The sequence below is a fragment of the Citrobacter sp. CK189 genome (assembly GCF_030333505.1).
Taxonomy (GTDB): domain Bacteria; phylum Pseudomonadota; class Gammaproteobacteria; order Enterobacterales; family Enterobacteriaceae; genus Citrobacter_B; species Citrobacter_B koseri.
In genome coordinates this window covers 903737-1019079 of record NZ_JAOWFV010000038.1, presented here as the reverse complement: position 1 = coordinate 1019079, position 115343 = coordinate 903737, and the positions used below count along the sequence as shown (strand labels likewise).

The following is a 115343-nucleotide window of genomic DNA, read 5'->3' as shown; positions in this document are numbered from 1 at the left end:
ATTATTTTTTGCATCATGAAATTCATACATTTTTGACGTAAGGATGATAACCATGTCTGATATCGACGCCCAACGTGTTGCCGAACGCATTGATACCGTGCTGGATATCCTTGTTGCTGGCGATTACCACTCTGCCATCCACAACCTTGAAATTCTTAAAGCGGAGTTGTTAAGTCAGGTGAAAGAAGATACCGACGCCTCCTCGACGAAACCCCGGGCTCCGTGGGAGATCTAAGTGACGCGAGCTTTTCGTGGCACCTGACTCAGGAAACGCAGCATCCCTTATACTCCCCGGTACTGATACCGTTATAAAAATTAAAATTATGAATTCCCGACAACAATCAATTTTGCAAATGGTCATTGATAAAGGCCAGATGAGCGTGGCTGAGCTGGCGAAAATCACCGGCGTCTCTGAAGTCACGATCCGACAGGATCTTAACACCCTGGAAAAACAGAGCTATCTGCGCCGTGCGCATGGTTTTGCCGTCTCGCTGGACAGCGATGACGTCGAAACGCGCATGATGACCAATTACACGCTCAAACGCGAACTGGCTGAATTTGCCGCGTCACTGGTCAGCCCCGGCGAATCGGTGTTTATTGAAAACGGCAGCAGCAATGCCCTGCTGGCCAGAACGTTAGCGGAACAAAAGGATGTCACCATTATTACGGTGAGTAGCTATATCGCTCACTTGCTCAAAGAGACGCCGTGCGAAGTGATCCTCCTTGGCGGAATCTACCAGAAAAAAAGTGAAAGTATGGTCGGGCCATTGACCCGCCAGTTTATCCAGCAGGTTCACTTCAGTAAGGCCTTCATCGGTATCGATGGCTGGCAGCCGGATACCGGTTTTACCGGACGGGACATGATGCGATCGGATGTGGTTAACGCCGTACTGGAAAAAGGCTCTGAAGCCATTGTTCTGACGGACAGCTCTAAATTCGGCGCAGTACATCCTTATACGCTGGGGCCGTTAACACGTTTTAGCCGCGTTATCACCGATTCCAGAATAAGTGCGGACCATCAAATGCAACTGGAACACACCGGGCTGACGGTGAACATCATCGAACCTCGCGCCTGAGCGCATTGCAGATGATTTGCCGGATGGCAAATCATCTCTCCCCTCTGAGATTTTTCCGACAATCTAATTAAGACTATTTACCTGTTATTAACAGGGTAAAGTCGTAAAATTTATATTAGCGATATAACAGGAAGTGACTATCACCTGCGTGATTTTAAGCTGTTACCCCTGCGCAACAAGGTTTTGCGGACAGTCTCTTTAATGGCTTTAATGAACATCATTTTAGCTATAATTAAAGAGAAATTACTTCCGTGAATCAATTATTCAGGAGAAAGTATTATGTTTATGACGAGCAAAAAAATGACCGCCGCTGTTCTGGCAATTACCCTGGCGATGTCTCTGAGCGCTTGCTCTAATTGGTCTAAACGTGACCGTAACACTGCGATCGGTGCAGGGGCTGGGGCGTTGGGCGGTGCTATTTTAACTGACGGTAGCACGCTGGGTACGCTTGGCGGGGCTGCGGTAGGTGGTGTTATCGGCCATCAGGTAGGTAAATAATCTACGGTCGACCGGCTCGAAATAATAATACGGTAATTCTTTACAGGTCTTTACTCTAAATATACACAGTGAAATTTAAAGCCACGATAAATAACTATCGTGGCTTTTTTCATTAGCCGCCCGCCAGTTTAACTTTCATTCCTTTGGCTTCCAGTAATGATTTAATCAGATCGCGCTTATCGCCCTGAATTTCAATTATTCCCTCTTTAACCGCCCCACCGCAGCCGCATTTTTTCTTCAGCTCTGCGGCCAGTTTGGTCAGTTCAGCATCATCCATATCAATGCCGGTAACGAGGCACACCCCCTTACCTTTCCGCCCACTGGTCTGGCGCTGAATACGGACGATACCATCACCCTTTGGGCGTTCAACCGCCGCTTTCGGTTCGTCAATCCGGCCCGTTTCCGTGGAATAGACCAGACGGCTGTCAGAATTGTTCATCAGGCTCCCCGTTTCAGTGATGCATTAATGGCCTTCAGGGTTTGCGCAGGGTCAGCAGACTGCGTAACCGGTCGTCCTATAACCATATAGTCCACGCCCGCCGCCAGCGCCTGTTCCGGCGTCATGATACGGCGCTGATCGCCAGCGTCAGATCCCTGAGGACGAATACCCGGCGTTACCAGCTTAAACTCTGTGCCAAATTCCTGCTTAAAGCGCACCGCTTCCTGCGCCGAGCAGACCACGCCATCCAGCCCGCAATTTTGCGTCAGGCGCGCCAGACGTTCCGCATGCTCAGCCGGTGACAACGTCACGCCAAGATCCGCCAGATCGCTGGCCTCCATGCTGGTCAGTACCGTCACCGCAATCAGCAATGGCGCATCCTTACCCAGCGGCAGTAAGGCTTCGCGCGCTGCGGTCATCATTCGCGCCCCACCCGACGCATGGACGTTAACCATCCATACGCCCAGATCTGCCGCCGCCGCAACGGCATGTGCCGTGGTATTTGGAATATCATGAAATTTCAGGTCAAGAAAGATATCGAAGCCGCGCTGCTGCAAATCACGAACTAACTGCGGGCCGAACAGCGTGAACATCTCTTTGCCGACTTTCAGGCGGCAATCACGCGGGTCGATTCTGTCGACGAAAGCCAGCGCGTTATCACGATTATTGTAATCCAGAGCAACAACGACAGGAGAATCGGTAACAGCGCGGGAAGAAGATGAAGCAGTAAACGTCATGACCAGACCTTCTTGATGATGGGCGCCGGGTGCGGCGCGAAATGGGTAAACGGCGTGCATTCTACCTGCGCAAGGGCAAAATGAACAGGCGCGATTGTACCTCTGCGAGGCGATATTGCCCGGATGCCCGTGTGAGGGACAGGTAAAAATCAACAGGATGTTGTAACTAAAATACAGACTTTTTTAAAACTACTGCCCGTCAAGGCCGCGAATAGGTTTAATCGTCGACCACGCCCGGCAGGAAGGACAATGCCAGTACATGGTATAGGCGGTAAACCCGCACTTCTGGCAGCGATAACGCGGCTTGCTGCGCACCTGCTCACCAACCATATCACGCAGCACCATCAGGCTCTCTTTCGCGCGTCCTTCTTCTGCCTCATTGAGGTGATAATCCATCAGCTTATGAAACACCCGCATGGTCGGATGGCGCTGTAACTGGCGAGTGATATAGACCTGCGCAGTGTCGTGCCCTTCCCGCGCTTCCAGAATATCGGCAAGCATCAACTCAGCGGCGGCGCCGGTGTTTTCTTCCACGGCCCGACGTAAGAACTCCGCCCATTCATCATTTTTACCAAGCTGCTGATAGCACGTCTGCAACATTTCCAGCGTTTCACTGACCAGTTCTTTATCCTGGGAGATAACCCGCTGTAAGCTCTCCACCGCTTTGGCGTATTCCCCCTTTGCCATAAACACACGGCCCATCATGATAGAAACACGGGCGCTGTTTTTGTCTGCGGCGGCGCCTTTTTTCAGCAACGTCATGGCGCGATCCATATCATCGCAGCCCATCTGTTGCAGCGCCAGTTCACAATAGAAATGTGCGATCTCAATGCGCTGTTTGTCTTTGCCGAGCTTCACCAGCCGCTCAGCCACATCAATCGCTTTCTGCCAGTCGCTGGTCGCCTGATAAATTTGCAACAGCTGTTGCAACGCCCCTACGCGGAAATCCGTTTCATCCGTGAGCTGGTTGAACATATCTTCCGCCCGGTCATACAACCCGGCCGCCATGTAATCACGCCCCAGTTGCTGCACAGCCAGCAGACGCTGCTCATAAGTCAGCGACGCGCTTTCCATTAAGGTCTGGTGGATGCGAATGGCGCGGTCTACTTCACCGCGAGAGCGAAACAGGTTTCCAAGAGTGAGATGAGCCTCAACGGTGCCGGTATCCTCTTTCAGCATGTCGAGGAACAGATCCACCGCTTTATCCTGTTGGTTACTCAGGAGGAAGTTAACCCCCGCCACATAGTCGCGAGAAAGACGGTTAGCTTCGTCCTGTTTTGTTTGTTGCGCACTTCTGCGACCCATATACCAGCCATAGGCTGCCGCTACAGGTAAAAGCAGAAACAACAACTCCAGCATAAATGATTATTCCTTCACAACCGACGAATCGGCAGATACCGCAACGTCGGTCGCAGGCGAAAGCTGGTTTTCCAGTCGTTTGATTTTACGTTCGGCACGCACCAGGGAGACGCGAACACGCAGCCAGAACAGGCCACAAATTAGCCAACCAATAGCAAAGCCTGCGGCAAATAAAACGGCAAGCAACGTAGAAATACGGTACTCCCCTTGAGCCAGCAGGTAATTAAACGTTACCTGTTGATCGTTCTGCGCACCCAATGTCACCGAAATAACAAAAATCGCCAACACCAGTAAGAAAATGAGTAAATATTTCACATTACTTCCCGTTATGTGGTTTGAGCGAATAAATCGTGTTCAACTTACCGCATTCAGCCCTTTAAATTACCATTTTCGCGACGCGCGCGAAACGGAAAAGCGTTCTGTCCACTCATGATTTAAGGGCAAATTACGGAAAATCAACCACCGTCAACGTTCTTGCTCCCGCTGCGCTATCTCGCGAGCCTCTTCAACGGGTGGCGTAAGCGGCCCGCAAATGCGCTGAGCAAACCAGGTCGCCAGCGTCACCAGAAGCCAGGATATCAACGTCGCGACAACTAAATCGCGCGGCCAATGCATACCCAACAACAGGCGACTGCCCATAACACTTGTCGCCCAGACTAACAAAATCGCAATCGTAAGGGTACGCCTGCGCGGCCATAATAGTCCTACCGCCAACAACGCCCAACTTGCGGCAAACAGGGTATGCCCGGAAGGAAACGCGAATCCGGTCTCTTTTTGCCAGTGTTGACGCAGAAAAGCCGGAATATCCTGCTGCCCGGACAGTTGTTCTTTGACTAAGTGCCCGCGTTCTTTACGTTTTAAAGTGTAGAACTCATCAACGGGAATATGGTGCGTTTTTTCCAGCCAAATAACAAAAGGTCGGGGTTCCTGCACCCGCTCCTTCACCAGCGATTTTACCCCCTGCCCCAGCAGGATCGCACCGGCCAGAATAGCAAAAAGCATCATTGCGGCTTTCAGGCGAAATCTCAGGCACCAAAGAAACCAGGCGCACAGAAGCACATGCGTAATAATTCCCCACGGCTGCGTCACCGTTTCTGTCACCCAGTATAAGGATTTTAACCACCAGACCGAGTGTCCGGGTTGCCAGTTCCAGCCTGAAATCCATACGCTAACCGGCATCACAAGCAACAGAGCAGCACCTACGGTTGTGCGCTTCGCAATCGAAAGCATGACCTCTCCTTTCGTCGATAAGTGCCACAATCATAACTGAAAACCTGGCGTGCCGGAAAATTGACAAATTTGTGCCATTCCAAAAGCGATCGCACGGCAGCGATTAGGTGAAGTCCGCCGCCTTATGGCAAAATAGAAACATACAGAAGCCAATTGGCGATGACACCAGCATTATCTGGAGAAATACATGCAGCTTAAACGAGTGGCAGAAGCCAAACTGCCAACCCCATGGGGCGATTTCCTGATGGTGGGATTTGAAGAACTGGCAACCGGACACGACCACGTCGCGCTGGTTTATGGCGATATCTCTGGTCAAACCCCTGTCCTGGCTCGCGTCCATTCAGAATGTCTGACCGGCGACGCATTGTTTAGTCTGCGCTGCGATTGTGGTTTTCAGTTAGAGGCGGCGCTGACGCATATCGCGGAAGAAGGTCGCGGTATTCTGCTCTACCACCGTCAGGAAGGACGTAATATTGGCCTGCTCAATAAGATTCGCGCCTACGCGTTACAGGATCAGGGCTACGATACCGTAGAAGCCAACCATCAGCTGGGGTTTGCCGCCGATGAGCGTGATTTCACCCTGTGTGCCGATATGTTTAAACTGCTGGGCGTCGATGAAGTCCGTCTGCTGACCAATAACCCGAAGAAAGTCGAAATTCTGACGGAAGCAGGTATCAATATTGTTGAGCGCGTACCGCTGATTGTTGGCCGTAACCCAAATAACGAACACTACCTGGATACCAAAGCCGCTAAGATGGGGCATTTATTGGGTAAATAAATTTTTGCTATTAAAGGCCTGATAAGCACCGCGCTATCAGGCCTTTTTTATGTCTTAATGCAACATATTACGAATCACATAATGCAGAATGCCGTCATTCTGGTAGTAGGTTAATTCAGTTGCGGTATCGATACGGCACCGGCACGAAATCACCTCTGTGCTGCCATCCACTTTGGTTAACGTCACCGGAATGGCGGCGCCAGGCTTCAGGTTTTGCAAACTGGCAATATCAATTGTCTCCTCACCGGTTAACCCGAGCGTTTTACGCGTAACGCCCTGCGGGAATTCCAGCGGTAGAATCCCCATACCAATCAGGTTTGAACGGTGAATACGTTCAAACGACTCGGCAATCACGACGCGAATACCCAGCAAACGCGGGCCTTTGGCCGCCCAGTCACGGCTGGAACCGGAACCGTACTCTTTACCCGCAATCACCGCCAGCGGCGTTTTCTCCTGCTGATACAGCATCGCTGCATCATAGATGGAGATCACCTCCGTCCCCGGCAAATGTCGGGTCATTCCTCCTTCAACGCCGGGAACCATTTCGTTGCGGATACGAATATTCGCAAACGTACCGCGCATCATCACTTCATGGTTTCCACGGCGCGAACCGTAGGAGTTGAAGTCCCGACGCTCAACGCCATGATTCTGCAAATAGCGCCCTGCCGGGCTGTCCGCCTTTATGCTGCCCGCCGGAGAGATATGGTCAGTGGTGACGGAATCCCCCAGCATGGCCAGAATACGGGCGCCATGAATATCCTCAACCGGATCGGGTTGAACCTGCATTTCGTCAAAGAACGGTGACAAGCGGATATAAGTGGAGTCATCCTGCCAGCCATAGGTATCTGAGCGATCAACATTGATCGCTTTCCATTCCGGCGTCCCTTCAAAAACCTCTGCATACTCTTTGTGGAACATTTCTGACGACACCAGCTCAACGGCGCGGGCGATCTCCTGCGCGGAAGGCCAGATATCCTTCAGATAAACCGGGTCGCCTTTGCGATCGTGGCCCAGCGGCTCTTTCGCCAGGTTAATATTCATATTGCCCGCCAGCGCATAGGCAACAACCAGCGGCGGCGACGCCAGCCAGTTGGTTTTCACCAGCGGATGGATTCGGCCTTCAAAGTTACGGTTGCCGGAAAGTACCGCGCCCACCGTCAAGTCGCCCTTTTTGATTGCCGTTTCGATAGGCTCCGGCAGTGGGCCGGAGTTACCAATACAGGTGGTGCACCCATACCCCACCAGATTAAAGCCAAGTTCATCAAGATAAGGCGTGAGTTTCGCCTGCGCCAGGTAATCCGAGACCACTTTCGATCCCGGCGCCAGCGAGGCTTTCACCCACGGCTGCCGTTTCAGTCCCAGCGTTACCGCTTTTTTCGCCAGCAAACCGGCGGCCATCAGCACGCTGGGGTTTGAAGTATTGGTACAGGAGGTGATAGCTGCAATCACGACAGCGCCGTCCGGGAGCTGGTATTGATGGCCGTTCATAACATAATCGATTGGCTGCCGGTCTTTTTGCGCGGTGTTCAGTTCCAGCTCCGTGCTCGCGGCGAAGGCTTTCGGCACATCTGCCAGCGCAACCCGATCCTGCGGGCGCTTCGGCCCGGCAAGGCTCGCCTCGACATCCCCCATATCCAGTTCCAGCGAACTGGTGAAAACAGGTTCATCGCCAGGGTTTCGCCACATCCCCTGCGCTTTGGCATAGGTTTCGACCAGCTCAACCTGCTCCTCGCTACGGCCGCTTAAACGCATATATTCGAGGGTGATGCCGTCAATCGGGAAGAAGCCGCAGGTCGCGCCATATTCCGGCGACATGTTTGCTATCGTCGCGCGATCGGCCAATGGCAAGGAGTCCAGACCGTCGCCGTAGAATTCAACGAATTTACCAACGACGCCGTGTTTACGCAGCATCTGGGTCACGGTCAGCACCAGGTCGGTCGCGGTGATACCTTCACGCAGCTTACCGGTCAACTTGAAGCCAACAACATCGGGAATGAGCATTGAAACCGGCTGGCCCAGCATCGCGGCTTCCGCTTCAATCCCCCCGACGCCCCATCCCAGCACGCCAAGGCCGTTAATCATCGTGGTGTGGGAGTCGGTGCCGACCAGCGTGTCCGGGTATGCAACCCACTCTCCCGCCTGCAATTCGCTCCAGACGGCCTTGCCAAGGTACTCCAGGTTCACCTGGTGGCAGATCCCGGTTCCTGGCGGCACCACGCTGAAGCGACTAAAAGCCTGTTGCCCCCATTTCAGGAACACATAACGCTCGTGGTTGCGTTCCATTTCCAGACGCACGTTCTCTTCGAAAGCGTCATCATCGCCAAAGCGATCGACCGTTACCGAGTGGTCAATAACAAGGTCTACCGGGGATAGTGGATTCACTTTCGCAGTATCCCCGCCGAGGCGTTTGACCGCTTCGCGCATGGCGGCCAGATCCACCACCGCCGGGACGCCGGTAAAATCCTGCATTAATACACGGGCGGGTCGATAGGCAATTTCGCGATCGGCATGGGCTTTTTTCAGCCACCCGGCTAACGCCTGAATATCTTCTTCGGTAACAGAGTCACCGTCCTGCCAGCGCAGCAGGTTTTCAAGCAGAACTTTTAGCGACTTGGGCAAGCGGGTAATATCGCCCAGTTTTTTGGCAGCCAGGGGCAGACTGTAGTAATGATAGGTTTTGTCTTTGGCCTGCAACGTGTCCTTACTGGCTTCTCGTAGGGTTGACGACATAGCTCCTCCTTAATAACAGGGTTGGATACCCTGACTCTCCTCAGGGTTAGTATTAAAGATAACACAAACAGAATGTAACGTTTTGATAACAACCCAAATTGATAAAAGAGGAGAAACCTTACGGACGGGAATCGGCATGCGCAGGCCCGATGACGTTGCGCCATCGGGCATTTACCGGCATACGATCAGAAAGAGACAATCCAGATAAGTTGAGCCCAGAACAAGAGCGATACTGAGAACGCCCCAATCCATGACCAATATTTAAGATTCACAGTTTGCATAGGCTACACCGACATTTGTTTAATACTTTATGCTGAGATTTACTCAGCGCTTATTGCTGTGGTGTATAAGGAAATACAGTACGGGATGTTAATGACCTGTACTGGAAATGATGATTAAAAAAATCGCCAATTATTGTTTCTGTTGCTCATCTTCAGCGAATGAATCAATAAATGCCTGTTGCTGTTGTGTGAGTTTCCAGGATCCTGGAATATTCGTCACACATTCGCTCCGCGCTTCCTTCACGCTATCACGAGGCTGACGTGCTGGCGTTGAGGGTTGCTGATGTTCCTGCGAAACCATGACTTACCCCCACACTTGCCAGATAACCAGCGCAATCACAACCCAGAACAGCGCAGAGCCGAGGAATACCGCCAGCCATGCTTTGCGTTTAAGCTCGGGGTCCCTGCGGGGTTCCTGGTTTCCAGAAGGCATTGCTAACCTCATACAATCGGCATCACTTATCATTTCAGCACCAAACAATCGGTACAATTAATCATCAGATGAGACAAATCCTAAAGAAACTTTAGTCAAAAATCCAGTGAATTTACGAATCGTTTCCCATGAATAAATCAATCTTTTGACCGGAAATAAATATTTGAAAGGCGGAATTTGCGAGGCGGGTAATTCGAAACTACTTTACTGGCGCTTTTCCATGAATACCATGCAGGTAATATGATCGCAGAAAAAACGAAAACCATAATCCATAAATTTAGTGGTTATTCAGGTATCTCCTCGTGTCTGGAGATACCTGAAAACTCACGCGCGTGATTACTTTTCCGGTAATTTAATATCGTTAAACATGGCTTCAATTTCTTCGTTAGAACGCAAGGCCACGGCGGTATCCACAACATCGCGCGTCAGATGCGGCGCAAAGCGTTGAATAAAGTCGTACATATAGCTGCGTAAAAACGTGCTGCGGCGAAAACCAATTTTCGTGGTGCTATGGCTGAAAATATCATGCGCATCGACACGCACCAGGTCCGGGTCGGAAATCGGATCGACGGCCATGCTGGCAATCACCCCAACCCCCAGGCCAAGCCGGACGTATGTTTTTATCACGTCCGCATCGGTTGCCGTAAAGACAATACGCGGCGTCAGCCCGGCGCGATTAAACGCGGTATCCAGCTCGGAGCGCCCGGTAAAGCCAAAGGTGTAGGTCACCAGCGGATACTGTGCCAGTTCCTCAATCGTCACCGATGATTTAGCGGCCAGCGGGTGCTCTGGCGTGACGACGATAGAGCGATTCCAGTGGTAGCATGGCAGCATCACCAGATCGTCATACAGGTGCAGCGCTTCAGTGGCGATAGCGAAGTCGGCATTCCCTTTCGAAACCGCTTCCGCGATTTGCGTGGGCGACCCCTGATGCATATGCAATGAAACGCGAGGATAGCGCTCAATAAAGCCCTTGATCACATTTGGCAGCGCATAGCGCGCCTGAGTGTGCGTGGTGGCAATATACAGAGAACCTTTATCCGGCCAGGTGTGTTCGCCCGCCACGGACTTGATGGCATCGACTTTGGACAACACTTCGCGCGCAATGCGAATAATTTCCTGCCCGGCTGGCGTCACCTGCGTCAGGTGTTTACCGCTGCGCGCGAAAATCTGGATGCCAAGCTCATCTTCCAGCATACGAACTTGCTTACTGATGCCCGGCTGGGAGGTGTAAAGCCCTTCGGCGGTGGAAGAGACATTAAGGTTGTGATTAACCACCTCAACAATGTAGCGAAGCTGCTGTAATTTCATGTTAAACCATCCAGATTAGCGCCGTCATGTCATCGTTTGATAAGCAGCACGTCACGCGCTGCTAATACGATTTAATAATAAAAAAGCCGTTAACTATAACCACTATATCATTTATATCAGAGCTGTATAGATGCGAAGAAAAAATAATAAGCCCGGAATAAAAAAGGGCCGCTTGCGCGACCCTCTTAAGTGAAATTCAGCCAGGTGACTGTTATTTCTTACCTTCTACCCACTTGCCATCAACGAAGAATGCGGACCATCCCGTCGCTTTCCCGTCTTTTTCAGCGGCAACATACTGCTGTTTCGTCTTACGGCTAAAACGCACCAGCGTCTTATTGCCTTCCGGGTCCTGCTGCGGCGCATCGGCCAGATAACGCAGTTTTTCCGGCAGACGGTCGCGGAAGCGGTACAACTCTTCCACTAACGGCGCACGCGTTTCACGCGATTTCGGGAAGGTATTCGCCGCGAGGAAGATCCCTGCGGCGCCGTCACGCAGCACGAAATACGCGTCCGATTTCTCGCACGGCAGTTCCGGCAACGGCACCGGATCTTCTTTCGGCGGCGCGACTTCACCGTTACGCAGAATCTTACGGGTATTTTTACATTCGTCGTTAGTACAGGCCATGTACTTACCAAAACGCCCCATTTTCAGGTGCATTTCAGAGCCACATTTTTCGCACTCAACGATCGGGCCGTCATAACCTTTAATGCGGAACTCGCCCTCTTCGATTTCGTAACCGTCGCAGGTCGGGTTATTACCGCAGACATGCAGCTTGCGTTTCGGATCGATCAGGTAGCTGTCCATTGCGGTGCCGCACTTCTGGCAACGACGTTTTGCACGCAAGGCGTTGGTTTCCGCATCATCGCCTTCCAGTACGTTCAGCACTTCATTTTCCGGCACCAGGTTGATGGTGGTTTTGCAGCGCTCTTTCGGCGGTAGCGCATAGCCGGAACATCCCAGGAACACGCCGGTGCTGGCGGTGCGAATCCCCATCTTGCGCCCGCATGTCGGGCAGTCAATGCTGGTCAGCACCATCTGGTTAGGACGCATGCCGCCCTCTTCAGGATCTTTCTCCGCTTTATCAAGCTGCTGAGTAAAATCGCTGAAGAAGTTATCAAGCACGTTTTTCCACTCGGCTTCGTGGCTGGCCACCTTGTCGAGGCTGTCTTCCATCTGGGCGGTGAAATCGTAGTTCATCAGCTCGCGGAAGTTTTCTTCCAGTCGATCGGTGACAATCTCACCCATTTTTTCAGCATAGAAGCGACGGTTTTCCACGCGGACATAACCGCGATCCTGAATGGTCGAGATGATCGACGCATAGGTGGATGGACGACCAATACCGCGTTTTTCCAGCTCTTTAACCAGCGATGCTTCACTGAAGCGCGCCGGTGGTTTGGTGAAGTGCTGCGCCGGGGTCAGTTCAACCAGCGTCAACACATCGCCTTTATTCACCGCAGGCAACGTCCGATCCTCATCGCCTTTACGCAGCGCAGGCATGACTTTCGTCCAGCCGTCGAAACGCAGAATGCGGCCACGCGCTTTCAGGCGGAAATCACCCGCGCCGACCGTCAGCGTGGTGGAATCGTACTGGGCTGGCGTCATCTGACAGGCGACAAACTGACGCCAGATCAGCTGATACAGTTTCTGCGCGTCCGCTTCCATATCCTTCAGCGCTTCGGCCATCACCGCGACATCAGAAGGACGGATCGCTTCGTGCGCTTCCTGTGAATTTTCTTTGCTGGCGTACTGGTTCGGGCTCTCCGGCAGGTATTTCTTGCCGAAGCTATCGCTGATATAACCGCGAACCATGTTTACCGCATCCTGGCTCAGGTTGGTGGAGTCAGTACGCATGTAGGTGATGTAGCCCGCTTCGTACAAGCGCTGCGCCATCATCATGGTTTTTTTCACGCCAAAGCCCAGACGCGTGCTCGCCGCCTGTTGCAGCGTCGACGTGATAAACGGCGCGCCAGGCTTGCTGCTGGTCGGTTTATCTTCACGCTCCAGTACGCTGTAACGCGCTTTTTCCAGCAGGCTGACCGCCGCCAGCGTTTGCTCGCGGTTAACCGGACGGAACGGTTTATCATTCTGGTGCGTAACGTCGAGCGGCAAGGCATCGCCAGAAGGCGTTGTCGTGCTGGCGTTCACTTCCCAGAACTCTTCCGGTACGAACGCTTTGATGTCACGTTCGCGCTCAACAACCAGACGCACGGCAACGGACTGTACGCGGCCTGCCGACAGGCCTCGCGCAATTTTTTTCCACAGCAATGGCGACACCATATAGCCCACAACGCGGTCCATAAAGCGGCGCGCCTGCTGCGCGTTAACACGATCGATATTCAGTTCGCCTGGCTTATCAAACGCCTGGCGAATCGCGTTTTTGGTTATTTCATTAAACACCACGCGGCTATAGCGCGTGTCATCACCCCCGATCACTTCCCGCAGGTGCCAGGCAATGGCTTCCCCTTCGCGGTCAAGGTCGGTTGCGAGATAGATGTGGTCGGCTTTTTCAGCCAATTGTTTCAGTTCAGAGACGACCTTCTCTTTACCGGGCAGCACTTCATACTGCGCATCCCAGTTATGCCAAGGGTCAACCCCCATTCGGTTGACGAGAGCGCCACGTTCATCCTTTTTGGGCTTTTTAGCCGTTTTGGTGGAGGTAGAGTCGGCGCTCTTTTTAGCTGCTGAGCCACTGGTCGGCAAATCACGGATATGACCGACGCTGGACTTAACCACGTAATCATTACCCAGATACTTGTTGATCGTTTTGGCTTTTGCCGGGGACTCAACGATGACAAGAGCTTTACCCATATTCACCTTTACCTAAATTGATTCTTCCTGGAATGCGTCGCACGTTGATTCACCTTCCACTGGCGACGAGACACCGATATGGTCTCTGTGTCGGCGGATATCAACCCCTTGTACTGACTCAGTGCGCGAAACGTGATCCTCAGGTGACTGAGTTAACAGGCTTTTTAGCACACAAGCGCTATAGCACGACGGAATTTTGGTCGAATGTCAAGCAAATCTGTTGCCAGATTGACGAAAGCGTCACACTGTACCTGATAAAATTCGTTACGCAACTTTATTAGCATGCAAAAACAAATCTCGCCAGTAACAGCACCTTTACAAGACCTTCGTGTTTATCAGGGAATATTTGCCCATAAGCAGCGCCCGGCGTAGACTAATGTCCTTGTTTAAGGAGTAAATAATGCATAAAGACACCCAACCTATCGATCGTGAAACACTGCTGATTGAAGCCAACAAAATCATTCGTGAGCATGAGGACACGCTGGCGGGGATTGTCGCCACCGGTGTGACGCAGCGAAACGGCGTGCTGGTCTTCAGCGGCGATTACTTTTTAGACGAGCAAGGTTTACCGACGCCAAAAAGCACCGCCGTGTTTAATATGTTTAAACATCTGGCGCATGTGCTTTCTGAGAAGTATCACCTGATCGATTAACGCAGGAAAGGTTTTGCCGGATGGTGGCTGCGCCTTATCCGGCCTACAAAACAATCCGCAGGCCCGGTAAGCATTAGCGCCACCGGGCTGTTTGCTGGATGGCGGCTGCGCCTTATCCGGCCTACAAAACAATCCGCAGGCCCGGTAAGCGTTAGCGCCACCGGGCAATGACAATTTTACATCAGCGGTTTTTGTCCGCGCTGCCACCAGCGTAGCAACAAACGATCGGCGCTTTCTGCGGCGCTGCCCGTAAACCGATCCATCAATTTCTTGCGCTGCATAAAGCGAACGTTGAACACCTCATAACCGTCCATCAAGCGGAGAATGACGTCATCACTGGTGTTGATTTCGTCCACCAGACCTTTCTCCAGCGCCTGTTGGCCATACCAGTGCTCACCTGTGGCCACCTGTTCGATATCCAGCACAGGGCGCATCTGCTGCACAAAATGCTTAAACAGGTGATGGGTTTCATTCAGATCTTCACGGAATTTCTGACGCCCTTCCTCCGTGTTTTCGCCAAGCAGCGTCAGCGTGCGCTTATACTGGCCCGCCGTGTGCAGCTCAATATCGATATCCTTCCCTTTCAAAAAGCGATTAAAGTTAGGGATTTGCGCCACAACGCCAATAGAGCCGACAATCGCAAACGGCGCCGAAACAATTTTGTCGGCCACACAGGCCATCATGTAACCGCCGCTGGCGGCGACTTTGTCCACCGTTACCGTCAACGGGATCTGCTTATCGCGCAGACGCTGCAATTGCGAAGCCGCCAGGCCATAGCCATGCACAACGCCGCCGGGGCTTTCCAGACGCACGACCACCTGATCCTGCGGTTTAAACGCTGCTAACACCGCCGTCACCTCCTCACGCAGCGCGCTGACTTCGTGGGCATCCATACTGCCTTTAAAATCCAGCACCCAGGCACGAGGTTTCTCCGTCGCGGCATTTCCCCCCTGCTTTGCTTTCGCTTTCGCCGCTTTTGCCTCCAGCTTCTGCTTCTTTTTCTGCGCTTTATGCCAGAGTTTTTGTTGATGACCGTCCATCAGCGCCGTCGCCAGATCGTCCTTCATCTCTTTATATTGCTCGCTGAGATTCGTTACCCGCAGCTCCCCACGCTGGCGTTTACGCTGGGCAGCATTCACGATCAGCATCACAATGACGGCGATTGCCACCACGACAGTGACGATTTTTGCCAAAAACAACCCATATTCAGACAACAATTCCACGAGTCCCACCTTGGTTACACAACGCTATTTTGGCTCAGTGTACAACAGGCGTGTTAGCCCGTCTCGTTTGATCCTGCGTTGCGGTTACTGGGTGAAAAGTATGACAAAGTGTTCATTTTTCGGCGTTATCGCCGTTGACTGATTGAAATGACGCGGGCTTTCAGGCATAAAGCCGAAAAGTTAAAGAGAAGATAAGACAACTGGCAGGGTGACCCAACGCGTCGCCGAGGAGTAGCCGTGCATTACCAACCTAAACAAGATCTATTGCAAAATCGCATTATTCTGGTCACTGGCGCCAGTGATGGCATTGGTCGCGAAGCCGCGCTCACCTATGCGCGTTACGGCGCAAACGTTATTTTGCTGGGTCGAAATGAAGAAAAACTGCGTCAGGTCGCACAGACTGTCGCCGAAGATACAGGCGCATTGCCACAGTGGTTTACACTGGATCTACTGACCTGCACCGCTGAAGAATGCCACCAGTTAGGCCAGCGGATTGCGGCACACTATCCACGACTGGATGGCGTTCTGCATAACGCCGGGTTACTGGGCGATATCTGCCCAATGAGCGAACAAAATCCGCACGTCTGGCAGGATGTTATGCAGGTTAACGTCAATGCGACATTCATGCTGACCCAGGCGCTGCTTCCTTTATTACTTAAATCCGACGCCGGTTCGCTGGTCTTTACCTCATCAAGCGTCGGTCGTCAGGGACGCGCCAACTGGGGCGCGTACGCCACCTCTAAATTCGCCACCGAAGGCATGATGCAGGTACTGGCAGACGAATACCAGAACCACCCCTTACGTGTAAATTGCATCAACCCAGGCGGCACGCGCACGAGTATGCGCGCCAGCGCCTTCCCTACGGAAGATCCGCAGAAGTTAAAAACGCCCGCCGATATCATGCCCCTCTATTTGTGGCTGATGGGCGACGACAGCCGCCGTAAAACCGGTATGACTTTTGATGCCCAGCCGGGCCGTAAACCAGGAATCGCCCAATGACTGAAGAACGCTATCAACAACGCCAGCAGCGTGTGAAAGACCGGGTCGACGCCCGCGTTGCGGCGGCGCAGGACGAACGCGGCATCATCATCGTGTTTACCGGCAACGGTAAAGGCAAAACCACGGCGGCATTCGGCACCGCAACGCGCGCCGTCGGCCACGGTAAAAAAGTGGGCGTAGTGCAGTTCATTAAAGGCACATGGCCTAACGGCGAGCGCAATCTGCTGGAGCCCCACGGCGTGGAGTTTCAGGTGATGGCGACCGGGTTCACCTGGGAAACGCAAAATCGCGAAACCGACACCGCAGCCTGTATGGCTGTCTGGGAACATGGCAAACGTATGCTGGCGGACCCAACGTTGGATATGGTCGTGCTGGATGAACTGACCTACATGGTGGCGTATGACTATCTGCCGCTTGAAGAGGTCATCAATGCCTTAAATGCCCGTCCGCAGAATCAGACGGTAATTATTACCGGTCGCGGTTGTCATCGCGATATTCTGGAACTGGCCGACACGGTCAGCGAGCTGCGTCCGGTCAAACATGCTTTTGAAGCGGGCGTAAAGGCCCAGATGGGAATTGATTATTAGGAAACGGTGCCGGATGACGGCGTAAACGCTTTATCCGGCCTACAGGCAAAACATAGGCCCGGTAAGCGTAAGCGCCACCGGGCATTCAGCATCAACCGTTGTTGTTACGACCGCCTGAACGACGACCGCCGCCAACCTGGCTGTGACGCTTCACCGCACGGCGAATCTGGTTCGCCTTCATACGACGTCGGTCTTTCTCCACGGCCACTTTGGAGGTGGTTTCCGGCGCCAGCTGCACCAGCTCACGCAGATAGTTGGTCTGCGCCAGATCCAGTTCAGTCCAGCCACCGCGCGGCAGCCCTTTCGGCAATGGAATATCACCATAGCGCACGCGGATCAGTCGGCTAACCTGCACGCCAACCGCTTCCCACAGACGACGTACCTCACGGTTACGCCCTTCGGTCAGCGTGACGTTGTACCACTGGTTAATACCTTCACCACCGCTGAATTTGATGGTTTTAAACGCCGCCGGGCCATCTTCCAGTTGAACGCCACGACTCAGGTCACGCAGCTTGGCGTCATCAACCTGACCAAATACGCGCACGGCGTATTCACGCTCAACTTCACGACTCGGGTGCATCAGACGGTTCGCCAGTTCGCCATCCGTCGTGAACAACAGCAAACCGCAGGTATTCACATCCAGACGACCTACGGCAATCCAGCGAGCGCCGCGCAGTTTCGGTAAGCGATCAAAAACGGTAGGACGACCTTCCGGGTCGTTACGGGTACACAGCTCACCTTCTGGTTTGTAATAGGCCAGAACGCGACAAATTTGTTCCGCAGACTCTTTCACCGAGATCAGATGACCGTCGATACGGATTTTCAGACCCGGCGTGATTTCAACGCGATCGCCAAGCGTGGCGATTTTGCCGTCAACGCTTACGCGGCCTGCTTCAATAATGGATTCAATTTCACGGCGAGAACCGTGGCCAGCGCGAGCCAGCACTTTTTGTAACTTTTCGCTCATAGAGCTTCCTTCAGGTGTCGCCTTCACAGGCGTCGAACAGGAGAATCAACGGCGCTTTACAGCGCCATTTTAAGGCCGCGTAGTATACAGAGTTGCGCCCTTATAAGAAAGGTTTAACGTCACCAACGCCTTCGCGCAAGACAACCGGGGAATCATCGGTTAAATCAATCACCGTGGTCGGTTGCTGGCCGAGGTAACCGCCGTGAATGATCAAATCGACCTGTTTTTCCAGGCGGTCTTTGATCTCTTCCGGGTCGGACTCGGTAAATTCGCTGCCGGGCAGCATCAGCGAGGTGGAGAGCATTGGTTCGCCCAGCGCTTCCAGCAGTGCCAACGCGATCGGGTTCGACGGCACGCGCAGACCGATTGTTTTCCGTTTTTCCTGTAACAGGCGGCGCGGCACGTCTTTCGTTCCCTTCAGGATAAAAGTGTAGTTGCCCGGCGTATTGTTTTTAATTAAGCGAAAAGCAACGTTATCGACAAACGAATAGGTCGATAACTCAGACAGATCCCGACACATCAGCGTGAAGTTATGCCCGTCCGGCAGGTGGCGAATGCGACAGATGCGCTCCATCGCCCCTTTATCTTCGATTTTACAACCCAGCGCATAGCCGGAATCGGTTGGATAAACAATCACCCCGCCTTTACGCACAATTTCAACCGCCTGATTGATCAGCCGTTGTTGCGGGTTTTCAGGATGAATATAAAAAAACTGGCTCATACTTCCCTCACTGTGGTGTTTGTGGCTCTTCCCACAGCTGCCATACGCCTTCGACGCCTGCTGGCAGCCAGAGCTTGCGACCCAGTTCAATCCACGGGCACGGCTGATGAAAATCAGAGCCTTGTGATGCCCATAAATGGTGCTGGCGCGCATAGGTCGCCAGTTGGGTTCGCTCATTGGGCGACTGCTGGCATTGCGCCACTTCCATCGCATCACCGCGATGCAGCGCAAAATACGCAATCAACCTTTTCAGCCACTTAGCGCTAAGGTCGTAGCGGCCCGGATGGGCCAATACTGCCTTACCGCCAGAATGATGAATCACATCAATAGCTTGTTCTATTGTACACCACTGTGGCGGAACGTATCCGGTTTTCCCACGCGCAAGGTATTTTTTAAAAACATCGGCAATGCTCCCGGCTTTGCCGCACTCCACCAGAAAACGGGCGAAATGCCCGCGCGTCACGGCCCCACCGTCGGCAAGCCGCAAAGCGCCTTCCCACGCCCCAGGAATATGCGCTTTCTCCAGACGCTCGGCAATCAGACGCGCACGCTGCTGACGACGTTCGGTTTGTTCCGCCAGGAACGCGCACATCGCCGGATGCGCAATGTCGATATTCAGACCCACAATATGGATCTCATGATTTTCCCAGACAGTTGAAATTTCCACGCCAGGAATCAGGTTCAGGGCAAGCCCGGAACGTGAAATTTCTTCTCTTGCCGCCGGAATAGCGGCTGTGGTGTCATGATCGGTGATCGCCAGTGTGCCGACTCGCATCTCTACCGCACGATGTACTAACGCTTCTGGCGTTAACCGACCATCGGACGCCGTTGTATGACTGTGCAGGTCGTAAATCACTGCGTAATTCGTGTCGCTCAAGGCGGCTCCCGTCTTAATAAATGTTCTTTCACAAACATCATAACGGTTCCGGCAAATATACTGAAATCAGGTGTTGACTTTATTTCATCGAACTAGTTAACTAGTACGCAAGTTCACATGAAGAAGGTATCTGAGATGAAAGCAACATTCGTACTGCACGGTTGGTGGCGCACTTCCTGATTTCGGGCAGTGTATGACGTCTGCAATAAGCAACCAGATACCCGGCCCGCCAGATGAGCGGGCTTTTTTTTGAACAGAATGAATGAGAATAACGATGCAAATACAAAAACCAACACTCGAATTGCTTTCCTGCAATGCCGCCTACCGTGAGAACCCGACGGCGTTGTTCCATCAGGTTTGTGGCGACCGCCCGGCAACGCTGCTGCTGGAATCCGCTGATATCGACAGTAAAAATGATCTGAAAAGCCTGCTGTTGGTCGATAGCGCGCTGCGCATTACCGCTTTGGGTGACACTGTCACTATCGAAGCGTTAACGGATAACGGCGCATCCCTGCTCCCGCTGCTGGATGCCGCGCTGCCCGCAGGTGTTGAAAATACAGCGCAGCCCGGCAACCGGAAGCTGCGCTTTCCCGCAGTAAGTCCGCTGTTAGATGAGGATGCGCGTCTGTGTTCGCTGTCGGTATTTGACGCATTCCGTCTGTTGCAGAACCTGGTGAATGTGCCTGCTGAAGAGCGCGAAGCCATGTTTTTCGGCGGTTTGTTTGCCTATGACCTGGTGGCGGGATTTGAAGCGTTACCGCAACTGGAAGCCGGTAATCGCTGCCCGGATTACTGCTTCTATCTGGCGGAAACGCTGATGGTGATTGACCATCAGAAGAAAAGCACCCGTATTCAGGCAAGCCTCTTTACCGATAATGAAGCGGAAAAACAGCGTCTGACGGCGCGCCTCGCGCAGCTGACGCAGCAATTAACCGAACCCGCGCCGCCGTTGCCCGTTACACCAGTGCCGCAAATGCGCTGCGAATGCAGCCAGAGCGACGAAGAGTTTGGCGCCGTTGTGCGTACCATGCAGAAAGCGATTCGCGCAGGAGAGATTTTCCAGGTGGTGCCTTCCCGCCGCTTCTCATTACCCTGCCCGTCACCGCTGGCGGCCTATTACGTACTGAAAAAGAGCAACCCAAGTCCATACATGTTCTTTATGCAGGATAACGATTTCACCCTGTTTGGCGCCTCCCCGGAAAGCTCGCTGAAGTACGACGCGACCAGTCGCCAGATTGAAATCTACCCCATCGCCGGCACACGCCCGCGCGGTCGCCGTGCCGACGGCTCGCTGGATCGCGATCTCGACAGCCGCATTGAGCTGGAGATGCGCACCGACCATAAAGAGCTGTCTGAACACCTGATGCTGGTCGATTTGGCGCGTAATGATCTGGCGCGCATTTGTACTCCCGGCAGCCGCTACGTTGCCGACCTGACGAAAGTCGATCGTTATTCGTTCGTTATGCACCTGGTGTCCCGCGTGGTGGGTGAATTACGCAGCGATCTGGATGTGCTGCATGCTTACCGCGCCTGTATGAATATGGGCACGCTGAGCGGCGCGCCAAAAGTTCGCGCCATGCAGCTTATCGCCGGTGCCGAAGGGCGTCGTCGCGGCAGTTATGGCGGTGCGGTGGGCTATTTCACCGCGCATGGCGATCTCGATACCTGCATTGTGATTCGCTCTGCTCTGGTGGAAGACGGCATCGCCACCGTACAGGCCGGTGCCGGAATCGTGCTGGATTCTGTTCCGCAGTCTGAAGCCGACGAAACCCGTAATAAAGCGCGCGCGGTTCTGCGTGCTATTGCCACCGCGCACCATGCACAGGAGATTTTCTAATGGCTGACATTCTGCTGCTCGATAACATCGACTCTTTTACTTACAACCTGGCAGATCAGCTACGGGCCAACGGCCACAATGTGGTGATTTACCGTAACCATATCCCGGCGCAGACCTTAATCGACCGTCTTTCGACGATGAAAAACCCGGTGCTGATGCTTTCTCCAGGGCCAGGCGTCCCCAGCGAAGCCGGTTGTATGCCGGAGTTGTTGACCCGTTTGCGTGGCAAGCTGCCCATTATCGGCATCTGCCTCGGACACCAGGCGATTGTTGAAGCCTACGGTGGTTACGTCGGTCAGGCGGGCGAGATTCTCCACGGTAAAGCGTCGAGCATTGAACATGACGGACAGGCGATGTTTGCCGGTCTGGAGAACCCGCTGCCAGTTGCTCGTTATCACTCTCTGGTGGGCAGCAACGTGCCTGCGGGGCTGACGATTAACGCCCATTTTAACGGCATGGTGATGGCGGTGCGTCACGACACGGATCGCGTCTGCGGTTTTCAGTTCCACCCGGAGTCCATTCTTACTACGCAAGGTGCGCTGTTGCTGGAACAAACGCTGGCCTGGGCGCAACAAAAACTGGAGCCGACCAATACGCTGCAACCGATTCTGGAAAAATTGTACCAGGCGCAAACCATGACCCAGCAGGAAAGCCACCAGCTTTTCTCTGCCGTGGTCCGTGGCGAACTGAAGCCAGAACAACTGGCGGCGGCGCTGGTCAGTATGAAAGTGCGTGGCGAACATCCGAATGAAATCGCTGGCGCCGCTACCGCGCTGCTGGAAAATGCCGCGCCATTCCCGCGCCCGGACTATCTGTTTGCCGATATTGTCGGCACCGGCGGTGATGGCAGCAACAGCATCAATATCTCCACCGCCAGCGCCTTTGTGGCGGCGGCCTGTGGACTGAAGGTGGCCAAACATGGCAACCGCAGCGTCTCCAGTAAATCCGGTTCGTCCGATCTGCTGGCGGCATTCGGTATCAATCTGGATATGAACGCCGATAAATCGCGTCAGGCGCTGGACGACCTGGGCGTCTGCTTCCTGTTCGCACCGAAATACCATACGGGTTTCCGTCATGCGATGCCGGTTCGCCAACAGCTTAAAACCCGCACCTTGTTCAATGTGCTGGGGCCGCTGATCAACCCGGCTCACCCGCCGCTGGCGCTGATTGGCGTCTACAGCCCGGAGCTGGTGCTGCCCATTGCCGAAACTCTGCGGGTACTGGGTTATCAGCGTGCGGCGGTGGTTCACAGCGGCGGTATGGATGAAGTGTCGCTGCATGCGCCAACCATTGTGGCTGAACTGCACGATGGTGAAATCAAGAGTTACCAGCTCACGGCGGAAGACTTCGGCCTCACCCCGTATCACCAGGAACAGCTGGCAGGCGGCACGCCGGAAGAAAACCGTGACATTCTCACCCGCTTGTTACAAGGTAAAGGTGAAGCCGCTCACGAGGCCGCTGTCGCTGCGAATGTCGCCATGTTAATGCGCCTGCATGGTAAGGAAGATTTAAAGGCCAATGCGCAAACTGTGATTGATGTACTGCGCAGTGGCGCAGCTTATGACCGGGTTACCGCACTGGCGGCAAGAGGGTAAATGATGCAAACCGTTTTAGCGAAAATCGTCGCGGATAAGGCGATCTGGGTAGAAGCCCGTAAACAACAACAACCGTTAGCCAGTTTCCAGAATGAGATTCAGCCAAGTGCCCGCCATTTCTATGATGCGCTGCAAGGCACGCGTACCGCATTTATTCTGGAGTGTAAAAAAGCGTCCCCCTCCAAAGGGGTGATTCGTGATGACTTCGACCCCGCGCAGATTGCCGGTGTTTATAAACATTACGCGTCGGCGATTTCCGTTCTGACCGATGAGAAATATTTCCAGGGGAGTTTTGACTTTCTCACTGTTGTCAGTCGTATCGCGCCGCAGCCGATTCTGTGTAAGGACTTCATCATCGATCCTTACCAAATCTATCTGGCGCGTTACTACCAGGCCGATGCCTGTCTGCTGATGCTCTCCGTACTGGATGACGAGCAATGTCGCCAACTTTCCGCCGTCGCCCACAGTCTGAAAATGGGCGTGCTGACGGAAGTCAGTAACGAAGAAGAACTGGAGCGCGCCATCGCACTGGGTGCGAAAGTCGTCGGTATTAATAACCGCGACCTGCGCGATCTGTCGATTGACCTTAACCGTACCCGTCAGCTTGCGCCAAAACTGGGGCACGGCGTGACCGTGATCAGCGAGTCCGGGATTAACACCTATGCACAAGTGCGCGAGCTAAGCCACTTCGCTAACGGTTTCCTGATCGGTTCTGCATTGATGTCCCATGCCGATCTGCACGCCGCCGTGCGTCGCGTGTTGCTTGGCGAGAACAAAGTCTGCGGCCTGACGCGCGCTCAGGATGCAAAAGCCGCTTACGAAGCGGGCGCCATTTATGGCGGGCTGATTTTTGTTCCCTCGTCGCCTCGCGTCGTAAATCTCGACCAGGCGCGCGAGGTGATAGCCGCCGCCCCCCTGCAATATGTCGGCGTATTCCGCAATACCGCTATCACCGAGGTATGTGAAAAAGCGACCACCTTGTCGCTCAAGGCCGTGCAACTGCATGGCAGCGAAGACCAGGCTTATGTCGATGCTCTGCGCGCTGCATTACCGGAACAGGTACAAATCTGGAAAGCGCTTAGCGTGGGCGACACACTGCCTGCTCGTGATTACCAGCACGTTGATAAGTACGTTCTTGATAACGGCCAGGGCGGCAGCGGCCAACGTTTTGACTGGTCGTTATTGAACGGTGAAACGCTGGACAACGTATTGCTGGCGGGCGGATTAGGCGCAGACAACTGCGTGGAAGCGGCAAAAACCGGCTGTGCCGGTCTCGATTTTAATTCTGGTGTAGAGTCACAGCCGGGCATCAAAGATGCACACCTTCTGGCCTCGGTCTTTCAGACACTGCGCGCATATTAAGGAAGAAAACATGACAACATTACTCAATCCCTACTTTGGTGAATTTGGCGGCATGTATGTCCCGCAGATTCTGATGCCTGCCCTGCGCCAGCTGGAAGAAGCGTTCGTCAGCGCGCAGAAAGATCCGCAGTTTCAGGCCCAGTTTGCCGATCTGCTGAAGAACTATGCAGGCCGTCCAACCGCGCTGACCAAATGCCAGAATATCACCGCCGGCACCAAAACCACGCTGTATCTGAAGCGTGAAGATTTACTGCACGGCGGCGCGCACAAAACAAACCAGGTACTGGGTCAGGCGCTGCTGGCGAAACGCATGGGTAAAACAGAGATTATCGCCGAAACGGGCGCAGGTCAGCATGGCGTGGCTTCCGCGCTCGCCAGCGCCCTGCTCGGTCTGAAATGCCGTATCTATATGGGTGCAAAAGACGTCGAGCGTCAGTCGCCAAACGTCTTTCGTATGCGACTGATGGGCGCGGAAGTGATCCCTGTACACAGCGGCTCCGCCACCCTGAAAGACGCCTGCAACGAAGCGCTTCGCGACTGGTCCGGCAGCTATGAATCCGCGCACTATATGCTCGGAACTGCGGCAGGCCCGCACCCGTTCCCGACCATCGTCCGTGAATTTCAGCGCATGATCGGGGAAGAGACGAAAGCGCAAATCCTCGAAAAAGAAGGTCGTCTGCCGGATGCCGTGATTGCCTGCGTGGGCGGCGGCTCCAACGCAATCGGCATGTTTGCGGACTTCATCAACGAAACCAGCGTGGGTTTGATTGGCGTCGAACCTGGCGGCCACGGAATTGAAACAGGCGAGCACGGCGCACCGCTGAAGCACGGCCGCGTAGGCATCTATTTCGGCATGAAAGCACCGATGATGCAAACCGAGGAAGGGCAAATTGAAGAGTCCTACTCCATTTCCGCCGGGCTGGATTTCCCGTCCGTTGGGCCGCAGCACGCGTATCTGAACAGCATTGGTCGCGCCGATTATGTGTCGATCACCGATGACGAAGCGCTGGAAGCCTTTAAAACGCTCTGTCTGCATGAAGGGATTATTCCGGCGCTGGAGTCGTCCCACGCCCTGGCTCACGCCCTGAAAATGATGCGTGAAAATCCAGAAAAAGAACAATTGCTGGTCGTTAACCTTTCCGGTCGCGGCGACAAAGACATTTTCACCGTACACGATATTCTGAAAGCGCGAGGGGAAATCTGATGGAACGCTATGAAAACCTGTTTGCACAGCTGAAGGATCGCAAGGAAGGCGCATTTGTCCCTTTCGTGACCCTGGGCGATCCTTCCGTTGAACAGTCACTGAACATTATTGATACGCTGATTGAAGCCGGCGCCGACGCCCTTGAACTCGGCATTCCGTTCTCCGATCCGCTGGCAGACGGGCCGACCATCCAGGAAGCCACGCTGCGCGCGTTTGCCGCAGGCGTAACGCCTACGCAATGCTTTGAGATGCTGGCGCTGATTCGTCAGAAACACCCGACGATTCCGATTGGTCTGCTGATGTACGCCAACCTGGTGTTCAGCAAAGGGATCGACGAATTCTACGCGCAGTGCGAGAAAGTCGGCGTGGATTCCGTACTGGTGGCGGATGTGCCTGTTGAGGAGTCTGCGCCCTTCCGTCAGGCGGCATTACGCTACAACGTGGCGCCGATTTTCATCTGCCCGCCCAATGCCGATGACGATCTGTTGCGCCAGATAGCCTCTTATGGCCGCGGCTATACCTATCTGCTTTCGCGGGCAGGCGTGACGGGTGCAGAAAACCGCGCCGCATTACCGCTGCATCATCTGGTGGAAAAACTGCAAGAGTATAACGCCGCGCCCCCGTTGCAGGGCTTTGGCATCTCTTCCCCGGAACAGGTTACAGGTGCCATTGAAGCCGGCGCCGCCGGGGCGATTTCCGGGTCAGCGATCGTTAAGCTCATCGAGAAAAACGTCGCAAACCCCGGGCAGATGCTGACCGAGCTGAAAGCGTTTGTCACGGCAATGAAAGCCGCGACCCGCGCATAATATTGCGCAGGCAACAGGCCCGATAATGCCATGCTTATCGGGCCAATCCCGTCATTCCCTCATCTGCTTCATTTTGTACATTTCGTTATCCGCATCCTGAATAGCCGTATCCAGATCGCGGGTTACTTCTGCGACGCCCCATGACACCGACAGCGGTACAACATGACCATCAACCATAAATGCATAATCATTTATCTGGCCGGTTATCCGCTCCGCGATGGCTATCGCGTCACCGATCTGCGCGCGGTAAAGCAAAATAACGAACTCATCGCCGCCGGTACGAATCACCAGGTCATGACTGGTGCGGGTGTTAGAGAGCATTCTGTTGGCGATGATCTGCAACGCCCGGTCTCCCGCCACATGCCCCCAGGTGTCGTTGATGGCTTTAAACTTATTACAATCCAGCAGCACCACGCAGCTGCGCGTTAAATCCCTGCGCTTCACAATATCAAGGATCTTGCGGTTAAAGCAGCCCGTCAGCGAGTCGATATACACCTTCAGGTCGCTCGCGTTCAGCCAGAATTTTAAGCCGAGGAAGATCAGGATAAAGAAGAATGGCGCCAGCAGAATCGCAATCCCGGCCTGCGTGTCGTATCTGACGAACCGATGCAGAGAGAGCGAGGAATGGAACGCATATTTTGCAGACATTGCGCGGATGGACTCCCCGGCGACAGGCTGGCAATCACCGCTCAGGCAGAGATTTTCCTGCGTGGGCGTATGCACCAGGGCCACATTAAGGCCGGGTGGAATATGATGTTCAAAGGCCTCCGTCAGCGCCTCCTGTAGCTCAGGTTTAGAATGGTCATACACCAGATACGCAACGATATGATCGGAGATCTCTTTTCCAGAAAGATCGTAAATATAACTGACTACGCTGTACGCTTTTTCATTCGTGATTTTGTCCGTATAAAAGTCCGTTGAACTGAGCGACTTGGATTTGACATTCTTTTGCAGCAGACGCGTATAAAAGCCCACGGGCGGTAAGAAAAAGTCGGTGATATCGCCCGCCATTTTAGAGTCGCTAAAATAGAAGGGTTTTGCATCTGCTGGCGTGAACCAATAAAAATAGCTGGCATCTTTGGCGATAATGTAGCGATGCGCGGCATAATCCCCCGGATTAAGGGTGTTCATCCGATCCCGAATAAACTCCGCCGCCGCAAACATACATAAAGCGTTAATATTGGGCTGACGGGAAACAATAGTGCCCGTTGCGGAATGGATCCGCGCCCGGTCGGCATTGATACCCCATGAATCCGCATCTCTGGGGGAAAACCTTGAGAGGTTGCCGCACTGCCCGGCATTTTTGATCTGGTGATAGCGAACCCCTGTCGCATCGGCGATGAGTTCGTTATCGTTGAAAATATCCATCATCCGCGTTTGCAGACGACTCATCCCTTCATTCACAACGGCCTGTCGTTGTTCGTAAATAATAAAGAGATACAGTGAAGTAAAAAGTAAAGTGATAAGCGCTGACATCAACAACGCCTGGCTATTTCTTAGGCTGTCCTGAACAATCTTCACTGAGGCACCTTAAGCCTGAATCACGGGGCCGAATACGTTAGTAGATTTTGCTGATACAGTACAGTTTTCAGTGATTAATCATCTCCTTCAATCGGGTATCCCGCCCTGCGAATAGCCTCACGGCAGTCACTGACGCCAGCGGCATACCCAGCTTCAATCTCACAAACCGGACTCGAACTGCAATAAGGTAAACGGACGGGCGTAGTAATATTCTCTTCCAGCACATCAATCTTATGCATTGCATCCAGCAGCATACGCAGCGCCTGTAAAGTGAACTCAGCCTCTTCATCTCTGACTATCGATTCCAGGGTCGCGATTTTTTGTTGCAGAAGGGCTTGAGTTACTATCATCGTCAATGCTCTCAAAACAGGCTTGTTTCAAAGATAGCATCTCAGGGAGAGGTATGATGTTGAAATCAGCAGAATATAAAAAGCGGGCTGTATGACAGCCCGCTTTTTAGATGGGTCATATAAACTCAGAAACGATAACCGGCAGAGAACATAAATACCCACGGGTCGAGGCGGACGCTGTCATGCTGCTGGGCACCACCGAGTTTATAGCTTGCGGTAGTATCGATATCCATATACCAGACCGACATGTTAATTAACCAGTCCCGGTTAATCAGGTAATCCATACCCACCTGCCCGGCCATTCCCCAGGAATCCTTCAGACTCAGATCGGACAACCCTGTCTCTTTACCATTGTTGTTGAAACCTTCGTCAAAGAAGGTGGTGTAGTTTACACCCGCGCCAATATAAGGGCGCAGTTTGCTACTGGCGTCGCCAAAGTACCACTGCGCCATTAATGTCGGCGGCAGGTGACGCACGGTAGCGATATCACCGGTATCCCCTGTCCCAATTTTATGGCGGAACGGCGTCGCCGCCAGCAGTTCAATACCAATGTTGTCGGTTGCCATATAAGTAAAAGTCAAACCGAGTTGCGTATTGTTACTGACATCAAAACCGTTCAGACTCCCCAGCGTTCCGCCTGCCCCTTCCGTCGGTCTCACGGTCGCCGAGCCCGCACGGATAAAAAACTCACCGCTCTCATGCGCAAGCGCACTACCAGAGAGAAGAGTACTTACTGCCAGGGCTGCCACTGTTAACTTTTTCATATCCGCTCCATCGTTATGGTTATAAATGCGTCACGAATATACCTACAATGGAGTAATAAGTGATCCAATACAGATCACATTAGGCCCTGTAATTTAACCTTTATTGATCCAGATTAATTTAGAACTTGCATCTAAAATCCTGGTTAAAGCCGTTTGAATCAAATTTTCCGAATTTTAGTGATAAATGGCTTTTTTCAACCAGGCGGATGGATTGTAAAAGAGAGGACGGCTGGCGCTTTCGCAGCCAAAATTACCCGCGCTTTACAAAGATATGCTTTTCCATACACCCCGTGATGCTGCCACTGTAGAGTTATCCAGGGTACAATTGCCCGCAAATTAACACCTGCAAAACTCAAGGAGAGTGCATGTCTATCACGGCGAAGTCCGTTTACCGTGACACGGGGAACTTTTTCCGTAATCAATTTGTAACCATCTTGCTGGTTTCGTTGCTGTGCGCATTTATTACGGTGGTTTTAGGTCATGCCTTTTCCCCCAGCGATGCCCAAATCGCGCAACTCAGTGAAGGGGATCATCTGACCGGTAGCGTTGGCCTGTTCGATCTGGTGCAGAACATGACGCCGGAACAGCAGCAAATATTATTACGGGCTTCAGCGGCATCAACATTTTCAGGACTCATTGGCAATGCGATCCTGGCAGGGGGCGTTTTGCTGATGATCCAGCTGATTTCCGCCGGTCATCGGGTCAGTGCATTACGTGCTATCGGTGCCAGCGCGCCGGTTTTACCTAAATTGTTTGTCCTGATTTTTCTGACTACCCTGTTAGTGCAAATCGGTATTATGCTGATTGTCGTACCGGGGATTTTGATGGCGATTCTGCTGGCGCTTGCGCCGGTGATGCTGGTTCAGGACAAGATGGGCGTATTTGCCGCCATGCGCAACAGTATGCGTCTGGCGTGGTCTAATATGCGACTGGTCGCTCCGGCGGTGATCGGCTGGTTACTGGCGAAAACGCTCTTGCTGCTGTTTGCCCCCAGTTTTGCAGCGCTGACGCCGAATGTTGGCGCAGTGTTGGCGAATACGCTGAGCAATTTGATTTCCGCCATATTGCTCATCTATTTGTTCCGCCTGTATATGTTGATTCGCCAATAACCCTGAACGTGTTAAGGGCCAGTTTGCCCAAAACTTTTGATTACGGAATCGAAGAATGAAGCAGTTTCTTGATTTTTTACCGCTGGTTGTCTTTTTTGCTTTTTATAAGCTGTACGACATCTATGCGGCGACCTCCGCCCTGATTGTCGCGACAGCCATTGTGCTGATCTACAGTTGGGTTCGCTATCGCAAGGTCGAAAAGATGGCGTTGATCACTTTCGTTCTGGTTGCCGTGTTCGGCGGCCTGACCATTTTCTTCCACAACGATGAGTTTATTAAGTGGAAGGTGACGGTGATTTACGGCCTGTTTGCTGGTGCGCTGCTGATAAGTCAGTGGGTCATGAAAAAGCCGCTGATTCAACGCATGTTAGGGAAAGAACTGACGTTGCCGCAGCCGGTCTGGTCTAAGCTGAACCTGGCATGGGCCGTATTTTTCATCCTCTGCGGGCTCGCCAATATCTACATCGCGTTTTGGCTGCCGCAAAACATCTGGGTCAACTTCAAAGTGTTCGGTTTAACCGCGCTGACGCTGATTTTTACCCTTCTGAGCGGAGTCTACATTTACCGCCATCTGCCGCAGGAAGATAAATCCTGAGTTCTGTTTGCCAGACCGTCTGGTCTGGCATCCCCTTCACGCCAGCCTGGCGCACGTTTCCCCTCTGTTCTCCCTGCGCAAATCATAGTAGCATTCGCGCCTGAAATCTTTCTTCACAGTCGGTTCTACAATGACAACAACAAATAACGCTCCTCAGGGCGAACTGGTTTTACGCACGCTGGCCATGCCCGCCGATACCAATGCTAACGGCGATATTTTTGGCGGCTGGCTCATGTCACAAATGGATATTGGCGGCGCGATTCAGGCTAAAGAAATTGCTCATGGTCGCGTGGTGACCGTGCGCGTTGAGGGAATGAGTTTTCTGCGCCCTGTCGCCGTAGGCGACGTCGTATGCTGTTATGCCCGCTGCGTTAAACGCGGCACAACGTCTGTCAGCATTAATATTGAAGTGTGGGTGAAAAAGGTGGCGTCGGAGCCAATCGGCCAGCGTTATAAAGCAACCGAGGCGCTGTTCATCTATGTGGCGGTAGACGGTGACGGTAAACCTCGCCCGCTGCCGGTTCAGGCATGAATTACCGGATAAGGCGGTGCGCCGCCTTATCCGCTCTACGATTTAAGGGGATCGCGATTACTCGATCTGCGTGGTGCCGTTCAGACGGAAGATGATATTAACCACTAAGCCCGACCCCGGTTTCCCTGCTTCATAGCGCCATCTGCGCATCGCGTTTTTCACTTCACGCTCAAACATGTTCGCTGGCTGAGCGGAAAGCACCTGAACATTCTCCACTCGCCCGTCTGAGGTGACGTCGAATTTCACTTTCACGCGGCCTTCGATACGCAACGCTTGCGCTCGTGCCGGATACTGCGGCTGGTTGCGGCTCAACGCGCGAGGCCCCGCAGGAACACTGACGGCCGGTTTGCTGGTTGCCGCTGCGGTATTCGTTGTCGGACGCGACGGCGCCGTATTTTCAAACGGTGCGGACGGGCGCGGTTCAGCAGGCTTAACATCACGTTTAGGCTGCTCCTGAACCTTTTTCACCGGTTTAGGTTTTGGCTTCGGCTTAGGTTTCGGCTTCTCAATCACCACCGGCGCCTCTTTTGGCGGCTCAGGAACAGGTTCCGGCTCAGGTTCGACGACGGGTTCCGGCGGCGGCTGAACCGCCTGTGGTGGCTCAAGATCGGCAGGCGCGACCATTGTGATTGAGATCGGCTGCGCGGGCGCAGGCAGTTCAATAACCTGATGTACCGAGGTATACAGCAGACCCGCCACTACAGCACCATGAATGCCAACGGAAAGTAACGTCGGCCAGGGAAAGCGACGAGGTAAATCAAGGGTCATTGAAGTCATAATCGTTTCAGTTAAAAAACCAGGCCTCGATTTTAAATGCAAATAGCAATCATATTCAATAAGACATCACGGTAAGCCGCATTTAAAACGCAATATTACCGCAAAAAGTCCCTGTGTTATGCACGGTCTTAACAAAGTCGTTATCTTTGCGTTGCAGTTGAAAGACCTTTCCAATAACGTAATTAACGACTTTTACCGATTAAGGAGCTCTACCCGTGCTGTATGTCATTTACGCTCAGGATATCGCCGATTCTCTTGAAAAACGTCTTTCCGTCCGCCCTGCCCATCTGGCGCGCCTGCAACTGCTCCATGATGAGGGCCGACTGTTGACCGCAGGCCCTATGCCAGCCGTCGACAGCAACGATCCCGGTGCCGCCGGGTTTACCGGCTCAACCGTGATTGCACAATTCGAATCGCTGGAAGAAGCGCAGTCCTGGGCAGACGCAGACCCGTATGTGGCTGCGGGCGTGTATGCGCAAGTCTCTGTAAAACCGTATAAGAAAGTCTTTTAAATCAGGCGGGGTTTGCATTCATGGGCACCGAATACGGTGCCCTGGTTGTATCAGATGCTGTGAATCGCAAACAATAACGTGTTACGTTGATGATTGAGAATGCATTTTCTGATTGAGTGGATACGCATATTACGACGCGATTGTCCTTCAAGCCAACGCGCTTTACGGCGGCTAGCCTGACGTTGCATGCGCCAGCGTCCCACTTCCGTTCTACTACGCTTCATGTTAACTACTCTTACAGTGCCAGAGCAGGCATTATACCCTCTCGTCAGGAGCAGACCAGCGCTTTTCCGGTGTTTTTATTTGCCAGATGAAGCCTGATGCGTAAACTCTTAACAATACGCTTTCAAAAGGATTTTTAAATTTATGACAACCTTCTACACAGTGGTGAGTTGGCTGGTCATTCTGGGGTACTGGATACTTATTGCCGGTGTGACGTTACGTATTTTAATGAAACGACGCGCCGTTCCCTCCGCGATGGCCTGGCTCTTAATCATCTATATTCTGCCGCTGGTAGGGATTATTGCTTATTTATCATTTGGCGAGTTGCATTTAGGGAAACGCCGCGCCGAACGCGCCAGAGCGATGTGGCCGTCCACTGCGAAGTGGTTGAACGACCTCAAAGCCTGTAAACACATTTTCGCCGAAGAGAACAGCAGCGTCGCTTCGTCGCTGTTTAAGCTGTGTGAGCGACGCCAGGGAATCGCTGGCGTTAAAGGCAATCAGCTGCAACTGCTGACCGACTCTGACGATGTGATGCAGGCGCTTATCCGCGACATTCAACTGGCGCGCCATAACATTGAGATGGTGTTCTACATCTGGCAGCCCGGCGGCATGGCGGATCAGGTTGCAGAGTCGCTGATGGCGGCGGCGCGACGCGGCATTCATTGCCGTCTGATGCTGGACTCCGCCGGAAGCGTGGCCTTTTTCCGCAGCCCGTGGGCGGCCATGATGCGTAACGCCGGAATTGAAGTGGTTGAGGCGCTGAAGGTCAATCTGATGCGTGTCTTTCTGCGCCGTATGGATTTGCGCCAGCACCGCAAGATGGTGATGATTGATAACTACATCGCCTATACCGGCAGCATGAATATGGTCGATCCGCGTTTCTTCAAACAGGACGCCGGCGTGGGACAATGGGTTGATCTGATGGCGAGAATGGAAGGCCCGGTAGCGACCGCAATGGGGATTGTCTACTCCTGCGACTGGGAAATCGAAACGGGTAAACGCATCCTGCCGCCGCCTCCAGACGTCAATATCATGCCGTTTGAGCAGGCCAGCGGACACACCATTCATACTATCGCCTCAGGGCCAGGCTTCCCGGAAGATCTGATTCACCAGGCGCTGCTGACGGCAGCCTATTCCGCTCGTGAATATCTGATCATGACAACGCCCTATTTCGTCCCCAGCGACGATTTATTGCACGCGATCTGCACGGCGGCACAGCGCGGCGTGGATGTCAGCATCATCCTGCCGCGTAAAAATGACTCCATGCTGGTCGGCTGGGCCAGCCGCGCCTTTTTCACTGAACTGCTGGCCGCCGGAGTCAAAATCTATCAGTTTGAAGGTGGATTGTTGCACACCAAGAGCGTGCTGGTGGATGGCGAGCTGAGTCTGGTTGGCACCGTGAACCTGGATATGCGCAGCCTGTGGTTAAATTTTGAAATCACGCTGGTGATTGACGACGCCGGATTCGGCGGCGATCTGGCTGCGGTTCAGGATGATTATATTTCGCGTTCTCGCCTGCTTGATGCCCGCCTGTGGGTAAAACGGCCATTATGGCAGCGGATTACTGAGCGACTGTTTTACTTCTTCAGTCCGTTGCTGTAAAACGTGCCCAAGAGACGGTAAACGGGTAGTCATTATGGAAATGGATCTGAACAATCGCCTGACTGAAGACGAAACGCTTGAGCAGGCCTATGATATTTTTCTCGAACTGGCGGCAGATAATCTCGATCCGGCAGATATTATTCTGTTCAATTTACAGTTCGAAGAGCGCGGCGGCGCGGAGTTATTCGATCCGTCAGAAGACTGGCAGGAACACGTTGATTTTGACCTCAACCCTGACTTTTTTGCCGAAGTCGTGATTGGCCTGGCGGATAGCGAAGACGGCGAAATTAACGATATTTTTGCCCGCGTGCTGTTATGCCGCGAAAAAGATCACAAACTTTGCCATATCCTTTGGCGTGAATAAGAAAGACGTCGAACGATCGGGCCAGTGCCAAAAAAAAGGGCTGACATCATGTCAGCCCTTAAATTTATAGCGGGTCCACCTTCAGGCAGGAAACCGCATGCCTGAAACTGCCCTCCAGCACCGGTCGGGTTTTCGCACATTCCGGCCCGGCAATCGGGCAACGCGTGCGGAAAACACACCCCGACGGCGGATTGATGGGTGACGGTAATTCCCCTTCCAGCAACTGAATCGTCTTGTTCTTTTCCAGATCGGGGTCGGGAATCGGCACGGCGGACATCAGCGCTTTGGTATAAGGATGCAGCGGATTGTGATACACCTCATCGTAGGTTCCCAATTCCACCGCATGACCCAGGTACATCACCAGCACACGATCGGAAATATGCTTCACCACCGCCAGATCGTGAGCGATGAAGATCAGCGATAACCCCATTTCACGCTGTAGCTGTTGCAGCAGATTCACCACCTGCGCCTGAATCGACACGTCCAGCGCCGAAACCGGCTCATCGCAAATAATCAGCTTCGGCTCCAGGATCAGAGCACGCGCGATACCAATACGCTGGCACTGGCCGCCGGAAAACTCATGCGGGTAACGGTTAATCAGATTCGGCAGCAGCCCCACCTTTATCATCATCGCTTTCACCCGATCGCGCACTTCCTGGCGCGGCAATTTTGGATGATAGGTGCGTAATGGTTCAGCGATGATTTCTCCAATGGTCATGCGTGGGTTCAATGACGCCAGCGGGTCCTGGAAAATCATCTGAATATCGCTGCGTACGTCCCGCCATTCATCAGGTTTCATCCCCAGCAGATCTTTCCCTAACCACGCCACGCGGCCATCGGTCGCTTTCACCAGACCAATAATCGCCCGCGCAAAGGTCGATTTACCGCAGCCGGATTCCCCAACCACCCCCAGCGTTTCACCTTCATACAATCGCAGCGTAACGCCATCGACCGCTTTCAGGGTTTTCGCCGGCTGCCAGAACCACTGTTTGCCATCTTTGATATCGAAATGCACTTTGAGATCGGCAATTTCGAGGAGCACTTTTCTCTCCTGGGTCACAGCATTCATACCAGCTCCTCCACCGGTTTAAAGCAGGCGCGCAAACGCCCCGGACTGAACTCCTCCAGGGGTGGAGTTGAACTGCAAATCTCCATCGCATACGGGCAACGCGGCTGGAATGGACACCCTTTAGGCAAGCGCAGCAAGTTCGGCGGGTTGCCCGGAATGGTCAGCATCGTTTCCCCTTCGGCATCCAGACGCGGAACCGCATTGAGCAAACCGATGGAATACGGATGAACAGGCTGGTAAAAGACGTCGCGCGCCTTGCCGTATTCCATCGTACGCCCGGCGTACATCACCAGCACCTTATCGCAAATACCGGCCACGACGCCAAGGTCGTGCGTAATCATGATAATCGCCGTGTTAAATTCGCGTTTCAGTTCATTAAGCAGCGTCATGATCTGCGCCTGAACGGTCACGTCCAGCGCGGTTGTCGGTTCATCTGCAATCAGTAATTTCGGCCGACACAGCAGCGCCATCGCAATCATCACACGCTGGCGCATCCCGCCGGAAAACTCATGCGGATACATCTTCATCCGTTTCCGCGCTTCCGGCATTTTCACCGCGTCCAGCATTCTGACAGACTCTTCAAACGCTTCGGCCTTGCTCATACCTTTATGCAGCATCAGCACTTCCATTAACTGCTCGCCAACCCGCATGTACGGGTTAAGAGAGGTCATTGGGTCCTGAAAAATCATTGAGATTTGTTCAGCGCGTAGCCTGTTGAGTTCACGCTCTGGCAGGTTGAGAATTTCGCGGCCGTTAAACGTCGCAGAACCACCAATGCGGCCATTCGCCGCCAGCAGCCCCATCAACGCAAACGCCGTTTGCGATTTGCCTGAACCTGACTCGCCAACAATGCCCAAGGTCTCCCCGGCACGCAGCGTAAAGTTCAGGTCGTTTACGGCCGTCACATCGCCGTCGGGTGTACTAAACGTCACGCGAAGATCTTTCACGTCCAGCAGTGCGTTAGCCCGTTGTTGCGCGAGTGGCGCGGTTGAGGTTTCAATTACGCTCATGGCTGCACTCCTTAACGATCTTTCGGGTCGAGGGCGTCACGCAGGCCATCGCCGATAAAGTTAAAACAGAATAAGGTCACAACGAGAAAACACGCCGGGAACAGCAGCAACCAGGGTGAGACCTCCATAGAGTTCGCACCATCGCTCAACAATGCGCCCCAACTGCTCAGCGGCTCCTGCGTCCCTAAACCCAGAAAGCTGAGGAAGGATTCAAACAGGATCATGCTCGGCACCAGCAGCGATGCATAAACCACCACCACGCCCAGCACGTTCGGCACAATATGACGCACAACAATGCTGACCGTTGAGACGCCGCCAACCTGCGCCGCTTCGATAAACTCTTTGCGTTTCAGGCTTAACGTCTGCCCGCGAACGATACGCGCCATATCCAGCCAGGAGACCATCCCGATCGCCACAAAAATCAGCAGGATGTTTTGGCCGAAGAAGGTCACCAGCAAAATGACGAAGAACATAAACGGAAAGGAGTTGAGGATTTCCAGCAGACGCATCATTACGGAGTCAATTTTGCCGCCAAGATAGCCGGACAGCGACCCGTACAGCGTACCGACAACCACCGCCACCAACGCGGCAGCAATGCCGACCATCAGCGAGATTCGCCCGCCTATCGCCACACGAACCAGCAGATCGCGCCCGGAGGAGTCCGTACCAAAATAGTGGCCCGACTCCATATCCGGCGCGCTGGACATCATGCCCCAGTCCGTATCGAAATAGGTGAACTGTGACAGCATCGGCGCCAGTGTGACAAACAGCGCGATAATGACCAGAACGACAAGGCTGGCCACCGCCGCGCGGTTATGCATAAAACGACGGCGAGCATCCTGCCACAGGCTGCGCCCTTCAACCTCCAGCTTCTCACTGAAATTCTCCAGCGTCTCGCTGTTTTTCTTACTTAACATCATAGCGAGCTCCAGTATCAGTAACGAATTTTCGGGTCGATAACGGCGTACAGCACATCGACAATCGCATTAAACAGAATGGTGAGCGTACCGACGAGAATGGTCAGACTCAGCACCAGCGAATAGTCGCGGTTCAGCGCCCCGTTCACGAAAAGTTGCCCGATCCCCGGCAAACCATAAATCGTCTCGATAACCATTGAACCCGTAATGATACCGACAAAGGCCGGGCCCATATAAGACAGTACGGGTAACAACGCCGGTTTTAAGGCATGACGGAAGATAATCCGGCGCATCGGCAAACCTTTTGCGCGCGCGGTACGGATAAAGTTGGAGTGCAACACTTCAATCATGGAGCCACGGGTAATACGGGCGATACTGGCGATATAGGCGAGCGACAGCGCGACCATCGGCAGAATCATAAATTTCAGCGCCCCGCCATTCCAGCCGCCGCCGGGCAGCCATTTTAAGGTGATGGCAAATATCATGACTAATAAGGGGGCGACCACGAAACTGGGAATCACGACCCCGGTCATTGCCATCCCCATCACCGTATAATCCCAGCGCGTATTTTGTTTCAGCGCCGCAATCACGCCCGCGCTCACGCCAATAATCACGGCAAGGAAAAAGGCGGCTGCGCCCAGCTTCGCCGAAACCGGGAAACTCGACGCCACCAGATCGTTGACCGTATAGTCCTTATATTTAAACGAAGGCCCAAAATCGCCATGCGCCAGTTGTTTCAGATAGCTGAAGTACTGCGTCATGATGGGATCATTAAGATGGTATTTCGCTTCAATATTCGCCAGCACTTCCGGCGGTAATGCGCGCTCTCCGGTGAAAGGGCTTCCCGGTGCGAGACGCATCATAAAGAACGAAATCGTAATAAGTATAAAAAGCGTCGGAATCGCTTCCAGACAGCGACGTAAAATAAATTTTAACATTGCCCGTACCTTCTGGCGTGTGCCTTTACATCTCGTCATTCAGACGCACTGAAAGAGAGATGTTTATAGTGCGATGAAAATAAGACACTGTGGGGCAAAACACATTTGCCCCACGCTTTGCCATTAATGCTTGATAATATACAAGTTCTTAACGTAGATATTATCCATCGGGTCTTTACCGGTATAGCCGCCTACCCACGGTTTCACCAGACGCGCGTTCACATAGTAATAGAGCGGCACAATCGCAGAATCTTTATCAAGCTGCTGTTCCGCTTTGGCATACAACTCGGTGCGTTGCGCTTCGTCGGTCACTTTCAGCGTGTCGGCAATCAGCTTGTCAAACTCCGGGCTCTTATAGTGAGCGGTGTTGTTCGAGCTGTCGGACAGCATGGTGTTCAGGAAGGACGTCGGTTCATTGTAGTCTGCACACCAGCCCGCACGCGCGACATCAAACGTCCCCTGATGACGGGTATCAAGGAAGGTTTTCCACTCCTGGTTTTCCAGCTTCACGTTGGCGCCCAGGTTTTTCTTCCAGATTGACGCGACCGCGATCGCCAGTTTTTTATGCAGATCGGAGGTGTTGTACAGCAGGTCAAACGTTAACGGCTTATCGGCGGTATAACCGGCTTCCGCCAGCAGTTTTTTCGCTTCTTCGTTACGTTTTTCCTGTGACCATGTGAACCACTCAGGCTCAACCAGTTTCGCGCCATCGGTATACGGAGGGGTGTAGCTGTAGGCTGGCAAATCGCCCTGGTTCTTCACTTTATTAACGATAATGTCGCGATCCATCGCCAGTTTCAGCGCGGTGCGAACGCGCACGTCGTTAAACGGCGCTTTCTGGTTATTAATTTCGTAATAGTAAGTGCACAGATACGGGTCAACGCGCACTTCATTTGGGATCTCTTTTTTCAGCTTTTGGAATAACTCAATCGGCATGTTGTTATAGGTCATGTCGATTTCACCGCTGCGGTAGCGGTTCACATCAGTTACTTCAGAAGAGATTGGCAGATAAGTCACCTGGTTGATAACCGTTTTATCGTTATCCCAGTACTGGGTATTACGTTCCAGAACAATCCGCTCGTTGACGACCCAGTTTTTGAGTTTATACGCGCCGTTGGTCACGATATTCGCAGGTTGGGTCCATTTCTCGCCAAATTTTTCCACAGCCGCTTTAGGAACCGGAGAAACGGACGGGTGAACCAACAGTTTGTAGAAATAAGGCACCGGTTCGCTCAGCGTCACTTCGAACGTATTATCGTCGATGGCTTTTACGCCGAGATCGGTCGCCGGTTTTTTGCCCGCAATAATGTCATCGATATTCGCGATGTGCCCGTATTGCAAATAGCTGGCATACGGTGATGCGGTGTTCGGATTCGCCAGGCGCTGCCAGCTATATACAAAATCGTGCGCGGTAACAGGCGTGCCGTCTGACCATTTTGCGTTTTTACGCAGATGGAATGTCCAGACTTTAAAATCTTTATTTTCCCACTTTTCAGCAACGCCCGGTGACGGGTGGCCTTCAACGTCGCTGATCAGTAAACCTTCAAACAGGTCGCGGCTGACGTTTGACTCCGGGACACCCTCAATTTTATGTGGGTCGAGAGACTGAACTTCAGAACCATTATTGCGAACCAGCGTCTGCTTGTCAGACAGCTGAACACCCGCCGGGACATCTGCGGCCATTGCGACATTCCCGCCGATTAGCGCAGTTAAAATCCCCGCCGCCAGCAAACTTTTTTTTGTGATGTTGGACATTGTGTTTGTACTCCACTCATTATAATTACTGGTTTTCTTAACCAGCCTGTTTAATCCCGTTAGGGTCCTGTACAGCACTGGAGATTTTGCTGCTGCCAGGTCGTTTACTGCTTTGCTATCACCGACTTTATTTATTCTGACGATTCGTACGATCGCCTTACGTCGATTCTGTATCCGCCTCCCCTGTCAGAGACGGACATTTATTCTGTCTGGTGCAAGAAGCTTATTGAAAATAATTCTCATCACCGCAAAATTTTCTGCAAAATATCTGGCCGGAAAGTACCAAATGCGTTTCTTAACCGCCAATACATTTTACAGATTTGTTAACTAATTCTCTTTTACGGAAAAATTTTTGACCAGAAAGACATCTCCAAAAGAGATGTTTAGGAAAAATTATTTGCCCAGTCAATATGTTAACCACTCACCCGCAACCTGACCTCGTTCTGTTGCTGCCGTCAGGCCAAAATGCACATAAATTTAACAATTGGTTATTATTTAGCACATTCATCTGAGAGAGCGTTGAAATAACTAATAACATTTCGATAATCCTTCATCAAGCCCCAGAGTATGATGTTAAGAAAATAACAGGCGACATAACGGCAGGCGTGAGTGTTATTAGAATAATTTATAATAGAATCAATAACAAAGAGGCATAAACATTATCAGCATCTTTTATTATTTCAACGCTGAATTTCAACTTTAGTGAGAAGATTTACTGATAATGAAAAAGAAACGGAGCCTGAAGCGGCTCCGTTTTATCGGTCAGGATCGTTAATTCAGTAAACCGGGGAAAATCGCTTTAATCCCCGTAACAATGAATTCAATGCCCAATGCCATCAGCAACAAGCCCATAATACGCGTAATGACGTTGATGCCCGTTTGCCCCAATAACCGCACCAGCCAGGGCGCCATGCGGAACACTCCCCAACAACAGAACGCAAACAGAGCGATGGCCACAGAGAAGCCGATTAAATGCATAATGGTGTGGTAACGCGTTCCCCACACAATCGTCGAACTAATGGCCCCCGGCCCTGCCATTAATGGTAAGGCCAGCGGAACCACGCCAATACTTTCGCGAATGGCGGTCTCTGATTTTTCCTGTTTGTTTTGCTTATCTTCACCCAGCTTCCCGCTGATCATCGACATCGCGATCGTCACTACCAGAATCCCACCGGCAATTCTGAACGAATCGATCGAAATGCCGAAGAGTTGCAAAATGCCATCTCCGAGAAAGAGCGAAATCCACAAAATGATGGCTACCGACAGGTTTGCCGTGAGATTTGTTTTGTTGCGCGCCGCTGCCGTCTGGTAGCTGGTCATGCTGATAAAGACGGGGATAATCCCCACCGGGTTTACCAGCGCAAATAACCCTATGAAAAACTTGGAATAAACAGGAAAATCAAAAAGCGTTTGGGTCACGGTTAGCTCCGAAACGTTAGCCGGATAAATGATGTCGATAAAAATGGTGAAAAACGCGCTGAAGATACGCCTTTTGTCAGCATATTTCACCTCCTGACTGCTTGAAATTACGACTATTTCTCGGTGTTATAAATATGTGTAGATTATGCTAACTTCACCTCTATTCATCACCACTATTTATTAACACTTGGCGGAAATGGCTCAAATGGGCTGCTGAAAGGTGTCAGCTTTGCTTAAATTTGATCTGGATCACGCAATTACTACTCAGAAGTGAGTAACCTTGCTTACGCCACCTGGAGGTAACGCGTTAGAGTTAGATAACGCTATCGCTTAAGCTCTTTTAGTAAATCAGAGCGAAATGGACGTTAAGTAACCGTTTGATTTTCAGACTGTTATACAAACTTTCGTCAATCTGTCTATACTCTCGTATCGAGCAGATGATTTACTAAAAAAGTTTAACATTATCAGGAGAGCATTATGGCTGTTACTAATGTCGCTGAACTTAACGCACTCGTAGAGCGTGTGAAAAAAGCCCAGCGTGAATATGCCAGTTTCACTCAAGAACAGGTTGACAAAATCTTCCGCGCCGCCGCTCTGGCTGCCGCAGATGCTCGAATTCCCCTCGCTAAGATGGCCGTTGCCGAATCCGGCATGGGTATCATCGAAGATAAAGTGATTAAAAACCACTTCGCCTCCGAATACATCTATAACGCCTATAAAGATGAAAAAACCTGTGGTGTGCTGTCTGAAGACGACACCTTCGGGACTATCACCATTGCTGAACCGATTGGTATCATCTGCGGTATCGTACCGACCACTAACCCGACGTCTACTGCGATCTTTAAGTCTCTGATTAGCCTGAAGACGCGTAACGCAATCATCTTCTCTCCACATCCGCGCGCCAAAGATGCAACGAACAAAGCGGCTGACATCGTTTTGCAGGCGGCTATCGCTGCGGGCGCGCCGAAAGACCTGATTGGCTGGATCGATCAACCTTCCGTTGAACTGTCTAACGCGCTGATGCACCACCCTGATATCAACCTGATCCTGGCGACAGGCGGTCCGGGCATGGTTAAAGCTGCATACAGCTCTGGTAAACCGGCTATCGGCGTTGGTGCAGGTAACACACCGGTTGTTATCGACGAAACAGCAGATATCAAACGTGCGGTGGCTTCCGTACTGATGTCCAAAACCTTCGATAACGGCGTAATCTGTGCATCTGAACAGTCCGTTGTTGTTGTTGACTCCGTTTATGACGCAGTTCGCGAACGTTTCGCCAGCCACGGCGGCTACCTGCTGCAAGGCAAAGAGCTGAAAGCCGTTCAGGACGTTATCCTGAAAAATGGCGCGCTGAACGCGGCTATCGTTGGTCAACCGGCATATAAAATTGCTGAACTGGCAGGCTTCACCGTACCAGAAACCACTAAGATTCTGATCGGCGAAGTAACGGCTGTTGATGATAGCGAACCGTTCGCTCACGAAAAACTGTCTCCGACGCTGGCAATGTATCGCGCTAAAGACTTCGAAGACGCTGTTGATAAAGCAGAAAAACTGGTTGCAATGGGCGGTATCGGTCATACCTCCTGTCTGTACACCGACCAGGACAACCAGCCAGAACGCGTTGCTTACTTCGGTCAGATGATGAAAACCGCGCGTATCCTGATTAACACCCCGGCTTCTCAGGGTGGTATCGGCGACCTGTATAACTTCAAACTCGCACCTTCCCTGACTCTGGGTTGTGGTTCCTGGGGTGGTAACTCCATCTCTGAAAACGTTGGTCCGAAACACCTGATCAACAAGAAAACCGTTGCTAAGCGAGCTGAAAACATGTTGTGGCACAAACTTCCGAAATCTATCTACTTCCGCCGTGGCTCTCTGCCAATCGCGCTGGATGAAGTGATTACTGATGGCCACAAACGTGCGCTCATCGTGACCGACCGTTTCCTGTTCAACAATGGCTATGCTGACCAGATCACCTCCGTGCTGAAAGCGGCTGGCGTTGAAACTGAAGTCTTCTTTGAAGTTGAAGCTGACCCGACGCTGACTATCGTTCGTAAAGGCGCAGAGCTGGCGAACTCCTTCAAACCAGACGTGATCATCGCGCTGGGCGGCGGCTCCCCGATGGATGCGGCGAAAATCATGTGGGTCATGTACGAACATCCTGAAACCCACTTCGAAGAACTGGCGCTGCGCTTTATGGACATCCGTAAACGTATCTACAAGTTCCCGAAAATGGGCGTGAAAGCGAAAATGGTCGCAATCACTACCACTTCCGGTACCGGTTCTGAAGTAACGCCGTTTGCTGTTGTTACCGACGATGCGACCGGTCAGAAATATCCGCTGGCAGACTATGCGCTGACGCCGGATATGGCGATTGTCGATGCGAACCTGGTTATGGATATGCCGAAGTCTCTGTGTGCTTTCGGTGGTCTGGATGCGGTCACTCACGCTCTGGAAGCCTACGTTTCCGTACTGGCATCTGAGTTCTCTGACGGTCAGGCTTTGCAAGCACTGAAACTGCTGAAAGAAAATCTGCCAGCGTCCTACCACGAAGGGTCTAAAAACCCGGTAGCGCGTGAACGCGTTCACAGTGCAGCGACTATCGCCGGTATCGCGTTTGCAAACGCCTTCCTGGGTGTGTGCCACTCTATGGCGCATAAACTGGGTTCTCAGTTCCACATTCCGCACGGTCTGGCAAACGCCCTGCTGATTTGTAACGTTATCCGTTACAACGCGAACGACAACCCGACCAAGCAGACTGCGTTCAGCCAGTATGACCGTCCGCAGGCTCGCCGTCGCTATGCAGAAATCGCCGACCATCTGGGTCTGAGCGCACCGGGCGACCGTACTGCCGCTAAGATCGAGAAACTGCTGGCATGGCTGGAAAGCGTGAAAGCGGAGCTGGGTATTCCTAAGTCTATCCGTGAAGCTGGCGTGCAGGAAGCTGACTTCCTGGCTCATGTAGACAAGCTGTCTGAAGATGCATTCGATGACCAGTGCACCGGCGCTAACCCGCGTTACCCGCTGATCTCCGAGCTGAAACAGATTCTGCTGGATACCTACTACGGCCGTGAATTCACTGAAGGTGAAGTTGCTGCGAAGAAAGAAGCTACCGCACCGAAAGCTGACAAGAAAGCGAAGAAATCTGCTTAATTCGTTAGCCCAGGCGACATTCTGAAAAAGCCCTCGTCTTCGGGGGCTTTTTTTTGCCTGATGGCGGCGCAAGCGCCTTATCAGGCCTACAGAACGCACGCAATCACGCGTGGCGGTGTTTCTCCTGAGTCGACGTCAGGGAGCCTTCGGCAAGGGCTTCTTTGTAATGCTTGCGGCATACGGAGACATAACGCTCGTTCCCACCAATCACAACCTGCTCCCCTTCATTATAAGGTCTGCCAGCCTGATCAAGACGCAATACCATGCTTGCCTTACGGCCACAGAAACAGATTGTCTTTAATTCGACGAGTTTATCTGACCACGCGAGTAAGTATTGGCTGCCGCCAAATAACTCGCCACGAAAATCAGTACGCAGTCCGTAACACAACACCGGAATATCCAGTTGGTCAACAACCTCAGATAATTCGTACACCTGCTGGCGAGTCAAAAACTGACACTCATCAACCAGAACGCAATGTATTGTCTGTTGCGCATTCTCGGTGCGAATCTCTTCAAACAACGATGAATTTTGGTTAAACAATTTTGCTGGCGAGGAGAGACCGATACGCGAACTGACTTTACCGGCGCCGAAGCGGTCATCAATTTCCGCTGTATATACAACGGTACGCATCCCGCGTTCCTGATAATTGTATGAAGATTGCAGCAATGCAGTCGACTTACCCGCATTCATTGCCGAATAGTAGAAATATAGCTGTGCCATTGGCAGCTGGCCCTCACCTGGCTGAAATAAAGATTGGGCGGGATTGTATCATAATTTACCGGCATGTCGGGGGCGCCTCGTCACGCCGCCGGTATAAAGAATTGAGCAAACATCGTTCGGTTATACACATTCCTTCACAAATTGTGCCTAAGATATTCATCAATGCTGCTTATCATCTCATCGCATTACCGGACGCTCATACTTATTGTTACGCTTCCTCATAAATGTGGCAACGTATTAGGACTTTCCCGTAAGGGAAACTAATACAAAAGGTTGAAATTACTGCAATGACAGCCTATTCCACCCTGATAAAATGTGACTAAAATCCTGGAATTTTAACGTTATGCCAGGAGTAACCTCGTTGCCAATAAGCTCTTTTTTGTGCGGTTCTTCAAGAAAAATTTAAGATGGGATAATTAATATCTGTACTTAATAAAGAGCAATTTTGAATTCCTTACATTCCAGGCTATTGCACATCTGAATTTATCGCTCTATTATTAGCTCAACAAACCACCCCCAATATAAGTTTGAGATTACTACAATGAGCGAAGCACTTAAAATTCTGAACAACATCCGTACTCTTCGTGCACAGGCAAGAGAATGTACCCTGGAAACGCTTGAAGAAATGCTGGAAAAATTAGAAGTTGTTGTTAACGAGCGTCGCGAAGAAGAAAGCGCCGCCGCAGCTGAAGTTGAAGAGCGTACCCGTAAACTGCAACAATATCGTGAAATGCTGATTGCCGACGGTATTGATCCGAACGAACTGCTGAATAGCATGGCTGCCGTTAAATCTGGCACTAAAGCTAAACGCGCTGCTCGTCCGGCTAAATATAGCTACGTTGATGAAAACGGTGAAACGAAAACCTGGACTGGCCAGGGTCGTACACCGGCAGTGATCAAAAAAGCGATGGAAGAACAAGGTAAACAACTGGACGATTTCCTGATCAAGGGATAATTCGGAATATGTTTGCTTAAAATCCCGCCAGTGGCGGGATTTTTTTTGCCCTTCCCTCATACCTCGTCTGTTCGGGGCAAAAAAAAACGGCGCTGTTAAACAGCGCCGCGCCTTTCAGATTATACCGCTTACTTCTTAATACCCAGTTCGTCTTCAAGCCATGCTTTAAATTCAGCGCCCAGAGAATTATGACGGATGCCATATTCAACGAACGCCTGCATGTAACCTAATTTATTACCGCAGTCGTGGCTTTTGCCCTTCATATGGTAGGCTTCGACCGTTTCTTTTTCGATCAGCATATCAATCGCGTCGGTCAGCTGAATTTCGTCGCCCGCTCCCGGAGGGGTTTTCGCCAGCAGAGGCCAGATGTCCGCGCTCAGGACATAACGGCCAACTACCGCGAGATTAGACGGCGCGACATCCGCTTTCGGCTTCTCTACAACGCCAACCATCGGCACGCTTTCGCCCGGTGCCAGCGCCGCGCCCTTGCAATCAACAACGCCGTATGCGGTAACATCTTCAACAGGCTCAACCATAATCTGGCTACAGCCGGTTTCGTCAAAACGACGAATCATTTCAGCAAGGTTATCCTGAGACAGATCGGATTCGTATTCATCCAGAATAACGTCTGGCAGAATCACCGCGACGGGCTCATTACCAACAACAGGATGCGCGCACAATACGGCATGACCCAGGCCTTTCGCCAGCCCCTGACGCACCTGCATAATCGTTACGTGCGGAGGGCAAATAGATTGCACCTCTTCCAGCAGCTGACGCTTAACACGTTTTTCCAGCATAGCTTCCAGCTCGAAGCTGGTATCGAAATGGTTTTCGATCGAGTTTTTGGAAGAGTGCGTCACCAGCACAATTTCAGTGATGCCCGCAGCAATACATTCATTCACGACATACTGAATTAATGGCTTATCAACCAGCGGCAGCATCTCTTTCGGGATCGCTTTCGTCGCCGGTAACATCCTGGTTCCTAATCCCGCGACCGGGATAACGGCTTTTTTGACTTTCGAATTTAGGGCAGCCATTTAAAAATCTCCTGGACTGTTCATGTATTGAACGTGTTCATCAATCTGTATCGCATCCGAGTATATCAGCACTGGTACAAGCCTCAGTTCCGAAAAGGACGCGTGTTAGTATAATTAAGACAAATACGTATAATCTGGCGCTGATAGTAGCACCCACAGAGAAAGGCGGGTAAATCAATTTCACTTTGCCTTTTCATTTGCTCATTCCGCAGACAACATAAGACGCAAACGCCCGCCCGCGCCCCAAATTTGGCACTGCCATGACTCGCAGCGTTGGCTTAATTGGTTCAGGTAGGTATTGCCCAATGTGCCCAGCGGAACGCCATTACTGATCTGTACCTGGTGAGAACCGGTATTTAACGTCGCATTCAGGCCTGCTGAAACCAGTATCAAATTTTTAAGACCGCTGTGGTAATAACCCACTAATAGCGGAAACTGTCCCGGCAAATTCGCCTGCCGAAGCAGATGATTGACCTGTTTCAATAACGCCCCCAGTTCCGGCAAACGCTGATTCTGATGAGCGAGCTGTTCCTGCAATAAGCCATTAAATAGCGCCCGCAGTAATAACGCGGCCAGTACACCATTATCCCCTGCCCGCGTCACGTCGAGGCAATAAAAAGCGAGATCGTTATCAGACAGCGGCGCAATATCCAGCACCAGACCGGGTTTGTCTGCCGCAACAAGTTGGCGGTAATTGATTCGGCAATGCGAGATAACCTGCTGAACCGGAGGTTGCAACTCCTGCAACAGCTTTGCTGCCGCCACCGGGTTATCAACCATCGCATCCCAGTCCCGAAACAGGCGTTCTTCTTCTTCAACCCGAGAGTTAAACATATTGGGATAGAGGCAGGCGAAAACGGTTTCCCGCAGACGATTGAGATCTTTCACTGGCTTTAGCAGGACGTCCTCAACGCCCAGTCGCAGCGCTTTGGCGATATCTGCCATATTTTCTGTCGCCGAGATAACCAGAATGGGGGTCTGATCGCCCCGATTACGTAAATGCTCTACCAGTTTGAGACCGTTCATCCTTGGCATCGCAAGATCGCAGATCATCAGATCAGGCGTAAAACTTCCCAGTAACTCCAGGGCGTCAAGACCATCGCCCGCCAGTGCCGTTGTCGCTCCCAAAGAGGAAAACCACGAATCCAGAAGCGAGCGAAATACAGGCTCGTCCTCCACAATAAGAATCTGTTTTCCGACCAATGGCTGCGTCATGTTTTCTCCCCTGACTGGCTTTAGTAAATAGTGGCATGCTATTGCCGCTCGCGCCTGTCAGAATTTGCTTAAGTGTGTATAAAAGGTGCGTTAAACGTCGGTACGCACCAAAGGCAAAAGTTCGTCCATCTTTTTCTCTACCGCCAGTTGTCCCGCAGCAATAGCGGCACTGGCACGGTGGAAGTCCAACGTGGATATTTGCGGACAGAACGGTTGAATCAGAATATCCGGCGGGTCGCCTGCCATTCGGTTGCGTTTAAGGCGGTTTTCCAGCACCTGAATGGACGTTGTCATAATCTCCATCGCCGTTGGTGCGGTGACCGCACGGCGTGAAGTCATGCTGCTGAGGCGCTCTTTCAAACGCGCATGCCAGGAGAGCGAATCATCACTCTCGTCGTTATCATTGCTGACATTCAAAGACAGAAGATCTTGCTGCATGAGGTGCGCATCGTGCTGAAGATCGACCGCAATAACAATATCGGCGCCCATCGCACGCGTCAGAGAGACAGGAACAGGGTTAACGACGGCGCCATCCACCAGCCAGTAGCCGTTATGCGCCACCGGAGACATCAGGCCTGGCATACTGCAAGACGCGCGAACCGCAAGGTGCAGGTCGCCTTCGGTAAACCACAATTCTCGCCCTGTACTCAGGTTGGTCGCCACCGTACCAAAACGTCGGGTGCATTGTTCAAAATCCAGTACCGGCATAACGTTCCGGTACTGATTGAAGACGCGCTCGCCGCGCAGCAACCCTCCTCTGCGCCAGGAGAGATCCATCAGGCGCAGGACATCCCAGTAACTGAACGAACACACCCACTGTTCAAGCGCGGGCAGTTTATTGCAGGCGTATGCGGCGCCAACCAGCGAACCAATTGAACATCCCGCCACGATATCGATATCAATGCCCATGTGTTTCAGGGCTTTGATGACACCAATATGCGACCATCCTCTTGCGGCGCCGGAACCTAGCGCCAGCCCTATTTTAATTTTTCTCATCGTACGTAAAAACTTCCCCTGGCTTCCAGACGTAGCAACATCGTCACCACTCGGTTAACATAGCGCTACCCTGGCGTTTGTACGCCGTTTTTTTTATCCAGGGAGATGATTGTGTCTCAGCTTTGTCCCTGCGGTAGCGCTGTCGAGTATAGCCTATGTTGCGGCCCTATTGTGTCCGGTGAGCGAGTTGCACCCGATCCGTCACATCTCATGCGTTCTCGCTACTGCGCTTTTGTGATGAAAGACGCAAATTACCTGATTAGAACCTGGCACCCCGCGTGTGGTGCAACCGCCTTTCGGGACGATATTGTCGCGGGGTTCGCCCATACTGAGTGGCTTGGGTTGACCATTTTTGAAGAGAGCGGGTCAGACGCGGAAAACACAGGGTATGTTAGTTTTGTGGCCCGTTTTATCGAACAGGGAATACCCGGCGCGATTATTGAACGTTCGCGTTTCTTAAAAGAAAACGGTCAGTGGTACTATATTGACGGTACGCGCCCCCAGTTTGGTCGAAACGATCCCTGCCCCTGCGGGTCCGGCAAAAAATTTAAAAAGTGCTGCGGCTAAAACGCCTGACAGTGCTGATACAGCAAACACATTAAACAGGATTTACCCGGTAATGCATTCACTACAACGAAAAGTTCTGCGCACTATCTGCCCCGATCAGAAGGGCCTCATCGCGCGTATTACAAATATCTGCTACAAGCACGAACTCAATATCGTGCAAAACAACGAATTTGTTGACCACCGGACCGGGCGCTTCTTTATGCGCACAGAGTTGGAAGGCATTTTTAATGATGTCACGCTGCTTGCCGATCTCGACAGCGCATTACCGGAAGGTTCGGTACGCGAGTTAAATCCTGCCGGGCGTCGCCGCGTCGTCATTCTGGTCACCAAAGAAGCGCATTGTCTGGGCGATCTGTTAATGAAAGCCAACTATGGCGGGCTCGACGTTGAGATTTCCGCCGTAATCGGCAACCACGAAACCCTGCGACCTCTGGTTGAACGTTTCGATATTCCTTTCGAGCTGGTCAGCCACGAAGGGTTAACGCGCGACGAGCACGATAAACAGATGGCGGACGCCATTGATGCGCACCAGCCTGATTATGTCGTGCTGGCTAAGTATATGCGCGTCCTGACGCCGGAATTCGTTTCCCGCTTCCCGAATAAGATTATCAATATTCACCATTCGTTCCTGCCGGCTTTTATTGGCGCACGTCCTTACCATCAGGCTTATGAGCGTGGCGTGAAAATTATCGGCGCTACCGCGCACTACGTGAACGATAATCTGGACGAAGGCCCGATCATTATGCAGGACGTAATTCATGTCGATCACACCTATACGGCTGAGGATATGATGCGTGCAGGGCGTGATGTTGAAAAGAATGTGTTAAGCCGCGCATTGTATAAGGTGCTGGCCCAGCGTGTGTTTGTTTACGGGAACCGCACCATCATTCTGTAATCGTCAACGATATGAATTGATTAGCTTTACTCCGTTACGGATGAAAAGTACGCAAACAGTTCATTTTAAGCAAAGGAATGCTTTACAGCGGCGTGTCATTTGATATGATGCGCCCCGCTTCCCAACAGGAAGCAGGCCAGTACAAAGCATTACCCCGTGGTGGGGTTCCCGAGTGGCCAAAGGGAGCAGACTGTAAATCTGCCGTCATCGACTTCGAAGGTTCGAATCCTTCCCCCACCACCATCTCTTCGCAAGACCTCTACAATTTGAATTACCCCTGGTGGGGTTCCCGAGTGGCCAAAGGGAGCAGATTGTAAATCTGCCGTCATCGACTTCGAAGGTTCGAATCCTTCCCCCACCACCATTACTTCCTGAAAGCACACAAACTACTTTTAATAACCTTGCCTTATATTCTGTCCTCACGGGGAAGGATGAGAAGCTTCGACTAAGGTTCGATTCGAGCGGAAGCGAGAAAGCGTTGCCGAAGGCAACGACCCGAAGGGCGAGGCGCAACGCGCCGAGTAATCCTTCCCCCACCACCATTACTTATCTGTTGCACCCCAGCCAAATTAAATTCCTGTACTCCATATTTTGCCCGGTGGCACTCCGTTTACCGGGCCTACATGATCACATAACCACATGTTATGTCCGATCGTAGGCCGGATAAGGCGCAGCCGCCATCCGGCAGACAGGCATAAAAAAACCCTGCCGAAGCAGGGTTTAGCCGCACGCAAAGCCGTATCAGCGACGGGCACGCACGACCTGGTATTTACGCGTCAGGTACTCGACCGGCGCGCTCCAGATGTGAACCAGGCGCGAGAACGGGAACAGCAGGAACAACGTCATCCCCAGCACCAGGTGTAGGCGGAAAATGAACGCTACGCCCTCTAAATGCTCAGACGCGCCGCCGTGGAACGTCACCACAGATTGTGCCCATCCCACCAGTTTCATCATTTCGCTACCGTCCATATGTTGCGCAGAGAACGGAATAGTCAGCAGTCCCAGCGCGCACTGAATTACCAGCAGAGAAAGGATCAAAATATCCGCTCCCGTGGTCGTTGCACGCACGCGTGGGCTGAACAGACGGCGTTTGAGCAGCAGTACACCACCGACCAGCGTCATCACGCCACAGGCGCCGCCGGCAATCATCGCCATTTTCTGCTTCACTTCAATCGGCAGGAACGCTTCGTACATCCAGTGCGGCGTCAGCATCCCCAGGAAGTGACCCGCGAAGATCCCCAGAATACCGAAGTGGAACAGGTTCGAAGCCAGGTTCATCCCTTTGCGATCCAGCATCTGGCTGGAAGCCGCACGCCAGGTGTACTGACCGTAGTCATAGCGCAGCCAGCTGCCAATCAGGAACACTGACCCGGCAATGTACGGATAGATATCAAAGAAGAACATATTCAGGAAGTGCATTATTGCTGTCCTCCGGTGGTGATATTCAAATATTGCGGAGCGACAGCCCCGGCAAAACGACGCTGGTGAGCGGAAATCTCCGACTCGCCGCAACCCTGCTCAGCAAAGAATTTCACCTGTTCTTCTTCCCAGACGGCATCCAGTGCTTGCGGGGTATCGTCACGGACTTCATCCGCAATTTTCTCTGCCACTTTGTCGCTGTCGATAACGGTATTAGCCAGCTTCAGCAGCAGATCGAACAGCACCGCATAGCGACTTTCCCGCTGTTGCAGACGTGCGCCCAGCAACGCCAGAATCGGCGCGATGTCCTGCAAGCCGCCAAGCGCGTCGTTTTTCGGCAACTGCGCCAGATACTCCAGATACAGCGGCAAATGGTCAGGCAACTCACGACTGTCGAGTTGCAGGCCGTGCTGCTCGTACTGCGCCATCAAATCGACCATTGCCTGGCCGCGATCGCGGGATTCGCCATGAACATGCTCAAACAGCAACAGCGACGTGGCGCGACCGCGATCAAACAGTTCGCTGTAGCTTGCCTGTACATCCAGCATCTCCTGCGCAGTGAGATCGCGCAGGAAAACCGCCAGACTCTGGGCATCTTCTTTATCCAGGTTTTCGGATGACGCGAGTGCATCGAAAAGTTCCTGTTGATGCTGCCATAAGGCAGCATCCGGGTACTCGAGCAGACGCGAAACAATGACGAGTTCAATCATTGGTGCGGCTCCGTTTTGCTGCTCACATCGATGGCATCAATGCGGCGGCTGTTGAACAGGTTGAATTTGGTATCTGAACCGTGGCAACCATCGCCGAACGTAAAGCCGCAACCGCTTTTCTCCGGGAACGCCTCACGCGCCAGCTCACGATGGCTGCTAGGGATAACGAAACGGTCTTCATAGTTCGCAATTGCCAGGTAACGGTACATTTCCTGCGCCTGCGCTTCGCTCAGACCCACCTCTTCCAGCGCGCGGGTATCCAGTTTACCGTCAACGGTTTCCGCACGTTTGTAGTGACGCATCGCCAGCATACGTTTCAGCGCCAGCAGTACCGGCTGGGTATCGCCTGCGGTCAGTAGGTTCGCCAGGTACTGAACCGGAATACGCAGGCTTTCCACGTCCGGCAGGATGCCGTTGCTGCCCAGTTCGCCGGCGTCCGCCGCAGACTGAATCGGTGACAGCGGCGGCACGTACCAGACCATCGGCAGCGTACGGTATTCCGGGTGCAGCGGCAGCGCCAGCTTCCAGTCCATCGCCATTTTGTAAACCGGGGACTGCTGCGCCGCATCGATAACGCTCTGCGGAACGCCGTCTTTCAGCGCTTGTTCAATGACCGCCGGATCGTTCGGATCGAGGAACACATCCAGTTGGCGCTGATACAGATCTTTCTCGTTCTCGGTGCTGGCTGCGCTTTCAATCGCATCGGCGTCATACAGCAGCACGCCAAGGTAACGGATACGACCCACGCAGGTTTCGGAACATACGGTCGGTTGACCCGCTTCAATACGCGGATAGCAGAAAATACACTTCTCGGACTTCCCGCTCTTCCAGTTGAAGTAGATCTTCTTGTACGGGCAACCGGTGATGCACATACGCCAGCCGCGGCATTTGTCCTGATCAATCAGGACGATGCCGTCCTCTTCACGCTTGTAGATGGCGCCGCTCGGGCAGGTCGCCACGCACGCCGGGTTGAGGCAGTGCTCGCACAGGCGCGGCAGATACATCATGAAGGTGTTTTCGAACTGGCCGTACATCGCCTTCTGCATGTTTTCGAAGTTCTGGTCTTTGGCGCGTTTTTCAAATTCGCCGCCCAGAATTTCTTCCCAGTTCGGACCGCTGGTGATTTTGTTCATCCGCTGACCGGTGATCAGCGAGCGCGGGCGCGCAATCGGCTGATGCTTGCTTTCCGGCGCGGTATGCAGGTTCTGGTAGTCGTAATCAAACGGCTCGTAGTAATCATCAATGCCTGGCAGATGCGGGTTAGCGAAGATTTTACCCAGCAGCATCGCGCGGTTGCCCATGCGAGGTTGCAGTTTGCCGTTAATTTTACGGACCCAGCCGCCTTTCCATTTTTCCTGATTTTCCCAGTCGTTCGGGAAACCGACGCCTGGCTTACTTTCCACGTTATTGAACCAGGCGTATTCCATACCTTCACGGCTGGTCCAGACGTTTTTACAGGTCACTGAACAGGTGTGGCAGCCGATGCATTTATCGAGATTCAGCACCATGCCGACTTGTGAACGAATTTTCATTTTACGCTCTCCTGTACCTGGTCATTGCCTTCGCCATCCAACCAGTTAATGTTCTTCATCTTACGCACCACAACAAACTCATCACGGTTTGAACCGACCGTACCGTAGTAGTTAAAGCCGTAGGCCAGCTGCGCATAGCCGCCGATCATGTGGGTCGGCTTCGGCGTGATACGGGTTACCGAGTTGTGAATACCGCCGCGCTGCTGGGTAATTTCTGAACCCGGCAGGTTAACGATACGTTCCTGCGCGTGGTACATCATGGTCATCCCGGCCGGAACACGCTGGCTTACCACCGCGCGTGCCGTCAGCGCACCGTTGCTGTTAAAGACCTCGATCCAGTCGTTATCTTCAATACCCAGATCTTTGGCATCGGTTTCGCTCATCCAGACAATCGGCCCACCGCGCGACAGCGTCAGCATCAGCAGGTTGTCGCTGTAGGTAGAGTGGATACCCCACTTCTGGTGCGGCGTCAGGAAGTTGAGCGCTTTTTCCGGGTTGCCGTTAGATTTCTCACCCATCACCGCTTTCACTGAACGCGTGTCGATTGGCGGACGGTAAACCAGCAGGCTTTCGCCAAAGTCACGCATCCACTGATGATCCTGATACAAAGACTGGCGGCCAGACAGCGTACGCCACGGAATCAGCTCGTGAACGTTGGTATAACCGGCGTTGTAAGAGACGTGTTCATCTTCCAGGCCAGACCAGGTCGGGCTGGAGATAATCTTACGCGGCTGCGCCTGAATATCGCGGAAGCGGATTTTCTCTTCTTCTTTATTGGTCGCCAGATGCGTATGGTCGCGACCGGTGAACTCACTCAGCGCCGCCCAGGCTTTCACCGCTACGTGGCCGTTAGTTTCCGGCGCCAGCGTGAGGATCATCTCGGCGGCATCAATCGCGGTATTCAGCATCGGCTGGCCTTTTGCCGGGCCTTCAGCTTTGGTGTAATTGAGCTTGCGCAGCAAATCCATTTCGCTCTGAGTGTTCCAGGCGATGCCTTTGCCACCGTTGCCGATTTTCTCCATCAGCGGGCCGATAGAGGTAAAGCGCTCATACGTCGCCGGGTAGTCGCGTTCCACCGGAATGATGTGCGGCGCGGTTTTACCTGGGATCAGGTCGCACTCGCCTTTTTTCCAGTCTTTCACGTCCAGCGGCTGCGCCAGTTCGGCAGCGGAGTCATGCTGAATCGGCAGCGTCACCACATCGGTTTCTTTGCCAAGGTGTCCCACGCAGACTTCAGAGAATTTCTTCGCGATGCCTTTATAGATTTCCCAGTCGCTTTTCGATTCCCAGGCCGGGTCAACGGCGGCAGACAACGGGTGAATAAACGGATGCATATCCGAGGTATTCATGTCGTCTTTTTCATACCAGGTCGCGGTCGGCAGCACGATGTCGGAGTACAGGCAGGTGCTCGACAGACGGAAGTCCAGCGTCACCACCAGGTCCAGTTTGCCGTCAAGACCGTTATCCTGCCATTCCACTTCTTCCGGCTTCACGCCGCCCTGCATACCCAGATCTTTGCCCTGAATACCGTTTTCCGTACCCAGCAGGTACTTCAGCATGTACTCATGCCCTTTACCGGATGAACCCAGCAGGTTCGAGCGCCAGATAAACAGGTTACGCGGGTGGTTTTTCCCGTTTTCTGGCTGTTCCGCCGCAAAACGAATCGAGCCTTCTTTCAGCGATTTCACGGTGTAATCCACCGCCGTCATCCCGGCTTTTTCCGCTTCACGCGCGATGTACAGCGGGTTGGTGCCCAGCTGCGGCGCAGACGGCAGCCAGCCCATGCGTTCAGCACGCACGTTGAAGTCGATCAGATGACCGCTGTAGCGGGATTTATCCGCCATTGGCGACAGCAGTTCCTGCGCGGTAACCGTCTCGTAGCGCCACTGGCTGGAGTGGTTATAGAAATAGGAGGTGCTGTTCATGTGACGCGCCGGACGCTGCCAGTCAAGAGCAAACGCCAGCGGCTGCCAGCCAGTCTGCGGACGCAGTTTTTCCTGGCCGACATAGTGCGCCCAGCCGCCGCCGCTCTGACCGATACAGCCGCAGAACACCAGCATGTTGATAAGCCCACGATAGTTCATATCGAGGTGATACCAGTGGTTCAGGCCGGCGCCGACGATGATCATTGAACGACCATGCGTCTTATCGGCGTTATCCGCAAATTCACGGGCGATACGGGTGATTTGCGCACGCGGTACGCCGGTTATCTGCTCTGCCCACGCCGGAGTATAGGCTTTAATGTCGTCGTAGCTGGTTGCGCAGTTTTCGTCGTTCAGACCGCGTTCCAGGCCATAGTTCGCCATCGTCAGATCGTAAACGGTAGTCACCAGCGCGGTGGTTCCGTCTGCCAGTTGCAGGCGTTTCACCGGCAGCTTGTGCAGCAGAACGTTTTGCAACTCGACTTTGTTGAAGTGTTCAGTGCCTTCACCGCCAAAGTACGGGAAGCCCACTTCTGCGATATCGTCCTGGCTACCCAGCAGGCTGAGTTGCAGTTCGGTTTCCTCGCCTGACGTACCGTCACGCTGTTCGAGGTTCCATTTGCCTTTCTCACCCCAACGGAAGCCAATAGAACCGTTCGGCGCAACCATATCGCCGCGGGTGTTGATGGCAACGGTTTTCCATTCCGGGTTGTTTTCCTGACCCAGCGCGTCAATAAGATCGGCGGCGCGCAGCATACGGCCAGCGGCATAGTAACCATCGCGTTCTTCAAGCATCACCAGCATCGGCATGTCGGTATAGCGACGGACGTAATCGGTGAAATACTGGCTCGGGTTATCAAGGTGGAATTCACGCAGCATAACGTGGCCCATCGCCAGCGCCATCGCGGCGTCAGTCCCCTGCTTCGGCGCCAGCCACAGGTCGCACAGCTTGGCGATTTCAGCGTAGTCAGGCGTAACGGCAACTGTTTTGGTGCCTTTGTAACGCACTTCAGTAAAGAAGTGGGCATCCGGGGTACGGGTCTGCGGAACGTTAGAGCCCCAGGCGATGATGTAGCTGGAGTTGTACCAGTCAGCGGATTCCGGTACGTCCGTCTGCTCGCCCCAGGTCTGCGGAGACGCAGGCGGCAGGTCGCAGTACCAGTCGTAGAAGCTCAGGCAAGTCCCGCCGATCAGAGACAGGTAACGCGCGCCGGATGCGTAAGAGACCATCGACATTGCCGGAATCGGCGAGAAGCCCGCCACGCGATCGGGACCGTAATTTTTAATGGTATAAACGTTGGATGCCGCAATCAGTTCGTTCACTTCCTGCCAGGAAGAACGAACGAAGCCACCACGACCACGCGCTTGTTTGAAGCTTTTTGCTTTATCGGCGTCTTCGATGATGGAAGCCCAGGCTTCTACCGGATCGCTGTGCAGTTTTTTCGCATCACGCCACATTTTCATCAGGCGCTTACGCATCAGCGGATATTTCAGGCGGTTTGCACTGTAGAGATACCAGGAGTAGCTCGCGCCGCGCGGGCAGCCGCGAGGTTCATGGTTCGGCATATCCGGGCGGGTGCGCGGGTAGTCTGTCTGCTGGGTTTCCCAGGTGACCAGACCGTTTTTCACATAAATTTTCCAGCTGCAAGAGCCGGTACAGTTTACCCCGTGGGTTGAACGCACGACTTTGTCATGCTGCCAACGTTGGCGGTATCCATCCTCCCAGTCCCGGTTTGTTTCGAGAAGCTGGCCGTGCCCATCGGCAAAGGTTTCGCCCTTCTGTTTGAAGTAGCGAAACCGGTCCAGGAATTTACTCATCGGGTTTCTCCTGTTTGGAGCCTGACGGCTCTCTGATAAATCGACATTGCTGGATTGGCTGTGAAGGTAACGCTCTGAAAGGGCGTCAGAATTGATAACGATCAAGGCAGACGGGGATGAAAATCGGGGGTGTTTTTTGACATACCCCTTAAGGAGGATGATTTTTATTCACTCAACATACTGATTAATATGAATATTTTTAAATTAATACATTATGTAAATGTTAAATTCTTTATAAGTGGGTATTAAGGGGTATGCCCCCTGCAAGGCATAAATGAACGCTGTTCTGACAAACCAGCGCTGTTTATTTATAAATAAGTATGTTGTAACTAAAAACAGGCCAAAAAAAGCGCGGTCTAACGCCGCGCAATGGATAATCAAACAATTACTTTTTTATTTTTTAGAATGACGTCCGTATACCGCCCAGGTGATGACTACGCAGGCGATATAGAAAATCAGGAACACTTTCATCGCATCGACCGGTGAGCCGGTTAATGCCAGAGATGTCCCGAATGCTTTCGGAATAAAGAAACCGCCGATTGCGCCAATCGCAGAGATAAAGCCCAATGCGGCTGCGGTATCGGTCGCGGCTTCACGCAGCGCTTTCTCTTCAGAACCCCCTTCCGCTTTAACCCTGTCCATCGTCAGCTTACGGAAAATAACGGAGATCATCTGGAAAGTAGACCCACTGCCCAGCCCGGCAGTCAGGAACAACGCCAGGAAGACAACGAAGAAGGCGATAAAGCTGCCGCCCTGGCCGTTAGAAGGCAAGGTCAGGAACAGTAAGGCGCTGAAAATCGCCATCAGCACAAAGTTAACCAGCGTCACCCGCGTTCCGCCCAGACGGTCGGAAATTGCCCCGCCCGCAGAACGGGCCAGCGCGCCGATTAACGGGCCGAAGAAGGCATAATGCAGGATCTGTACTTCCGGGAACTGTGTTTTAGACAGCATCGCAAACCCGGCGGAGAAGCCGATGAATGAACCGAACGTCGCCAGATACAGCAGGCTCATCATCCACAGGTGCCCACGTTTAAGTACCGGCAACTGATCTTTCAGCGAAGCCTTCGAGGTCGCCAGCTCATTCATACCGAACCAGGCGGCCAGGGTGAAAATGGCCAGGAACGGCACCCAAATCCAGGCGGCGTTCGCCAGATACAGCTGCGAACCGTCCGGCTGTTCCACACCGTGACTGCCAAATACGGCAAAGACAGACAACGAGACCACCAACGGCGCGACCAGCTGCATAACGCTCACGCCCATGTTGCCTAAACCGCCGTTCAGACCCAGCGCACCGCCCTGTTTCTGTTTTGGAAAGAAGAAGCTGATGTTAGCCATGCTGGAGGCAAAGTTCGCGCCGGCAAAACCGCACAGCAGAGAAATCAGAATAAAGGTGCTAAACGGCGTGGAGGTGTCCTGCACGGCAAAACCTAACCATACGCAAGGAATGACCAGAATCCCGGTGCTGAACGCCGTCCAGCGGCGGCCGCCAAACAGAGGAACCATAAAGGAGTACGGCACACGCAGTAATGCGCCAGAAACAGACGGCAAGGCGGTCAGCATGAACAGCTGATCGGTGGTGAAGTTAAAACCGACCTTCGGTAAATTCACCGCGACGGCGCTGAATAACATCCATACACAAAACGCCAGCAGCAAACAGGGGACGGAAATCCACAGGTTGCGGCTGGCAACACGATGACCACGCTGTTCCCAGAAAGCGGGATCTTCCGGCCGCCATTCTGTGATTACAGCTCCAGATGCCCTTTCGGGGGCAGATGAGTGACTCATAGACACCTCTGTTACTCGATTCGATGTCTGCCACATTAGGGTTTACAGCCGGGGGTAAGTTGATATAAATCAAAGGAAAAGCCGTCATTATTCGCGGCTAAAAATTATCATGCCCCTTAGTGAGTAGGCTTTGTCGACAAAAAAGATGTGGTTTTTCACGGTGCTGTATAACCCTACCCCCCGGCTTCGCGATCCCCTCCCACCACCAGCAATTAAGAGGTAACTCGTTATAGGTATGGGTATACTCCAGGGTATGGCTGAGAATAACGTCACTGTCGAAACGCCCCTCGGTGAGCATCCCGGCAGAATCGTCATTCATTAAGGTTTCCTGAGCAGGAAGCCTGAAGGAAGAAGTCTACATGTTTAAACGTTGTCTCTCTCCACTCACGCTGGTCAACCAACTGGCGCTTATTGTTCTCCTGTCCACCGCTATCGGTGTGGCGGGCATGGCTATCTCTGGCTGGCTGGTTCAGGGCGTACAAGGCAGCGCCCATGCGATCAACAAGGCCGGTTCGCTGCGTATGCAGAGCTATCGCCTGCTGGCAGCAGTGCCGCTGAGCGCCCACGACCAAAAGCTGCTGGATGAGATGAAACAGACGGCGTTCAGCCCTGAACTGACCCGCGCTGCGGAACGCGACGGGCAACAAGAGCAGCTTCGCGCACTACAGGACTACTGGCATACGGAACTGGCGCCAGGGCTGCAACGCGCGCAGGACAGAAACGCCGTTGCCGGCGATGTTATGCGTTTTGTCACCGGTCTGGATCGGTTAGTCACCGCCTTTGATCACACGACCGAGCTGCGCATTGAGCGCGTGGTGATGGTGCATCGATTAATGGCCATCTTTATGGCGCTGCTGTTCGTCTTTACGATCATCTGGCTACGGGCGCGCCTGCTGCAACCGTGGAAACAACTGCTTTCGATGGCGCGAGCCGTCAGCCAGCGCGACTTCACCCAGCGGGCGCATATCAGCGGGCGCAATGAGATGGCGATGTTAGGCTCAGCGCTCAACAACATGTCGGAAGAGCTGGCCGAAAGTTACGCCGTACTGGAACAACGCGTGCAGGAAAAGACGGCCGGGCTGGAGCATAAAAACCAGATCCTCTCATTCCTGTGGCAGGCCAACCGCCGCCTGCATTCCCAGGTGCCGCTGTGCGAGCGCCTCTCCCCGGTGCTGAACGGCCTGCAAAACCTGACGCTGCTGCACGATATTGAACTGCGGGTTTATGACCTGGAAGATGAAGATAATCATCAGGAGTTCACCTGCCAGTCCGACAGCAGTTGTGATGACAAAGGGTGCCACCTCTGCCCGCGCGGCGCGCTGCCCGCGATCAACGGCGGCACCACGCTGAAATGGCGACTTACCGATGCCCATACGCAATACGGCATTCTGCTGGCGACGCTGCCGCACGGGCGCCATCTGAGTCACGATCAGCAGCAGATGATTGATACGCTGGTCGAGCAATTGACCGCTACGCTGGCGCTGGACAGAAATCAGGAACGCCAGCAACAGTTGATTGTGATGGAAGAGCGTGCCACCATTGCCCGCGAACTTCATGATTCTATTGCACAATCGCTCTCCTGCATGAAGATGCAGGTCAGCTGTCTGCAAATGCAGGGCGCGACGTTGCCGGAAAGCAGCCGCGAGTTGCTCAGCCAGATCCGCAACGAACTGAATACCTCCTGGGTACAGCTACGTGAACTGTTGACCACCTTCCGGTTACAGTTGACCGAACCCGGCCTGCGGCCTGCGCTGGAGGCGAGCTGTCAGGAATATAGCGCCCGATTTGGTTTTACGGTGAAGCTGGATTATCAGCTCCCGCCGCGACGGGTGCCGTCGCATCAGGCTATCCACCTGTTGCAAATTGCCCGCGAAGCGTTAAGTAACGCCCTCAAGCATTCCCATGCCGATGAGGTGGCCGTCGCCGTGGTGCAAAATGGCAATCAGGTCAAACTGACAGTAAAAGACAACGGCTGCGGCGTACCGGAAAACGCCGAGCGCAGTAACCATTATGGCATGATTATTATGCGTGACCGCGCGCAGAGCCTGCGTGGCGATTGTCGTGTACGCCGTCGTGAGACGGGCGGTACGGAAGTTGCTGTCACCTTTATTCCCGAAACAAACTTCACAGAAGTCCAAGGAGATACCCATGAGTAATCAGGAACCGGCTACCATCCTGCTGATCGACGATCATCCGATGTTACGGACCGGTGTTAAACAGCTTGTCAGCATGGCGCCCGATATTAGCGTGATCGGCGAAGCCAGTAATGGCGAGCAGGGTATTGAGCTGGCAGAGTCTCTTGATCCCGATCTGATCCTGCTGGATCTGAACATGCCGGGCATGAACGGTCTGGAAACCCTGGATAAGCTGCGTGAGAAATCACTGTCAGGCCGTATCGTGGTATTCAGCGTGTCCAATCATGAAGAAGACGTGGTGACGGCGCTGAAGCGCGGCGCAGACGGCTATCTGTTAAAAGATATGGAGCCGGAAGATCTGCTGAAAGCCTTACAGCAAGCGGCCGCTGGCGAAATGGTGCTGAGCGAAGCGTTAACGCCGGTTCTGGCCGCCAGCCTGCGGGCAAACCGCGCGACCTCTGACCGCGACGTGACCCAACTGACGCCGCGCGAACGAGATATCCTGAAGCTGATCGCCCAGGGGCTGCCGAATAAAATGATCGCCCGCCGCCTGGATATCACCGAGAGTACGGTCAAAGTGCATGTGAAACATATGCTGAAGAAGATGAAGCTGAAGTCACGCGTCGAAGCGGCGGTATGGGTGCATCAGGAACGCATCTTCTGATTACTCCTCCGGGAGCAGCTTCCAGCGCGGATCGTTATCGGGCATCGCCATAAACGGTTCAGTCAGTGATAGCGTGATCTCATTGGAGGAGACACGCTGGCCCTGCTCATCTTCAACAACGACCGACAGCCGCCAGCGATTTGTCGCCCCTTCGCTGCTGTCCCAGGCCGGCATGATAATGGTCCAGCCCTCTGCGCTGTCCGCCTTCGCTCCTGCCGTCAGACTCAGCGCCTGCGTATCGCCCTGCCATGTTACATGACGAACGCCATACCGACTGCGAATCTGCACCTTCAGCGGCACCGTCTCGCCAGGCTGGAGATCCCACGGCGGCGTCGCCAGAAAAACAGTGAGCGTTTTACGCTGACGGTACTCCATCGTCGGGAGATTATTGCGCTGCGGGTTATCATAGCGACTGCCGCGCAACGACTGACTCTCCGCCACCTCGCTGGCCGACAGCTGTTTGTTCAGCGGCACGCCAAAACGGTAGTTCAGGTTCAACCCCAGATTATTCTGGCTCACCCCGCTCTCGCCCTGTTTATGTTGCGCCGTTACCGTCACCAGCGGCACCGGCGTGTAATTAAGCCCCAGTTTTACCGCTACCGGATTATGGTATCCCGTGCCTGAGTCAAACAGATCCACCCGTTCGCCGAAATACTGTTCCACGCTGACGCTGGTGTTGAGGTGTTGATAAAACGGCATGCGCATCTGCGCGGTAACATCGTAGCCGCGCGCCATACGCTGCTCTAAGGCAGTGGTCTGTTCATGCCAGGAAGCGAAAGGCTGGTAGTAATTGGCGGATAATCGCAGGTATTCGCCCCACGCTTCCGCGCCAAATCCCGCCCGTTGCAGATTTTCATCCAGCAGGTTGTCATAAAAAGTGTTGTACCCTAACAGCCAGCCGTCACGCGCCCAGCGTTGGCCGATGCCGACATTACTGACCAGGCCATCGTCCTGCTGAGTCAGCCCGAGTTGACTCCAGGTCAGATACCGCGTGTTGTCCTGCCAGGGAATAAACCAGCCCCCACGACTGCCGGTAAAGCTCCCTTCGTTATCAATCCTGAGATCGACACTCGCATTCCCCCAGGGCGAAAGCCAGGACTCCAGTTGATGATTCACCTGTTCACTCACGGCGTCCCGCACCTGGCCAAACGCAAACTGACGCGCCTGCTCGCCGGTATCCAGCCCATTGTCGGTCATGCTCGCTTCGCCAAAGGCTTTCACCATCTCAGCAAACTGTTTTTCACCTTCGTGTGACTCAGGCGTCATGCCCAAATCAGGTAAACCATCCTGGTTGTTATCGAAGGGATTTTCCGCCTGTTGAATAAACGAGGATTGCGCGCTGGCAGTACCGCCTGCCAGCAGCAAGAGTATGCAAAGGGAAAGAGGGCGATAAACAATACGGCTCAAATTGTCAGCTGCTTTTACATTAAACGAATGAAATCTCACACTTAACTAAAACCATAACGTTTCCATCCGCGTTTTGCAGCCCTTTATCGCATTTTCAGGAGAATCCCAGGCTTCCGGCGGATGCCGTTTGCGCCAGCAGCGCTTTCAGCTCCGGTACGCATGAGCCGCAGTTGGTGCCGCAGCGTAATGTTTTGCCCAGCGCCTGAACGGAGTCGCACCCTTGTGCGATAGCCTGCTGAATAGCACACTCCCCCACGCTAAAGCAGCTACAGATAATGCGTCCCTGGTCGGGCATCCCGCCGCCTGGTTTGCCGCTCAACAGGCCATGCCGTTCAGGGGCGTTTTCCGGCGGATGGCGGAACGCAGCAATCACCGCCGCATCGTCTGTTTCGGGTTTTATCGCATCTGACCAGAACCCCAGCATTAATTGCCCCGCCTGCCAGGCCAGAATGTTCAGCCCTTGCGGCGTCTGCGCGGTCTGCAATTGCCAGCGCTGTTCGCGGCACATCGCCAGCAACCAGTCGCGATCGTCACGATCGCTTGCGAGAGTGAAACGCGCCACGCCTTCCGCCGCTTTACGCCACCAGTGAACAAAAGGAGGAAAGGTTATCTCTTCGCGGATGAACAGTTCCCCCTGCCAGCGCGGCTGCCACGGCGTGATGCGCACCGCAGTTTGTTTACTCTCCGGCTGCCCTGATTGAGGATCGCAGACGGGCGCGACCAGCGCATTCACCCTTCCCTGACGGGCAAAGCGATTATTCCAGTGCATCGGCGTAAACGCCGTCCCTTCCCGCAAGCCGGCCTGAATCACCACTCTGGCGACCATTACCCCACGCGAGGAGCTGATACGGCCAAATGCGCCATCCACCAGGTGAAAACGGGCGGCATCGGACGGTGAAACCTCAACAATCGGTTCGCTAATGTGCTGCATAAGCCGAACCACCGTTCCGGTTCGGGTCATGGTGTGCCACTGATCGCGCAGGCGGCCACTGTTTAAAATAAGCGGATAGAGCGCGTCACAGCGCGTTCTCATGCCCTCCGGTTCAACGGGCACCAGCCGCAGACGCTTATTGCGATGCCAGCCGTGAGCCAGGTCCAGCGCTCCGTGGTGACGGCTGACCGGCCAGCGGACAGGCGCCATTTCATCCCACGCCGCGCGGTTCAGATCCGCCAGCGCGCCAATATCAAACGCGCGGTCGCCGTCATTCTCAAACCCCGACAGCGCAGCGTGCTCCCGAAAGACATCCCACGCATCCTGCCAGGCGAATGCCTCGCCAAAGCCGAGTTGTTTCGCCATCTGCGCGACAATCCACCAGTCTGCTCTGGCCTCGCCGGGGGCGGTTAAAAATGCGCGCTGACGCGAGATGCGCCGTTCAGAGTTGGTGACGGTGCCGTTTTTCTCCCCCCAGGCCAACGCCGGAAACCGGATATGCGCCAGTCGACTGGTATCGGTATCGGCTACCACCTCCGAGACAATGACCAACGGGCAGGCAGACAGCGCCTGACAGACGGCATGAGTGTCCGGCAGCGATACCGCCGGATTCGTGCCCATGATCCACACCGCCTTCACCTCGCCGCGCGCGATAGCGTCGAACAGATCCACCGCCATCAACCCCGGCGTCTGCGCCAGCCGCTCCGTGCCCCAGAAACGGGCAACCCGCGACAGATCCTGTGGCTCAAAATTCATGTGTGCCGCCAGCTGTGTCGCCAGCCCGCCGACTTCACGCCCTCCCATCGCATTTGGCTGTCCGGTCAGCGAAAAGGGCCCGCAGCCTTCCCGCCCGTATTTACCGCTGGCAAGGTGTACATTAATGATCGCGTTACATTTATCACTACCGCTGGCGGACTGGTTAATCCCCATCGTGTAAAGGGTGATTGCGCGCGGCGCGGTCAGAAAACCATCATAAAACCGGCGGATTTCCGCGGGTTCCAGACCACAAAATTGCGCGACTCGCTCAACAGGCCAGCGGCTGGCGCGGGCAAACGCCGCCTGCGCATCATCAAAATCGACGTCATATTCGCCGCTTGTCGCGATAGCGTGCAGCAGCCCGACAAACAGCCCGCCATCGCTGCCGGGCGTCAGAGCCAGGTGCATATCCGCAATATCACAGGTGGCGGTGCGCCGGGGATCAATCACCACCACTTTCATAGACGGGTTCTCTTTTCGCGCCTGCACCAGGCGCTGATAGAGCACCGGATGCGTCCACGCCGCGTTCGAGCCGACCAGAATCACCAGATCGCTGCGCTCTATATCTTCGTAGCTGCATGGCACCACATCCGCGCCAAACGCGCGTTTGTAGCCCGTAACGGCTGACGACATGCACAGGCGCGAATTGGTATCGATATTAGCCGCACCGATAAATCCCTTCATCAATTTATTCGCCGCATAGTAGTCTTCTGTCAGCAGTTGCCCCGAGGCGTAGAAAGCCACCGACGTTGGGCCATATTGCGCGATGATGCTGCGCAGGCGCTCGCCCGCCGTGTTCAGCGCCTGCTGCCAGCTTACCGTTTCACCGTTAACCTGCGGGTGTAATAACCGCCCGCTCAGTCCGGTGGTTTCCCCCAGCGCGGCGCCTTTCACACACAGTCGCCCAAAATTGGCCGGGTGATCGGGATCGCCCTGAACCGTGACGCCCTGTTCGCTGACGCGGGCGATCACCCCACAGCCGACGCCGCAGTAAGGGCACGTTGTCCGGGTTTCATTCATGACGCCTCCGCACGCAGCAGTAGCGCCTGATTCCCTACCCATACCTTGCCTGCTTCGACTTTCACCGGCCAGGCGCGCACAACGGGCTCACCGCTGTCATACTGCCGACCATCGCGCAGGCGAATACGCTGTTTGTAGAGCGGTGAAATGACAACGGGTTCACCGCCGGCATCCCCCAGAATTCCCCGGGAAAGCACGTTTGCGTCGCTGCCGGGTTCATGGTTATCAAGGGCGTAAATCGTCTGACCAAAGCGAAACAGCGCAATTTGCAGGTTGCCTAAACGGGCGCCAATGCCCGCCTGCTCGGGGATCTCCTCCAGCTGACAAACCTCCTGCCAGGGTTTTGTCGGCAGGATGGTTCTCGCTGGCGTCGCCGGTTTCGCCAGCTGCGGCTGTCCACGTAGCATCTGGCGCGCTACGGCTTCATCCGGTTCGTCGCCGTTCACGCTAGAGCGGAACAGCGCCAGACGCTGCGGATCGTTCAGCGTGGTTTGCCATTCACACTGGTATGTTTCCACAATCCGCGCCATCTCCTGTTCAAGCTCGTCGCCGATACCCAGACTGTCGTGTATAACCACCTCACGCAGATAGTCGATGCCCCCTTCAAGATTATCCATCCAGGTGCTGGTGCGTTGCAGGCGATCGGCGGTACGGATATAGAACATCAGGAAGCGATCCACGAATTTAATCAGCGTGGCGTCATCCAGATCGCTGGCGAACAGATCCGCATGACGCGGCTTCATACCGCCGTTTCCGCAGACATACAGGTTCCAGCCTTTATCGGTGGCGATCACGCCAACGTCTTTCCCCTGCGCTTCGGCACACTCGCGGGTACAGCCGGAGACCGCCATTTTGATTTTGTGCGGGGCGCGCAGTCCCTTGTAGCGGTTCTCCAGCGTAACGGCCAGACCGGTTGAATCCTGAACGCCATAGCGACACCAGGTTGATCCGACGCAGGATTTCACCGTGCGCAACGACTTCCCGTAGGCGTGCCCAGTTTCAAAACCGGCGGCAACCAGATCGCGCCAGATATCCGGCAGTTGTTCGAGGCGCGCGCCAAATAAATCGATACGCTGCCCGCCGGTAATTTTGCTGTAGAGCTGATAACGTTTGGCGATTTCACCAATGGCGATCAGCCCATCCGGCGTCACCTCGCCTGCCGCCATGCGCGGTACGACGGAATACGAACCGTCTTTCTGGATATTGGCAAAGTAACGATCGTTGGTGTCCTGCAACGGCAGATGCGCAGGTTTTAGCAGATACTCATTCCAGCAGGAGGCCAGCACCGAGCCCACCAGCGGTTTGCAAATCTCACAACCATACCCGCGACCATAGCGGCTAATCAGCTGCTCAAAGGTGTGGATGCGGTTCACCCGCACCAGGTGGTAAATCTCCTGTCGCGAGTACGCGAAGTGTTCGCAGATATCCTTTTTAACCTCCACGCCCTGTGCCGCCAGCTGGAACTCCATCACCTGTTTCACCAGCGCGCTGCACCCACCGCAGCCGGTTGCCGCTTTGGTGCACTGCTTGATTGCGCCCATCTCCGTTGCGCCCGCGCTGACCGCCTGGCAAATATCTGCCTTGCTGACGTTATGACAAGAGCATATTTGCGCGCTGTCCGGTAATGCCGCAACGCCCAACGCTTTCGGCGCGCTGCCCGCTAAAGCAGGTAAAATCAGCGATTCCGGCTGTCCGGGCAGCGCCATACCGTTAAGCATCATTTGCAATAACGTGGCGTAATCCGCCGCATCACCCACCAGCACGCCGCCCAGCAGCGTCTTGCCGTCCGCGCTGACCACAATTTTTTTGTAGATTTGCTCCGGGCCATGCGTCCACTGGTAGCTTTGCGCGCCTGGCGTGCGCCCCTGCGCATCGCCGAACGAGGCCACATCCACCCCCAGTAATTTGAGTTTGGTGCTCATATCCGCCCCGCTGAACGCCGCATCTTCACCGGCCAACTGCGCTGCCGCCACGCGCGCCATCTGGTAGCCCGGCGCAACCAGCCCGAACACCCTGCCGTCCCAGAGCGCACATTCACCGATGGCCAAAACATCCGCGTCAGAGGTCAGACAGTGGTTATCAATACACACCCCGCCGCGTTCTCCGATACGAAGTCCGGCGCCGCGCGCCAGCGCATCCTGCGGGCGAATACCGGCAGAAAACACCACCATATCCGTCTCCAGACGTTCACCATCCGTAAACACCAACTGTAACCCTTGCAGGGTGGAGTCAATTTCCGCAGTGGATTTTGAGGTATGCACGCTCACGCCCAGCGCCTCGATTTTTTCGCGCAGCATCGCCGCGCCAGCGTTATCAAGCTGAACCGCCATTAACGATGGCGCGAACTCGACAACATGCGTCTCCAGCCCTAATTGCCGCAAGGCGTTCGCCGCCTCCAGCCCCAACAGCCCGCCGCCAATCACCACCCCACGGCGAGAGTGTTTTGCCTTCGCGGCAATTGCATCCAGATCGTCCAGCGTGCGATAGACGAAACACGCCGCCGAATCACCGCCTTTCACCGGCGGAACAAAGGGATATGATCCGGTTGCCAGCACCAGTTTATCCCAGTGCGTTTCATGTCCGCTGGCGGTGCGAATAACGCGGGCATCCCGATCGATCGCCGTGACGCATTGCGACAACCGCAGCTCAATACCGTGGCGGGCAAAAAAATCGCCTTCCACCAGCGAGAGCGATTCTGCGCTGCGCCCGGCAAAATACTCCGACAGATGAACGCGGTCATAGGCGGCATAACGCTCTTCGCCAAAGACCACAATCTGATAGTCAAGATGCAGATTGCGGCTAACGCATTGCTCAAGAAAATGGTGGCCAACCATACCGTGTCCAACAACAGCCAACGTGGGTTTTGTCATAGTCACCTGTCCTGCAGCCGCAGGCTGCGTATCGAATCTGTCGAATAACCAGTCAGGATTCGCCGACGCAGCCTGCGCCAGCAAATCAGTCAACGGCGCGGCGCTACGGCAATCGCCCATCAGCAGCACCCCCTGTAACCGTCCATTGCGGATCAGCAGACGACGGTAATGGCCGCTCAGCGGGTCAAATGTGCGCAGCAGGTCATCACCTGCCGTAGCGTTTACCTCCCCGGCGCTGAACAGATCGATGCCCGTCACCTTCAAACGCGTACCGCTGTCCTGCCAGTGAAAATCAGCGCCGGGGATTCCCGCCAGGCGGGCCGCCAGCACCTCCGCGTGCGCCAGACAGGGCGCGACCAGCCCCCAGGTCTGGCCGTCGATTTCACAGCACTCGCCTATCGCGCTGATCCCTGCCACCGCCGTGCGCAGTTGCCCGTCCACCACAATTCCACGCTGACAGGACACCCCGCTTGCCAGCGCCAGCGCCGTATTGGGTTTTACGCCAGTGGCAATCACCACGCGCGTTGCAGACAGCACGCAACCGTTCGTCAACGTGACGTCATCAGGCGTAATCCTGTCGATACCGGACGACAGCACGCAGTCAATCCCGCGTGCGGCAAGGTGTTCCGCCAGCAGTTCCCCGGCCTGCTCATCAAGCTGTTGCTCCATGAACCGATTGCCGCGATGAATTAACGTGACATTGTCACCTTTTAGTCGCAGCGCGGCGGCCGCCTCGACTCCAAGCACACCGCCGCCCAGCACGGCAACCGGCCCGCAGCCATGCAGGATGCTGTCCACATCGTTAATCGTGCGAAAAGCATGCACATGGGGTAAATCAGCGCCGGGGATCGGCGGAATAAACGGAACCGAGCCGGTGGCAAACACCAGCGCATCCCACGCCAGCGTTCGACCGGTGGTAGTGGCGGTACGCGCTATCGCGTCAACGGCGATGACGGCTTCCCCCGTCAGCACCGTGACGCCGTGGCGCTGATACCACTCAGGCGGATGCAGCAGCGTCTGCGCAAAGCGCTTTTCGCCGCCCAGTACGGGCGAAAGCTGAATACGGTTATACGCATGCTGCGGTTCTTCCCCCACCACGGTTATCGTGAAGGCCTGCGGCGCCTGCGCCAACAGCGCCTCCACCAGACGGGTGGCGGCCATCCCGTTGCCGATAATGACCAGTCGCTGCGTCATACCGCCTCCCTACGCCGCCTTCGGCTGCTTTTCGTAGAGGAAGTGAAGAATCTGCTGGCGCAACTGGTGGTATCGGCTGTCGTCAGCCAGCTGCACGCGATTACGCGGGCGAGGAAGCGTGACGGGCAAAATGTCGCCTACCGTCGCCGCCGGGCCGTTGGTCATCATCAGCACGCGGTCGGAGAGCAGCACCGCTTCATCCACATCGTGGGTAATCAGCACAATGGTGGTATTGAGCGACTGCTGGATTTGCATCACCGTGTCCTGCAAATGCGCGCGCGTCAGGGCGTCCAGCGCGCCAAACGGTTCATCCATCAGCAGCACTTTGGGTTTCATCGCCAGCGCCCGGGCGATGCCGACGCGCTGCTTCATCCCCCCGGACACTTCTCCCGGATGCTTGTGCATGGCGTGCCCCATTTGCACCCGTTCAAGATTGTGTTCAATCCATTCCCGACGCTCTGTTTTCCCCATCGTGCGGCGAAAGACCCGATCAACCGCCAGCGCAACGTTATCGAAGCAGGTCAGCCACGGCAGCAGCGAGTGATTCTGAAAGACCACCGCCCTTTCCGGCCCCGGCCCGGCGATTTCCCGGTTGTCGCAAATAAGCCCCCCGTCGGTAGGGAGCGTAATTCCGGCAATCAGATTCAACAGCGTCGATTTCCCGCAGCCGGAATGCCCAATAAGGCTGACGGTTTCACCTTCATGAATGTCGAAAGAGACGTTTTGCAACGCCAGAAATTCGCCGCTGGCGGTAGAAAAACGCTGACTGACGGCCTGTACCTGAATTAACGGTTTCATGATGTTCCCCTTATTTTTCCTGCCAGCTAAAACGACGCGCCACCAGCATTAAGCCCAGCTCCAGCAGCAGGCCAACCACGCCGATGATGACGATAGCGATGAGAATGTTTTCCACATTGAGGTTGTTCCACTCGTTCCAGATCCAAAAGCCAATGCCGAGGCCGCCGGTGAGCATTTCCGCCGCCACAATCACCAGCCAGGCGATGCCGATAGACAGGCGCACGCCGGTCAGCACCGCAGGCAGAACCGCCGGAAAGAGAATACGGCGCATCACCGTCCATTCCGGGAGTTGCAGGACACGGGCAACATTAAGGTAATCCTGTGGGATGCGGCGCACGCCTTCGGCGGTGTTGATCACCATCGGCCAGATAGAGCAGATAAAAATGGTCCAGCTTGATGCCGGTTCCGCTTTCTGAAACAGCAGCAAGCCAATTGGCAACCAGGCCAGCGGGCTGACCGGTCGCAGCAGCGCGATCAGCGGGGTAAACATGCGCGAGAAAAAGGTGAACCGGCCGATCAGGAAGCCAAGCGGGATACCCACCAGCGCCGCCAGCCCAAAACCAATCGCCACGCGCTGTAGCGACGCCAGCACATTCCAGCCAATCCCCATATCATTAGGCCCACCGTTATAAAACGGGTCGGCAAACAGCGTCAGCGCGGAATCAAGGGTGCTGAGCGGCGTCGGGAAGCCTTTGCTGTTAATGGCCGCCAGTTGCCAGCCCACCACCAGCAGCGCCAGCCCCAGCAATGCGGGAACGGTCCGCTGCGCCAGCGTTCGCATCAGATGCGACAGCGGCGGATTACGCCTGCGCACCGTAACGGGCGGCAGCGTAATCACTTCACCGGCGGCGGGTTCAGGGATGCGTCTTTGCGCGTTTTGTACTGTTTTCATGTCAGGCCCCTTGATGATGGAGAGTGAAACTGTTGGCGTAACGTTCGGGGTCCCGCCCGGTCCATACGGAACCATCCATGAGGGTGCTGGTGCGTAACAGCTGAGAAGGCGGCGTGATGCCGCCTACCGCTGCGGCGGCGTCCCGCCAGATGTCCGTGCGATTAATCCGGGCGGCGATGGCGTTATAATCCGGCGCGTCCTTGAGCAACCCCCAGCGACGAAACTGCGTCAGGAACCACATCCCGTCGGAATGCCACGGAAAACTCACTTCCGCATCGTGATAAAAACGAATGGCGTGCGCGTCCTGCCAGCGATGCCCTGCGCCGTTGTCGTACTCGCCCAACATACGTCCGGTCAGGTACTGCTCTTTGGTGTTGAGCCAGGCGCGACGGGCCAGTATTTGTGCGGTTTCGCGTCGGTTTTCCACTGAGGCGTCGATCCAGCGCGCCGCCTCCAGTACCGCGCTGACCAGCGCTCTGGCGGTGTTTGGATGCTGTTCGACCCAGTCACGGCGCGTTCCCAGGATTTTTTCCGGGTGATCGGGCCAGATGGCCTGCGAGGTCGTGGCGGTAAAACCAATACGATCATTAATCGCGCGGGCATTCCACGGTTCACCGACGCAAAAACCCACCATGTTGCCAATACGCATGTTCATCACCATTTGCGGCGGCGGCACGACGACCATTCGGACATCAGAGAACGGGTCAATACCCGCGCTGGCCAGCCAGTAATAGAGCCACATCGCATGCGTTCCGGTCGGAAAGGTATGCGCAAAGGTGTAAGTGCCGGGCGCTTGTCCGGCGATCATGTTTTTCAATCCGCCAGCATCGGTAATACCTTTCTCCTGGAGCGCCGTCGACAGCGTGATTGCCTGCCCGTTCTGATTTAGCGTCATCAGGTTCGCCATCGGCTGCGGCTTACTGGCGATACCAAGCTCAAGACCATAGAGCAGGCCATACAGCACATGCGCCGCGTCCAGTTCGCCGGAAACGAGTTTGTCGCGCACCGCCGCCCAACTGGCCTCTTTGGTCGGCACGAGGGTAATGCCGTATTTCTTATCAAACCCTTTCAACGCGGCGATGATCAGCGGCGCGCAGTCGGTGAGCGGAATAAAGCCGACTCTGACAATTTCAAGTTCGGGTTTGTCCGACCCTGCCGCCCACACGGACTGCATCAAACCGGGCACCAGCAGCGCCCCGCCCATCGCGGCCCCTGCCTGCAATAATCGACGTCGCGTCAATGAAACAGACCTGTCACCCATACATGCTCCCCATTGCAAAAAAAAAAGCGCCCGGCAATGCCGAAGCATTGCAGGACGCCTTTATCCCAAACGCGCGCAAACCGTCGTTGGTTTGCCGCTAAACTGTTTTCAGAACTCTTTTACCATTTCAGTATTGCAATTCAGATGCCAACATCAACATGCCCCTATTCCGCCGCTTTTCAGGCGGTACGCGAACGCGCTTGCACCCGAATCTGGCACACGATGCCCAGCCATTGTGCAGCTACCCTTTGGTTGTCACCTGCCAGAGCGATTTCACCGTGAGCAGCGCACGCGCGATGTCCACCATCCGCTGGTTCTTATCCATCGCCATTTTGCGCAGCGACTGCCAGGCCTGCTCTTCAGACAGATTCTGGTGATGCATCAGCACATATTTGGCCTTATCAATAACCTTTCGCTCCTCCAGCGCATCCTGTAGCGACGCCAGTTGCCCGCTGAGCTGCTCCAGTTCCCGCGCCTGTTGCCGCACAACCAGCAGCAACTGCTTATCCCGACGCAATGAGAACGTATCGTCGGTGGCATCATCCAGCCAGCTGGCGAGCGGCAACGTTGTCTCATCCTGCGCCAGACGGCGCTCCACCGCAGACATTAACTCGGCGATCAGCATCTCCTCGATGCTGCGCAGTTGCTCCAGCCGTTGCGTCTGGAGCGTGAACCAGCGTAAAGCGCTTTCGCCCTTATCGGGCGCAGGCTGGCGCGTACAGGCCAGGCGGCGCCACTGTTCGATAGCGGCTTCCGCTTCGCACTGCTGGCGAAATGCGTGAACCACCGCCGGTGACGCCAGCGATATAAAGGTGTCAAAGCAGAGCTGCTGTCCGTCAATGCGATCCACCAGTTCCTGTCGCATCTCGTGGCTGAACGCCCCTTGCGTGAACCCTATCGCCCCCAGCGCCCGCTCCTGCCCCACCAGCTCCTTACCCTGCATAAAGCTGTACAGCGCGACCATCCCTCCGGCGATGTGGGGATGGTCGATGTTGTCGTTAAGCTGCGGCACAATGCTTAGCAGGTGGCGCAGCGTGCGGCTGTACTGATCCATCGCCTGTGGCGCATCGCTATGCCGTCCACTGACCGCTTCGCGCAGCTGCGGCAACTGCTCCAGACACCAGACAGCCCCGGCGATGCGATGACAGAGCGCGCTGTTCGCCATCGGCCTCATCTCCTGCAACAGGGACTGCAACCGGGCGTGTTCTTCGTCCACCAGCGCGCGGCTGGCGCGTATCTCCGGCCCATAAAGTTGCCCTGCGGAACACAACCAGATGTTGGATGCGCCGCGTTCGCACTGTAGCATATGCACCAGATGGCTAATCCGGGACACCAGCTTCCCTGACTGCGCCAGTTGGCGAAGCTGCGTATTCTCAAGCTGGCGCGCATAATGAAACCATTGGGTGGCGCCGGGGCGGCTTTCCATATTCGTCATCATCGTTGCTCTCCCGGGTAACAGGTCTACCCGTACTACAAGCAATATCCATGCCCCCCTGACAACAGGAGTCAAAATGCAAAAGATAGTGATCGTCGCAAACGGTGCGGCATACGGTAGCGAAGCGTTATTTAACAGCCTGCGTCTGGCCATTGCGCTACGTGAACAGGCCGGCGACCTCGATCTGCGTTTATTTTTAATGTCGGATGCCGTCACCGCAGGATTACGCGGACAGAAGCCTGCGGAAGGTTACAATATCCAGCAAATGCTGGAGATCCTGACCGCGCAGAACGTCCCGGTGAAACTGTGTAAAACCTGTACCGACGGGCGGGGAATCACCACATTGCCGCTCATTGACGGCGTGGAAGTCGGTACGCTGGTCGAACTGGCCCAGTGGACGCTGGCGGCGGATAAAGTTCTGACCTTCTGATCCCTGGCGCGGGAATTGCCCCTGGTTTCCGCGCACCTTCATTAGCGCTTAACGCGCGTTTAGCCCTGCTGATACTATTTTCTTATGGACGCGGTTGCAGCCTCAAGATTCGTCGCCCGGTAGCCGATAGGATTTCCAATACCACACTGAAGGAAATACTATGTTCAGCTCAATTCGCGCCCGTATTATTGCGGCGACAACGGGATGTCTGGTTGTCGCCCTCCTCCTTAACACGCTGATTAACCTTCAGGTAACGCGTCTCGATAACCGACAAGCGCAGCAGGATACGCTCACCAGTACCAGCGCCAGCCACAGTCTGGCGATTGCCGACTGGGTTAGCGGTAAAATGAATATGATTTCCTCGTTGCAGCAGGCGGCGCTAACCGACGATCCGGTGCCGGTATTTCGTCAAATGGCGCTGGGCGGCGGCTTTACGAATATCTATGTCGGGTATGCCAGCAAAACAGCAAAATTCTCCGACCCGGCAGGCATACCGCCAGATTTCGATCCGACGTCACGCCCCTGGTATCAACAGGTTGTCAGCGCTGACGCTGCCGTCGTTACGGCCCCCTATGTTGATGCCGGAACCGGCAAGCTGGTGGTAACGTTCGCCGTTCCGGTGAAAGAGAATGGCGAACTGAAAGCGGTGGTCGCCGGTGATGTCGCGATGGATGCCGTCGTGGCGAATGTACACGGTATTCAACCGACGCCCGCCAGCAGCGGTATGTTGCTCGACCAAAACGGAACGCTCATCGCCGCCAACGATCCGGCGCTGACGATGAAACCTTTCGCGCAGGTCGTCAGCGGCGTGGATTTCAATCAGGTAAAAAGCGGACACCCTGTTCAGGCGCCGATCGGCGAGAGTAGTAAAACGCTGCTGGCGACGCCGGTGCAAGGAACCCACTGGTGGCTGGTCGTGGCGTTAGACGAAAAAGAGGCAACCTCCGGCATGCTGGCGCTGCTGAAGGCGTCCACCCTGTCCCTGCTGCTGTTGGTTCTCGCGGGCGGCGCAGTGATGCACCTTCTGGTGGCTCGCCTGATGAAGCGTCTGTCCACGATCCGCGACGCGATGCATGCCATTGCCAACGGGACGAACGATTTGTCTCAGCGTTTGCCGGACAGTGGCACGGACGAGGTCGCGCAAATCGCCAGGGCGTTTAACGGTTTTAGCGATAAGCTGTCCGTGGTAATGGTACAGCTACGCGATGCCAGCGCCTCGGTGAAAATGGCCGCGCAGGAAATTGCCGCCGGTAACCGCGACCTTTCAGGCCGTACCGAGCAGGCCGCCTCCAGCCTGCGTGAAACCGCCAGCGCCGTTGAGCAAATCACCGCATCGGTCGCCCAGTCCACGGAATCTGCCGCCGAAGCCAACGATCAGGCGCAAAAAGCCTCACAGGCCGCCACGCGCGGCGGCGACGTGGTCTCGCAGGCAATCACGACAATGCAATCTATTGAAGGGGCATCGGCGAAAATCGGCGATATCACCAGCGTGATCGACGGCATTGCGTTCCAGACCAATATTCTGGCGCTGAATGCTTCGGTCGAAGCCGCCCGGGCGGGAGAGCAAGGCCGCGGGTTTGCCGTTGTCGCGGGTGAAGTGCGCAACCTTGCCAGCCGCAGCGCGCAGGCGGCAAAAGAGATTAAATCGTTGATCGACTCCACAACCACCAGCGTCGCGACAGGTTCACGTTATGTTCATCTGGCCGGAGAAAGTATGCAGGAGATCCTGTCCAGCATCGGCCACGTCTCCGGCATCATGCATGAAATCAGCATCGCCACCAGTGAGCAGATGAAAGGCATTCAGGAAATAAATCACTCCGTGAACCACCTTGATCGCATGGTGCAACAGAACGCTGAACTGGTGGTGCAGTCTGCCGCCGCCGCAGGCGCCTTGCAGAGCCAGGCAGGCGAGCTGGCTGAAACTGCCGGGCATTTCCGAATTTAATCTTATAAGGGCGTGTTTTTGTCGAAAGTTACCACGCCCTTTCAATGATTTTCAGGTATTTTGTCATTTTTGTTTAATGGTTATGCCATTTTTTGATCAAAATCAGCATCCGTGAGCTCACCCTTTGGTGTTATGCAGTGAGTGAAATGTGAACAACATCACGCAGCACTTCCGCAAGGGAGTACGTTGTTTTCAAGAACGGGGTGAAAAATGGCATTAGTGAAAGCAAGTTTGAAATTGTTTGGTGGGGATACGGTGATAGTGCGTTGTTCTGAACGCTGCCACATCCATTTAATGAGCGAGAAAAAACACGTCAAAGACACGCAGACCGATATTTTAAGCGTGCAGAACCGTGATAATGCCTGGCTGACCGTACCGTACACCGGTGTCTGGAACGTGCTGATCGACAGCCACAGCCAGTCACTGGAACACTCCATCAGTTATATCGCAGCCTGATGTTTTTGCCCCTGGATTCAGGGGCAACGCTCAGGCAAATCCGGGGTTGAATCCCCTTTCCGGCTGATTCTCGCCTAACAAGCCTCTGACTTTCGCCACCAGATCGTTCAGGCAATCGTCCCGCATCCCCAGTCTGGCAAGCTCCTGTTCCAGCGAGAACAGATATTGCGCGTTGGTGCCCAACGGCCCACTGGCAGCAGCGATCAGCGGCGCGATAATCTGAGCGCGAGTATCCGACTCATACAACGGGTGTCGCGGGTCCATAATAAACACCAGCGCATTGACCGTCCGGCCATCATCCAGCGCCAGCTGGCACCAGGTGGGAAGATAGCAGCCGGTAATCATTTCCCGCTTCCACAGCAGCGTCAGCTCCTGCTCCAGCGCGTTCTCCGGCAGTTTATAAGCCACGCCAGTAGTTCGCCCGCCCTCTTTCAGCGCCAGCATCCGTCCGGGCTGGCACGCCGTTCCACGCCCTGCCGTCAGACGCAGACAAAACGCCCGGTGCCAGCCGACCAGCGTACCGGTACAGGACTCGTCAAATTCTAACACCGGATTCCACATCAACGATCCATAACCGAAGATCCACACCGGCCCATCATCGGGCCTACAGGCAAGCGTCGCCGCCAGTGAAGCGGCCCGTTGTTCTGCTGACCAAAGTAGTGATTCTTCAATAGCGCCAAACGCCGTTTTACAATCGGCATTCAGTAAAAAATCACGCGTTAACACCTTACACCTCCGCCACTGCAAACTTCCCTGCAACACTTTTTTGACGCCTTCCGGGCATTTTAACTGCTCATTTTGAAACCACTAACAGGACAATATGCAATTCAATCGCCGCTTGCAAGGCAACAGACGCTCAACGCGCATCATTTGCCTGGTCTGGTATGAAGACGATCAGCGCTTTTTATGCCACTTATCATCATCCCCTTTTTGGTAATCATTTTTGACGGCAGCCCAGGCAACCTTATGCGCGGTCTCCTCCCGGCTGGCGTCGTCACGTCTGTCCGCTTTATCTTTATATTGTTCCCAGGCGCTATTAAACGCCTCTTTATAGATATCCTGCGCGTGCGCAGGCAGCACATTCTGAACGCTTTCCGGCAAATCGCTTTTCGTTTTATAAGGCATTGCTGACTCCTCTTTTTGCTGTAAACCTTTAGTGTGGTCAACAATGTTTTGTCTCGCCAGTCGGGTGCTATTTTACTTTTTATTTGTCACTAACCCACTGTTATTCATATACTCTCTAAACAAGACGTACTTTTTTATTCACTCTGCGGGGAAAAATAGCCCATGCCGTAAAATTACGTAAAAACACAATGATGAAGCCGCGATTTCTGTTATTTTTTACAATCTTTAATACATTTATAATTAAAAACACCTGCGGAGATGGAGAATCATAATGACACACGCACATGAGGCGGTGAAAACCCGCCACAAGGAGACCTCGCTTATTTTCCCGGTTCTGGCACTGGTGGTGCTGTTCTTATGGGGAAGCAGTCAGTCACTACCAGTGGTCATCGGTATTAATATACTTGCCCTTATTGGTATTTTAAGCAGCGCTTTCAGCGTTGTCCGCCATGCGGATGTATTAGCGCACCGACTCGGCGAACCTTACGGTTCCCTTATCTTAAGTCTTTCTGTCGTTATTCTGGAAGTGAGTTTAATTTCCGCATTGATGGCCACCGGCGACGCCGCGCCAACACTGATGCGCGATACGCTCTATTCAATCATCATGATTGTAACTGGCGGACTGGTCGGTTTTTCTCTGCTGCTTGGCGGTCGTAAATTCGCCACGCAATATATGAACCTGTTTGGCATTAAACAGTATTTAATTGCCCTGTTTCCGCTGGCGATTATCGTGCTGGTCTTCCCTATGGCGTTGCCAGGGGCGAATTTTACTACGGCTCAGGCGCTGTTAGTGGCGCTTATTTCCGCCGCGATGTACGGCGTTTTCCTGCTGATTCAGACGAAAACGCACCAGAGTTTATTCGTTTACGAGCATGAAGATGAAAGTGATGACGATGACCCGCACCACGGCAAACCGTCCGCGCACAGCAACATCTGGCACGCTGTATGGCTGATCGTACATCTGATTGCCGTTATCGCCGTGACGAAAATGAACGCCAATCCGCTGGAGACACTGTTAACCGAACTGAATGCGCCAGTGGCATTTACCGGTTTCCTCGTGGCCTTGCTGATCCTCTCCCCTGAAGGGCTGGGCGCGCTGAAAGCGGTGTTGAATAACCAGGTACAGCGAGCCATGAACCTGTTCTTTGGTTCGGTACTGGCAACCATCTCCCTGACCGTACCGGTGGTGACGCTGATTGCATGGGCTACCGGAAATGACCTGCTCTTCGGTTTGGGCGCCCCGGAGATGGTGGTAATGGTGGCCTCGCTGGTGCTGTGCCACATTTCTTTCTCGACCGGGCGAACCAATGTGTTGAACGGCGCGGCGCATCTGGCTCTGTTTATCGCTTACCTGATGACCATTTTTGCCTGACGGACAAAAAAGCCCGGTAGCGTTTACGCTTTCCGGGCTTACGAAACCGCGTTTATTGTAGGCCGGATACGGCGTCAGACGCCCTCCGGCACACATCATCCCCGCTTAGTGTTCGGTATCCAGCTCGCCGAAGCTTTTCACCAGATCGTCAATCGCTTTAATTTGTTTCAGGAACGGTTCCAGCTTCGCTAACGGCAGCGCGGACGGACCGTCACATTTCGCATGCTCCGGGTCCGGGTGCGCTTCAATGAACAAACCGGCCAGACCTACCGCCATACCGGCGCGCGCCAGTTCGGTAACCTGCGCGCGACGACCGCCGGACGCGGCGCCAAACGGGTCGCGGCACTGCAACGCATGGGTGACGTCGAAAATAACAGGCGAGTTACCGGAAACTTTCTTCATCACGCTAAAGCCCAGCATATCAACAACCAGGTTGTCGTAGCCGAAGTTCGCACCGCGATCGCACAGGATCACTTTATCGTTGCCGCCTTCGTGGAATTTGTCCACGATATTGCCCATCTGACCGGGGCTGACGAACTGCGGTTTTTTCACGTTAATGACCGCGCCGGTTTTTGCCATCGCTTCCACCAGGTCGGTCTGGCGAGCGAGGAATGCCGGAAGCTGAATGACATCCACCACGTCAGCGACAGGCTGCGCCTGACTGGCTTCATGAACGTCGGTGATCACTTTCACACCAAACGTTTGTTTCAGTTCCTGGAAAATCTTCATCCCTTCTTCCAGACCCGGGCCACGGTAAGAGTGAATAGAAGAACGGTTGGCTTTATCAAAAGAGGCTTTGAACACATAAGGAATACCCAGCTTCTGGGTCACGGTTACGTAGTGTTCACAGATACGCATCGCCAGATCGCGTGATTCCAGCACGTTCATACCGCCAAACAGCACAAACGGCAGGTCATTTGCCACGTTGATGTCGCCAATGCTAACCACTTTTTGTTTCATAGGATCGCCTTAACCATGGGTAAAATGTCGATTAATTAATGCAAAACAATTTGCTTGTGCGCAATGGTATTAATCTGCGCACGAATCATTTCGCTGATCGGGTCTTCTGGACACTGTTCAACAAAATAACTTAAATCCGTCAACGCAACATGTTCACACTCCAGTTGCGCATAAATCAGCCCCCGGTCGCGGATCTCGTAAGGGTCTTCCGGGTTAAATTGCAGTAACGCTTCGCTGGCGCGCAACGCCAGTTCCATTTGCCGCTCTTCCATCAAGGAAGATTTCAGCGTATCCAGCAACTTGCGAATGACCTCAGCGTTATCCGCCTCATCCAGATCTTCGTTAAACAGCTCAGCGACCGGGCTAATATTGCCCTTCAGCCAGACTTCCAGCGTATGCTCATCGAGCGTTTCGCCGTTAAATGGGTTGATCAGCCACATTTCCCCCTCCAGCGATTCAATACGCAGAATCAACTGGGTCGGGAAAATGACCGGCACCAATGGGAGACCCAGCCGGTGAGCCAGCCACAATAAGATTGCGCCTAACGATACCGCGCTCCCCTGGCGGTTTTTCAGAACCTGATCGAGCCATAATGCATCAGAAAGACGGTAGACGCCGTGGGTATCTCTGAACCCCCACTCGCCATAAAAAAGTGCCAGCAATTTTTCCAGTTGCTCATCCTGAGACAGGAGCTGGCTAATTTCTTCATGCGCCAGACTGGCCAGACGTTCCAGTTCGTCATAGACCGCTTGCGTCGGAAAATCCAGGCGGATCGATTCCGATGCCAGGATCATCCCATCGCACAGTGGCGCTTTATTAAATTCGAAATCAGCTAACGACCTCATGACTTACCCCAGTAACGGTATTTTTGTGGTGGCGAGTTTAATGATGATGTACAGCACCACCAGCGCCAGCGGGAAGGCGATAACGCGCGCCTGCTGACTGCGCGCCTGACGATAATCAAGCGCAATAAAACCCAAAACGATGTAGATGATAACGCCAAACAACTTCTCAGTCAGCCATGTCCCCTGTTCGGTGAATGGCAGGATGTGCGTTTTTATGATCAACCCCGCTCCGCTAAGCAGCAAAACGGTGTCAATAATCGGCGGGACAACCCGCGTCCAGCGTGCGGATGCCAGCGCATGGCGGGTATAGCGCCACCAGAAACGCAGCACGAACAGGCTAACGGAAAGCGTAACGCTGGTCAGATGGACGCCCAGCAGCAGCGTAAATGTATTCATGGCGCGATCCGCCCAAGCGTGATTCGTTCGTTGTCGCCATAATCACGGCAGGTCTCAACCTGAACGTACCCCGCCTGCGTCAACGCGGTTCTGACCGCCGCCCCTTGCTGCCAGCCGTGCTCCAGCAACAGATACCCCCCCGGCGCCAGCGCATGGCGCGCCTGCGCGATAATGTACGTGATATCCGCCATGCCGTTATCGTCTGCGACCAGCGCCGACAGCGGTTCAAAACGCACATCGCCCTGCGCGAGATGGGGATCATGCGCATCAATATACGGAGGGTTGCTGACGATCATATCAAATTGCTGCCCCGGCAACGCCGCGAACCAGTCGCTTTGCAGTATGCGAACATTGTGAATCGCCAGATGTTGCGCATTACGTCCAGCCAGCGCCACGGCGTCCGGCATACGGTCTACCGCCGTGACCTCGCAGTCCGGTCGCTCTGTCGCCAGCGCCAGCGCAATCGCGCCGGTTCCGGTGCCGAGGTCGAGAATCCGACACGGCGAATCAGGCAGACGCGCCAGCGCCTGCTCGACCAGACATTCGGTGTCCGGGCGCGGAATCAGCGTAGCGGGCGAGACAAACAGCGGCAGTGACCAGAACTCGCGCATGCCAGTCAGGTGTGCGACCGGTTCGCCGCGCTGACGACGCGCCAGCAACTGCGCCAGTTGCTCACGCTGCATGTCGGTCAGCGCCGTTTCGCCAAATGCCAGAATAAAGGTGCGCGCCTTACCGGTAACGTGACCCAGCAAAATCTCGGCATCACGTCGGGGGCTTTCACTCTCCTGTAAGCGGCTTATCGCCTCACGCAACCAGTGCTGGTAATCCATTATTCCTGCTCGGACAACGCCGCCAGTTGGTCGGCCTGATGTTCCTGAACAATCGGCTCAATGAGCATGTCCAGTTTCCCCTCCATCGCCTCATCCAGACGGTAGAGGGTCAGGTTAATACGATGATCCGTCACGCGACCCTGCGGGAAGTTATAGGTACGGTTGCGATCACTGCGGTCGCCGCTGCCTAACAGGTTACGCCGGGTTGAGGCTTCAGCCTGCTGACGCTTCGCCGTTTCTGCGGCATGAATGCGCGCCCCAAGCACCGACAGCGCCTTCGCTTTGTTTTTATGCTGTGAACGTTCGTCCTGGCACTCCACCACGATACCGGTCGGTAAGTGCGTAATACGAATTGCGGAGTCGGTGGTGTTAACGTGCTGACCGCCCGCGCCCGAAGAGCGGAAGGTGTCGATACGTAAATCAGCCGGGTTAATATCCGGCAGCTCGGCCTCCGGCAGTTCCGGCATAACGGCGACGGTACAGGCGGACGTGTGGATACGCCCCTGCGATTCGGTCGCCGGAACGCGCTGAACGCGATGGCCGCCGGACTCAAACTTGAGTCGCCCGTAAACGCCATCGCCGCTGATTTTGGCGATGATCTCTTTATAGCCGCCATGCTCGCCTTCACTGGCGCTCATGATCTCTACCCGCCAGCGACGCGCTTCCGCGTAACGGCTGTACATGCGGAACAGATCGCCTGCGAACAGCGCGGCTTCATCGCCGCCCGTTCCGGCGCGCACTTCGAGGAAAGCGTTACGTTCGTCATCGGGATCTTTTGGCAGCAGCAGAACCTGCAACTGTTGCTCCAGTTGTTCACCTTTTTCTTTGGCTTCGCGCAGTTCATCCTGCGCCATCTCGCGCATTTCAGGATCGTCGAGCATCATCTGTGCCGTTTCGATATCATCCTGAACCTGTTGCCAGTCCGTAAAACAGCGAGAAACATCGCTTAATTGCGCATACTCACGCGACAGCGCGCGAAAGCGTTCCTGGTCTGCGATGGTTCCCGCATCACCCAACAGCGCCTGAACTTCTTCATGGCGTTCGTGCAGGGCTTCCAGTTTGGCAACGATAGAAGGCTTCATAGGCGTAAATGCACCCTGTAAAAAATAGATTGGTGTGCTGCTACTCCAGCCCGAGGCTGTCGCGCAGAATATTCAGGCGTTCGTCATCCCCGTCACGGGCGGCCTGTTGAAGAGATTTAGTTGGCGCATGGATCAGGCGGTTGGTCAGTTTCCATGCCAGATCCTGCAAAATGGCTTGCGCGTCGCCGCCCTGTTCAAGGGCTGCCAGCGCTTTAACTGTCAGTTCATCGCGTACATGCTCTGATTGACTACGGTATTCGCGGATGGTCTCGCTGGCGCTTTGCGAGCGCAGCCAGGCCATAAATTCGCTGGCTTCCTGCGCGACAATCGTTTCGGCCTCCACTGCCGCCGCTTTACGCTGCGCCAGGTTATGCGAAATGATGCTTTGCAGGTCATCAACGCTGTACAGATAGGCATTCGCCAGTTTCCCGACTTCCGGCTCCACGTCGCGCGGCACGGCAATGTCCACCAACAGCATCGGCTGGTTACGACGGCTTTTTAACGCGCGCTCCACCATCCCTTTGCCGATAATCGGCAGCGGACTGGCGGTTGAGCTGATAATAATATCGGCTTCCCGCAGACGTTCGTCGATGTCGCTCAACGAAATAACCTCAGCTCCCACTTCATCCGCCAGCACTTGCGCGCGTTCGCGGGTGCGGTTGGCGATGATCATTTTCTGTACTTTATGTTCACGCAGATGGCGCGCGACCAGTTCAATGGTTTCACCCGCCCCGACCAGCAACACCGTCACCGTGGAGAGGGATTCGAAAATCTGACGCGCCAGCGTACAGGCGGCAAAAGCAACGGACACGGCGCTGGCGCCGATGTCTGTTTCGGTGCGTACGCGTTTGGCGACGGAAAACGATTTCTGGAACATGCGTTCCAGCGCGCTGGCATGCAGATGACCTTTTTGCGAATCCGCAAACGCTTTTTTCACCTGACCGAGAATTTGCGGTTCGCCCAGCACCAGCGAGTCCAGCCCGCTGGCGACGCGCATCAGGTGGCTGACGGCGTCGTTATCCTGGTGCCAGTAGAGGCTATTGCGCAGGTCGTCTTCATTGAGATTATGGTAATCACATAACCAACGAATCAGCGCCTCTTGCAGGTTATCCTGTTCTTCAACGCTGAGGTACAGCTCCGTACGGTTGCACGTCGACAACACCACGCCACCCTGCACCATCGGCTGCGCAAGCAGGCTGTCCAACGCCTGATCGAGCGTATCTGGCGAAAACGTTACGCGTTCTCGCAGCGATACAGGTGCCGTTTTATGGTTAATACCGAGCGCTAAAAGGGTCATGTGTGCGGGAATAGTACCAGCGTTGATAAGGTTAGACTGGGTGCATCATACAGGATGCTCGTGGTCAATAAAAGAGACAGCCTCCTTTTGGAGTAATAGCTTACTGTTTAAATTAAGATAACGTGAACGTAGACGATGTACCCGGTCAGCGCTAGCATTAAGGGTTATAACTGCAACCAACCGACGGGTTCAGTTTGTCGGCCTGATAAGCATAGCGCCATCAGGCAATTATCGCACCGTATTACAAGGATTCGTCATCACTATGACCCTGCCTGATTTTCGCCTGATCCGCCTACTCCCGCTGGCTAGCCTGGTCCTCACCGCCTGTACGATCAATGCGCCGAAAGGTCCTGGCAAAAGTCCCGACTCCCCTCAGTGGCGTCAGCATCAGCAGGACGTGCGCAAGTTGAATCAGTATCAGACGCGTGGCGCGTTTGCTTATATCTCCGACGATCAGAAAGTGTATGCCCGCTTCTTCTGGCAGCAAACCGGTCAGGATCGCTACCGTCTGCTGTTGACCAATCCGCTGGGCAGTACCGAACTGGAGCTGAACGCCCAGCCGGGCAATGTGCAACTGGTCGATAATAAAGGGCAGCGTTACACCGCCGACGACGCCGAAGAGATGATCGGCAAGCTGACCGGGATGCCCATTCCGCTTAACAGCTTACGCCAGTGGATTCTCGGTCTGCCGGGCGACGCCACCGATTACACCCTCGACGACCAGTACCGCCTGAGCGAAGTGAACTACCGCCAGGACGGTAAAAACTGGAAAGTGGTATACAGCGGATACGACAGTAAAACGCAGCCCGCCATGCCGGCAAATATGGAACTCTCTGACGGCGGTCAGCGCATCAAACTGAAGATGGATAACTGGATTGTAAAATGATGACCCACTGGCCATCTCCGGCAAAACTGAATCTGTTTTTATACATCACCGGACAGCGTGCGGACGGTTATCACACATTGCAAACGCTGTTCCAGTTTCTTGATTACGGCGACACAATCGGCATTACGCCGCGCGGCGACGGCGAAATTCATCTTTTGACGCCTGTCGAGGGCGTCGAAAATGACGACAATCTGATCGTCCGCGCGGCGCGGTTGCTGATGAAGACAGCGTCCGCCCACGGGCGTTTGCCCGCAGGCAGCGGCGCGGATATCAGCATCGAGAAACGTTTGCCCATGGGCGGCGGTCTGGGTGGCGGCTCGTCCAATGCGGCGACCGTTCTGGTGGCGCTGAATCATCTCTGGCAGTGCGGATTATCGGTCGATGAACTGGCGGAAACAGGCTTAACGCTGGGCGCGGACGTCCCGGTGTTTGTCCGTGGACATGCGGCCTTCGCCGAGGGCGTGGGTGAAATCCTGACGCCGGTAGACCCGCCGGAGAAGTGGTATCTGGTTGCCCACCCAGGGGTAAGCATCCCCACGCCGGTTATTTTCAAGGACCCCGAATTACCGCGCAACACGCCAAAAAGGTCAATAGAAACGTTATTAAAATGTGAATTCGGCAATGATTGCGAGGTTATCGCAAGAAAACGTTTTCGCGAGGTTGATGCGGCGCTTTCCTGGCTGTTAGAATACGCGCCGTCGCGCCTGACTGGTACAGGGGCCTGTGTCTTTGCTGAATTCGATACAGAATCCGCTGCTCGTCAGGTGCTTAAGCAAGCCCCGGAATGGCTCAATGCGTTTGTGGCGAAGGGTGTCAACCTCTCTCCATTGCAAAAAGCCATGCTTTAAGCCGGGCAAGCTGAGTTTCGGTGACAACGTCACCCTGTTCCAGACGTTGCATCGCGCTCTTTAATACACCGCCTGGATAGGATATTGCCTGGCCCGCACAGTTTTCGGCAGATTCTATCCACCAATGGACGCATGCCTGAGGTTCTTCTCGTGCCTGATATGAAGCTTTTTGCTGGTAACGCCACCCCGGAACTAGCACAACGTATTGCCAACCGCCTGTACACTTCTCTCGGCGACGCCGCTGTAGGTCGCTTTAGCGACGGCGAAGTCAGCGTACAAATTAACGAAAATGTACGCGGTGGTGATATTTTCATCATCCAGTCCACTTGTGCCCCTACTAACGACAACCTGATGGAATTGGTTGTTATGGTCGATGCGCTGCGCCGTGCTTCCGCAGGCCGTATCACCGCCGTTATCCCTTACTTTGGCTATGCGCGTCAGGACCGTCGTGTACGTTCCGCTCGTGTACCGATTACCGCAAAAGTCGTCGCTGACTTCCTGTCCAGCGTTGGCGTTGACCGCGTTCTCACCGTTGACCTGCATGCTGAACAGATCCAGGGCTTCTTTGACGTTCCGGTTGATAACGTATTCGGTAGCCCAATTCTGTTAGAAGATATGCTGCAACTGAACCTGGATAACCCGATTGTGGTTTCTCCAGATATCGGTGGCGTTGTGCGTGCCCGCGCTATCGCTAAGCTGCTGAACGATACCGATATGGCGATCATCGACAAACGCCGTCCGCGCGCTAACGTTTCTCAGGTGATGCACATCATCGGTGACGTTGCTGGCCGCGACTGCGTACTGGTTGATGATATGATCGATACCGGTGGTACGCTGTGCAAAGCAGCAGAAGCACTGAAAGAACGTGGTGCCAAACGCGTATTCGCCTACGCGACTCACCCGATTTTCTCAGGCAATGCGGCAAACAACCTGCGCAATTCGGTGATTGATGAAGTCGTTGTCTGTGACACCATTCCACTGACCGACGAAATTAAAGCACTGCCGAACGTGCGCACGTTGACACTGTCGGGTATGCTGGCCGAAGCGATTCGTCGTATCAGCAACGAAGAATCCATTTCAGCTATGTTCGAACATTAATCGAACCCGGCTAAAAAACCCGCTGCGGCGGGTTTTTTTGTCTGTAACTCTTATTTGTATGACCAATGCCTCCTTCACCTGCCATTTAGTTGACAGATGATGCGCTCATGGATGAAACATTATTGTGAACAGAATATTTTCCTCACATGTGATGCCTTTCCGCGCCCTCATCGACGCTTGCTGGAAAGAAAAATATACCGCCTCACGGTTCACCCGTGATGTGATTGCCGGGGTAACCGTCGGGATCATCGCTATCCCGCTGGCGATGGCGCTGGCAATTGGCAGTGGTGTTGCACCGCAGTACGGTCTTTATACGTCCGCTGTGGCGGGAATTGTTATTGCCTTAACCGGCGGGTCACGCTTCAGCGTCTCCGGCCCGACCGCCGCATTTGTCGTTATTCTCTACCCGGTATCGCAACAATTTGGGCTGGCAGGCCTGCTGGTCGCCACCCTCATATCCGGGGTGTTCCTGATCCTCTTCGGCCTCGCGCGTTTTGGCCGCCTGATCGAATACATTCCCGTATCGGTCACGTTAGGTTTTACATCAGGGATCGGCATCACCATCGGGACAATGCAGATTAAAGATTTCCTCGGTCTGCAAATGGCCCATGTGCCGGAGCATTACCTACAAAAAGTCGGGGCGCTGGTTATGGCGTTGCCGACCATTAATCCGGGCGATGCCGCTATTGGCGTGGTGACGCTCGGTATGCTGATTTTCTGGCCGCGTCTGGGGATTCGTCTGCCGGGCCATCTTCCGGCGCTGCTGGCGGGCTGCGCCGTTATGGCCGTGGTTAATCTGCTGGGTGGCCATGTGGCGACGATTGGTTCACAGTTCCACTATGTGCTGGCCGATGGTTCGCAGGGCAACGGCATTCCTCAGCTGCTGCCGCAGCTGGTGTTGCCGTGGAATCTCCCGGATTCAGATTTCACGCTAAGCTGGGATTCATTGCGGGCGTTATTGCCAGCCGCTTTCTCGATGGCGATGCTGGGGGCGATTGAATCCCTGCTGTGCGCGGTCGTGCTCGACGGCATGACGGGCACCAAACACAAAGCAAACAGCGAACTGATCGGCCAGGGGCTGGGGAATATCGTGGCACCGTTCTTTGGCGGGATCACCGCGACGGCGGCGATCGCCCGTTCTGCGGCAAACGTGCGCGCAGGTGCGACCTCGCCCATTTCCGCCGTTATCCACGCAATTCTGGTCATCCTCGCCCTCCTCGCGCTGGCTCCCCTGCTGTCATGGCTGCCGCTTTCCGCCATGGCCGCGCTGCTGCTGATGGTTGCGTGGAACATGAGTGAAGCCCATAAGGTGGTCGATTTACTGCGACATGCGCCCAAAGACGACATCATCGTGATGATGATGTGTATGTCGCTGACGGTGCTCTTCGATATGGTGATTGCGATCAGCGTCGGGATTGTCCTGGCTTCCCTGCTGTTTATGCGCCGTATTGCCCGTATGACGCGCCTCGCGGCGGTAAACATCACGGTTCCCGATGATGTGCTGGTATTACGCGTTATCGGGCCGCTCTTTTTCGCCGCCGCGGAAGGGTTATTTACCGACCTCGAATCACGCATTGAGGGTAAACGCATTGTGGTGCTGAAGTGGGACGCCGTTCCGGTGCTGGATGCCGGTGGTCTGGACGCCTTCCAGCGCTTTGTGAAGCGTTTGCCGGAAGGCTGTGAACTGCGCGTCAGTAACGTGGAATTCCAGCCGCTGCGCACCATGGCCCGAGCCGGTATCAAACCCATTCCAGGTCGTCTGGCATTTTTCCCGAACAAAGATGCCGCGCTGGCGGATATCTAATCCCGGCTGCCGGTCTGTATCTCAACAGACCGGCAAGTTTTCTTATTGAAAACTGGTTTTCTGCGTCTGGCTTGTTATTATCGTTTTCCTGATATTTGTTAGCGATAACCGATATGAAACCAACCTCTCCGTTTGTTTTTCGTGAAATAACGCGGGACGATATTCCTGCCGTACAGTCCTTTATTATTCGGCATCTTAATCTTTATTTTAATGCCGGAAGAGCATTACCCACTGCGAGTGACGACGTATTCGACCTCCAGGGAAATTATCTTGAGCGGGAAAGAAACCAATTGTTCGGCGTCTGGAATGAACAACAGCAGATAATTGGGACGCTGGCGATATGTCAGTACGATGACAGAATAGAGATGTTGCACGGTCGTTATAATTTACCGGAGACAGCTGAGATTTGTCGCTGCTATGTCGATCAGCATTATCGCAGGCAAGGTATTGGCAGCCAACTGGTCTCGCTGGCTGAACAATTTTGCGAGCAGCAACACTATAAAATATTATATTTGCACACCCATCATTTTTTACCCGGCGGGTATCAATTCTGGCGGCGAAATCTGTTTAACGTCTTCATGGATGTGGGCGACGAGTGGCAGATCGTGCATATGGAAAAACCGTGTAAATATATTGTTACCAGCGACAATATTGATAACATTCACTGTTTATAATAACGCCTTCTTTCTCATCGCGATTAATTGATCAACGTCAATCAATTCTCATTTGCCTTTCCGTTATTACTTGCGGTTGCAATAATCACCACTCCAACAAAAACACAACCATTTGAATTTAAATTAATTAATATAAAAATCGCCATAAAGTATGATGTTTTTGCTCTTTTTTCATACGGTTGACGAGGTTATTGATTGCCGATACAGTCGCCAGTGACAGTATTCATAACACAGCCGTTGTTTTGAAAGGAATATGGTGCGGATTATTTTAATCTCATTCCATAGCTGCCCCCGCAACTGTAGGCGGATACCGAATATCTGCGTGTGGTTATTGTAACCACCGGTCACTGTAAAGATTTGCTTTATGGGAAGGCCGATATTCTGATTACCGCGAGCCAGGAGACCTGCTGTCAGGGTTGTACACATTGAGTGGACGGGATGGTCCATGGGATGATTTATTTGGCATAAATACCATTATGAATTGATGAGCCTATTCCTGCTGAGATTTTGCATTCTCATAATTTCATCATTCAATGTCATCTATCGTCATGTACCTGTCCCGATATATGGAACCAAATAAACCATGACCAGACGTTCAGATTCTGGCATGTACAGGACGATAACAATGTACGCAGACTTTACTTTACCTCATAAAAAATACCTTCTGGCTGTGGCTGGCGCAGCGTTATTATTCACATCAGGATTGACTCATGCAGCAAAAACAGTCTATCCGTTGACGATTAAAAACTGCGGCCGTGATATTACCTTCAATAAAGCCCCGGAACGCGTTGCCACGGTCGGGCAAAACAGCACTGAAATTCTTTATTCCCTGGGACTGGCCGAGCGCGTTGTCGGCACATCGCTGTGGTTCGGCCCCGTCCCGGATGCTTACAAAGCGGCAAATGAAAAAGTGGCCGTGATTGCGCAGAACATCCCCAGCTTTGAAGGCATTATTGCCAAAAAACCGGATTTGGTCGCCAGCCAGTTTGAATGGCAAATTGGGCCTGCCGGAACCGTCGCCTCTTACGAGCAGTTTAGCGAGTTGAACGTGCCGGTATATACCGCGCCTGCGGACTGCGCTAAAGACAACGAAGACGGTGGCGACGGTGTACGTAAAGGCATGTTTGATATTGCTATGGTTTATCAGGAAGTCTCCGATCTGGCGAAAATTTTTGACGTGCAGGACAAAGGCGATGAATTGATCGCCAGTCTGAAGGCCCGTGAAGCTGCCGCCAAAGACAAAATTGCCGGAATGGATAAAAACGTCTCCGCCGTATTCTGGTTTTCCAGCGCCGACCTGCAACTGGACCCCTATGTGGCCGGGAAATTTGGCCCTGCCGCATGGATCGCCCAGACGCTGGGGGTGAAAAATGTGATTGATTCTGCTGAAGAGTGGCCAACCGTTGGCTGGGAAACCATCGCGAAAGCCAGCCCGTCCGTCATTGTTCTCGGTGAAATGAGCCGTCGTCGTTTCCCGGCAGATGACTGGCAGGTCAAACTGGAATATCTCAAGTCCGACCCCGTGACTAAACTTATCCCCGCCGTGAAGGAGAACCATCTGCCAGTGGTGGATGTGCAAACAATGAACGCCGGCATCAGAACGATAGATGGCGTCGAGAAACTCGCAGATGCGTTGGTTGAATACGGTCTGGCTCATCCGAAAACGGCTCAATAATCTTTATGTCGCGCTATGTCTTACCGGGCATAGCGCGCCTCTGGTATTCAGGATTGCAGGTAGATGATGAGCGAAACTCGCAGGACGCGTCGCGCTGTCGGCCAGTTAACGATAAGAATCGGGGGACACGCCCTTTGGGTCAGCGTGCTGATGTGCTGCGTTCTACTGGCGGGTATCTCCATTGGCGAGACGTTTATCCCCTGGCAGCATGTCATCCATACGCTTTCTAACCAGTTCTTTGATACGCGCTATGCCGTTGATGCGCTGGATGCGGGCATTATCTGGAACTATCGCCTGACGCGGGCGTTGGTTTCTGCCTGTTGTGGCGCGTGTCTGGCGGTTTCCGGCGTCGTATTGCAGTCATTGCTACGAAACGCGCTGGCAGAGCCTTATCTACTGGGGATCTCTGCCGGCGCCTCGACCGGCGCTGTTCTGATCGCCTTAACAGGGCTTGGCGCTGGGATCGTCAGCATGTCGCTCGGGGCTTTTATTGGGGCGTTAACGGCTTTTCTTTTCGTGGCGTTACTGGCGATCGCCGCCGGGGGGAGACAGGGAAGCGCCACCACGCAAATCATCCTGGCCGGGATCGCCAGTTCACAGTTATTTAATGCCCTCACCTCGCTAATCATCACTCGCTCAGCGAATGCGGAACAGGCCCGTGGGATTATGTTCTGGCTGCTGGGCAATCTGAGCGGCGTTCGCTGGCCAGATGTCGTTTTGGCCGTCCCTACCGCGCTGGTCGGTGTGGCGTTATGTTTTTGTTACGCCCGTCATCTGGATGCGTTTTCGTTTGGCGCAGAGTCCGCAGCGTCACTTGGCATCCCGGTAAAACGCACGCGCGGAGTCCTGATTGCCGCCGTTACCGGGATGACGGCAATTATGGTCTCCATTGTCGGGGCGATTGGTTTTGTCGGCCTGGTGATCCCCCATGCCGCCCGCCTGCTGGTGGGTAATCAACACCATCGATTGCTGCCAATCAGCGCCATGATCGGCGCCATTTTTCTCATTATCGCCGACGTAATCTCCAGAACATTACTTCCCGGGCAGGTGTTACCCATCGGGGTGATTACGGCGCTTGTAGGCGCACCTGCGTTTTCCATCATTTTGATCAGAGGAAACCAGACAAAATGACGGTAAATTCTGCTCTCACCGCTCCACGCTATCCTTCTGCAACAGTCCGAAACCTGGTGCAGGCGCAGCAACTGCACTGGGAAGTAAAAGGCAAAGCCATCGTCAGCGACGTCTCTTTTCACGTCGCGCCCGGTGAGTTTGTCGGCATTATCGGCCCCAATGGCTCAGGCAAAACATCACTGATCTCATTGCTTGCCGGTTTACTGAAACCCTCGTCAGGCAGCGTAACGCTGGAGAATAAAAATATTCGCCACTACTCGCGCCGCCATTTAGCGCAAAAAGTGGCGCTGGTAGAACAACAAGCGGAAACCAGTGAACGTCTCACCGCATTGCAGGCTGTCTCTCTGGGGCGCACCCCGTGGTTGAGTCTGCTCTCGCCCTGGTCTAAACAAGATGACGATATTGTCCAGACCATGCTGGAGAAGGTAGATCTACAGCGCGTACAAAATCGCTGCTGGAATACCTTTTCTGGCGGGGAAAAACAGCGTCTGCATATCGCCCGGGCCCTGGCGCAGCAACCGAAAGTGCTGCTGATGGATGAACCCACGAACCATCTCGACATTCAACATCAGATAGGTCTGCTTAATCTGGTGAAACGCCAGAAGCTCACCGTCATTGCGGCTCTGCACGACCTGAACCATGCCGCCATGTTCTGCGACCGCATTCTCGTAATGAAAGCGGGTCAACTGGCAATGCAGGGCAGCCCTGCAACCATTTTTACGCCTGAAAACCTCAGCCAGTGGTTTGGCATTAATGCCATCGTTGAGCAGGCGCCGGATGGATTGAGCTGCTTCATCCGCTACCAACGACCGGAATAAACACCTAAGGGAGAACCCATGAAATTGATTAAGCAAAGCCTGAGCATGTTATGTCTGTTAGCGCTGACCACCACGGCTTTCGCTCAGACCCACGAAGTGCTGATGAAAAACAGAGGCGCGGGCGGCCCGATGGTATATGAACCGGATTATCTGGCGATTCAGCCAGGCGACACCGTGAAGTTTATTCGCAAGCATAAGAGCCATAACGCTGCGTCAATCGCAGAGCTTTCGCCAGCAGGCTACCCCGGATTTGTCGGCAAGATTGATGAGGAAATAGAGGTCAAGTACGACAAACCTGGATTTTACGGTATTAAATGCACCCCGCATTACGCGCAAGGGATGGTGATGCTCATTAAAGTGGGTGATGCAACCCTGCCTGACAGCTATCGAACCTTTAAGGCGCCGGGGATCGCGGATAAGCGTTTCCAGGACATTTATACACGCATTGAGAAACAGTAATCCAGATACGCGAAAATGGTGAGGGGCGCACGGTGGCGGATAAAAAACAGAGCAATGAAGACGTTCAGGTACAGCGGCGAGAATGCCTGTGTAAACTCACAAAATTTGTCGGGGCTGCGGGTGTCACCGCCGCCGTCTGGCCGCTCATCTCCGCACTGGGGCCGGATGATAAAACCGTAGCGGAAAACGAACCTGTCGATGTCTCTCTTGCCGGGGTTGCCGTCGGCCAGACGGTGAAAAGAGTCTGGCAGGGAAAGCTTATCCTTATTCATCACCGTACCCCGGAGGAAATTCGCTCAGCGCAGCAGGCGGATGTCCATCGTTTTATCGATCCGCAGGCTGACGGCGAACGTATCAAGACAGAGTATCCGCAGTGGCTGGTCATTCAAGGTTACTGCCCCCACGCAGGCTGTGTGCCCAATGCCAAACCCGGTGGGCAAGGCTGGGTATGCCCTTGTCATGGCTCGGAGTTTGACACTTCAGGGCGCGTCACGCGGGGGCCCGCTACGGCGAATCTCGCAATCCCCGATTACGCGTTTCATCCCGATGGCCTGACTGTGCGTATCGGCGCGAAGGAAGTCTGAAATGGCGGCAGAACATCTATCCGTACCCCGACGAGAACGAGTGTGGCGTATTCCCTTCCCTCGTACGGTCGCAGGCGTCTGGGTTTTTGCCGTCGGGATCATTCTGCTGGTGATGCTCGGAGTACAAATCCTTTCTGGTCTCGTTCTGGCGATGTTTTATGTACCCACGGAAGGGCTGGCCTTTGATTCAATCATTCATATTATGCGATCCGTGAGACACGGCGAACTGGTGCGCAACGCGCATTCTATTGGCGCATCGCTATTTTTCTTCGCCTGTTACCTGCACATCTTCCGCGCCATGTATTACAACGTGTACCGAAAGCCTTATCTCAAAATGTGGATGATAAGCGTGACGTTATACGTGTTACTGATGATCACCGCATTTCTGGGATATAGCCTGATTTGGGGGCAAAAGAGCTACTGGGCCGCCACCGTTATTACCGGATTCACTCGTGCGATCCCGTGGGTGGGAGATACGTTGTATTCGTTTTTAGTCGGCGGGTATGCTCCAGGAACACCCACATTAGGCCGGTTTTATGTGCTTCATTTTATTATCCCCTTCGTCATTGTCGGGGGAACGATATGGCATATCCGCACCGTACAGTCCGCATTTGCGCAGGCAATGAAAAAGACATTTACGCAGAGCGAGTCCCGGAAACTGTTTTTCGATTATAAAATCACCGACAGTGATGCCATCAAGCTCACTCTTTTCATGATGCTGTTCGCCTGGTTTTTATTCTTTGCCCCGCACTATCTCAGCAGCGCCGACAATTTTATCCCGGCAGATCCCACCGTAACGCCCGCTGTCGTGGCGCCTGAGTGGTATTTTTTGCCGTTCTTTTCCATTTTGCGCTGCTTCCCAAACGAACTTCTCGGGATAGTCGCCATGTGTGCTTCAGTGCTGATTTTTTATTTTCTCCCCTGGCTCGACACTTCACGCGCCCGCTTTCGCAATTACAGCAAGCTCGTTAAATGTGGTTTTTGGCTCTGGGTTGCTAATGCATTCTTTTTAGGATGGCTGGGTTCAAAAGCGCTGGTCGGCCCCGACCTGCCTGACGGTTTCAGTAATGAAGAGGGCTGGATACGCGCGGCATCGCAACTTTCAACGCTGGTTTACTTCGGATGGTTTGTCATCGTACTGCCCTGCCGACGTTTTCTGGAAAAGCAGGATTAACCGCCATGAAGGGATTAGTAAGATATAGCGTTTTATGGCTGTGCATTCTGGGCGCCAGCGCTGTCTGTGCGCAAGAGACGCCACCTCGCCAGGCGTGGAGTTTTAGCGGCATAACGGGCCACTATGATAAAGAACAACTGCGGCGCGGTTTACAGGTCTACGAAGAGAAATGCCGCGCCTGCCACGGGATGGTTCATCTTAATTTTCGCACCCTGACAAAGCCAGGCGGACCCGAACTCTCGCTCACAGAGGCAAAGCGTCTTGCCAGCGGCTACGTCTTTCCCGACATTCAGGATGATGGTCAACCCGGCGAGCGGGAAGGCAATCTCAATGATACGTTTGTCTCGCCCTACCTTAACGATCAGGAAGCAAGATATCTTAATAATGGCGCCCTTCCCGTCGATTTAACCTATATCGTTCGCGCCAGAACGTACGACCGGGGGTTCCCGCAATTTCTGTTCGATGCCTTCTTGCCCTATACCGATCAGGGGGCGGATTACGTCTATGCCTTGTTGACCGGTTATCTGCCTGACGACCCGGAAATGAAGGCAAACCGATACGCTCCCGGCGGCATAATTAACATGCCGAAGCCGTTGTCTGATGGGGAGATCACCAGGTCAGAAAAGGACGATATACCAGAAACCGAAGAGCAGTACGCGCGGGACGTTACGGCTTTTCTGGCATGGGCTGCCGATCCGGCGCTTGAACAGCGAAAGCATCAGGGCCATTACGTAATGAGTTATCTGGTCATTATGCTGGCATTGCTGCTGATTTTGCGCCGATTAAAGAAACGCTCGTCAGAAAAAACGAGTGAGAATGGTTAAGACAATGACCAGTCAGTTCAACGCTGACTGGTCTTAAACCGACGCGATACCTTAGCTGTGACGGCGATTGTCGTTACGGCGGCAGCGTTTGTCGTAGTGGCGAACCCACCAGTAACGATCGCTCACCTGTTCATGTCCACCTACACGGGCGCCTGCCAGCCAGAGAATGGCACCGACAAAGATGCTCAGCACCGCACCATGTGCAAAAAATTGTGGCAGGTTAAACTGCGGTAACTGGTTTAAAATAGAATAACCAACACCAACCACCATGACCACTAACCCCAACCCCATGAGCACGTTACCGAGTAACGAAGCGTTTTTGCGTTTCATATGTCACCTCCGGAACTTTTGGGTTGTTTCAGGGAATACCCCTAATCCTTATGTGTAAAGTATAGACAACACTGTGCTTTATGAGTGCGTGGGCGATCACAATTACAACCTGTTATTCAACAAAACTTTACAAATAACCCTCTGAACAGCTTGACTTTCCAATAGTTCAAACAGGCAATTATTCAGCTTCCGGCGCAATCCACGCTGTTTTTTGTCAAGCGCGGCCGCAGACAGTAAACTACGCGCCAGTTATGGACACACTCAGGACAAAAAACGTGACGATTAAATTGATTGTCGGCCTGGCGAACCCCGGCGCAGAATACGCGGCGACACGCCATAATGCGGGCGCATGGTACGTCGATTTACTGGCAGAGCGACTACGCGCGCCTCTGCGTGAAGAGCCGAAATTCTTCGGTTACACCTCCAGAGTGACCCTCGAAGGGGAAGATGTTCGCCTGCTGGTGCCGACCACGTTTATGAATCTGAGCGGTAAAGCCGTCGGCGCGATGGCCAGTTTTTACCGCATCATGCCCGATGAGATTCTGGTTGCCCACGACGAACTGGATCTCCCCCCTGGCGTCGCGAAATTTAAGTTAGGCGGCGGACACGGTGGTCATAATGGCCTGAAAGACATCATCAACAAACTGGGTAATAACCCTAACTTTCATCGCTTACGTGTCGGAATTGGTCATCCGGGCGATAAAAATAAAGTTGTCGGTTTTGTTCTGGGTAAACCGCCGGTGTCGGAACAAAAGTTAATTGACGACGCCATTGACGAAGCGGCACGTTGTACTGAAGTCTGGTTCAAAGAAGGGTTAACCAAAGCGACGAACCGATTACATGCCTTTAAAGCACAATAAGCAGTGATGTGCGGCATTTTTGCCGCGCGCTGTGTATAATAGGCAAAGTTGTTTACTTTTCTACAATCTGTTTTCTGCAACAGGTTGATTATCAAGATATTAAGGTGATTTAAATCATGGGATTCAAATGCGGTATCGTTGGTTTGCCCAACGTCGGGAAATCCACCCTGTTCAACGCCCTGACTAAAGCCGGTATTGAAGCGGCAAACTTCCCGTTCTGCACCATCGAGCCAAATACCGGTGTAGTGCCGATGCCCGATCCGCGTCTGGACAAACTGGCTGAGATTGTCAAGCCGCAGCGCATTCTCCCTACCACCATGGAGTTCGTCGACATTGCCGGTCTGGTAAAAGGCGCGTCGAAAGGCGAAGGCCTGGGTAACCAGTTCCTGACAAACATCCGTGAAACCGAAGCGATTGGTCACGTAGTACGCTGCTTTGAAAACGACAACATCATCCACGTTGCGGGGAAAGTAAATCCGGCGGAAGATATTGACGTTATCAATACCGAGCTGGCGCTGTCCGACCTTGATACCTGTGAACGCGCCATTCACCGCGTGCAGAAGAAAGCCAAAGGCGGCGATAAAGACGCGAAAGCTGAGCTGGCCGCGCTGGAAAAATGCCTGCCGCACCTGGAAAACGCCGGCATGCTGCGCTCACTGGATCTGACAGACGAAGATAAAGCGGCGATCCGCTATCTGAGCTTCCTGACGCTGAAGCCGACCATGTATATCGCTAACGTCAACGAAGATGGCTTCGAAAATAACCCGTACCTGGATCAGGTTCGCGCCATTGCCGATGCAGAAGGCTCTGTCGTGGTTCCGGTTTGTGCCGCTATCGAGGCCGACATCGCAGAACTCGACGATGCTGACCGTGACGAGTTTATGGCTGAGCTGGGTATTGAAGAACCGGGTCTCAACCGCGTTATTCGCGCTGGCTACAAGCTGCTGAATCTGCAAACTTATTTTACCGCTGGTGTGAAAGAAGTACGCGCGTGGACGATTCCTGTCGGCGCAACCGCACCGCAGGCTGCGGGTAAAATTCACACCGATTTTGAGAAAGGCTTTATTCGTGCGCAGACCATCGCTTTCGACGACTTCATCACGTACAAAGGTGAACAAGGCGCAAAAGAAGCCGGTAAGATGCGTGCGGAAGGCAAAGACTACATCGTTAAAGACGGCGATGTGATGAACTTCTTGTTCAACGTCTAAATAAAATTTGTTGTCTCATGAGATCTCACTGAATCTCATGAGAATCTCAAAAAGCCATAAAATCCACGCAATTGCGTGGATTTTTTATTTAAAGCGTATCCGTTGATATCATGGAAGTGCGGTCGGAACTGAGTATAGCGGTGGTTATAATCTGAATAGCCACCCATTTTGTAGACGCCTTAAGTGGTTGTAGTTATAAATTATCCTTTGTATGAGGCTTCTTGTCCGCAATGACAGGTGGAAGTCGGCTAAAAACGATATTACATGTTATTTAATCATATCCAGAATGTCTTGAGCCTTTTGAAATAGCTCGTCATAAGTGACAATCTCAACGTTTGTCATACTATTTCTGAATAGCTCAAATGATTTGTATTGACTATTATCTTTAAGCTCCGACTCAAGTGTACCAATAACAATTAAGCATTTAGGGTTGAATGCCAAAAATGAATCACCTCCGTTACCTTCACTTAGTTTGAAATATTCCTTCATTAATTGGTCTTTATAATTTAACACCTGAACAAATGCCCCAGATAGTTCTTCGCTAATTGAATAGGCATTAGTTCTATATCTTTTCCCCAGCAATATCGTCTTTGGGGTCTTTATTTCGACCAATACTATATTTCCAGTCAGTCTGCTTGCGTAGATAAAATCGACAAGATTACCACCCGAATTGCTTATCGATTTTCCACCAACATAGCATTTACTGCCTAACTGAAACATACTTTGCGGAAATATCTGTGATAATACAGCTGGACATTTTTGTAGAAGAGTTTGCCAGAATTCCTCGGATGCATTTTCACGATTTACTTTCCAGACACCTATTGCTTCCTCTAAAGAGATTTCGACCTGCTCATCCAGCTTGACCTCTGCTACACACTTCGAGGCAGACACTATTTCTGATATTTTATTTAAATGTTCTTTCCTGGCCTTTCTTAGCCACTCAGTCGAATATATTTCCGGCTGTCTGTCAATAATCGCATGATGATTCGGGCACAACAGAAGATAGTTTTCTGTTTGAAATAGTTGGTCTGCATTTTTAGAAGGGTTGTGTCTTGGCCCATGAGAGTGAATGGCTTCAATCGAAGCTATTTCCCCAATAAATGATGAGTCCTGAAGCATGAGGTTTTGATCACAACCTGGAAACGAGCATCGATAGCCGCTCAATATAGCTACCTGCCGCTTCACGCTAGCGGAGAGATAACGTCTTACCTTTCTCTCAAAGGTTACTTTTTCCGCCTCAAATTCCATTAGCACAACCTCAACTTTAGCAGTGTATTTTATTTATCCTGACGCGCATCTTGCAGATGCGTACAGCATATTCGAGTATCTTTACCTGCATCATACGATTTTGTCAGTAGATTTCCACTCACCGTTTTTGAGTGAAGATTCTCCGCAATGAGCATAAATCTGCCCGAAACGGGTATTCATGAACGGAAGCTTTACTCGTCATTGACTCATCTTCGTGAAAGGTGACTCTTTCACGAATAACAAAAATCCACGCCAAAGCGTGGATTTTTTTCATAACGCTACGCTTCACATTAATAACCAGCCGCTGACTGCCTGGACGGGCAATCTCACTCGATTACCCCTGCTCTGCCGCTATTAAATAGGGCGCAATGCTCGCTAATTTCTCCCGGGTTTCCGTCAGTTCGCGTTCCGGCGTAGATTGCGCGATGATCCCCGCCCCCGCCTGTATCCAGCTGCGCTGGCTGTCCTGAAATACGGAACGCAGGACCAGCGCCGCATCAAAGCGCGTATCGTCCAGCAGCAGGATTGCGCCGGAATAAAGCTCTCGCGGCGTCTTCTCAATTTGCATAATCGCGTTCAGAGCAGCGTTTTTAGGGATGCCTGAGGCGGTAATAGACGGAAACAGCACGGTAAACGCATCCCAGGCATCCTTGTTTTCCGAGAGCTGGCCGCTCACGCCAGACCCCAGATGCTGAACGCTGCCGCGCTGGCGAACCGACATTAAATCTTCAACCACCACGCTGCCCGGCTGGCAAACGGCCTCCAGTTCAGCAATCGCTTCTTTGACAGAAAGGATATGCTCAAGCACCTCTTTACTGTCGTGCAGCAGTTCTGCCTCTTTCGCCTTATTATGCTCCGGGTTTCCCATGCGATCGCGGGTGCCCGCAAGCGGTTCAGTAACCACTTTATTGCCCGTCACTGACATCACCAGTTCTGGGCTAAAGCCCAGCGCTTCGCGTCCTTCCTGACGGAACATAAACGAGCGCACAGGCGTGTTTGCCTGCCGCCCGTATAACAGCGTGGCGGGCATATCAATCCGCGATGGCAGGGGAATGGCGCGCGAGACAATCACTTTGACATACTCGCCACGGCGGATCTCCGCAACGGCGCGCGCAACCTGTTGTTTATACGCCTCACCATTGAGGGCGGTATCCACCGCCTGTGGTGCGTTCTGCGTCGTTGTACTGGCCTCTTTTACCCACTCGCACAAACGTCGGCACCCGTCGGCGGAGTCCGCATAAACGGTGACATTTCCCTTTTCAAAAATAAGTTCTTCACGGGGAACGGTTAACGTCAGCAGCGGCCACTCCCCGGCGTTAAAGGCAATCCCCCGCGCATGCGCCGCAAAGTTGAACCCAACCTGTCCATATACCCGACGTCCTTTCACCTGAGGATGTGCCATAAAACGACGTGCGCAGTCGGCAATGGAATCCACCGCCCATTGTTGCTCCCCGGCATCATCAATAAATGTCGCCTGCGTTCCGTCGGCATTAATGTGCAGCCGTGCCTGGCACCCTTTGCCTAAATACCAACAGGGTTGACGCTCATAGACATAACACTCTTCTTCTGCGAACTGGCGTAAAACGCCAGAAATCGTCGGCAGCCATTGTTCCTCTGGTAACGCCAGGTGTAAAAATTCACTGATTTTCATCCCTTACCTCTCTGTGTTATTCCCGGATCAATCAATTGCGCTTGTCATCAGTTCTCTTGCCGAATGCAGCCGGATATAAGCAACCCACGCCGCCAGCAACGTGAATGCCCCGGCAAACAGGAAGCAGGCCGCATAGCCAAAATGTTGAGCAACAACGCCGCCGATAACGCCTGCCAGAATGGCGATTGCCGCGTCAGTACATTGAAAGAGGGTGAAGTCGACACCGGCCTGCAAAGGCGATGAAAGCGACATCAGCGTGGCGTAAAGACAGACCAGCGCGCAGGCCAGCGAAATGGACTGGACAATGACCAGACACTGGAGAATCGGCAGCAGCAGATGACCCGGCGCCATCATGAGCGTAATAACCACCGCCAGCAGCGCGATCCCCTGGACGCCATAAGCCGTCAACAGCGCTCTGCCGGGTGAGGTGTATTTCATCAGCAATCCGCCGGCCAGCGTTCCTGCTATGCCCGCTGCAATATTGCCGCCGCTGAACAGCGCGCCCAACGCGGACATGCTTAACCCATGATCCAACAACAGCGGCGCCAGAAGAGGCAGCACAAACCGCATGCCTGAATTCAGCATCAATACCAGCAGTAAACCCAGGCGCGCCTGTTTCCTCCGTAGCGCATAACCTAACGCCGGAACATGCGGGATAGTCGCTGTTCGCGTCGGCTCCGTAATGCGCCACAGCGGGAATGACAGCGCCATAATCAGCACCGCCATCATCAGCATGGCGACAGGCCAGCCGGATGCTGCCGACAGCATCAGGAACACCCCGCCGCCGCACATCATTCCCAGATAGCTGCCGCCAACCTGCACGCTGTTTCCCCAGCCGTAACCCGCGCGGGTCAGTTGATCGACGCAAAAGCCGTCGCTGGCGATATCAATGGTGGAGGCGACCGTACCTGCCACCATAAACAGAACAAATAACGCGACGATTTGCGTATCAGGAAATCCCCCTTCTCGCCCAAACCAGCCAATCGCTGCGGCAATAGTCAGGATCGCCGCTAGCGCGACCTGACCACGCAGGATTAACATCCGGGAACGGCGTTCCTGGCTACCGGGCGGAAGCCGCCAGCGTTCGATCCACGGCGCCCAAATAAACTTCAGCGCCCAAGGCAGCATAAACAGGGTTGTCGCACCGGCAAGCGCCAGCGATCCGCCAGCAGCGCGCACCAGCGCGGGTAAGGACTGCATAGACAGCGCCGATACCAGGCTCTGCGTCACATAGACGCCGGCAATAGCAAAAATCACCCGCCCGGTCGTCAACGTCAGCGGTTTCACATTCGACTGAACATCACTCATGCACCCACTCTCCAGACGCGGAAACCCCGTCGTCGCGCCACACGCGCGCGGCCATTTGCGCCTGCCACAGCGCCTGATAACGTCCATGATGAGAGAGCAATTGCGCATGAGTACCCTGCTCAACCACCTGTCCCTCTACCATCACCAGGATGTTTCCGGCCCCGGCGATGGTGGATAAACGGTGAGCAATGATAATCACCGTCCGGTTGTGAACCAGGTTATCGATCGCTTTTTGCACCGCCAGCTCGCTTTCAATATCCAGTGCGGCGGTCGGTTCATCGAGAATGACGACCGGCGCGTTTTTCAATAACGCTCTGGCAATGGAAATCCGCTGGCGCTCGCCGCCCGATAGCTGGCCACCCATCTCCCCCATTGGCGTCAGCCAGCCTTGCGGAAGACGGGAAATAAACTCAAGGCACTGCGCCGCGCGGGCGGCCTCTTCCACCTCCTGTCGCGTCGCCTGTGGGCGCGCGATACGGATATTCGCCAGCAGCGTGTCATCAAACAGCCAGACATCCTGGAAAACAACAGAAATCAGGCTATTGAGCTGTTCCGGCGTCAGGCGGCGAATATCGACGCCGCCAATAGAAATCTGCCCTTGCTGCGGATCGGCATAGCGCATTAACAGTTTAGTGACCGTGGTTTTGCCTGCGCCGGAGGCGCCCACCAGCGCGCTCATACTGGCCGCCGGGAACGTCAAAGAAACATGATTAAGCGCGTGGCCGTCGCCTTCTTCGTAGCGATAGCTGACGTTGTCAAAGCGGATATCATAACGTTCCGGCATCTCGCTTTGCTCTGCGACGGGAAGCGGCGCTACCGCCATAAACTGCTCAATCCGTTGCAGGGCGCTGGCGATCAGTTCCACAACCGAGGTGTAGCTGATAAACATCGCCATCGGTTCTGCAAAGCGCATAATCATCGCGACGGCGGCAATCAGAAAGGCGAGGTTCAGAGTGCCCGTCACCACCCAGACGATCCCGGATAACACCACCACCTGTAGGCCCAACTCCACGACGCTGGCGATCAGCATCGTCGCGCCAGCGCCCTGACGGTGAGTGCGGGTCTGTAAGTTTTCCAGCGCATTGAAATGCGCCAGCAGCGCCCGGCTTTTATCGGCATCGCTGCCGCAGGTGCGCAATACCATCATCCCCTGAGCAAATTCAACGATATCACCGCTCAGCCGCTGGTGCGCTTCCCCCAACGTCTGCATTTGTCGCCGCATCGCCGGGCGGCGCCAGTAATAAAACGGCACCAGCAGAGGGAAGATCAGCAACATCACCAGCCCCAGCCGCCAGTCTATCCACAATGTCGCCAGAGACGCCGTCAGCGGCGTGACAATGGTGAGCAGCAAAATATTGGCTATCGCAATAACATAATTGAGGTTTTCATCCACGCTGCCCAGCAGCAAGGCGTTCATTTCGCCCGCCCTGCCGCGCTGGAGCTTCTCCAGCGGCACGCGGCGTAACTGCTCGCCAAGTCGCAGGCGCAACTCATGGGTGGCCTGCGCCAGATGACCACGGTATTCAAAGCCCAGGCCATACCAGCGTAGCGCCAGCGTCACAATCGCGGCGACGCTGAAGGCCACAGCCCAGTTAAGAAGTTGCGGCGCGTCTCCCCGTAACAGCGCATCAATGATCGGATAAAGACAGGCAAAGGCGATCCCCTGCATGAATGCCGCCAGCAACAGCGCCAGCATACTGCGCCGCAGCATCCTGGCCTGACTGCCAACGCTGGAGATAAGCTGGCGCCAGATGACGCGCCAGGCCAGGTTATCCGCAGGATTATTGTCTTTCATTTTCCACCACCTCTTCCTGTGTTCCACCCGGCACCCAATGCTGCGCCTGCTGATAGTGTTGCCAGAGCCGTTGATACAGGCCGCCCTGCGCCAACAGTTGCGTATGGTTCCCCATTTCCCTGAGCTGTCCGTCGGAAAACAGCAATATCACATCGGCCTGAGTCACCATTGAGAGACGATGCGCGACCATGATGACCGTCCGGCCGCGCATGGCCGCCGCGAGCGCCTTGATAAGCGCCGCTTCGTTTTCCGGGTCAGCAAACGCCGTCGCCTCATCGAGCACCAGGATGGGGCGATCCTGCAAAAGCGCCCGGGCGATAGTGATGCGCTGCCGCTGGCCGCCGGAGAGAAATACCCCGCGCTCCCCGACTCGCGTGTTGTAACCTTCTGGCAGCGCGCTAATAAAATCATGGGCCTGCGCCACTCTGGCCGCCGCTATTACCGCCTCCAGCGGCGTATCCGGCGCGCCCAGACGAATGTTATTGGCTATCGTGTCGGCAAAAAGGAAGTTGTCCTGAAACACAAATGAGAGTTGCTTCATCAGGGTGTCCGTCTGCATATCGCGCAGATCCACGCCGCCAATACGGATATGGCCTTTGTCCGGGTCGGCGTAACGCAGCAGCAAGCGCGCCACGGTGCTTTTTCCGGCGCCGCTTGGCCCGACCAGCGCCACAATTTGCCCGGCAGGCACATGAAAGCTCACCTCCTGCAACGCGGCGCCAGTACGCGCTTGCGGATAATGAAAGCTCACCTGCTCAAAGGTAATGCTCGCCTCTTGCGGCTGCTGGTCGGACAGCGGCAGCGATAACTCCGGCATCGCGAGAACCTGATAAATACGCTGAATGCTTAAACGCGTTTGCGCGACCAGGTTATTGAGCATCATCATTGGCATTACGGCTTCGGCCATTCCGCTGCCCAGCAGTAAAACGGCCACCCACGCAATAAAATCGAGACTGCCATAGTGCAACAGGCCGTATCCCGACCAGATCAGGACAAACAGGGTCGGGAGAGGATTCAGAATCGAGAAGGAAAAACGCGCTGAAAAACCGGCTTTGCGATACCAGGTTTTGAGCACATCGACCCACTCTTCAAGGGCGCGTTGATAGCGCAAAAAACTGGTGCTGCCGCTATCAAACGTTCTCACTACGGGCATGGCCTGCACGAACTCAATAACCGCCGCGCTGACCTGCTCGCGCGCCTTATGATAACGCTGAGCCATATCTTCCGAACGCTGGCGGGCGAGCACGAGAACAACCGATCCAAACGCCAGTACCCCCAGCGTCGCGATTGCCAGCCGCCAGTCCAGCCAGAACAAGATAACGATTGTCGCCAGCGGCATAATGATCGCGCGGGCATAGAGCGGCGTGCTGTCGGCCACAAAAATATGTAACGACTTCACGTCATCCAGCATCACTTTCGCCACTGACCCGCTGCCCATTTGCTGTAACACGCCAGGCGGAAGCTGCAATGCTTTACGGGCTAACCTGCTGCGCAGAATGTTCTCCAGATGAAAAGCCGCGTAATGAGAGGTGTTGAACGCCTGCAAGCGCAGAACAAAAGTTAAGATCACGCAGCCGATCACGCCGCCCAGCGGCCAGGCCGGAATAGCGTCAGGCGTCGCGCGAATGTCGCGCAGGCTCCACGCCAGAAAAAGGAGCGCCCCCAGGCTGGTTAATGCCGCCAGCCCCGCCAGCGCCATAGCTAAAATAACCTTCCTGCGAACCGGTGTAATCACCTGCCAGAGAGGAAATCGGGACAGCGATTCAGTATTGGATGATTGAGATGACATGGGAGTAACTGAATTTCCTGATGAATTTTTACGGACGCCAAAAACGACAATTCAGGGTGGCGTTCTGAGAATTAATGTGAATAATAACCATTATCAATAACTCATCTACCCCATTCGGTTCTATTTATACCCTAAATAGTTCGAGTTGCAGGAAGGCGGCAAGCGAGGGAAGCCCCAGGAGCTTACAGAAGTAAGTGACTGGGGTGAGTGACAAATCTGTCTGGAACAGATTTGAACGCCGCTTGCGGCGGCCCGTAAGGGCGAGGCCCAGGGATGGGCCGAGTAACCCGTAGCCAACGCACATGCAACTTGAAATATGACGGGTATATGCCCGCATTGGTCTAAGCCACAGGGAGATAACCAGGTCATGACGGAGTCACCGCAAACGCAATCTGAAATCTCTATTCACCAGTTGGTGGTCGGGAAACCTGCAAACGATGGCAATATTCCTGCTCAGTGTGAACTGCTGCGCTGTTCGTTGCAGGAAGGTATGGATATTTTGCTCTGGAGGGGCCATTTTGCGCGGCCTGAGACGTTGCAGCTACACGACGATCTGGGCAGGATTAACTTCTCGTGCATCCTGGAAGGCACATCGCGCTTTGCGATTCAGGGACTCCGGCGCCACACCGACTGGGAGCTTGCGCGCAATCGCCATTACATTACCCATACGCCAGACTGCCGTGGCAGCGCCTCCTATTGTGGCCGATTCGAGAGCATTACCCTCTCCTTCAGCCCTGAAACCCTCGCGCTGTGGGTACCGGATATTAGCGCGGTCATTAAGAATAAGATCGACTCCCACTGCTGTTGCCAGCAGCAGCGTTGTAATGCTGAAACCCACTTAACGGCTCAGGCCTTGCGTCACGCGCTGATGCGCATGCACGGCGGCTTCAGCCATGAACAAAAGCCGTCGACGCTATGGTTGCAGGGGCAAAGTCTGGTCATGCTCAGTCTGGTGCTGGATGAACATCGCGAAGACGCCAGTTGCCTCTCCTGCCACTTCAACCCGATGGAACGCCAGAAACTGCTGCGGGCGAAGGATCTGCTGCTGGCTGATCTGACGCAAGCGCCGGGCGTCGCGGAGCTGGCCAGAGAGTCCGGTCTGAGCGTTCTCAAAATTAAGCGAGGCTTCCGCGTTCTGTTCAACAACAGCGTCTATGGCCTGTTTCAGGCTGAACGAATGCAGGAAGCCAGAAGACGCCTGGCTAACGGCAATACCTCCGTCATGACGGTGGCGGCCGATCTGGGCTATGCCAACGCCAGTCATTTCTCTGCCGCCTTCCAGAAACAGTTTGGCGTAACACCTTCGACCTTTAAACGCGTGATGTAACCGGGGTCGCGCCCCCCTAAATTCCTCCCTGACAGAGGCCCGGATACCCCATCCGGGCCTCTGTTCTTTCCGCCTGTTACCAACCCGAAACGGGCATAAATAAACCCGTTTCGGGTAGCATCCAATTGTTAATAATTATTATTCTCATATGAGAAATGCTTTTCGGTAAGACGTGCCATCAGGAGGAAGAATGATTTCTGGCGCACCATCTCAGGATTCGCTGTTACCGGACAACCGCCACGCGGCTGATTACCAACAATTACGCGAGCGGCTTATACAGGAACTGAATTTAACGCCGCAGCAGTTACATGACGAAAGCAACCTGATCCAGGCCGGCCTGGATTCAATAAGATTGATGAGATGGTTACACTGGTTTCGTAAAAATGGCTACCGCCTTACCCTTCGCGAGCTGTATGCCGCCCCCACGCTGGCGGCATGGAACCAGTTAATGCTCAGCCGGTCGCCGGAGAACGCGGAAGAAGAAACGCCGCCCGACGAATCATCCTGGCCGAACATGACCGAAAGTACCCCCTTCCCATTGACGCCGGTACAGCACGCCTACCTGACGGGCCGCATGCCGGGGCAGACGCTTGGCGGCGTGGGTTGCCACCTGTATCAGGAGTTTGAAGGCCATTGTCTGACGGCGTCACAACTGGAGCAGGCCATCACGACCTTGCTGCAACGCCACCCAATGCTGCATATCGCCTTTCGCCCCGACGGGCAGCAGGTCTGGCTACCGCAACCTTACTGGAACGGCGTCACCGTTCATGATTTACGCCATAACGACGCTGAAAGCCGCCAGGCCTATCTGGAGGCGCTACGCCAGCGCCTGAGCCACCGTCTTTTACGCGTGGAGATCGGCGAAACGTTTGATTTTCAGCTGACGCTCTTGCCGGACAATCGCCACCGCCTCCATGTCAATATTGACCTGCTGATTATGGATGCCTCCAGCTTTACGCTTTTCTTCGATGAGCTTAACGCCCTGCTGGCCGGAGAATCGCTGCCGGCTATCGACACCCGCTATGATTTCCGTTCGTATTTGCTGCACCAGCAGAAGATCAATCAACCACTGAGAGACGACGCGCGCGCTTACTGGCTGGCGAAAGCATCGACGCTTCCCCCCGCGCCCGTCTTGCCGCTGGCCTGCGAACCCGCCACGCTGCGTGAAGTCCGTAATACCCGGCACCGCATGATTGTCCCGGCAACACGCTGGCACGCCTTTAGCAACCGGGCCGGCGAATATGGCGTGACGCCAACAATGGCGCTGGCGACCTGTTTTTCTGCCGTGCTGGCTCGCTGGGGCGGCCTGACGCGTCTGCTGCTTAACATCACCTTATTCGACCGCCAGCCGCTGCACCCGGCGGTTGGCGCAATGCTTGCCGACTTCACCAATATTCTTCTGCTGGATACCGCCTGCGATGGCGATACCGTCAGCAACCTGGCGCGTAAAAACCAGCTCACGTTTACGGAGGACTGGGAGCATCGCCACTGGTCCGGCGTCGAGCTACTCCGTGAACTCAAACGCCAGCAGCGCTACCCCCACGGCGCCCCGGTGGTGTTTACCAGCAATCTGGGGCGTTCCCTCTACAGCAGCCGCGCAGAATCGCCGTTGGGCGAGCCGGAATGGGGCATCTCGCAAACGCCGCAGGTCTGGATAGATCATCTGGCGTTCGAGCATCACGGCGAGGTCTGGCTGCAATGGGACAGCAACGACGCGCTGTTCCCTTCGGCGTTAGTCGAAACATTGTTCGACGCCTACTGCCAGTTGATTAACCAACTCTGCGATGACGAAAGCGCCTGGCAAAAGCCGTTCGCAGATATGATGCCCGCCAGCCAGCGCGCGATACGCGAACGGGTCAACGCCACCGGCGCCCCCATTCCCGAAGGCTTGCTGCATGAAGGCATTTTCCGTATCGCTCTGCAACAACCGCAGGCGCTGGCGGTAACGGACATGCGTTATCAGTGGAATTATCATGAGCTGACAGACTATGCCCGCCGTTGCGCAGGCAGGTTAATCGAGTGCGGGGTTCAGCCCGGCGATAATGTGGCTATCACGATGTCGAAAGGCGCAGGACAACTTGTTGCGGTTCTGGCCGTCCTGCTGGCCGGGGCGGTTTACGTTCCGGTTTCGCTGGACCAGCCTGCCGCACGGCGCGAGAAAATCTATGCTGACGCCAGCGTCCGGCTGGTGCTCATTTGCCAGCACGACGCCAGCGCCTGGTCAGACGATATTCCCGTCCTTGCCTGGCAGCAGGCCATTGAGGCGGAGCCAATCGCCAACCCGGTGGTACGCGACCCCACGCAACCGGCCTACATTATCTACACCTCCGGCTCTACCGGCACGCCGAAAGGAGTAGTCATTTCTCACCGGGGAGCGCTCAACACCTGTTGCGATATCAATACCCGCTATCAGGTTGGCCCGCATGACAGGGTGCTGGCCCTCTCCGCCCTGCATTTTGATTTATCGGTTTACGACATTTTTGGCGTACTGCGTGCGGGCGGCGCGCTGGTGATGGTGATGGAAAATCAACGGCGCGATCCTCACGCATGGTGTGAGCTGATCCAGCGCCATCAAGTCACGCTCTGGAACAGCGTCCCGGCGCTGTTCGATATGCTGCTGACCTGGTGTGAAGGTTTCGCCGATGCCACGCCGGAAAACCTGCGCGCAGTGATGCTTTCCGGCGACTGGATCGGGCTTGACCTCCCCGCCCGTTATCGGGCCTTCCGGCCACAAGGACAATTTATCGCGATGGGCGGCGCCACCGAGGCGTCTATCTGGTCTAACGCCTGCGAAATTCACGACGTCCCTGCCCACTGGCGCTCCATCCCTTACGGTTTTCCGCTAACCAACCAACGCTACCGGGTGGTGGATGAACGGGGCCGGGACTGCCCTGACTGGGTGCCGGGCGAATTATGGATTGGCGGCATCGGGGTCGCGGAAGGCTATTTCAACGACCCCCTGCGCAGCGAGCAGCAATTTTTGACGCTCCCGGACGAGCGCTGGTATCGCACCGGCGATCTCGGCTGCTACTGGCCAGATGGCACAATCGAGTTCCTCGGTCGTCGCGACAAGCAGGTCAAAGTCGGAGGATATCGCATCGAGCTGGGCGAAATCGAAAGCGCGCTCAGCCAGTTGGCGGGGGTGAAACAAGCAACCGTTCTGGCGATCGGCGAAAAAGAAAAAACGCTGGCGGCATACGTGGTTCCTCAGGGCGAGGCTTTTTGCGTTACCGATCATCGGGACCCGGCACTGCCGCAGGTGTGGCACACGCTTGCGGGAACGTTGCCCTGTTGCGCCATCTCGCCAGAGATCTCCGCAGAACAGGTAGCCGATTTCCTTCAGCATCGCCTGTTAAAACTAAAGCCGGGTCACACCGCTGGCGCCGATCCTCTCCCCCTGATGAACTCACTCGCTATCCAGCCGCGCTGGCAGGCCGTGGTGGAACGCTGGTTAGCATTTCTGGTGACGCAACGGCGACTGAAGCCCGCTGCTGAAGGTTATCAGGTCTGCGCTGGTGAAGAACGCGAGGATGAGCACCCGCATTTCAGCGGACATGATTTAACGTTATCGCAAATTCTTCGCGGCGCCCGCGACGAACTGTCGTTACTGAACGACGCGCAGTGGTCGCCGGAAAGCCTGGCCTTCAACCATCCGGCCAGCGCCCCGTATATTCAGGAACTGGCGACAATTTGCCAACAGCTTGCACAGCGCTTACAGCGCCCGGTACGCCTGCTTGAGGTGGGAACCCGCACCGGCCGCGCCGCAGAATCGCTGTTGGCACAGCTCAACGCCGGACAGATTGAGTATATCGGGCTTGAGCAGAGCCAGGAGATGCTGCTGAGCGCCCGGCAGAGGCTCGCCTCCTGGCCTGGTGCCCGTCTGTCCCCCTGGAATGCAGACACGCTGGCGGCGCACGCTCACTCGGCGGACATTATCTGGCTTAATAACGCCCTGCATCGTCTGCTGCCGGAAGATCCCGGGCTCCTTGCGACATTACAACAGCTTGCCGTTCCCGGCGCGCTGCTCTACGTGATGGAGTTTCGCCAGTTAACGCCGTCCGCCTTGCTCAGCACGCTTCTGTTAACCGATGGGCAGCCGGAGGCCTTGCTGCATAACAGCGCCGACTGGGCGGCATTATTTAGCGCAGCCGCCTTCAACTGTCAGCATGGCGATGAGATCGCGGGGTTACAACGCTTCCTCGTACAATGCCCTGACAGGCAGGTGCGCCGCGATCCCCGTCAACTTCAGGCCGCCCTCGCCGGGCGCCTGCCGGGGTGGATGGTGCCGCAACGGATCGTTTTCCTCGACGCCTTACCGCTGACGGCTAACGGGAAGATTGACTATCAGGCGCTGAAGCGTCGTCATACCCCTGAAGCGAAAAACCAGGCCGAGGCGGATTTACCCCAGGGCGACATTGAAAAACAGGTTGCCGCCCTCTGGCAGCAACTCTTATCGACTGGCAATGTCACCAGAGAAACCGACTTCTTCCAGCAAGGCGGCGATAGCCTGCTGGCGACCCGTCTGACCGGGCAACTTCATCAGGCAGGTTATGAAGCGCAATTAAGCGACCTGTTTAATCATCCCCGGCTGGCGGATTTTGCTGCCACGCTGCGGAAAATCGACGTCCCGGTCGAACAACCATTCGTCCACTCCCCTGAAGATCGCTACCAGCCCTTTGCGCTTACCGACGTGCAGCAGGCTTACCTGGTGGGGCGTCAGCCGGGCTTTGCCCTGGGCGGCGTCGGCTCACATTTCTTTGTTGAATTTGAAATTGCCGATCTGGATCTCACCCGGCTGGAGACGGTCTGGAACCGATTAATCGCCCGCCACGATATGCTGCGCGCCGTCGTGCGTGATGGACAGCAACAGGTGCTCGAACAGACGCCCCCCTGGGTGATACCCGCACACACCCTCCATACGCCTGAAGAGGCGTTGCGGGTGCGCGAAAAACTGGCGCATCAGGTACTCAACCCCGAAGTGTGGCCGGTATTCGATCTCCAGGTCGGATACGTGGACGGGATGCCTGCCCGCCTGTGGCTGTGTCTGGATAACCTG

The 115343-nt window shown here is 54.2% G+C and carries 100 protein-coding genes, 2 tRNA genes, 1 other RNA gene, 2 pseudogenes, 1 riboswitch and 1 other annotated feature (1 of these 107 cut by a window edge); of the genes and pseudogenes, 49 read left to right on the top strand and 56 right to left on the bottom strand.

What is annotated here, in order from left to right:
* The first annotated feature begins 52 nt into the window (after positions 1-52).
* The 3 genes from OGV83_RS14730 (at position 53) to osmB (ending at position 1574) form a co-directional block, all read left to right on the top strand.
* Positions 53-235: a YciZ family protein gene (locus tag OGV83_RS14730; RefSeq protein ID WP_024130304.1), complete on the top strand. Its 183-nt coding sequence runs from the start codon at positions 53-55 to the stop codon at positions 233-235.
* Positions 236-323: 88 nt separating this feature from the next.
* Entirely contained in the window at positions 324-1076 is a 753-nt protein-coding gene (gene yciT / locus OGV83_RS14725) for a DNA-binding transcriptional regulator YciT (RefSeq protein ID WP_286463888.1), read from the top strand.
* A 279-nt stretch (positions 1077-1355) separates the two neighbouring features.
* Entirely contained in the window at positions 1356-1574 is a 219-nt protein-coding gene (gene osmB / locus OGV83_RS14720) for an osmotically-inducible lipoprotein OsmB (protein WP_012132246.1), read from the top strand.
* Positions 1575-1686: 112 nt separating this feature from the next.
* On the opposite strand, the gene yciH is transcribed toward osmB, so the two are convergent.
* The 5 genes from yciH to pgpB form a co-directional block, all read right to left on the bottom strand.
* On the bottom strand, positions 1687-2013 hold the full coding sequence (gene yciH / locus OGV83_RS14715) for a stress response translation initiation inhibitor YciH (protein ID WP_012132245.1): 327 nt from the start codon (positions 2011-2013) through the stop codon (positions 1687-1689).
* Positions 2013-2750: an orotidine-5'-phosphate decarboxylase gene (pyrF, locus tag OGV83_RS14710; RefSeq protein ID WP_134769376.1), complete on the bottom strand. Its 738-nt coding sequence runs from the start codon at positions 2748-2750 to the stop codon at positions 2013-2015. Before pyrF ends, yciH begins: the two co-directional genes overlap by 1 nt.
* 189 nt (positions 2751-2939) lie before the next feature.
* Positions 2940-4109 carry a lipopolysaccharide assembly protein LapB gene (gene lapB, locus OGV83_RS14705; protein ID WP_012132243.1) on the bottom strand — a complete coding sequence of 390 codons (1170 nt, stop codon included), beginning with the start codon at positions 4107-4109 and terminating at the stop codon, positions 2940-2942.
* A gap of 6 nt (positions 4110-4115) precedes the next feature.
* Positions 4116-4424, bottom strand: coding sequence for a lipopolysaccharide assembly protein LapA (gene lapA, locus OGV83_RS14700; RefSeq protein ID WP_047463550.1), 309 nt, complete (start codon positions 4422-4424; stop codon positions 4116-4118).
* A 150-nt stretch (positions 4425-4574) separates the two neighbouring features.
* Positions 4575-5339, bottom strand: a complete 765-nt coding sequence (gene pgpB, locus OGV83_RS14695) for a phosphatidylglycerophosphatase B (protein ID WP_110494204.1) — start codon at positions 5337-5339, stop codon at positions 4575-4577.
* A 187-nt stretch (positions 5340-5526) separates the two neighbouring features.
* Between pgpB and ribA the strand changes: the two genes are divergently transcribed.
* The gene (gene ribA / locus OGV83_RS14690; RefSeq protein ID WP_012132238.1) at positions 5527-6117 is read left to right on the top strand and encodes a GTP cyclohydrolase II; all 591 of its coding nucleotides are present in this window, start codon (positions 5527-5529) and stop codon (positions 6115-6117) included.
* Between the two features lie 54 nt (positions 6118-6171).
* On the opposite strand, the gene acnA is transcribed toward ribA, so the two are convergent.
* The 6 genes from acnA to topA form a co-directional block, all read right to left on the bottom strand.
* Positions 6172-8847, bottom strand: coding sequence for an aconitate hydratase AcnA (gene acnA, locus OGV83_RS14685; protein ID WP_047463548.1), 2676 nt, complete (start codon positions 8845-8847; stop codon positions 6172-6174).
* Between the two features lie 185 nt (positions 8848-9032).
* On the bottom strand, positions 9033-9128 hold the full coding sequence (ymiC, locus tag OGV83_RS14680) for a small membrane protein YmiC (protein WP_223849120.1): 96 nt from the start codon (positions 9126-9128) through the stop codon (positions 9033-9035).
* 130 nt (positions 9129-9258) lie between these two features.
* Complete coding sequence (locus OGV83_RS14675) at positions 9259-9429, bottom strand: YciX family protein (RefSeq protein ID WP_233596330.1); 171 nt, start codon at positions 9427-9429, stop codon at positions 9259-9261.
* A 3-nt stretch (positions 9430-9432) separates the two neighbouring features.
* Complete coding sequence (locus OGV83_RS14670; protein WP_012132233.1) at positions 9433-9594, bottom strand: YmiA family putative membrane protein; 162 nt, start codon at positions 9592-9594, stop codon at positions 9433-9435.
* Between the two features lie 303 nt (positions 9595-9897).
* Positions 9898-10872, bottom strand: a complete 975-nt coding sequence (gene cysB, locus OGV83_RS14665) for an HTH-type transcriptional regulator CysB (protein WP_012132231.1) — start codon at positions 10870-10872, stop codon at positions 9898-9900.
* A gap of 211 nt (positions 10873-11083) precedes the next feature.
* Positions 11084-13681 (bottom strand): type I DNA topoisomerase, encoded by a 2598-nt coding sequence (gene topA, locus OGV83_RS14660; protein WP_071258408.1) that lies wholly within the window; start codon positions 13679-13681, stop codon positions 11084-11086.
* Positions 13682-14081: 400 nt separating this feature from the next.
* Between topA and OGV83_RS14655 the strand changes: the two genes are divergently transcribed.
* Positions 14082-14333: a YciN family protein gene (locus tag OGV83_RS14655; protein WP_003020616.1), complete on the top strand. Its 252-nt coding sequence runs from the start codon at positions 14082-14084 to the stop codon at positions 14331-14333.
* A gap of 176 nt (positions 14334-14509) precedes the next feature.
* On the opposite strand, the gene sohB is transcribed toward OGV83_RS14655, so the two are convergent.
* The gene (gene sohB, locus OGV83_RS14650) at positions 14510-15556 is read right to left on the bottom strand and encodes a protease SohB (protein ID WP_104868610.1); all 1047 of its coding nucleotides are present in this window, start codon (positions 15554-15556) and stop codon (positions 14510-14512) included.
* A gap of 237 nt (positions 15557-15793) precedes the next feature.
* On the opposite strand from sohB, the gene OGV83_RS14645 reads away from it, so the two are divergent.
* A complete protein-coding gene (locus tag OGV83_RS14645; RefSeq protein WP_047463540.1) occupies positions 15794-16555 on the top strand; it encodes a YciK family oxidoreductase in 762 nt (253 codons plus the stop codon).
* The gene (gene cobO / locus OGV83_RS14640) at positions 16552-17142 is read left to right on the top strand and encodes a cob(I)yrinic acid a,c-diamide adenosyltransferase (protein WP_012132224.1); all 591 of its coding nucleotides are present in this window, start codon (positions 16552-16554) and stop codon (positions 17140-17142) included. The genes OGV83_RS14645 and cobO overlap by 4 nt, the downstream gene beginning before the upstream one ends.
* Before the next feature lie 91 nt (positions 17143-17233).
* Here cobO and rluB read toward each other — a convergent pair whose 3' ends face one another.
* The 3 genes and pseudogenes from rluB to rnm all read right to left on the bottom strand — a co-directional run bounded on the left by rluB (position 17234) and on the right by rnm (position 19707).
* The gene (rluB, locus tag OGV83_RS14635) at positions 17234-18109 is read right to left on the bottom strand and encodes a 23S rRNA pseudouridine(2605) synthase RluB (protein WP_012132223.1); all 876 of its coding nucleotides are present in this window, start codon (positions 18107-18109) and stop codon (positions 17234-17236) included.
* Between the two features lie 100 nt (positions 18110-18209).
* Positions 18210-18830 (bottom strand): L-threonylcarbamoyladenylate synthase, encoded by a 621-nt coding sequence (locus tag OGV83_RS14630; RefSeq protein WP_012132222.1) that lies wholly within the window; start codon positions 18828-18830, stop codon positions 18210-18212.
* A pseudogene (gene rnm, locus OGV83_RS14625) lies at positions 18827-19707 on the bottom strand (RNase RNM). Before rnm ends, OGV83_RS14630 begins: the two are co-directional and overlap by 4 nt.
* A 135-nt stretch (positions 19708-19842) precedes the next feature.
* Here rnm and trpL point away from each other — a divergent pair.
* From trpL to trpA, 6 genes are all read left to right on the top strand, one after another.
* Positions 19843-19887 carry a trp operon leader peptide gene (trpL, locus tag OGV83_RS14620; protein ID WP_012905981.1) on the top strand — a complete coding sequence of 15 codons (45 nt, stop codon included), beginning with the start codon at positions 19843-19845 and terminating at the stop codon, positions 19885-19887.
* Positions 19864-19958 (top strand) — a sequence feature (Trp leader region). Its footprint overlaps the gene before it by 24 nt.
* A gap of 23 nt (positions 19959-19981) precedes the next feature.
* Positions 19982-21544 carry an anthranilate synthase component 1 gene (locus tag OGV83_RS14615; protein ID WP_058669229.1) on the top strand — a complete coding sequence of 521 codons (1563 nt, stop codon included), beginning with the start codon at positions 19982-19984 and terminating at the stop codon, positions 21542-21544.
* Entirely contained in the window at positions 21544-23139 is a 1596-nt protein-coding gene (trpD, locus tag OGV83_RS14610) for a bifunctional anthranilate synthase glutamate amidotransferase component TrpG/anthranilate phosphoribosyltransferase TrpD (protein WP_286463881.1), read from the top strand. Before OGV83_RS14615 ends, trpD begins: the two co-directional genes overlap by 1 nt.
* Positions 23140-23142: 3 nt before the next feature.
* Positions 23143-24501, top strand: coding sequence for a bifunctional indole-3-glycerol-phosphate synthase TrpC/phosphoribosylanthranilate isomerase TrpF (trpCF, locus tag OGV83_RS14605; protein ID WP_112002111.1), 1359 nt, complete (start codon positions 23143-23145; stop codon positions 24499-24501).
* Positions 24502-24511: 10 nt separating this feature from the next.
* The gene (gene trpB, locus OGV83_RS14600) at positions 24512-25705 is read left to right on the top strand and encodes a tryptophan synthase subunit beta (RefSeq protein ID WP_012132217.1); all 1194 of its coding nucleotides are present in this window, start codon (positions 24512-24514) and stop codon (positions 25703-25705) included.
* Positions 25705-26511: a tryptophan synthase subunit alpha gene (gene trpA / locus OGV83_RS14595; RefSeq protein ID WP_012132216.1), complete on the top strand. Its 807-nt coding sequence runs from the start codon at positions 25705-25707 to the stop codon at positions 26509-26511. The genes trpB and trpA overlap by 1 nt, the downstream gene beginning before the upstream one ends.
* Positions 26512-26562: 51 nt before the next feature.
* On the opposite strand, the gene OGV83_RS14590 is transcribed toward trpA, so the two are convergent.
* The 3 genes from OGV83_RS14590 to ompW form a co-directional block, all read right to left on the bottom strand.
* Positions 26563-28032 (bottom strand): GGDEF domain-containing protein, encoded by a 1470-nt coding sequence (locus OGV83_RS14590; RefSeq protein ID WP_200075776.1) that lies wholly within the window; start codon positions 28030-28032, stop codon positions 26563-26565.
* 74 nt (positions 28033-28106) lie between these two features.
* Positions 28107-28382, bottom strand: coding sequence for a hypothetical protein (locus OGV83_RS14585; protein WP_115626727.1), 276 nt, complete (start codon positions 28380-28382; stop codon positions 28107-28109).
* A 125-nt stretch (positions 28383-28507) separates the two neighbouring features.
* Positions 28508-29146: an outer membrane protein OmpW gene (ompW, locus tag OGV83_RS14580; RefSeq protein ID WP_012132213.1), complete on the bottom strand. Its 639-nt coding sequence runs from the start codon at positions 29144-29146 to the stop codon at positions 28508-28510.
* 250 nt (positions 29147-29396) lie between these two features.
* Here ompW and OGV83_RS14575 point away from each other — a divergent pair.
* The 4 genes and pseudogenes from OGV83_RS14575 to yciA all read left to right on the top strand — a co-directional run.
* Positions 29397-29486: pseudogene (locus OGV83_RS14575) on the top strand (YkgJ family cysteine cluster protein); the annotation flags it as partial.
* A gap of 25 nt (positions 29487-29511) precedes the next feature.
* Positions 29512-30255, top strand: coding sequence for a YciC family protein (locus tag OGV83_RS14570; protein ID WP_012132212.1), 744 nt, complete (start codon positions 29512-29514; stop codon positions 30253-30255).
* Between the two features lie 55 nt (positions 30256-30310).
* Entirely contained in the window at positions 30311-30850 is a 540-nt protein-coding gene (locus OGV83_RS14565; RefSeq protein ID WP_012132211.1) for a septation protein A, read from the top strand.
* Between the two features lie 130 nt (positions 30851-30980).
* Positions 30981-31382 carry an acyl-CoA thioester hydrolase YciA gene (yciA, locus tag OGV83_RS14560; protein WP_286463876.1) on the top strand — a complete coding sequence of 134 codons (402 nt, stop codon included), beginning with the start codon at positions 30981-30983 and terminating at the stop codon, positions 31380-31382.
* A 57-nt stretch (positions 31383-31439) separates the two neighbouring features.
* On the opposite strand, the gene tonB is transcribed toward yciA, so the two are convergent.
* Positions 31440-32150, bottom strand: coding sequence for a TonB system transport protein TonB (gene tonB / locus OGV83_RS14555; protein ID WP_286464018.1), 711 nt, complete (start codon positions 32148-32150; stop codon positions 31440-31442).
* A 224-nt stretch (positions 32151-32374) separates the two neighbouring features.
* On the opposite strand from tonB, the gene OGV83_RS14550 reads away from it, so the two are divergent.
* Positions 32375-32671, top strand: coding sequence for a YciI family protein (locus tag OGV83_RS14550; protein WP_012132208.1), 297 nt, complete (start codon positions 32375-32377; stop codon positions 32669-32671).
* Between the two features lie 50 nt (positions 32672-32721).
* On the opposite strand, the gene OGV83_RS14545 is transcribed toward OGV83_RS14550, so the two are convergent.
* On the bottom strand, positions 32722-32895 hold the full coding sequence (locus OGV83_RS14545; RefSeq protein ID WP_012132207.1) for a YciY family protein: 174 nt from the start codon (positions 32893-32895) through the stop codon (positions 32722-32724).
* A 142-nt stretch (positions 32896-33037) separates the two neighbouring features.
* Between OGV83_RS14545 and cls the strand changes: the two genes are divergently transcribed.
* Positions 33038-34498 (top strand): cardiolipin synthase, encoded by a 1461-nt coding sequence (cls, locus tag OGV83_RS14540; RefSeq protein WP_012132206.1) that lies wholly within the window; start codon positions 33038-33040, stop codon positions 34496-34498.
* 34 nt (positions 34499-34532) lie between these two features.
* A complete protein-coding gene (locus OGV83_RS14535; RefSeq protein ID WP_012132205.1) occupies positions 34533-34862 on the top strand; it encodes an HI1450 family dsDNA-mimic protein in 330 nt (109 codons plus the stop codon).
* A 64-nt stretch (positions 34863-34926) separates the two neighbouring features.
* Here the strand turns inward: OGV83_RS14535 and oppF are convergent, their stop codons facing one another.
* The 6 genes from oppF to OGV83_RS14505 all read right to left on the bottom strand — a co-directional run bounded on the left by oppF (position 34927) and on the right by OGV83_RS14505 (position 41970).
* Positions 34927-35931 (bottom strand): murein tripeptide/oligopeptide ABC transporter ATP-binding protein OppF, encoded by a 1005-nt coding sequence (gene oppF / locus OGV83_RS14530; protein ID WP_286463873.1) that lies wholly within the window; start codon positions 35929-35931, stop codon positions 34927-34929.
* Positions 35928-36941: a murein tripeptide/oligopeptide ABC transporter ATP-binding protein OppD gene (gene oppD / locus OGV83_RS14525; RefSeq protein ID WP_012132203.1), complete on the bottom strand. Its 1014-nt coding sequence runs from the start codon at positions 36939-36941 to the stop codon at positions 35928-35930. Before oppD ends, oppF begins: the two co-directional genes overlap by 4 nt.
* Positions 36942-36952: 11 nt before the next feature.
* Positions 36953-37861: an oligopeptide ABC transporter permease OppC gene (gene oppC, locus OGV83_RS14520; RefSeq protein ID WP_012132202.1), complete on the bottom strand. Its 909-nt coding sequence runs from the start codon at positions 37859-37861 to the stop codon at positions 36953-36955.
* 14 nt (positions 37862-37875) lie between these two features.
* Complete coding sequence (gene oppB, locus OGV83_RS14515; RefSeq protein ID WP_286463871.1) at positions 37876-38796, bottom strand: oligopeptide ABC transporter permease OppB; 921 nt, start codon at positions 38794-38796, stop codon at positions 37876-37878.
* Between the two features lie 123 nt (positions 38797-38919).
* Positions 38920-40551 (bottom strand): oligopeptide ABC transporter substrate-binding protein OppA, encoded by a 1632-nt coding sequence (gene oppA / locus OGV83_RS14510; RefSeq protein WP_012132200.1) that lies wholly within the window; start codon positions 40549-40551, stop codon positions 38920-38922.
* A gap of 771 nt (positions 40552-41322) precedes the next feature.
* A complete protein-coding gene (locus OGV83_RS14505) occupies positions 41323-41970 on the bottom strand; it encodes a YchE family NAAT transporter (protein ID WP_024130298.1) in 648 nt (215 codons plus the stop codon).
* Positions 41971-42447: 477 nt separating this feature from the next.
* Between OGV83_RS14505 and adhE the strand changes: the two genes are divergently transcribed.
* Positions 42448-45123 carry a bifunctional acetaldehyde-CoA/alcohol dehydrogenase gene (gene adhE / locus OGV83_RS14500; RefSeq protein ID WP_049011363.1) on the top strand — a complete coding sequence of 892 codons (2676 nt, stop codon included), beginning with the start codon at positions 42448-42450 and terminating at the stop codon, positions 45121-45123.
* Positions 45124-45226: 103 nt separating this feature from the next.
* Here the strand turns inward: adhE and tdk are convergent, their stop codons facing one another.
* Positions 45227-45844, bottom strand: a complete 618-nt coding sequence (tdk, locus tag OGV83_RS14495) for a thymidine kinase (protein ID WP_286463868.1) — start codon at positions 45842-45844, stop codon at positions 45227-45229.
* A 541-nt stretch (positions 45845-46385) separates the two neighbouring features.
* Here tdk and hns point away from each other — a divergent pair.
* The gene (gene hns / locus OGV83_RS14490; RefSeq protein WP_012132196.1) at positions 46386-46799 is read left to right on the top strand and encodes a histone-like nucleoid-structuring protein H-NS; all 414 of its coding nucleotides are present in this window, start codon (positions 46386-46388) and stop codon (positions 46797-46799) included.
* A 128-nt stretch (positions 46800-46927) separates the two neighbouring features.
* On the opposite strand, the gene galU is transcribed toward hns, so the two are convergent.
* From galU to rssA, 3 genes are all read right to left on the bottom strand, one after another.
* Positions 46928-47836, bottom strand: a complete 909-nt coding sequence (gene galU, locus OGV83_RS14485; RefSeq protein WP_012132194.1) for a UTP--glucose-1-phosphate uridylyltransferase GalU — start codon at positions 47834-47836, stop codon at positions 46928-46930.
* A gap of 201 nt (positions 47837-48037) precedes the next feature.
* Positions 48038-49051: a two-component system response regulator RssB gene (rssB, locus tag OGV83_RS14480; RefSeq protein WP_012132193.1), complete on the bottom strand. Its 1014-nt coding sequence runs from the start codon at positions 49049-49051 to the stop codon at positions 48038-48040.
* Positions 49052-49141: 90 nt separating this feature from the next.
* Positions 49142-50047 (bottom strand): patatin-like phospholipase RssA, encoded by a 906-nt coding sequence (gene rssA, locus OGV83_RS14475; protein WP_012132192.1) that lies wholly within the window; start codon positions 50045-50047, stop codon positions 49142-49144.
* 111 nt (positions 50048-50158) lie between these two features.
* Here rssA and OGV83_RS14470 point away from each other — a divergent pair, with 111 nt between their 5' ends.
* From OGV83_RS14470 to OGV83_RS14450, 5 genes are all read left to right on the top strand, one after another.
* Positions 50159-50614 (top strand): YchJ family protein, encoded by a 456-nt coding sequence (locus OGV83_RS14470; RefSeq protein ID WP_047464045.1) that lies wholly within the window; start codon positions 50159-50161, stop codon positions 50612-50614.
* A 52-nt stretch (positions 50615-50666) separates the two neighbouring features.
* Entirely contained in the window at positions 50667-51509 is an 843-nt protein-coding gene (purU, locus tag OGV83_RS14465) for a formyltetrahydrofolate deformylase (RefSeq protein ID WP_049011367.1), read from the top strand.
* Positions 51510-51667: 158 nt separating this feature from the next.
* A tRNA-Tyr gene (locus OGV83_RS14460) sits at positions 51668-51752 on the top strand.
* A 36-nt stretch (positions 51753-51788) separates the two neighbouring features.
* Positions 51789-51873, top strand: a tRNA-Tyr gene (locus OGV83_RS14455).
* A 46-nt stretch (positions 51874-51919) separates the two neighbouring features.
* Positions 51920-52051: non-coding RNA, RtT sRNA (locus tag OGV83_RS14450), on the top strand.
* A 199-nt stretch (positions 52052-52250) separates the two neighbouring features.
* On the opposite strand, the gene narI is transcribed toward OGV83_RS14450, so the two are convergent.
* The 5 genes from narI to OGV83_RS14425 all read right to left on the bottom strand — a co-directional run bounded on the left by narI (position 52251) and on the right by OGV83_RS14425 (position 60695).
* Entirely contained in the window at positions 52251-52928 is a 678-nt protein-coding gene (gene narI, locus OGV83_RS14445) for a respiratory nitrate reductase subunit gamma (protein WP_012132187.1), read from the bottom strand.
* A complete protein-coding gene (gene narJ, locus OGV83_RS14440; protein WP_012132186.1) occupies positions 52928-53638 on the bottom strand; it encodes a nitrate reductase molybdenum cofactor assembly chaperone in 711 nt (236 codons plus the stop codon). The genes narI and narJ overlap by 1 nt, the downstream gene beginning before the upstream one ends.
* On the bottom strand, positions 53635-55170 hold the full coding sequence (gene narH / locus OGV83_RS14435) for a nitrate reductase subunit beta (protein WP_012132185.1): 1536 nt from the start codon (positions 55168-55170) through the stop codon (positions 53635-53637). Before narH ends, narJ begins: the two co-directional genes overlap by 4 nt.
* Positions 55167-58910, bottom strand: coding sequence for a nitrate reductase subunit alpha (locus tag OGV83_RS14430; protein ID WP_012132184.1), 3744 nt, complete (start codon positions 58908-58910; stop codon positions 55167-55169). Before OGV83_RS14430 ends, narH begins: the two co-directional genes overlap by 4 nt.
* A gap of 393 nt (positions 58911-59303) precedes the next feature.
* The gene (locus OGV83_RS14425; RefSeq protein WP_024130296.1) at positions 59304-60695 is read right to left on the bottom strand and encodes a NarK family nitrate/nitrite MFS transporter; all 1392 of its coding nucleotides are present in this window, start codon (positions 60693-60695) and stop codon (positions 59304-59306) included.
* 359 nt (positions 60696-61054) lie between these two features.
* Between OGV83_RS14425 and narX the strand changes: the two genes are divergently transcribed.
* Both narX and narL read left to right on the top strand, forming a co-directional pair.
* Positions 61055-62851, top strand: coding sequence for a nitrate/nitrite two-component system sensor histidine kinase NarX (gene narX, locus OGV83_RS14420; RefSeq protein ID WP_049010662.1), 1797 nt, complete (start codon positions 61055-61057; stop codon positions 62849-62851).
* Entirely contained in the window at positions 62844-63494 is a 651-nt protein-coding gene (narL, locus tag OGV83_RS14415; RefSeq protein WP_012132179.1) for a two-component system response regulator NarL, read from the top strand. Before narX ends, narL begins: the two co-directional genes overlap by 8 nt.
* Here narL and OGV83_RS14410 read toward each other — a convergent pair whose 3' ends face one another.
* From OGV83_RS14410 to nasR, 7 genes are all read right to left on the bottom strand, one after another.
* A complete protein-coding gene (locus OGV83_RS14410) occupies positions 63495-64901 on the bottom strand; it encodes a YchO/YchP family invasin (RefSeq protein ID WP_200073706.1) in 1407 nt (468 codons plus the stop codon).
* Between the two features lie 94 nt (positions 64902-64995).
* On the bottom strand, positions 64996-67608 hold the full coding sequence (locus OGV83_RS14405; RefSeq protein ID WP_286463865.1) for a nitrate reductase: 2613 nt from the start codon (positions 67606-67608) through the stop codon (positions 64996-64998).
* On the bottom strand, positions 67605-71672 hold the full coding sequence (nirB, locus tag OGV83_RS14400; protein ID WP_248622712.1) for a nitrite reductase large subunit NirB: 4068 nt from the start codon (positions 71670-71672) through the stop codon (positions 67605-67607). Before nirB ends, OGV83_RS14405 begins: the two co-directional genes overlap by 4 nt.
* A 9-nt stretch (positions 71673-71681) precedes the next feature.
* Entirely contained in the window at positions 71682-72470 is a 789-nt protein-coding gene (locus tag OGV83_RS14395; protein WP_012132175.1) for an ABC transporter ATP-binding protein, read from the bottom strand.
* Positions 72471-72480: 10 nt separating this feature from the next.
* Positions 72481-73362: a nitrate ABC transporter permease gene (gene ntrB, locus OGV83_RS14390; protein ID WP_248622713.1), complete on the bottom strand. Its 882-nt coding sequence runs from the start codon at positions 73360-73362 to the stop codon at positions 72481-72483.
* A gap of 1 nt (position 73363) precedes the next feature.
* Positions 73364-74623 (bottom strand): CmpA/NrtA family ABC transporter substrate-binding protein, encoded by a 1260-nt coding sequence (locus tag OGV83_RS14385; protein WP_110494190.1) that lies wholly within the window; start codon positions 74621-74623, stop codon positions 73364-73366.
* Between the two features lie 241 nt (positions 74624-74864).
* Positions 74865-76061, bottom strand: coding sequence for a nitrate regulatory protein NasR (nasR, locus tag OGV83_RS14380; RefSeq protein WP_081353188.1), 1197 nt, complete (start codon positions 76059-76061; stop codon positions 74865-74867).
* A 73-nt stretch (positions 76062-76134) separates the two neighbouring features.
* Between nasR and OGV83_RS14375 the strand changes: the two genes are divergently transcribed.
* The 3 genes from OGV83_RS14375 (at position 76135) to OGV83_RS14365 (ending at position 78889) form a co-directional block, all read left to right on the top strand.
* Positions 76135-76488 carry a DsrE/DsrF/TusD sulfur relay family protein gene (locus OGV83_RS14375; protein WP_049010651.1) on the top strand — a complete coding sequence of 118 codons (354 nt, stop codon included), beginning with the start codon at positions 76135-76137 and terminating at the stop codon, positions 76486-76488.
* 160 nt (positions 76489-76648) lie between these two features.
* The gene (locus tag OGV83_RS14370; protein WP_248622715.1) at positions 76649-78433 is read left to right on the top strand and encodes a methyl-accepting chemotaxis protein; all 1785 of its coding nucleotides are present in this window, start codon (positions 76649-76651) and stop codon (positions 78431-78433) included.
* A gap of 210 nt (positions 78434-78643) precedes the next feature.
* On the top strand, positions 78644-78889 hold the full coding sequence (locus tag OGV83_RS14365) for a DUF1883 domain-containing protein (protein ID WP_012132167.1): 246 nt from the start codon (positions 78644-78646) through the stop codon (positions 78887-78889).
* A gap of 30 nt (positions 78890-78919) precedes the next feature.
* On the opposite strand, the gene OGV83_RS14360 is transcribed toward OGV83_RS14365, so the two are convergent.
* Both OGV83_RS14360 and chaB read right to left on the bottom strand, forming a co-directional pair.
* Positions 78920-79615, bottom strand: coding sequence for a gamma-glutamylcyclotransferase (locus OGV83_RS14360; protein ID WP_048902386.1), 696 nt, complete (start codon positions 79613-79615; stop codon positions 78920-78922).
* A gap of 168 nt (positions 79616-79783) precedes the next feature.
* The gene (gene chaB, locus OGV83_RS14355; protein WP_012132165.1) at positions 79784-80014 is read right to left on the bottom strand and encodes a putative cation transport regulator ChaB; all 231 of its coding nucleotides are present in this window, start codon (positions 80012-80014) and stop codon (positions 79784-79786) included.
* A 271-nt stretch (positions 80015-80285) separates the two neighbouring features.
* Here chaB and chaA point away from each other — a divergent pair, with 271 nt between their 5' ends.
* Positions 80286-81386: a sodium-potassium/proton antiporter ChaA gene (gene chaA, locus OGV83_RS14350; RefSeq protein ID WP_012132163.1), complete on the top strand. Its 1101-nt coding sequence runs from the start codon at positions 80286-80288 to the stop codon at positions 81384-81386.
* Between the two features lie 105 nt (positions 81387-81491).
* Here chaA and kdsA read toward each other — a convergent pair whose 3' ends face one another.
* From kdsA to hemA, 6 genes are read right to left on the bottom strand one after another with little or no spacing between them, the layout of a single operon-like run.
* The gene (kdsA, locus tag OGV83_RS14345) at positions 81492-82346 is read right to left on the bottom strand and encodes a 3-deoxy-8-phosphooctulonate synthase (RefSeq protein WP_012132162.1); all 855 of its coding nucleotides are present in this window, start codon (positions 82344-82346) and stop codon (positions 81492-81494) included.
* Positions 82347-82381: 35 nt separating this feature from the next.
* Entirely contained in the window at positions 82382-83191 is an 810-nt protein-coding gene (sirB1, locus tag OGV83_RS14340) for an invasion regulator SirB1 (RefSeq protein WP_012132161.1), read from the bottom strand.
* Positions 83192-83194: 3 nt separating this feature from the next.
* Positions 83195-83587, bottom strand: a complete 393-nt coding sequence (gene sirB2, locus OGV83_RS14335) for an invasion regulator SirB2 (protein WP_047463430.1) — start codon at positions 83585-83587, stop codon at positions 83195-83197.
* Complete coding sequence (gene prmC / locus OGV83_RS14330) at positions 83584-84417, bottom strand: peptide chain release factor N(5)-glutamine methyltransferase (RefSeq protein ID WP_286463860.1); 834 nt, start codon at positions 84415-84417, stop codon at positions 83584-83586. Before prmC ends, sirB2 begins: the two co-directional genes overlap by 4 nt.
* Complete coding sequence (gene prfA, locus OGV83_RS14325) at positions 84417-85499, bottom strand: peptide chain release factor 1 (RefSeq protein ID WP_012132158.1); 1083 nt, start codon at positions 85497-85499, stop codon at positions 84417-84419. Before prfA ends, prmC begins: the two co-directional genes overlap by 1 nt.
* Positions 85500-85539: 40 nt before the next feature.
* Positions 85540-86796: a glutamyl-tRNA reductase gene (gene hemA, locus OGV83_RS14320; RefSeq protein WP_012132157.1), complete on the bottom strand. Its 1257-nt coding sequence runs from the start codon at positions 86794-86796 to the stop codon at positions 85540-85542.
* A 262-nt stretch (positions 86797-87058) separates the two neighbouring features.
* Here hemA and lolB point away from each other — a divergent pair, with 262 nt between their 5' ends.
* From lolB to OGV83_RS14260, 12 genes are all read left to right on the top strand, one after another.
* Positions 87059-87682 carry a lipoprotein insertase outer membrane protein LolB gene (gene lolB, locus OGV83_RS14315; RefSeq protein WP_047463422.1) on the top strand — a complete coding sequence of 208 codons (624 nt, stop codon included), beginning with the start codon at positions 87059-87061 and terminating at the stop codon, positions 87680-87682.
* Positions 87679-88530, top strand: coding sequence for a 4-(cytidine 5'-diphospho)-2-C-methyl-D-erythritol kinase (ispE, locus tag OGV83_RS14310; RefSeq protein ID WP_012132155.1), 852 nt, complete (start codon positions 87679-87681; stop codon positions 88528-88530). The genes lolB and ispE overlap by 4 nt, the downstream gene beginning before the upstream one ends.
* 150 nt (positions 88531-88680) lie before the next feature.
* A complete protein-coding gene (gene prs / locus OGV83_RS14305; protein WP_001518537.1) occupies positions 88681-89628 on the top strand; it encodes a ribose-phosphate diphosphokinase in 948 nt (315 codons plus the stop codon).
* Positions 89629-89752: 124 nt separating this feature from the next.
* Positions 89753-91432: a C4-dicarboxylic acid transporter DauA gene (gene dauA, locus OGV83_RS14300; RefSeq protein ID WP_248622717.1), complete on the top strand. Its 1680-nt coding sequence runs from the start codon at positions 89753-89755 to the stop codon at positions 91430-91432.
* A gap of 113 nt (positions 91433-91545) precedes the next feature.
* Positions 91546-92106: a GNAT family N-acetyltransferase gene (locus OGV83_RS14295; RefSeq protein WP_012132153.1), complete on the top strand. Its 561-nt coding sequence runs from the start codon at positions 91546-91548 to the stop codon at positions 92104-92106.
* A 200-nt stretch (positions 92107-92306) separates the two neighbouring features.
* Positions 92307-92532: riboswitch (cobalamin riboswitch) on the top strand.
* 199 nt (positions 92533-92731) lie between these two features.
* A complete protein-coding gene (locus OGV83_RS14290; protein WP_024130290.1) occupies positions 92732-93781 on the top strand; it encodes an ABC transporter substrate-binding protein in 1050 nt (349 codons plus the stop codon).
* Positions 93782-93847: 66 nt separating this feature from the next.
* Positions 93848-94912, top strand: coding sequence for a FecCD family ABC transporter permease (locus tag OGV83_RS14285; RefSeq protein WP_047463417.1), 1065 nt, complete (start codon positions 93848-93850; stop codon positions 94910-94912).
* Positions 94909-95730 carry an ABC transporter ATP-binding protein gene (locus OGV83_RS14280; RefSeq protein ID WP_134769364.1) on the top strand — a complete coding sequence of 274 codons (822 nt, stop codon included), beginning with the start codon at positions 94909-94911 and terminating at the stop codon, positions 95728-95730. Before OGV83_RS14285 ends, OGV83_RS14280 begins: the two co-directional genes overlap by 4 nt.
* A gap of 18 nt (positions 95731-95748) precedes the next feature.
* Positions 95749-96189, top strand: a complete 441-nt coding sequence (locus OGV83_RS14275) for a pseudoazurin (RefSeq protein ID WP_012132148.1) — start codon at positions 95749-95751, stop codon at positions 96187-96189.
* Positions 96190-96221: 32 nt separating this feature from the next.
* A complete protein-coding gene (petA, locus tag OGV83_RS14270; RefSeq protein WP_110494182.1) occupies positions 96222-96773 on the top strand; it encodes a ubiquinol-cytochrome c reductase iron-sulfur subunit in 552 nt (183 codons plus the stop codon).
* A gap of 1 nt (position 96774) precedes the next feature.
* Positions 96775-97947, top strand: coding sequence for a cytochrome b (locus OGV83_RS14265; RefSeq protein WP_047463409.1), 1173 nt, complete (start codon positions 96775-96777; stop codon positions 97945-97947).
* A 5-nt stretch (positions 97948-97952) separates the two neighbouring features.
* Positions 97953-98771 (top strand): cytochrome c1, encoded by an 819-nt coding sequence (locus OGV83_RS14260; protein ID WP_286463856.1) that lies wholly within the window; start codon positions 97953-97955, stop codon positions 98769-98771.
* Between the two features lie 51 nt (positions 98772-98822).
* Here the strand turns inward: OGV83_RS14260 and ychH are convergent, their stop codons facing one another.
* The gene (gene ychH, locus OGV83_RS14255; protein ID WP_012132144.1) at positions 98823-99101 is read right to left on the bottom strand and encodes a stress-induced protein YchH; all 279 of its coding nucleotides are present in this window, start codon (positions 99099-99101) and stop codon (positions 98823-98825) included.
* A gap of 275 nt (positions 99102-99376) precedes the next feature.
* Between ychH and pth the strand changes: the two genes are divergently transcribed.
* Together pth and ychF are read left to right on the top strand one after the other, a co-directional pair.
* Complete coding sequence (pth, locus tag OGV83_RS14250; RefSeq protein WP_012132143.1) at positions 99377-99961, top strand: aminoacyl-tRNA hydrolase; 585 nt, start codon at positions 99377-99379, stop codon at positions 99959-99961.
* A 116-nt stretch (positions 99962-100077) separates the two neighbouring features.
* Complete coding sequence (ychF, locus tag OGV83_RS14245; RefSeq protein ID WP_012132142.1) at positions 100078-101169, top strand: redox-regulated ATPase YchF; 1092 nt, start codon at positions 100078-100080, stop codon at positions 101167-101169.
* Positions 101170-101436: 267 nt separating this feature from the next.
* Here ychF and OGV83_RS14240 read toward each other — a convergent pair whose 3' ends face one another.
* The 5 genes from OGV83_RS14240 to ybtP form a co-directional block, all read right to left on the bottom strand.
* Entirely contained in the window at positions 101437-102417 is a 981-nt protein-coding gene (locus tag OGV83_RS14240) for a Shedu immune nuclease family protein (protein WP_286463853.1), read from the bottom strand.
* Positions 102418-102751: 334 nt separating this feature from the next.
* Positions 102752-104068, bottom strand: coding sequence for a yersiniabactin biosynthesis salicylate synthase Irp9/YbtS (gene ybtS / locus OGV83_RS14235; RefSeq protein WP_286463852.1), 1317 nt, complete (start codon positions 104066-104068; stop codon positions 102752-102754).
* A gap of 27 nt (positions 104069-104095) precedes the next feature.
* Positions 104096-105376 (bottom strand): yersiniabactin-associated zinc MFS transporter YbtX, encoded by a 1281-nt coding sequence (ybtX, locus tag OGV83_RS14230; protein ID WP_286463850.1) that lies wholly within the window; start codon positions 105374-105376, stop codon positions 104096-104098.
* Positions 105369-107171 carry a yersiniabactin ABC transporter ATP-binding/permease protein YbtQ gene (ybtQ, locus tag OGV83_RS14225; protein WP_286463847.1) on the bottom strand — a complete coding sequence of 601 codons (1803 nt, stop codon included), beginning with the start codon at positions 107169-107171 and terminating at the stop codon, positions 105369-105371. The genes ybtX and ybtQ overlap by 8 nt, the downstream gene beginning before the upstream one ends.
* Complete coding sequence (ybtP, locus tag OGV83_RS14220) at positions 107158-108870, bottom strand: yersiniabactin ABC transporter ATP-binding/permease protein YbtP (protein ID WP_286464015.1); 1713 nt, start codon at positions 108868-108870, stop codon at positions 107158-107160. The genes ybtQ and ybtP overlap by 14 nt, the downstream gene beginning before the upstream one ends.
* 457 nt (positions 108871-109327) lie before the next feature.
* Between ybtP and ybtA the strand changes: the two genes are divergently transcribed.
* Together ybtA and irp2 are read left to right on the top strand one after the other, a co-directional pair.
* On the top strand, positions 109328-110287 hold the full coding sequence (gene ybtA / locus OGV83_RS14215) for a yersiniabactin transcriptional regulator YbtA (RefSeq protein ID WP_000140406.1): 960 nt from the start codon (positions 109328-109330) through the stop codon (positions 110285-110287).
* A 190-nt stretch (positions 110288-110477) separates the two neighbouring features.
* Positions 110478-115343: the 5' portion of a yersiniabactin non-ribosomal peptide synthetase HMWP2 gene (gene irp2 / locus OGV83_RS14210; RefSeq protein WP_286463846.1), read on the top strand. The gene runs 1242 nt beyond the window's last position; 4866 of the gene's 6108 nt are visible here — the first part of the coding sequence; the start codon lies at positions 110478-110480; its stop codon lies beyond the right edge, outside the window.

What these genes read in the sequence shown, in the direction of transcription:
- OGV83_RS14730 (WP_024130304.1), top strand. Translation starts at nt 53, where the DNA reads ATGTCTGATATCGACGCCCAACGTGTTGCCGAACGCATTGATACCGTG.
- yciT (WP_286463888.1), top strand. Translation starts at nt 324, where the DNA reads ATGAATTCCCGACAACAATCAATTTTGCAAATGGTCATTGATAAAGGC.
- osmB (WP_012132246.1), top strand. Translation starts at nt 1,356, where the DNA reads ATGTTTATGACGAGCAAAAAAATGACCGCCGCTGTTCTGGCAATTACC.
- yciH (WP_012132245.1), bottom strand. Translation starts at nt 2,013, where the DNA reads ATGAACAATTCTGACAGCCGTCTGGTCTATTCCACGGAAACGGGCCGG.
- pyrF (WP_134769376.1), bottom strand. Translation starts at nt 2,750, where the DNA reads ATGACGTTTACTGCTTCATCTTCTTCCCGCGCTGTTACCGATTCTCCT.
- lapB (WP_012132243.1), bottom strand. Translation starts at nt 4,109, where the DNA reads ATGCTGGAGTTGTTGTTTCTGCTTTTACCTGTAGCGGCAGCCTATGGC.
- pgpB (WP_110494204.1), bottom strand. Translation starts at nt 5,339, where the DNA reads ATGCTTTCGATTGCGAAGCGCACAACCGTAGGTGCTGCTCTGTTGCTT.
- ribA (WP_012132238.1), top strand. Translation starts at nt 5,527, where the DNA reads ATGCAGCTTAAACGAGTGGCAGAAGCCAAACTGCCAACCCCATGGGGC.
- acnA (WP_047463548.1), bottom strand. Translation starts at nt 8,847, where the DNA reads ATGTCGTCAACCCTACGAGAAGCCAGTAAGGACACGTTGCAGGCCAAA.
- ymiC (WP_223849120.1), bottom strand. Translation starts at nt 9,128, where the DNA reads ATGCAAACTGTGAATCTTAAATATTGGTCATGGATTGGGGCGTTCTCA.
- OGV83_RS14675 (WP_233596330.1), bottom strand. Translation starts at nt 9,429, where the DNA reads ATGGTTTCGCAGGAACATCAGCAACCCTCAACGCCAGCACGTCAGCCT.
- OGV83_RS14670 (WP_012132233.1), bottom strand. Translation starts at nt 9,594, where the DNA reads ATGATAAGTGATGCCGATTGTATGAGGTTAGCAATGCCTTCTGGAAAC.
- cysB (WP_012132231.1), bottom strand. Translation starts at nt 10,872, where the DNA reads ATGAAATTACAGCAGCTTCGCTACATTGTTGAGGTGGTTAATCACAAC.
- topA (WP_071258408.1), bottom strand. Translation starts at nt 13,681, where the DNA reads ATGGGTAAAGCTCTTGTCATCGTTGAGTCCCCGGCAAAAGCCAAAACG.
- OGV83_RS14655 (WP_003020616.1), top strand. Translation starts at nt 14,082, where the DNA reads ATGCATAAAGACACCCAACCTATCGATCGTGAAACACTGCTGATTGAA.
- cobO (WP_012132224.1), top strand. Translation starts at nt 16,552, where the DNA reads ATGACTGAAGAACGCTATCAACAACGCCAGCAGCGTGTGAAAGACCGG.
- rluB (WP_012132223.1), bottom strand. Translation starts at nt 18,109, where the DNA reads ATGAGCGAAAAGTTACAAAAAGTGCTGGCTCGCGCTGGCCACGGTTCT.
- OGV83_RS14630 (WP_012132222.1), bottom strand. Translation starts at nt 18,830, where the DNA reads ATGAGCCAGTTTTTTTATATTCATCCTGAAAACCCGCAACAACGGCTG.
- OGV83_RS14615 (WP_058669229.1), top strand. Translation starts at nt 19,982, where the DNA reads ATGCAAATACAAAAACCAACACTCGAATTGCTTTCCTGCAATGCCGCC.
- trpD (WP_286463881.1), top strand. Translation starts at nt 21,544, where the DNA reads ATGGCTGACATTCTGCTGCTCGATAACATCGACTCTTTTACTTACAAC.
- trpCF (WP_112002111.1), top strand. Translation starts at nt 23,143, where the DNA reads ATGCAAACCGTTTTAGCGAAAATCGTCGCGGATAAGGCGATCTGGGTA.
- trpB (WP_012132217.1), top strand. Translation starts at nt 24,512, where the DNA reads ATGACAACATTACTCAATCCCTACTTTGGTGAATTTGGCGGCATGTAT.
- trpA (WP_012132216.1), top strand. Translation starts at nt 25,705, where the DNA reads ATGGAACGCTATGAAAACCTGTTTGCACAGCTGAAGGATCGCAAGGAA.
- OGV83_RS14585 (WP_115626727.1), bottom strand. Translation starts at nt 28,382, where the DNA reads ATGATAGTAACTCAAGCCCTTCTGCAACAAAAAATCGCGACCCTGGAA.
- ompW (WP_012132213.1), bottom strand. Translation starts at nt 29,146, where the DNA reads ATGAAAAAGTTAACAGTGGCAGCCCTGGCAGTAAGTACTCTTCTCTCT.
- OGV83_RS14570 (WP_012132212.1), top strand. Translation starts at nt 29,512, where the DNA reads ATGTCTATCACGGCGAAGTCCGTTTACCGTGACACGGGGAACTTTTTC.
- OGV83_RS14565 (WP_012132211.1), top strand. Translation starts at nt 30,311, where the DNA reads ATGAAGCAGTTTCTTGATTTTTTACCGCTGGTTGTCTTTTTTGCTTTT.
- yciA (WP_286463876.1), top strand. Translation starts at nt 30,981, where the DNA reads ATGACAACAACAAATAACGCTCCTCAGGGCGAACTGGTTTTACGCACG.
- tonB (WP_286464018.1), bottom strand. Translation starts at nt 32,150, where the DNA reads ATGACCCTTGATTTACCTCGTCGCTTTCCCTGGCCGACGTTACTTTCC.
- OGV83_RS14545 (WP_012132207.1), bottom strand. Translation starts at nt 32,895, where the DNA reads ATGAAGCGTAGTAGAACGGAAGTGGGACGCTGGCGCATGCAACGTCAG.
- cls (WP_012132206.1), top strand. Translation starts at nt 33,038, where the DNA reads ATGACAACCTTCTACACAGTGGTGAGTTGGCTGGTCATTCTGGGGTAC.
- OGV83_RS14535 (WP_012132205.1), top strand. Translation starts at nt 34,533, where the DNA reads ATGGAAATGGATCTGAACAATCGCCTGACTGAAGACGAAACGCTTGAG.
- oppF (WP_286463873.1), bottom strand. Translation starts at nt 35,931, where the DNA reads ATGAATGCTGTGACCCAGGAGAGAAAAGTGCTCCTCGAAATTGCCGAT.
- oppD (WP_012132203.1), bottom strand. Translation starts at nt 36,941, where the DNA reads ATGAGCGTAATTGAAACCTCAACCGCGCCACTCGCGCAACAACGGGCT.
- oppC (WP_012132202.1), bottom strand. Translation starts at nt 37,861, where the DNA reads ATGATGTTAAGTAAGAAAAACAGCGAGACGCTGGAGAATTTCAGTGAG.
- oppB (WP_286463871.1), bottom strand. Translation starts at nt 38,796, where the DNA reads ATGTTAAAATTTATTTTACGTCGCTGTCTGGAAGCGATTCCGACGCTT.
- oppA (WP_012132200.1), bottom strand. Translation starts at nt 40,551, where the DNA reads ATGTCCAACATCACAAAAAAAAGTTTGCTGGCGGCGGGGATTTTAACT.
- adhE (WP_049011363.1), top strand. Translation starts at nt 42,448, where the DNA reads ATGGCTGTTACTAATGTCGCTGAACTTAACGCACTCGTAGAGCGTGTG.
- tdk (WP_286463868.1), bottom strand. Translation starts at nt 45,844, where the DNA reads ATGGCACAGCTATATTTCTACTATTCGGCAATGAATGCGGGTAAGTCG.
- hns (WP_012132196.1), top strand. Translation starts at nt 46,386, where the DNA reads ATGAGCGAAGCACTTAAAATTCTGAACAACATCCGTACTCTTCGTGCA.
- galU (WP_012132194.1), bottom strand. Translation starts at nt 47,836, where the DNA reads ATGGCTGCCCTAAATTCGAAAGTCAAAAAAGCCGTTATCCCGGTCGCG.
- rssB (WP_012132193.1), bottom strand. Translation starts at nt 49,051, where the DNA reads ATGACGCAGCCATTGGTCGGAAAACAGATTCTTATTGTGGAGGACGAG.
- rssA (WP_012132192.1), bottom strand. Translation starts at nt 50,047, where the DNA reads ATGAGAAAAATTAAAATAGGGCTGGCGCTAGGTTCCGGCGCCGCAAGA.
- purU (WP_049011367.1), top strand. Translation starts at nt 50,667, where the DNA reads ATGCATTCACTACAACGAAAAGTTCTGCGCACTATCTGCCCCGATCAG.
- narI (WP_012132187.1), bottom strand. Translation starts at nt 52,928, where the DNA reads ATGCACTTCCTGAATATGTTCTTCTTTGATATCTATCCGTACATTGCC.
- narJ (WP_012132186.1), bottom strand. Translation starts at nt 53,638, where the DNA reads ATGATTGAACTCGTCATTGTTTCGCGTCTGCTCGAGTACCCGGATGCT.
- narH (WP_012132185.1), bottom strand. Translation starts at nt 55,170, where the DNA reads ATGAAAATTCGTTCACAAGTCGGCATGGTGCTGAATCTCGATAAATGC.
- OGV83_RS14430 (WP_012132184.1), bottom strand. Translation starts at nt 58,910, where the DNA reads ATGAGTAAATTCCTGGACCGGTTTCGCTACTTCAAACAGAAGGGCGAA.
- OGV83_RS14425 (WP_024130296.1), bottom strand. Translation starts at nt 60,695, where the DNA reads ATGAGTCACTCATCTGCCCCCGAAAGGGCATCTGGAGCTGTAATCACA.
- narX (WP_049010662.1), top strand. Translation starts at nt 61,055, where the DNA reads ATGTTTAAACGTTGTCTCTCTCCACTCACGCTGGTCAACCAACTGGCG.
- narL (WP_012132179.1), top strand. Translation starts at nt 62,844, where the DNA reads ATGAGTAATCAGGAACCGGCTACCATCCTGCTGATCGACGATCATCCG.
- OGV83_RS14405 (WP_286463865.1), bottom strand. Translation starts at nt 67,608, where the DNA reads ATGAATGAAACCCGGACAACGTGCCCTTACTGCGGCGTCGGCTGTGGG.
- nirB (WP_248622712.1), bottom strand. Translation starts at nt 71,672, where the DNA reads ATGACGCAGCGACTGGTCATTATCGGCAACGGGATGGCCGCCACCCGT.
- OGV83_RS14395 (WP_012132175.1), bottom strand. Translation starts at nt 72,470, where the DNA reads ATGAAACCGTTAATTCAGGTACAGGCCGTCAGTCAGCGTTTTTCTACC.
- ntrB (WP_248622713.1), bottom strand. Translation starts at nt 73,362, where the DNA reads ATGAAAACAGTACAAAACGCGCAAAGACGCATCCCTGAACCCGCCGCC.
- OGV83_RS14385 (WP_110494190.1), bottom strand. Translation starts at nt 74,623, where the DNA reads ATGGGTGACAGGTCTGTTTCATTGACGCGACGTCGATTATTGCAGGCA.
- nasR (WP_081353188.1), bottom strand. Translation starts at nt 76,061, where the DNA reads ATGATGACGAATATGGAAAGCCGCCCCGGCGCCACCCAATGGTTTCAT.
- OGV83_RS14375 (WP_049010651.1), top strand. Translation starts at nt 76,135, where the DNA reads ATGCAAAAGATAGTGATCGTCGCAAACGGTGCGGCATACGGTAGCGAA.
- OGV83_RS14370 (WP_248622715.1), top strand. Translation starts at nt 76,649, where the DNA reads ATGTTCAGCTCAATTCGCGCCCGTATTATTGCGGCGACAACGGGATGT.
- OGV83_RS14365 (WP_012132167.1), top strand. Translation starts at nt 78,644, where the DNA reads ATGGCATTAGTGAAAGCAAGTTTGAAATTGTTTGGTGGGGATACGGTG.
- chaB (WP_012132165.1), bottom strand. Translation starts at nt 80,014, where the DNA reads ATGCCTTATAAAACGAAAAGCGATTTGCCGGAAAGCGTTCAGAATGTG.
- chaA (WP_012132163.1), top strand. Translation starts at nt 80,286, where the DNA reads ATGACACACGCACATGAGGCGGTGAAAACCCGCCACAAGGAGACCTCG.
- kdsA (WP_012132162.1), bottom strand. Translation starts at nt 82,346, where the DNA reads ATGAAACAAAAAGTGGTTAGCATTGGCGACATCAACGTGGCAAATGAC.
- sirB1 (WP_012132161.1), bottom strand. Translation starts at nt 83,191, where the DNA reads ATGAGGTCGTTAGCTGATTTCGAATTTAATAAAGCGCCACTGTGCGAT.
- sirB2 (WP_047463430.1), bottom strand. Translation starts at nt 83,587, where the DNA reads ATGAATACATTTACGCTGCTGCTGGGCGTCCATCTGACCAGCGTTACG.
- prmC (WP_286463860.1), bottom strand. Translation starts at nt 84,417, where the DNA reads ATGGATTACCAGCACTGGTTGCGTGAGGCGATAAGCCGCTTACAGGAG.
- prfA (WP_012132158.1), bottom strand. Translation starts at nt 85,499, where the DNA reads ATGAAGCCTTCTATCGTTGCCAAACTGGAAGCCCTGCACGAACGCCAT.
- hemA (WP_012132157.1), bottom strand. Translation starts at nt 86,796, where the DNA reads ATGACCCTTTTAGCGCTCGGTATTAACCATAAAACGGCACCTGTATCG.
- lolB (WP_047463422.1), top strand. Translation starts at nt 87,059, where the DNA reads ATGACCCTGCCTGATTTTCGCCTGATCCGCCTACTCCCGCTGGCTAGC.
- ispE (WP_012132155.1), top strand. Translation starts at nt 87,679, where the DNA reads ATGATGACCCACTGGCCATCTCCGGCAAAACTGAATCTGTTTTTATAC.
- OGV83_RS14295 (WP_012132153.1), top strand. Translation starts at nt 91,546, where the DNA reads ATGAAACCAACCTCTCCGTTTGTTTTTCGTGAAATAACGCGGGACGAT.
- OGV83_RS14290 (WP_024130290.1), top strand. Translation starts at nt 92,732, where the DNA reads ATGTACGCAGACTTTACTTTACCTCATAAAAAATACCTTCTGGCTGTG.
- OGV83_RS14285 (WP_047463417.1), top strand. Translation starts at nt 93,848, where the DNA reads ATGAGCGAAACTCGCAGGACGCGTCGCGCTGTCGGCCAGTTAACGATA.
- OGV83_RS14280 (WP_134769364.1), top strand. Translation starts at nt 94,909, where the DNA reads ATGACGGTAAATTCTGCTCTCACCGCTCCACGCTATCCTTCTGCAACA.
- OGV83_RS14275 (WP_012132148.1), top strand. Translation starts at nt 95,749, where the DNA reads ATGAAATTGATTAAGCAAAGCCTGAGCATGTTATGTCTGTTAGCGCTG.
- OGV83_RS14265 (WP_047463409.1), top strand. Translation starts at nt 96,775, where the DNA reads ATGGCGGCAGAACATCTATCCGTACCCCGACGAGAACGAGTGTGGCGT.
- OGV83_RS14260 (WP_286463856.1), top strand. Translation starts at nt 97,953, where the DNA reads ATGAAGGGATTAGTAAGATATAGCGTTTTATGGCTGTGCATTCTGGGC.
- ychH (WP_012132144.1), bottom strand. Translation starts at nt 99,101, where the DNA reads ATGAAACGCAAAAACGCTTCGTTACTCGGTAACGTGCTCATGGGGTTG.
- ychF (WP_012132142.1), top strand. Translation starts at nt 100,078, where the DNA reads ATGGGATTCAAATGCGGTATCGTTGGTTTGCCCAACGTCGGGAAATCC.
- OGV83_RS14240 (WP_286463853.1), bottom strand. Translation starts at nt 102,417, where the DNA reads ATGGAATTTGAGGCGGAAAAAGTAACCTTTGAGAGAAAGGTAAGACGT.
- ybtS (WP_286463852.1), bottom strand. Translation starts at nt 104,068, where the DNA reads ATGAAAATCAGTGAATTTTTACACCTGGCGTTACCAGAGGAACAATGG.
- ybtX (WP_286463850.1), bottom strand. Translation starts at nt 105,376, where the DNA reads ATGAGTGATGTTCAGTCGAATGTGAAACCGCTGACGTTGACGACCGGG.
- ybtQ (WP_286463847.1), bottom strand. Translation starts at nt 107,171, where the DNA reads ATGAAAGACAATAATCCTGCGGATAACCTGGCCTGGCGCGTCATCTGG.
- ybtP (WP_286464015.1), bottom strand. Translation starts at nt 108,870, where the DNA reads ATGGCGCTGGCGGGGCTGGCGGCATTAACCAGCCTGGGGGCGCTCCTT.
- ybtA (WP_000140406.1), top strand. Translation starts at nt 109,328, where the DNA reads ATGACGGAGTCACCGCAAACGCAATCTGAAATCTCTATTCACCAGTTG.